The sequence below is a fragment of the Peribacillus tepidiphilus genome (genome assembly GCF_009466385.1).
Classification (GTDB): domain Bacteria; phylum Bacillota; class Bacilli; order Bacillales; family DSM-1321; genus Bacillus_BN; species Bacillus_BN tepidiphilus.
The window spans coordinates 7,501-92,595 of record NZ_WIAQ01000006.1 but is presented as its reverse complement, the minus strand read 5'-3'; the positions used below and the strand labels follow the sequence as shown (position 1 = coordinate 92,595).

Here is an 85,095-nt window from a genome sequence, read left to right as displayed (position 1 = left end):
GTTTTATAAGCATCGAATCTCTTCGTCAGCTTCGCTCGCTCACGTCCTCATTTATGAATAATAAACTCCGGCGTTCGCTTGCTTTGCTTCCTCGACCTTCTCGCTTCTAAAACTTTTTTCGTTTTAAAAGAGAGAAAATCAGATTCTCAACTTCATCCTTTTTGAGCTTGACTTGCTCATAAATTTGTGTTGCTTAAAAGCAACTAGAATTAACGTTGACGTATTGTTTTGTTTAGTTTTCAAAGTGCAATTTCAAGTTTCTGTCGCCCGGAAGCGACTTTTTTAATATATCACGTTTTATTTTGTGTAGTCAATAACTTTTTTTTGAAAAGTTTTTTTAGTTTTTTTAACACTTCGTTAACGTGTATGTTTCATACTATCAGCGTTTATACTATAAGTCAATATATTTTCCTAAAATAATTTTTTATTTGAGGGAACAGTATATTTGATTATTATCTATTAATCTTTCAATAAGAACTAGTAATATTTTTTATAGTACCTTCAGCTTCCTTTATGATTTTCTTGATCAGGTCTGATGCTGACAGTTGATCTGTTAATAATCTTGTACCTTGGCCAGCCCAAAGAGACATATATTCTGGGTTGTTTTGCTTTGCAGCTTCTTTCCTAATATCTCCTGTTGCAGTGTTTTGGGCAGGAAAAGACATTGGATTGATTTTGTTTTTCTCAAATTCTTCAATAAAAGTATTCTTAATCCCCCTTGCTGGTCGCCCCGAGAATACCTTTGTTATAACAGTGCTCTCTTCTGTGCTTGCTAGAAGTTCTTTCTTATAAACAGGATGAGCTCCTGATTCCTTTACAGTTAAGAATGCAGTCCCTAGTTGAACTCCAGCAGCACCAAGAGCCAATGCTGCAATAACACCTCTCCCATCCATGATTCCACCTGCTGCAACGACAGGGACATGTACCGCATCAACCACTTGAGGCAAAAGGGAGAATGTTCCGATATTCGCTCCGTTAGGATGATCCCGCAAATCAAAAGTTCCCCGATGTCCGCCTGCATCGCTTCCTTGAGCCACAATAATATCTGCGCCTCCTTGTTCAGCTTTTATCGCTTCTCTTACAGTTGTAACCATCGAGATGATTTTCACTCCATTTTCTTTTGCCATTATCATTTGTTTCTCTGGCAGCGTTCCGAATGCAGTGCTTATTATAGGGACACCTTCTTCAATGATGACTTGAAATTGTTCAGAAACATGATTTATCGTTTCTTCTACTTTCCACTTTTCAGGTAAGCCCAATTTTTTTCTCATTCTATTTAGAATCACATGTACTTCTTGCCAACCGTTCGTTTCATCAGACATTTCGGCACAAAAAATATTAACTGCAAAGGGTTTGTTGGTAGAAGCTTTAATAGCTCGTACAGCACTTCTAATCTCGGAAGGTGTCAAATAAGCCGCTGCCAATGTTCCTAAACCTCCAGCATTAGATACGGCAGATACTAATTCAGGTGTAGTTGGTCCTCCCGCCATTCCTGCTTGGATCATTGGATATTCTATATGTAATAATCGACATAGATTATTTGAATGAAAATTCATCTTTTTCGCCTCCAAACATAGAATAATAAGCGGACTTAAAAAAATAGCCCGCTTATTTTAATCAAAAGACGTCTTATACGTTTTTCGTCAGATGCTCTTTCAATTGCTCACGCAGGGCTGCTTTCAAAAATTTCCCAACAGATGTTTTTGGTATTTCTTCAATGAAAACAATGTCATCCGGGAGCCACCATTTTGCAAATTGCGGGGTAAGAAAATCCATAAGCTCTTCTTTACCAACTTTTCCTTTATATGAATCCTTTAATACAACACAAGCAACAGGACGCTCCTGCCATTTAGGATCTGGTACAGCAACAACACTTGCTTCAAATACAGCCTCATGAGCCATGATAGCGTTTTCTAAATCAACGGAAGAGATCCATTCACCGCCACTTTTAATTAAGTCTTTCGTTCTGTCAACCAGTTTGATGACTCCTTCTTCATCAACAGTTGCTACGTCTCCTGTATAGAGCCAGCCATCTTTAAAGGCTTCCTTAGTTCTTTCGTCTTTATAATACTCATCTGCAATCCACGGTCCGCGGAGCAGGAGTTCGCCCATATCATTTCCATCCCATTTTACTTCTCCGTTTGCTCCAACTACCTTCATTTCTAGGCCAGGCACCAGCAATCCTTGCTTAGCTCGAATTTCAAGTATTTCATCCTGAGGAAGCTCGGTTTGATAGCTTTTTAATCTTGATAATGTAGCAAGCGGTGTTGTCTCTGTCATACCATATGCGTGTAGGAATGGGATTTTATATTTTGTTTCAAATGCTTTAATCATTCCTTTTGGAGCAGCAGACCCTCCACAAAGAATAGCACGAAGCGATGACGTATCATACTCGCCTTTTTCCAACTCATTCAACAAACCTAGCCAGATTGTTGGTACACCGGCTGTTAACGTTACTCTTTCTTGTTCAATTAATTCAGCCAGTAGCTTCGGTGTAAACAGTGGCCCAGGAAGGACCTGTGCACTGCCAAACCAAGTTGCGGCGAACGGCATTCCCCACGCATTAGCATGAAACATTGGAACTACAGGTAACGTCACATCTCTTTCAGAAATGGCAGCTGTGTCCACAAGACCTAAAGCAAAAGTATGAAGAACGATCCCACGGTGAGAATACACAACTCCTTTTGGATTTCCGGTAGTTGCCGAAGTGTAGCACATACCTGCTGGGTCATTTTCATCAAGGTCTGAAACAAATGAGTAGTTTGGATCGCTTTCCTCCAATAATTTCTCGTATGAATAAACAGGGGTGAGATTTGTAGCAGGAAGCTCAGGTTTGTCTGTCATAATGATGTATGCTTTTACTGTTTTAAATGTCTCATGAATTTTTTCAACCAACGGCAGAATGTCTTCATCAACAAGCAATACTGTATCTTCAGCATGGTTCACAATATAGGAAATGTGCTCCGGTGAAAGCCGAATATTAATCGTATGTAGAACAGCTCCAATTCCCGGGGCAGCAAAATAGGTTTCCAAGTGGCGATGATGATTCCATGCTAGCGTCCCCACTCGATCCCCTTTTTGAACTCCAAGCTTTTCTAAAGCGTGAGCAAGTCTTCTTGTACGTTGACCAATTTCACGATACGTAAATCTGTGGATCCCGGATAGTGTCCGAGACACTACCTCTTTTTTCGCAAAAAATTTTTCTGCTCTCTCTAGAAGTGATCCTACGGTTAATGGAACATTCATCATATGACATAACCCCTCTCACTTTTTTATTAGCTTTCTGCTATATAGATTTACATGAAAACCCCTATTTTTTATCTACCATCTAGTTTATCTACCATCCCAAGTGATTTAAGCTCCATTTCAGTATGTTCCCCTTTTTTAGGAGGCGGAGTATCCGTTGGACCGTGTAAATCTCCATGCATTCTGACTTGTATGTCTCCCCATTCTGCATCAAATATTTGTTGATTGTGCTTGAAATACGGATGGTGAATGATTTCATTCACCTCAAGAACAGGCGCTAGACAACAATCCACTTGTTGTCCAAAATCGGACCATTCCTTTAAGGTTTTACTTTTAAAAAGAGCTTTCATCTCTTGATATATTGGATTTTGTTCATCTTTTTTTGAATAATGCCCTTCTAGCCAGTCTTCTCTTTCTACTGCAAAACAAAAATTCTTCCAGAACTTTTCCTCTAAACAACCAAGGCTGATATATCGGTGATCTTTTGTTTCATAGAGAGAGTACGAAACCGTTGAGCCGTCCAATACTGGAATCCCATTTCTTTGACCTGTCATTTGTTCATATAAAAGATGCGTTCCCATTAAAGAAGTCATCGCATCCGTAATCGAAATACAATGATAGCTTCCCTCGGCTGAGTTCGTTCTGTAAAGTAAGGCAGCAAGGATTCTTTCACTTGCAGTTAGACCACCAATATAATCTGCAATGGTATGAGTCGGATGGACCGGTTTTCCGTTTTCACTTTTCCATTGTGAAAGAACCCCGCTTAGCGATAAATAGTTAAGATCATGACTCCCCAAATGACTTAGTGGTCCATTGTTTCCGTAGCCCGTTATTGAGCAATATACCAGCTTCGGATTTAGCTTTTTAACTTGTTCATATCCTAAACCGAGCCGGTTCATAACACCTGGACGAAAGCTTTCAATTAAAACATCCGCTTCTTTAATTATTTGCTTGGCTCGTTCAACATCTTCCTGTTTCTTTAAATCAAGTACGACACTTTTTTTCAGACGATTATGAACTAAAAAAACAAGCCCATCTCTCCCTTGTTGAGTATCCGTATTTCTTGCAAGCTCGCCCTCTGGAGCTTCAATTTTTACAACTTCTGCTCCCAATTCAGCTAACCGCAGCGTTGCGAACGGCCCGGGTATATATTGAGTAAAATCTAAAACCTTTATCCCTTGCAGCATGTAATTTCTCCTTTCTGTCATCACTCCCTCTTATTTAATCTAATCGTTCAATAATCGTAGCGTTTGCCATACCGTGTCCTTCACACATGGTTTGTAAGCCAAAACGCCCGCCTGTTCTTTCAAGCTCATGTATCATTGTCAGCATTAGCCTTGCTCCACTTGCTCCAAGAGGATGTCCTAAAGCGATGGCCCCTCCGTTTGGATTTAACTTTTTAGGATCGGCTCCCGTATCCTTAAGCCAAGCTAGCGGCACAGATGCAAAAGCTTCATTCACTTCAAAAACATCAATATCATCAATAGATAAACCTGATTTCTCTAATGCTTTTTGAGTTGCAGGAATTGGACCTGTAAGCATTAAAGTAGGATCAGAGCCTACGACTACTCTTGTGTGTATGAGAAATCTTGGTTTTAAGCCGAGCTCTTCCGCCTTTTCTCTGCTCATAATAAGCAAAGCAGCTGCTCCATCACTAATTTGACTTGCATTTCCGGCATGAATCCTCCCATTTTCTTTGAAGGCAGGCTTTAACTGACTCAGAGCTTCAAGCGTTGTTTCTCTTCTTGGACCAGCATCCTGGCTGAAAAGAACCGTTTCTCCATCATCAAGCTGCACCTCAAGCGGCATGATTTCTTTGTCAAAAAAGCCTGCTTCTTGAGCTTTTATTGCTTTCTCATGACTTTGAAGAGAATATTCATCCAGTTCTTCTCTTGTAAAACCGTATTGCTCTGCAATTCTTTCGGCGGACAAGCCTTGGTGGATCATCTCATACATCTCTTTAAGCTTATTGCTTAGAGGAGCCCCTTGGTAATTGGATCCAATTGGAACCCTGGACATGCTTTCCACTCCTCCCGCAATGACGATGTCCATATCTCCCGCTAGTATCGCTTGAGCTGCAAAATGGACAGCCTGCTGACTGGAACCACATTGTCTGTCAACAGTCGTTCCCGGAACTTCAATCGGTAGACCCGCAATAAGCGACGCTACTCTCGCAATATCTCCAGCCTGTTCACCGCTTTGCGATACACAACCTAAGATTACGTCATCGATCAACCGTGCATCGATCCCAGAGCGCTTCACTAATTCTTTTATTACAAGTGCAGCGAGGTCATCCGGTCTAATATTTTTCAAATGCCCATTTCGTTTTCCAACTGGTGTTCGAATTCCTTCTACAATAACTGCCTGCCTCATAAAAATATCCTCCTATAGCACGATAAGACCGTCAACAAGTGATCTTATCCACTTTTTTATAATCCTAGATTTTTCGCAATGATCGTTTTCATAATTTCGTTTGTTCCTGCATAGATGCTCGCCACAGGAATATCTCGGTATCTTCTAGCAATCTTGTACTCTTCCATATAGCCGTATCCTCCATGCAGCTGCATGCATTCGCTCGCTACTCTTTTAGCCAAGTCTGTGAGCTTCCATTTAGCCATCGACACCTTTGTCACGACATTTTCTCCCGCCATGTGCTCTGCAATCAAAGAGTCAAGAAATACCCTTCCCATTTGAATTTCTGTGGCCATTTCAACAATCTTAAACTGTGTGTTTTGAAATTGGCTGATCGGCTTTCCAAACGCTTCCCTCGTTTTCACATAATCAATCGTTAGATTTAGCATGTCCTCGGCAGCAGTTTGTGCAGCTATCGCCACAACAAGCCGCTCCTGCTGAAGCTTCTCCATCATATAGAGAAAGCCCTTGCCTTCATCACCAAGCAGGTTTTCTTTCGGAACCTTGCAATCTTCAAAAATCAACTCCGCTGTATCCTGACAATGCAATCCTACCTTATTTAGCTTTCTGCCCCGGGAAAAACCAGGAGTATCTCGTTCGATCACCAGCAAGCTGATTCCCTTATGCTTCGGAACGGCCTTCGGATCCGTTACACAAGCAACTACGACTAAATCAGAATGGATTCCGTTTGTGATAAAAGTCTTTTGACCATTTACGACATAGTGATCTCCCTGTAAAATCGCAGTTGTTTTAATATTGGCTAAATCAGAGCCTGCTCCCGGTTCTGTCATGGCAATGGCCGTAATAACTTCCCCTGTCACACATTTAGGTAGCCAGCGCTGTTTTTGCTCCTCTGATCCATAAGCCGTGATATAAGGAACGACTATATCGTTATGAAGACCAATTCCAACTAACCCCGATCCGACCCTTTCTAATTCTTCATTAATAATGACCGAAAAACCCCAATCTACACCGCTTCCACCATATTCTTCAGGAAGATCAGGGCATAAATAGCCCTGTTCCCCCATCTTTCTCCAAAAGCTTCTTGGAATGATCCGGTCTTCTTCCCATTGTTCGTAGTAAGGATATGCTTCTTTTTCCAAAAACTTTCGAATGGATTTTCGAAAAATCTCATGCTCTTCCTTTAAATAAGAATGCTTCAACTTCTTCACTCCGTTCTCCTGCAAATTTATGCCTTTACTAAATTTTTTCGAAGCTGATATTTTAAGATTTTTCCGGATGCGTTTCTAGGCAACTGCTTTTCTATAAAAATTGTGCGAGGCACTTTATATCCAGCCAGTTTTTTGCGGCAGAAGCTACGAATTTCCTGCTCATCAATGATTTGCCCTTCTTTCGGAACGATGACTGCACAAACCGCTTCACCCCAAACCTCATCCGGCAGTCCGATAATGGCCGCTTCAAGTATTTGAGGGTGCTCATATAAAACTTCTTCCACCTCAATGGAATATACGTTTTCTCCACCAGAAATAATCATGTCTTTTTTCCGGTCGACCAAGGTAATGTACCCTTCTTCGTCGATCGTCGCTAAATCCCCTGTATACAACCAGCCCTTTTTAATGGTTGCAGCCGTTTCCTCTGGTTTTTTATAATATTCCTTCATAATGGTATCGCCACAAAGTACAAATTCTCCTACTGCACCTGGCTGTACATCTTCTCCTTCCTCGGTTACAACTCTCGCTTCTGTAAATACGAATGCTTTTCCCCCTTTTCCTAGATGCTTCTTGTGTCCTTCGGGATCCAGAATAATACCGCCTGGTCCAGCCTCTGTTAACCCACAAAGATTATAGAATTGATCTGTGCCGAATAAATCCATACTTTTTTTTACGAGTTCAGGTGCCATCGGTGCAGCCCCGTAAGCACACCGTTTAACCGAGCTTACATCGTAGCTTTTGTAATTTGGAACCTGAAGTAAAAAGTTATACATAGCGGGAACACCAAAAAAGAAAGTGATTTTATGTTCTTGGATGGCTTGCAGGGTAGTTACTGGATGAAAATCACTATGGATATAATGACTTGCTCCTAATACAACACCAGAAAGGAGGAACAAGTTTAATTGAGCTGAATGAAATAGAGGAGCTAAATGAAGCAAACGGTCCTGACCATTAATTCCAAGACCAATAATCATGGTTAATCCAACTTTAAAAATGCGGTTATGATCAAACAATGCCCCTTTCGGACGTCCTGTTGTCCCTGAAGTATAAAGAATTTCTAAATCATCCTGCTCAGAAACCTTTACTTGAGGATCTTCTGTATGATTTGTTCTTACCTTATGGTACGAATCATTTTCTGCTCTTGTGGCACCACCAGAAACTATGACATGCTGTACATTTGTATGGACTCTAGCCTCTGCAATGATTTCTTCAAAAATAGAATCACAAATGACAACTGCACTTTCAGACTGCTCTAAAATGTAATGAACTTCCGAGGCAGTCAGTCGTGTATTAACCGGCACCACTACTGCACCCAGTTTTGCTGCAGCAAAGAAAGAAAACACAAAATAATCAGAGTTCTTCATCATAATGGCAATCTTTTGTCCCTTTTCCACACCTTTTAAAATGAGTCCATGAGCAAGTCTATTCACTTCATCATTAAATTGACGATACGTATACCTTCTGTCTTCGCAATGAATGGCCAGCTTCTCTGGAAACTTTCTGGCGTTTTGAGATAAATAAGATCCAATATCCATATTGCATCCCTCTTTTCATTGTTATGAAAGGGAGAGATGCAATTATTGTGCCAATTATCAGAAATATTTATATACTTTATTTTACTCTTCATTTCTTTTTGAAGCTGTTCAATCTATACACATACAAGAAAAATCGCTGTCCATAATTCGGACACCATGCTTGAAAACGAATTGATTGATTCCACAATTTAATGACCAAGCTTTTCGTCCAAAAGATTAAGATTATGCAAGGCTGCCAATACCTACTGAAGAACCCCATATTTCTTTAGTTTTTCATATAAACCAGAGCGGCTAATTCCCAAGATCCTTGCTGCTTCTGCTTTATTGCCACCTGATTGCTGGAGTGCTTTTTTTATTGCGCTTCTTTCTGCATCTTCATAGAGCCCTCCAACGGGTTGCGGATCCTCCACATCCTCGATCCGGCTAAGCAAATAGTCTGGAAGGTCTTCGAGCTGGATTTTTCCATATTCAGCGAAGGTCATCGCTCTTTCCAGCACATTTTTCAATTCTCTTACATTCCCAGGCCAGTCATACCGATAAAGAACCTCCTTTGCTTTTGGCTCTATTCCGGTAATACTTGTTCCGAGTATTGTATTTAATTCACTCATGACTCGAGTGAGTAGATAGTCAAGATCTCCTTTTCTTTCTCTGAGGGGAGGAATATGCAAGGAAATAACATTTAATCGAAAATAAAGATCTTCTCTGAACTGTCCTTTTTGAACCATTTCCTCAAGATTCCGGTTCGTCGCTGCTATAATTCGTACATCTACCTTAATCTTTGTTGTACCGCCAACACGATAGAATTCTCTTTCCTGCAGAACGCGCAGCAGCTTTGCTTGAAGAGAAAGAGACATATCCCCAATCTCATCGAGAAAGAGAGTTCCTCCATTGGCTAAATCAAATTTCCCAAGTTTTCCTCTTTGTTTCGCACCAGTAAATGCTCCTTCTTCATACCCAAAAAATTCAGATTCAAGCAAGTCCTCTGGAATCGCAGCACAATTCACAATGACAAATTTCTCCTCACTTCTGGCACTGCTGTTATGTATGGCATGGGCAAATAGCTCTTTGCCCGTACCGCTCTCTCCTCGTATAAGAACAGTGGATCGGCCTTTCGCTGCTTTAGCACCGCTTTTCTTTAAACGCTCCATGCTGCTATCAAGCGTGATAATGTGATCCCAGTTAAACTTTGCAGATTCTGCTTGCTTATATTGTTTTTGATAAAAATTCGCTTTACTTTCTGCTTTTTGAAGCTTTTTAAAAAGCTCATTCACTTGATTCAATTGACGGTACATAACCTTGCCAATAGCGCCAATCACCTGACCATCCTGAATAATCGGAATGCGATGAACAATATATTTAATTCCATGTCTTTCTTTAAAATCACTTAGCTCCGCATTTTCTGATTGGAACACATGAGAAAGCTGCAATTCTGGAAATACCTTTTCAGCCGATTGTCCAATTACATGTTCTAAGCTTAAGTCAAAAAAATCTAATAATGGCGGACTTACCATCTCAATCGTTTGATTTTTATTAATCATCACAAGTCCGTCATACGCATACTCTAAGGCGGTTTGGAGGACGGTCTTTAACTTCTTCACAGTTTGAAGCTCCTCTGCCATTCTCTCAATCTCTGAAATATCCTGAAAAAGAGCAATGTATCCATTTTGCTCAATTCCCGTTTGATATTTCGTTACAAAAGCTATTGTTTTATAGCGATTAAATGAAATCGATACATAATTTTCTCTAAATTCACTCGGCTTGCCAGATAAGATTTTTGAAAAACCCGAAAAAACCTCCTCTATCTTTCTCCCCATCATTTCTCCTGCACTTTTTTCACTCATGGTGATTAAGCGGTCATTCAAATAGATAATGTTTCTGCTATCATCTGTCATCAGTACTCCGATATGAGAATAGTCCAAAATGGTTTCAAGCTGCTCTTTTAAAACATGTGTTGATCGCAATAAGGCCAGAACCATATCCGGCTTTGTAAATAAACCTAAAAATTTGTTTTCTTTATCGACAACTACCCCAGTACCCACTCTGCTATTCAAAACTCTTTGTTCTATTTCTTCATATGGGGTATCAATTTGTAGGGTTAATGCATCTTTTTTCATATAAGGACAGATCGAAGTATCCAATGATTTCTCATCTAAAATCATTCGATGCATTTCGCTTCGAGTGAAAACACCTAACAAACACCCTTCATCATCTGTGACAGGTAAGAGCTCCCATTTTTCATTTAACATAAGCTGAATGGCTTGTCTTAGCGTTGTATCTCTCGAGATTTTATAGTCAAAGCGGGAAATTAAATCTTTAAACTGTATCAAGAAAATTCTCTCCCTTTACTAAAAAATCAATCAATATTTTTCCGAATATTATAAATTTAATAGTATAGGAAAAGAATCATTCTTACAAATTTTCGTTAATTGAAAAATAAACACAGCCTGTTGAAACTAATATTTCAATAGGCTGTTTTGATTATTGATAAAGTATTTTTTACGCACATTCAGGCTGATTGAAAACGCTTGTCAGTCAAGGAACGAACCCGTGCGAGGAGCGGAGTTACCCTAAATGGTAATGAGCACCGGAGTAGGGTTTGTGACGAAGAATGCGAGCGTTTGTCAACAGCCTGAACAGCCTGTTGAAACTATATCTACAATTATTCAGGCTGCATTCTAATGGCTCCATCTAATCGAATCGTTTCACCGTTTAACATGGTATTTTCCAATATAGCTCCTACTAAAAGAGCGTATTCCTCTGGGAAACCTAGTCGAGAAGGAAATGGAACCATTGCCCCCAAAGACTTCCGTGCTTCTTCAGGAAGGGAATCGAACATAGGAGTATGAAAAAGTCCCGGTGCAATCGTTATAACGCGAATTCCATGCTGAGCTAATTCTCGAGCGATCGGTAAGGTCATGGCGACTACACCGCCTTTTGAAGCACTGTAGGCAGCTTGACCGATTTGTCCCTCGTATGCCGCAACGGAGGCTGTGTTAATAATGACTCCCTTTTCACCCTGCTCATTGCTTTTGTTTTGACTCATTACCTCAGCTGCCAATCGAATGACATTAAAGGTTCCAATCAGATTAACGGAAATGACCTTTGAAAATGTGTTCAAATCATGTACCCCTTTTTGGCTCAGTACCTTTTTGGCAACGCCAATCCCCGCACAATTAATAGCGGTATGAATAGCTCCCCATCTTTCTAATCCCGCTTCTAATGCTTTTTTCACATCATTTTCCTGAGTTACATCAGCTCTTGTATAAATCACCGATTCTCCTAATTCACGAATTAATGCCTCTGCACGTTCATCAGATAAATCAACGATTATCGCCTTACCTCCATTTTTAACGATATGTCGTACTGTAGCTTCACCAAGTCCTGAAGCTCCTCCCGTTACAAGAGCTACACTTTGTGCGATTTTCATTTCAAAAACCTCCTGCAAATGTATTGATTCTTATTATTTTTGCAAGAGTTGTGCCAAGTACAAGATTTCATTTGGTCTGAATAAAGAATGGCTTGAATCTACTAACCGTTTCTTTACTCTTTTCGTTCTATATAAAAATCCTCAGTCATCATAAAGTGTCTACCTTTTGTACATCTTCTATAATCAAATGATCGATATATGAACAGTGCTTAACTGACACTTTCATAAAAAAAAACCCATCCCTGAATGAGATGAGTCCTTCACAATAATCCCGTGAGTTTCACAATTATCTCGCTATTTTTGACAATAATCCCGCCACTTTAGGGATTAATCCCGCCAAACGTTACTTTCTACACTTTTTTTAAGAAGCGGGAACTATTTATTTTTTAGTGGGAGGGCTGCCCCTTCCACTAAAACACTTGACTGTAAGTAAGAAAGGGGCTGTCCAAAGAAGTCGAAATTTTCGACTTTTGGATGCCCCTTTTTATGTTCAAGAATATGGATATCACCATTCTTGATTTTCAATTTTTAATGAAGTTTGCCCTTTTCGGACAGCCCCGTTTTAACTACCTTATTTCGTAATACTAATAATACCTGGTTCCTTAAGCGTAACTTTGCCGCTTTTTTCGATCTTGATTGTTTCTCCGTCTTTCAAGTTGGTGAAGACGATTGGTGTTATAGTCGAAGTTGCATTTTCACGGATATAATCAAGATCAACCTTTAATAGCTCCTGACCTTTAGTAACTTTGTCACCTTCAGATACGAGAGCTTCAAATCCTTTTCCTTGCAGTTTTACTGTATCAATACCCACGTGGATTAAAATCTCATGACCGCTTTCAGACATAATTCCAATCGCGTGCTTTGTCGGGAAAAGGTTGATGATTTTACCATCTACAGGAGAAACCACTACACCTTCTGTCGGATTGATCGCAAAACCGTCTCCCATCATTTTCCCTGCAAATACTTGGTCAGGTACTTCAGTAATCGGCTTAAGCTCACCAGCTAATGGTGCTACAAAATCTGTTTCTGAGAATTCAGTTTGAAGAGCATCCGGATTGATTTCCTCGATTTGCTGCTGAACTTCTTCTCCTGTATTCACAGACTCTTTACGAGGGGCTCTTCCTTCCATAATGTCTTTCATTTGATGCTTTAACTGATCGGATTTTGGACCAAAAATAGCTTGAATGTTGTTACCAACCTCTAATACTCCAGAAGCGCCAAGCTTTTTGAGTCTTGCTTTATCTACTTGCTTAATGTCGTGAACAGAAACACGAAGTCTTGTAATACAAGCATCTAAGTGGGAGATATTATCTTTTCCACCCATTGCTTCAAGAATTTCATAAGGAAGATCACCTGTTTGAGCTGGACCTTTTTCCTCGTCATCTTCCGTGACGTCTTCACGACCAGGTGTTTTTAAGTTGAACTTTGTAATAGCAAAACGGAAGCCGAAATAGTAAATAACAGAAAACGCTAAACCAACCGGGATAACAAGCCACCAGTCTGTTCTGTTAGGTAAAACCCCGAATAATAGGTAGTCAATGACACCACCTGAGAAGGTCATACCGATTTTTACATTCAAGATGTGCATGATCATGAATGACAGACCTGCAAAAATAGTGTGAATTCCAAAAAGTACTGGTGCAACGAATAGGAAAGAGAATTCCATTGGCTCCGTGATACCAGTTAAGAAAGAAGTTAATGCAGCTGAACCCATGATACCAGCTACATATTTTTTGTTTTCAGGACGAGCTGTATGATAAATCGCTAGAGCAGCAGCCGGTAAACCGAACATCATGAATGGGAATTTACCTGTCATAAAGGTACCTGCTGTAATAGGAACACCAGGATCATTTAATTGTGCGAAGAAAATACGCTGGTCTCCGCGAGCTATTTCACCAGTTGCTTGACTGATATATTCACCAAATTCAAACCAGAACGGTGAATAGAAAATATGGTGCAAACCAAATGGAATCAAAGATCTTTCAACAACACCAAAAATAAATGCAGATAAAGTTAGGTTTGCATGAATCATGTTTTCAGAGAATGCATTCAATCCGTGTTGAACCGGAGGCCAAACAAAGATCATAACTAAACCTAGAGCTAATGCAGATACAGCTGTAATAATCGGAACGAAACGTTTACCTGCAAAGAACCCTAAATATTGTGGAAGCTCAATGTTGAAGAATTTGTTGTACATATAAGCTGCCAAAATTCCGACGATAATACCGCCGAATACTCCCGTTTGCAACGTCGGAATACCTAAAACGTTTGCAAAAGAAGGGTCTTTTCCTACCATTGCAGGGTCCAATGAGCCAGTCCCAATTAATACCGTACTCATCGTTACATTCATAATTAAGTAACCAATGATCGCAGCAATACCTGCAACACCGTCACCGTTTGCCAACCCTACAGCAACCCCGACGGCAAATAGAATCGGTAGATTGGCAAATACGATATCCCCTGATTTTGCCATTACTTGTGCTACAAGCTGGAACCAATCTGCTTCCAGAGCAGGAATATATTTAATTAATTCAGGATTTTGGAATGCTGTACCAAATGCTAACAGCAACCCTGCAGCCGGTAAAATCGCAACAGGAAGCATAAGTGCTTTACCGACTTTTTGTAGAACGCCAAATAGTTTTTTAAACATCCTGCAAATCCTCCTTAAAGTGTAATAATGAAATTGAAGTCTCAATATATGCCTTAAAGCAAAAACAAAAAGGCATGAGAATAGAAAACAACTGAAATATTGTATATGGGTATACTATACCCAACATACTACATTTCAATTATCTTCTTTACTCATGCCTGATCGAATCAGTAACACGTAAAGCGATTACAAATATTTTTTTCGTATACGCTGAAGGTGCATTGTTAAATAAACTGCTTCAGCGTCATAAATAGGTTTGTTTAAGCTTTGCTGCATAATCTTAATGAGCTTCCACGCAAGATTATAGCATACTGGATATTCATTTTTCAATAAGAAAGAAAGCCCTTCTGGTTCTGATAAATATTCTCCAGCTAATACACGATGGATAGTAAAATGCAGATGGCGAATAAGCCTCATACAATCTAGACTTTCTTTATCTATTTTTATTTCTAATTCCTCTTCAATAATTTGAATGAGTTGTGAAACAAGCATCGAATGTTTATTAATTTCAAGCAATTCCCTGTTTGAAATGCCACTATGGATATGCAGAGCAATAAAACCTGCTTCTCCTTTAGGTAAGGATATACCCAACTTTTCCCCTATGATTTCTAGTACTTCATGTGCAATTTTATATTCAAAAGGATACAAGGTACTTGTTTCAACCAAAAAAGGATTTCTAATTTCCATCCCCTGCATTTGTCTGTGAATCGCTACCATCAAGTGATCTGTAAGCGCGACGTGAAAATGCTCGGTTAATTCTTCTTTTACCTGCTGTTGAATATAAGATATTGCTTCAATAATAACGGTTTGAATCTCTTCATTAAGTTGAGGAATAAGTTTCTTGTAGCTTTCTTGTTCAACTTCATTTTTCAATACAAACATTTTCTCGAAAGATTGGGCAGAAATTTCATCCCCTTTCTTCCGATTAAAGCCGATGCCCTTTCCAATTAAGACCACTTCATTATAGGAAGGGTGCTGGGCAATGATGACATTGTTATTTAAAACTCTAGATACCAAGATTTGCTCCATAACTTAACCTCTTAAAATGTTTGGGTACATTTTATCATATAAAATTAGCTGAAGGATTTCAAATTATAATTATATCCATATTTGTTAGAGAAAAGTGGGTATTGTTAATTTTCTTACTTTCAAACGTTTCATCTGCATTCTTACGCTTTATTCGTAATCATAAGTTGATAAAAGTGGACATCTTGCCACTCTCCAAACTTAAAGCCAACTTCTTTAAAACATCCAACATATTCAAATCCAAACTTTTTATGAAGTTTTACACTCACTTCATTTCCACCTGTAATACCTGCAATGACAGTATGATAGCCTAGCTCGGTTGCTCGATGAAGAATTTCTTGCATCAAGGCCGTTCCAACACCCTTGCCACGATGATTGGATGAGATGTACACAGATAACTCTGTTGAATGAGAATAGGCAGGTTTGTCTCTGAACGGATTCAAGCAACTGTATCCTATAACCTCACCATCTAGTTCGGCGACAATAAGAGGATACTTCCCGCCGTACTTTTCAAACCAAATTTTACGTTCATCTAACGTCTGTTCTGTTAAATCAAAGGTAGCTGTCAGATTTCGGATGGCGCTGTTGTAAATTTCTAACATAGCCGGTAAATCACTTAAGACAGCTGTTCTTATACGAATCATAGAAAACGCTCCTTTTTCATGTCTATCATTCCTTATTTTACATGGTACAGGATTCTCTTGGAATGTAGCTTTTTCATTAACGATTAAAAAAGCGAGCCACTAAAAAGGCCCGCTTACTAAAAATTTTAAACTAAGAAAATGAAATAACTCAAGAAAATAACAAATAGTCCATACATAATTGGGTGTACCTCTTTTATTCTACCTTTTACAAGCATTGTAATTGGATAGAACACAAATCCAATCGCAATCCCTGTAGCAATACTGTATGTCAACGGCATCGCAATAATCGTTAAAAAGGCAGGAACTGCGATCTCAAATTGATCCCATTCGATATTTTTAACAGCTGAAACCATAAGCACCCCTACAATGATTAGGGCCGGTGCAGTTACAGGTGGAGTAATAACTGAAAGTAATGGGAAGAAGAAAATGGATAAAATGAATAATATTCCTGTTACAATGGCTGCAAAACCAGATCTCGCTCCGGCAGCTACACCTGCTGAAGACTCGATATAAGATGTTGTCGTTGAAGTACCAAGAATAGCTCCAATGACGATGGATAGAGAGTCCGCAAATAAACCTTTTCCTGCTCTAGGAAGAACGTTCCCTCTCATTAAGCCAGCTTGGTTTGCCACAGCAACTAATGTTCCAGCCGTATCAAAAAATGCAACAAAAAGGAATGTTAAAATAACTACAAGAATTTGAATAGTGAATAATTTATCACCTGGGTTTGCAAATGCCTCGAAAGCAGCCCCAAATGTCGGAGAAAGACTTGGAACCGATCCAATGATTTGATGTGGAACTTCAATAAGATTGAAAATCATTCCAATGATGGATGTGATGACCATTCCGATAAAAATTCCACCATTCCACCCTCTGGTTATCATAATAACGGATATGATTAAACCGAAAATTGCTAATAAAGTATTTCCATTCGTTAAGTCACCAAGGCCTACTAGTACTGCATCGTTATTTACAATAATGCCCGCATTTTGAAAACCAATAAATGTAATGAAAAGACCAATCCCTGCTCCCACTGCATATTTAAGTTCAACAGGGATAGCATTAATAATTTTTTCACGAATTCCGGATAATGATAGACCTACGAAAATCACACCAGAAATTAAAACCCCGGTTAAAGCTGTTTGCCAAGGAATACCATATGTTAGTACGACTGTGTAAGCAAAAAATGCATTTAATCCCATACCTGGAGCTAGCGCAATTGGATATTTCGCTATAATCCCCATCAGAATGGAACCAGCAGCTGCTGCTAGTGCAGTTGCAACGAAAACAGCACCGTTATCCATTCTCATAGCTTCAGGTAAGTCAGGTACACTTTGAAGCGAAAGTGTAAGAGGATTAACTACCAAAATGTAGGCCATAGCCAGAAACGTCGTTAAACCTCCGATCAGCTCTCGGCGATAATTTGTACCGAGCTCTTCAAATTGGAAATACTTCTTCATGCTTAAATTCCCCTCCGAAAATTTCACGCCGTAATATGAGAAAAAGAAAAGCTCCGTTCCTGCACAGAACGAAGCTTGACTCTCATACGCGAAAGAAAAAAGGATTCCATATCTAATCCTAAAACTTGTTTTCTCTCACGTCGTAGTCAAGCTGTTCACGGCAGCTTGGTAGAAACTTTTGGGCCATATTCCCAAGATTATACGACGCATGATTTATTATTTTAATAAATTCACTCTCATACTAACAGGTAAAAAGGTGAAAGTCAATAAAAAAGACGAACATTTTCAAATGTTCGTCAGATTTTGTTCGTATTTTCACTTTATACTTTTTTATTCCCATTCAATTGTTGCAGGTGGCTTACTTGTTATATCATAAACGACCCTATTTACATGAGGGACCTCATTTACGATTCTTGTAGAAATCACTTCTAGTACATCCCAAGGAATTCTCGCCCAATCTGAAGTCATCCCATCGATCGAAGTAACTGCACGAATCCCGATTGTATAATCGTACGTACGGGCATCTCCCATTACCCCCACGCTTCGGATGTTAGGAAGTACTGTGAAGTATTGCCAAATATCACGATCAAGACCTGCTTTTTTAATTTCTTCACGGAGAATAAAATCAGATTCACGAACAATTTCAAGCTTTTCTTCTGTAATTTCTCCAAGCACACGAATACCTAGTCCTGGTCCTGGGAACGGCTGACGCCACACAATTTCATCAGGAATTCCAAGCTCCGTTCCAAGCGCACGAACCTCATCTTTGAAAAGGGTGTTCAAAGGTTCAATCAGCTTAAATTGCATATCTTCAGGCAATCCGCCAACGTTATGGTGTGATTTGATTGTTTGCGCTGTAGCTGTGCCGCTTTCAATGATATCTGTATACAGCGTGCCTTGTGCCAAGAATTCAATACCTTCTAGCTTAGCCGCTTCATCATCAAATACATAAATAAACTCATTGCCAATAATTTTACGTTTTTGTTCTGGATCTGATACACCTTTTAATTTATTTAAGAAACGTTCACGTGCATCCACTTTAATAACATTCATATTAAAGCCTTCACTGAAGGTTTTCATCACACTCTCCGCTTCACCTTTACGAAGTAAGCCGTGATCAACAAAGATACATGTAAGCTGGTCGCCAATTGCTTTATGAATCAAAACTGCAACAACCGAAGAATCCACGCCACCGCTTAATGCACATAAAACTTTTTTATCTCCAACTGTTTGACGGATTTTTTCTATTTCCATTTCAATAAAGTTTTCCATTGTCCAATTTCCGCTGCATTGACATACGTCGAAGACAAAGTTTTTCAAAATGTCATTTCCATAGACGGAGTGACGGACTTCCGGATGAAATTGAACGGCATATAGCTTACGTGATTCATCACTCATGGCAGCAATTGGGCAAGAGGCATTGGTCGCATCGATTGTAAAGCCTTCAGGCGCTTCTACAACCAGATCTCCGTGGCTCATCCATACAGTCTGTTCTTTTGGCAAGCGAGCAAAAAGCTTTGTATCATTTTTTACGGAGAGAGTTGCTTTTCCATATTCGCGATGCTTCGCTTTTTCAACTTTTCCCCCGAAATGAATCGTCATCAGCTGCATCCCATAGCAAATGCCCATAACAGGAATCCCAAGGTCAAAAATTCTTTCATCACAGCGGAAAGAATTTTCATCATACACGCTGTTTGGTCCACCAGAAAAAATAATGCCTTTTGGATTCATTTTTTTAATATCTTCAACCGAAATGGTATGTGGATGAAGCTCACTATAAACCCCAAACTCACGGATTCTGCGGGTTATGAGTTGATTATATTGACTTCCGAAATCCAGTACGACAATCATTTCTTGGTTTTGCAATTCTGTTTTACCTGGCACCACAGTCACCTCAAATTGTTGTTCTTTTCTACTTTTTTCACTTAGTGTTTCATAAGCTCAAAAAAATAGACGATTAATTTCTGTAGGTAAAGAAAAAACTAGAATCTGCATAGAAACAGAATTCTAGTTGTATCTCCGTTCGTATGACACATAGCAGCTTTTTTCATATAAAAGCTGCTATGTGTCCTTCATAGTCAGATCATTTACGGTGATCCGGTAGAAACTTTCGACCCATATCGTCGAGGATATACAAAGGAAATGTCGAATATTTAATTATAATCTCATATTATTGTAACAATATATCAAAATTTCGGTCAAGAGATAGTTTTTTTAATTAAATTTTCCCACAATTCATAGACTTCCATCCATTCCTTCTCAGCTTCTCTGCCTCCATACAAAACAGCTTCATACTTTTTGGTGAGTTTTTTCATATCGTTCGTCATAAAATACGTATCAATATAATTGGCATAATCGCTGAGCGTCTGATCTGGATAGCGTTTAAGCCCATATCGATTTAGTTCTTTCAACAGTACTCCATAGGCTTGATAAAAGGCATGTTCTTTTTTATTTCTTCTAAAGTAAATCATCCAGAAGCGAGGAAGCCACTTGCCCCTTACTTTGTATAAAACATAAATAAGTAAACAGATCCCCACTAAAATGCCAACAAATTCCCACCAGTAGGTTTTTATAAATTGAATCCCTTTTTCAACTCTTTCTTTTAGTGTTCCTTTTTGATCGGAGGCTGTAGAGCTTTTTTTCTCTTCTTGCTGTGATTTTTCCTGTTTAGGTTTAATTTCTGGAGTCAATGTATCTGACGTTTCACTTAACTTCAAGTTTGTCTCAAATCTTGCTTGGTTTGTAAAGCCTTTGGTAGGTTCAAATGGTACCCAGCCTACGTTAGGAAAAAATACCTCTACCCATGAATGCGCATTGCTATTCGTTATGTCATACACAGAAATTCCGTCTACTTTTTCAATAAACTCTCCGTTTGAATATCCCTTTACCCAGCGGGCTGGAATACCAGCCGCACGTAGCAAGACCACCATGGAACTAGAGAAATTGTCACAATACCCTCTATGCGTCTCAAACAAAAATTGATCTACATAATCCTCGTTTTCTTCCGGATAGGGGATGTTTTCTTTTTGATAAACAAAATCAATGTTGTCAAAATGATTTTCTATCGCTTTCGCTTTGTCGTACCAATTTGTCTTTCCCTCTGTCAATTCTGCTGCCAAAATACGTACCCGACCTGGAAGAGTATCAGGAAGCTGCGTGTATCTAGCCATAAATAACGGGGTTAAGCCAAATTGATCAGCGCTTTGCACCTTCTTTAACTCATCTATGTTGAAAACTGGTTGATAATAATGGATCGTATAGTTACGAAGTGGCGGACTAGATTGATAAGGGGATTCGTAGTGAATCCGATCTTTGCTTTCTTCATACTTGAACGTGATAGTAGGTGTATCTGTAATAATTCTTTTAAGCCATAGCGGTTCCGGATATGGTATATGGTTATAAAATAATTTCACATATACATAGGCAACGTGTTCGACGCTTTTTATATTTTTTCCATAACCTAATAATTGAACATCAGCTCCACTGTCAAAAGTAGTAACATTCCCTTCAATAAGATTTCTTTCCCAGCCTTTTCCTGTATAAACATCCTTGCTCTCTATTTTCCAATAATGCTTGGCATTTGTTTTGACTGTCAAAACAACGGTATCATCTTCTAAAAAATCCCCTCCAAGCCTTGAATCATCTTCCCCAAAACCAGCTCTTTTGGCTGGCTCCTCTTCCGTAAACTTTTCTGAATACGAGATGATATAAGGAACTGGGTCTGGCCATTGAGGATCAAACTTCGGAGCCGAAAATCCAAACAATGTAGCAAATACAATAAAACCTAAAAGAGGAATGGTCCATTTGCTAAACAATCTTTTGTCTACCTTAATCTTTTCCTTCTGCAGAAGTCGAAAAAAATGAAGGCATCCAAGCATGAAGAATCCAAAAATGACTAGACGAACAATAGCTGCATTGCCGTCATAAGGTGAAAACGTATCTAAAATCGTTATAAACAAAACAGTAACCAGAAAAAATAGAAAAATACTTTTTTTGACTACAATCCAATAATGCAGAAGATACGTCATAAGCCAAAGTAGAATAAAAAACAGGATGGTTCGGAATTCATACGAAATTTCCACCCAATTTTTACTCATTAAGAAACCAATACTTTCTGTGAAACTTCCAATCAATAATTGTAGCCAATTCCAATCAAAAAGAGAGATTTTCTTGTAATAAAGAAAATGCGTAGACCAGAGAACATAAGAAACTAAAAGTAGCAATCGATAAATAGGTCTAGTTTGTAAAAATTGTAATAGAAACGATAAAGCAATAAATACGACAAATACTGATAGATAGCCTGTTCCTGTCAATTGCTCGAGCGGTCTCAACCATTCCCAAAGCAATAAAAGGCCAAGTCCATAAAAAACAAGCTCTCCCGCTTTTTCCACCGTATTCATTCGAAGGTTCATCCTCTTTTCACCTCCGCTAACGCCTGTTTCCATTCACCGGGGCTTATAATCAGTAAATGTATTCCTCTTAGTGCTGCCGTTTCTTTAAGCGCCCTCATTTCCTCATACTGCAAAGAATCAGTCGTTACAAAGTAAATCGTAGCAGGTCGATTCGCTTTAAAGCTTGCGAACCAATTCAAGGAATTTCTATTTAACTGCGACGTTATGATGATAAAGGACAAATTAGAAGGAAAATACTTGCCTCTGCCCTCTAAAGCTTTGTTAAAAGCCACTTCAGATCTGTCTTCTATTTTTGCAAGCCAATTGAGGATCTTTTGCTTTTGCGTTTCCCCTCCCCTGATCTGAAACCCTTTTTCCATTTCAACAGTTCCTATTAGGCCCGTTTGAATGCCCTTTTTAATCATTGAATGGGCTAAAGAAGCCGCTATTGAAATCATTTCTTCAAAAACAGGAGATTTTTTTTGGTCTAAAATGATTAAAACATCCTGACTTTTTCTTTCCTCGAATTCTTTCGTCATGATTTCATTCTTTTTTGCCGTCGCTTTCCAATTAATCCAAGAAAGCCGATCCCCTGGCTGGTAGTCCCTAACACCTGACACCATAATCGTTTCTCTTTTCATTTTTATCGCAGATGCCATTTGTCCCTGTTCATAGTAGGCTTCCATTTGTTTAAAATAAACATTCTCATATTGGGGCAGAACAAGAATTTTACCCGGAGAAGTAAGCGTAAGCGTTTTTTTAACCAATCCCAGTAAATCTCCTGTTTTCAAAGAGACATCCTGAAAAATATGCTCACCCCGTATGAGATTCGTAATTTTGTAGGATAAGGATCGTTCTTTTCTGAACCATGGGAAAAGGACAGCATGACTGTTAGACCCTGAATGCTCCGATAGTTTTTCCGGCAATACGTCCTCTACGATTAAATAAAACAACGGGAAAGAAAATTTCCTCGTAAGAGTTAGATGTATCGTTAGCTCCTCTCCAGCTTTGCATTGTGACGACTGAATCGAACGCTTAACCTGAAAATCCCTTAATGGATAGAAAAATAAAAGCAAACTGTAAACACTGAAAGGAAGAAAGCTGTAGAACAGAAACCAACTTACAAACCCTCCCTGAAACATGGCATAAACAAATGCTGCCACCGTTAAAAAGATGAGGGCAAGAAGCTTTGTGTAAGGAGCCATTTTCACAAAAATTTGTTTCATTCTATTTCACGAGCCTTTGGACAGGCACTGGAATTTTAGTAAGGAGTGTTTGGACAAGATCCTCAGCTGAAATTCCATCATATTTGGCTTCTGATTTAAGAATGATTCGATGGGAAAACACGAAAGGGGCCAAATATTGAATATCATCTGGCAATACATACTCTCTTCCATTCATGAATGCATAGGCTTGAGCAGCTTTCATTAAAGCAATACTTCCCCTTGGACTAGCTCCTAAATAAACATGGCTGTCTTTTCTTGTCCGGTCGGCAAGCTCAACAATGTATTGTTTCATTGTATCATCAACGTAAATTTTTCTAACGTCCTGCTGCATCTGTCTAACATCTTCCAAGCTGACAACTGGTTCTAGATTTTCAATTGGATGAGTGGTTTGAGCACGGCTCAGTAATTCCATTTCTTCTGCAGCCTCTGGATAACCCATTTTCATTTTTAATAAAAATCGATCAAGCTGAGCTTCAGGGAGAGGATAGGTGCCTTCATATTCAATCGGGTTTTGGGTAGCCATAACAAAAAACGGCTTCTCTAGTTTTCTTGTAACTCCGTCTACGGTAACACTTGCCTCTTCCATCCCTTCAAGCAGAGCGGATTGAGTCTTCGGTGAAGTTCGGTTAATTTCATCAGCTAAAATAATATTCCCCATTATAGGACCCTGTCTGAAAATAAATTCCTGCTCACGTGGATTATAAATGGATGTTCCTGTTACATCGGATGGAAGCAAATCAGGAGTAAACTGGATTCTCTTAAAGCTTGCATTCATGGATTTTGCCAGCGAGCGAACCATCATGGTTTTCCCAACACCCGGAACATCCTCTAAAAGCACATGCCCCTCTGCAAGCAAGGCCACAAGACTTAATTCAGCTATATCTCTTTTACCGATTATCACTTTATCTATGTTATTTAAAATCCGTTCAATGATCGGATGCTTCTGTTCGTAAATCATCATGACCTCCTGTAAAAAGTAGAATTTTGTAAAAATATGTATACCATTTTATTATTCGACCCTTTTTAAAAAAACCCTTTAAAATACCTTATATATGTATAAACGCGTTTACCAAACAAAAGTTACAAAAAGGATATAGGATGAACCGAAAGGCTAGCCCAATCAACCAACAGCCATACTCGCAATTAAAGCATTGATCGACACTCCGTTTTTTGAAAGCTTGCTAAAATCAGGAAATTTATGCCAATCTTTTAAAAAATAATTCAAGAGTTTTTATATGATTTAAGGGTTGTATTTTTAGTTATTCATAAAAAAACTTGCAGCATGAATATACTGCAAGTTTTTTGATTTTCCATTATTTAAATACCGGTTTGTTAGAATTCGTTATCTTTGTGCTCGTTAAGTGCACTATGCTTTCTTCCGTATAAGAAGTAAACAAATAAACCGATTACTAACCAAACCCCAAAAGCTAACCAAGTTGTTTTCGGTAATTGGGCGATTAAATATCCACAGAAACCGAATGCAAGGATCGGTATAACTGGAACCCAAGGTACTCGGAAGCCTTTACCTGATGGAGCTGGTCTATTTTTTCTAAGAACAAGAATACCGATAGATACCGTCATAAATGCAAATAATGTGCCGATGTTCGTTAATTCAGCCAGTTTACCTAGTGGAACTAAACCAGCAAAAACAGAAACTACTAAGCAAGTAATCCAAGAATTCATAACGGGTGTTTGTTTCTTTTTATCTACTCGAGATAAGATACTAGGCAATAATCCATCACGGCTAATTGCGTAAAATAAACGAGTTTGACCATACATCATGACAAGAAGAACGGTTGTAATCCCTGTTATAGCTCCAAGAGAGATAAATCCAGCTACCCAATCCTGATGGATAAAGGATAAAGCAAATGCAACAGGGTTTTTCACATCAAGCATATTGTAAGGCACAATTCCCGTAAGGATTGCAGCTACTATAATATAAAGGATTGTACATACAAGCAAAGATAAAATGATACCAATTGGCATGTTTCTTTGAGGATTTTTTACTTCTTCTGCTGCAGTCGAAACAGCATCAAAACCAATATAAGCAAAGAATACAGTCGCTGCACCGGTAGCCACTCCAGAGAACCCGAATGGCATAAACGGTGTCCAATTATCCGGTTGTACATACCAAACACCCACTGCAATAAATAATAAGACTACAGCAAGTTTAATGATAACCATTACCGTATTGAACTTAGCAGACTTTTTCACACCTTGTGTCAATAAAATAGTAATGATAAAAACGATCACGATGGCTGGAATGTCTATAAATGTCCCTTTTGTTGGATCGTATGCACTGGTAAGGGCTGTTGGAAGATGTATCCCAAATCCGGCGAGAAGCCCTTGGAAGTAACCCGACCATCCACTCGCTACTGCAGATGAGGCGAGACCATATTCCAGAATTAAATCCCAACCTAGGATCCAAGCAATAAGCTCACCAAATGCTGCATAACTGTAGGTATAGGCGCTTCCTGAAACCGGAACAGTAGAAGCGAATTCCGCATAGCACAGTGCTGCAAATACACAAGCAAGACCTGCTATAACAAAGGATAACATAAGAGCTGGTCCAGCATGCTTTGCTGCTGCCACACCAGTTAAAACAAAGATACCCGTTCCAATAATGGCTCCGATCCCTAACATCGTTAAATCAAAAGCACCTAAATCTTTTTTTAATGTAATATCTTTTTGCCCAGTCTCTCTTATAAGAGCATCAATGGACTTTTTCCTAAATAAACTCATGAAACCCCTCACTTTTATCATTCTAAAAATTCCGAATTATCAATGCGCAATAATTCGACAAATTTCAACATTTTTCTTCGTATTGATATAATAAAATTATTTTTCTAGAAAATCAATGTTTTTCTGAAAATTTTTAAATTACCAAATAAACCATAGATTAGTAATCTAGAAAAGTTATCTCTTAAATAAAAAAACGAATCTAGGAGGATAATACTATCACCTAGATTCGTTCCTTTATTTAAGCAACCTTTGTATTCATTTTAACTGAAGGTGAGTTCCACATTTCTAACCATTTTTTAATGGCTGTAATCATAATGACAAATCCTAGGATTAGCATGATAACAGATAATACTGCATTTAAGACATTGTATCCAGCTGCCGCAGGATTTAGGTAAACATTTTTGACCATCCAATAACCTGCGTAGTTAACTGTCACAAACAAGTATGCTAACGGAACAAGACAAGTAAGCATATATCTGCGTTTGTCTGCAATTTTTAGAATAACAGTTGCTCCTACAATCAATCCAATTGAAGCCATTAGCTGGTTGGAAACTCCAAACAATGCCCAAACTGAACCAATATCACCTGAATAAAGCAGGTATCCCCACATGAAACATGCTAATGCACTTGCAAAAATAGAGCCAGGGATCCAATCTGTTTTCTTCAATGGTTTATAGAATTCTCCCATAAAATCTTGAATCAAATAACGGGCAACACGAGTTCCTGCATCAATAGCCGTTAAGATAAACACAGCTTCAAACATAATAACAAACTGGAAGAAGTAAGATGACAGCTTTGCAAACCAAGGAATTTCGGTAAAAATATACGTCATTCCCACAGCTAGAGTAACAGCTCCGCCTGTTCTTCCCTCTAGATCAATGCCAATTTCCTTGCTTAACTCAGGTAAGTGTACAACATCCATCCCTAATGTCTTAAACACTTCAGGAGTGGAGTTAATCGCAAAATAGTCAGCAGGCTGAAGTGCAGTTGCAGCGATTAATGCCATGATACCAACTAAGCATTCTACTAGCATCGCTCCAAAACCGACTACTTTAATATCACTCCAGCGATCAAGTAATTTGGGAGTAGTACCTGATCCAACAAAAGCATGGAATCCAGAAATGGCTCCACAAGCAATTGTTATGGAAATAAATGGCCAAACCGGACCAGCTAAAATAGGGCCGCCACCCTCAATAAATTTTGTAACAGCAGGGAATTCTATAGCTGGATTAATAATAAATACTCCAATAATAAGGGCAATAAATACACCGATTTTCATAAAGCTACTTAAGTAATCGCGCGGTGCGAGTAATAACCAAACAGGTAAAGCAGCCGCGAAGAAAGCGTAAATAGGTAAAATAATCGCTAATGTTTTTGTATCGAGAGTGAGCCAATCTCCAAGGACTGTATTTTGAATGGAAGGTCCAACAAATACACCAATCATTAACAAAATAAAGCCAATCGTTGACGTTAATTTCAGATTTCCAGTTTTCTTATAGGCAATTCCTACTCCCATTGCAATCGGAATAGTAATACCAACTGCAAAAGTACCCCATGGATTTTTTTCCAATGCATGCAAAACGACCATAGAAAGGCCGGCCATTGTGATCGTTATGATAAAAAGCATTGCCAAGCCTGTACAAAAACCAGCTACAGGACCAAGTTCTTCTTTTGCAACTTCTGATAAGGATTTGCCTTTCTTTCGCATCGAAGCAAATAATACAACAGCATCATGAACAGCTCCCCCGATTACCGCTCCAATTAGAAGCCAAAGCAATCCTGGCAAGTAACCAAATTGTGCTGCTAAAATCGGTCCTACGAGCGGACCAGCAGCAGCAATAGCTGCAAAGTGATGACCAAACGTTACCCATTTATTTGTTGGTACATAATCTTTTCCATCGTTTAATTCATGCGCAGGTGTCGGTATAGAATCATTTAGTTTCATAACCTTTACTGCCATAAACGTTCCATACAAACGATAAGAGATCATTAATATGCACATAGCACCAATGACTATTGTAACCGCATTCATTTCTTTTACCCTCCCCTTTTTTCTTTGACACTATAATAATATATGAAAATAAAAAGTAACCGTTTTCATAGTGAAACGTCGAAAAAAGGGAATGAGTAGCAGCAAATGCAGATTGAAATACACATTTTTTATTGCAAAAGTTACGGTAAGTTATACCTATAAGCAAATGAAACTATACCCCTGGAAATCTGTGACCGAATAGATCCAAAAAGGGACTCAAAATGATTTACATTACTCTTGATGCGTAAACCCTACCCTTTTTAAAATCCAAATCGCTTTTTTAACTCCTTCGTATAGGTCCTGCTCACTGGGACAGTTTCTCCGTCAGGCATCATTAAGTTATACGTAGAATGAAACCAAGGCTGGATTTCCTTAATTTGATTCAAGTTCACCAAATACGCCCGATGAACTCTAACGATGGATGTGTTCATCAGCTTTCTCTCAAAGGTAATCAGGGAATCGGAAGCTTCATATTTATTCTCCATGGTGATAATTACTGTTTTGCCTTCTTCACTGTATATATATAAGATTTCCTTTACAGGCACGATAATAATTCGGTCTTCAACTGTTATAGCTAGCTTATCTACGGATTCCACTGTTTGAGCATGTCCATTCATTGCAGATGAAGAAAGCTCTGCTTTGCTTTCAAACAGCTTTGTCAATTTCTCTATTGTTCTCATGACCCGCTCTTCATCAAACGGTTTTAATAGATAATCGACGGCATGTAAATCAAATGCCTTTAAGGCATACTCATCATAGGCTGTAGCAAACACAATTTCCGGACGTTTTTCCGATTCTAAAAGTTTATTAGCAAGCTCAAGCCCGCTCTCTTCTGCCAATTGAATATCTAAAAATATAACATCTGCCTCGATATAGGATAATTGCTGTAATGCACTTTCTATTTGATCCGCTTCCCCAACAATTTCAACCTTTCTACTTCTCTTTAAAAGGTAGGCTAGCTCATCTCTTGCAAGTGGTTCATCATCCACTAAAAATGCCTTTAACATCTTCTTCACTCCATTTATTGTACTGCATGGGAAGGGTAATCCAAATCTTCGTTCCTTTTTCAGGTTTACTCATAATTTGAAAAGAGGCATGCTTCCCATAAATTTCTTCAATTCTCGTTTTAATATTCCACAAAGCTGTTCCTGTACCTTTATCTGATACCACAGTCGTATGTCCAAGATAGCTTATTAATTCAGGGGAGATGCCCTTTCCGTTATCCTCAGTAATGATCAGGATCTTATCCTTTTCCTTATAAACCTTAATCATGACCTCCCCTTTTTTTCCATGGACAAACCCATGCCTTATTGCATTTTCCACCAGGGGTTGAAGAGTAAACGGTGGAATTAATACTTTTTTCAAGTAAGGCTCTATTTCAAAATGAACTTTATATTTTCCTGGAAACCTAGCTTGTTCAATAGACAGATAGGCTTCTACATGCTCCAGCTCTTTTTCGAGCGAAATGAGCATATGCCTAGCACCTTGCAAATTACTGCGAAAAAAAGTACTTAGCTTGATCAGTAATTTCCTTGCCTGATCTGCATCGGTACGTATTAAGCTAGAGATTGTATTAATAGCATTAAAAAGGAAATGAGGATGAACTTGTGCTTGTAATGCTTTTATTTCTGCGTCCTTTAACAACTTCCTTTGCATTTCTGCCTCTGCCAGCTCTAACTGGGTAGAAAACAGTTTGCTTAAACCTTCAGCTAGCTCCTGTTCAACCTGTGTAAGACGAGAAGCATTCGTAAAATAAAGCTTGAGTGTTCCTACAATTTTTTGATGAGCTTTTAAAGGAAGCACGATCGCAGCCTGTAGTGGACAATCCTTTTTATAGCATTGAATATCTCCTCGAGATTGAGCTGTTATGATTCTTCCTTCTTCTAATACTCTTTTTGTTAACTGAGTTGCCATATCATGATGCGGAACATGATGATCAGAGCCGGCACCAACATGAGCCAAAACCTCATGTTCGTTTGTGATAGAAATGGCATCTGCTTTTGTCGTTTCAAGAATGATTTCCGCTACTTTTTTGCATGAATGCTCATTTAATCCTTGTCTAAAATAGGGAAGAGTTTGCTGAGCGATATATAATGCTTTGTGGGTTTGCAAAGCCTTTGTCTTTTCTTCCTCAACAAGTATAGATTGAATAATCATAATAAACATTAACATACCAAATCCGTTAATGAATATCATCGGAAATGCAATCAATTCAACAAGATGAAGTGCTTCTGAAAAGGGCTTTGCTACTAGAAGAATAATACCCATTTGAATACTTTCCATGATGATTCCAATAGAAACAGCCTTCCAAGCAGACAAGCTGTTTTTTAATCCGAATCGCTTACCTATAATCCCTGTACAGACACCAGCAAAAATGGTGGAAATACCACAAGCTACCGCTGTAAATCCACCGAGCGTTAACCGATGTAACCCAGCAATTAAACCAACTCCAAGACCTACAACGGGCCCTCCAAGCAATCCACCAATCGCCACTCCCAATATTCTCGTATTTGCGATTGCACCGTCATAGTCCACGTTTATTTGCCATGCCTGGGATTGAATAAGACCTTTATCAATTTGCACGCCCGTATAGTTGCTAATGATTCCAAACGTTCCAAATATTCCAATTAAGATTAGTTTTTCTTTGTATCCAAGTTCATTATGAATGATTTGACGGAAGGTCTTCAGCCTCGACAGCAGAAAAGCCACAATCACCAAAAGCCCCACTCGTTCAAGCATCAAAGGTAGCAACTGAATCAAAATCCGTTACCTCCTTAAAAATGTAATCGGTATTTTTATTATACTACACAAAAAATAAGAAAAACGGGATCTGTTCAAAGGAGTTTCCCGTTCAAGATGGATCCTTCACTATTAATTAAGTCGAAGCACGCCCTGAAATAAAAAAACCTCTCATGAATTCTCTGAATTCATGAGATTCCGACTATCGCAGCACAATATCGTTCCCTCGAAAGAGAGGCTGAGGATCGTAACTTAAGTTATGAGGAATTTCTATTGGCTTTATTAGAAGCAGAATCAAAGACACCAATAAAACAGTAGTTGATAATGTTTTATTGGTGTATTCTCGCCTGTGTTCAAAAATCCTTACGGTTGTTATTTTATAAAAATTTCGTTTTCTGTATGTCTGTAAAACGAATTGAATTTTAAAAAAACCTTCTTACTGTAAAAGGGGTTATAGTTTTGTAATCATTTTAGTTCTATATACTTTCCAATATATAATCCTTTTATGATTTTTCCATCCAGTATTTCTTCTATTTCAGGTTCTTCCATTGTGGTTATATCTACAGTAAAATTCGAACCTGTTGATACAGTTGAATTAGTAGGTATCTCAACTATTAATTATTTCACAGATGAAAAACTTTCTATTTCTTGCGATAGATTTGGTATTAAGATATGATATGTGTCCTCACCTGAATTCTCAATTTGTACTGAGTAAGACACATATACTTCATCGCCTTTTCTTTCAGTCTTAAATGAATAGTCTAATATACTAACATCTATTCTTTCCTGATTACAACCAGATAGGAAAATTAATAAAAGTATTGCACTAAGAATCTTAAGTATTTTCAAAAGTTTCCCCCCATTTACTTTTACAGTTTCCCTACTTTATTAATTTCTTTTCATAAGGGCATAGGTAACAGCTTTCTCTACCTTATCAACTGTAACTGGAGTAATACGTATTGAAACTCCAGCTGGATATGATACCCCTACCGTCAAAGAAAGCGTTTCACCTTTGAATCCATGAGCATAAACGGTTCTAAAAGTCCTATTTTCTGCTACTTTTGCACGGTCATACCAGCCAGTATAATTATTAACCTCAGCTTTTTTTATTGCATAGTCACCTGTTAATCTTTCTTGGACTTTCCAGGCAGACATATGACCCGGAGAATTAGGATCTACAACCTGAGTTAAGTTAGACTGTGTATAATACTTTTACTACCAGAATCCACTTCCAATAATACCAAAATAAACATGTTTTGTATCTGTTTACACATTTTGTAAATTAATCGTAATATTTGTATAATCACTTTAATAACCTTACTTACTATAGAATTTTTCTAAGAAGGCTCACTGATTGAACTGTACCTAACCCATAAATTATAGGTTATCTCCTTCTGTCTTACCTTCAAGTTTAACAAGCTGATTTATGTTTCAACAAATTCGTTTCTATAATGACATTTGTTTCTTTTGTTAATTGTTCGACTATAGAATCACGAATTCTTTTAATATGAGAAAAGGATAGCCCCATGTGTGCCCCTATCCATCGATAACTCTTTCCCTCAAGTAACCAATGCAGCACTTCAAGTTCTCTCTCATCCTCAATTAAATGCAACCTGCCCTGAATTAGTGAAATCCTCGTCTTATGTTTATCAATAACTTTCAATCTACTCTCACGTCGAAGAATTTCACGATACACTGGGTCGCTGGTAGTTCCTTGCGGTTTAGGCACGGAAGCTTCAACACCATATTTAGCCGTTAGGCCTTCTCCTGCATCCTCCATAGATTCTCTTAAGACTTTTATAGAGTTCATCATCCAGTGGTAATCTTTAAGAATGTTTTCAATTTCTTTCTTATTCATCGCCACGCACCGCCCTTGCCTCGTCTTAATCCACGCTGATTCATTCCCATGAGACTCACAAAATCCATTACCATGAAATTCATCATTTGCAAGTAATCCACCAATTAAAAACTCTCCAAACTTCTCAAATTCTGGAGATAAGGAGCTGGTAATCTTGGCATATGTAAAAAAGTATGAAACCAAAAAAGGTGAACGATGGATGTTGGACTACTGGAAAATGCGGGAATTACTCGTCTCGAGAATAGTTTGAAAAATCCTATTCAACCCTCATCCGCAGAAAGAATGAGTTAGAAGCAAAGAAATTTTAAGGGACTCTTTCTTGATAAGGGGGAAGGACTCCATTAAACGACACCACGAGCCATTCTGAGCGTCTGTGGACGTGTGTGCTTTATGATACTCAACATTGCTAATCGAGTTGTAATTGACACAAAAAGAACTTGGAGTGTTTCCAAGTTCTTTACGGTGTTAAACTAATGTACCAATAATTGAAATAAACTAGGACAATATTGTTGCTTAATTTAAATCAATCTTGACCTTTTCTAACTCTACAGGAATATTCATACTTAAAGTTCCTAAATTAACTCTTATTACATATTTACTTAGGCTAAATTCATTAAGCTTACTAATATCAAAAGTACTTCTAAATCGCAATTCATCTTTATTTACGGTTTCTACAGAATGTTTAATTCGTTGCTTATATATCTCTTTCTCGGATTCTTTCACTAAAATCACATCATTACGTGCAAAATCCTTAAAGAACGTAAAGGACCGATCCCTTTTATCCCCATTATTAACTTGAAAGTCAACAATGAGACTCTTATCTTTAACAGTAATTTTTTCAATCTTTACGGACAAATTTTGCCTACTAGCCTTTATTTCAACAGGTGTTGGCTCATTTAATGAAATAAATTGGTCTTGTTCATTTATGACTACTTTCGGATGTACCTCTATATAAGTTGTTTTTCCTTTTAATGATTCTGGGATAATGCTTCTCCCTTTAACAATAATTTCATCATTCTCCTTAATGGTTTCTAGGTCAATACCATCTTTGGAGATGTTAATTTCGTTCCCCTTATCATCATAAGCCTCTAACCTTACCTGGTCATGTTTTCCTTCAATAGGAAAAGTAGCTGTATAGTTGATAGCAGTCGAAGCTTTACCTATAATAATTGAATCAAAATAAACTTGAACACCTGCATTTTCTTGAATACTTACTTTATCAATTTTTTGTGTCTCAAATGGTAATTGACTAATTGGAACATCAAACCTCCAACTTCCTTCTTTATCTCCAATCCTCTTGAATTCAAGTGGGAATGTAGCATTAGAAGGTAATTCTGTTTTTGGATAGCTTAATTGGATATGACCAACAAAGCCATTTTGTGAAGGTTCCATAAAAACTAGTTCTTTACTATCAGATATACCTTCCTTTCCATCAAATATCTCATAAAATCCGATAACTTTACCATTTTTTTCAGTCTTCAGATTTCCCTTAACATTAAAAGTCACTCCTATAACAGCCCCATCATAATAGGCACTCGTAATTGAAACATCTATACCTTTACTACTAGATGTTTTATTTAATTGTGTTATTAATTTTTGTGATTCTAAGTTTCTTCCAACTAAGTCGTTAAAAGTTGCATAAATTTTTCCTAGTAAAGGTACATCCGCCATAACACTAGAGATTGCAGGTGAAATAAAACTTGAAGAGATGAGAATGCTTGCAGCTAATACTGCCGAAAAAACAAATGGTCTTAGACTCCTTTTATATGCTAACCTATTTCTCCCTTGGGATTCCAAATTTTCAATATCTGTTAGAATTCGATTTTTTAATGCTTGCTTTTGTTTTTTCTTCCACATAAAATGGGAATCCACCTCCTTTAAAAGACAGTCAAAATCAGTATCTTCAAATTGCCTTTTCATTCCAATAACCCTCCTTTATTAATTGTTTTTTCAGAGCAGTGATTGCTCTAAAGAGTGTTGACTTGACTTTACTCTCAGACCAACCTAGTATCTTAGCTGTATCCTCTATAGAAAAGTTTTTTATTTTTCTTAAAATTATTACCTTTCTATATGTAGCTTTGAGTTCTCCTAATGCCCGATAAAGTTCATATGATTCCTCTTTTATTTGAAAAACTTCTTCGGGCAATGAATTGTTGTCTTTTTGCAAAAGAAAATATTCTTTGAAAAACAAGGCAGGTTTACGCTTCCTTAAAAAATCAACTGTTAAATTATGGGCAATACTAAAGAGCCATGTTTTTTCACTGGAATGATGTTTAAATGAATCATAATATAAATACGCTTTTACAAAGGTATCGTGAGTTAAATCTTCCGCTTGCTGATAATCCTTTACCATAAGTAAAATAAAACTTAGTATAGATTTGCTATGTTGGTCATACCAATCTGCAATTTCCTCTTTTTTATACATAGACAAATTTTCGTCCCTCCTTTTCTTGAAAGTTCAATACTTAGACGTATGAGTTAACTTAAAGTTGTGGTTTTTGTATCAAAAATTTTTCGAAATTATTTGTTTCGTTCTTTGTAGTTGAAAATACAATATTGGGATTTACCTTTATATTAAATCATCGTTGGAGTGAAAGGGATGGGTGTTATCCCGTTTCACAAAAACATAATCGCTTAAATTTCCCCAATATTGTTTACAGAAGGTTTGATATGCCGCTAGTTCTTTTGCCAACTTATCTGTAATAGGAATAGTTTCCTTTCTTCTGCTCTTTCCGAACACCGATATTGATTTATTTACAAAATCAATGTCAGACCATTGAAGGTTGATAATTTCACCTCGTCTTATCCCTGTGCCAAGAATCGTTACAATAATCATGTAATCTCGATAAGCAACATAACTTTTTTTCTCGCCGTTTGATACGTCTGTAAAAGTTTAACATTTGCTTAATTTGTTCATCGCTGAAAACCTCAATCTTAACATCTTCTTTTTGTGGTTTAATTTTCTTGGCAGGGTTAGTTTTAATGACTTCACATTCAACCAAATAATTCAAAAATGCTCGAATCCTCAACAGTTTGGTGTTGATGGTTCCAGCTTTATCACCTTTTTCTTGGCATTTTAAAAGATATTGCCGTACATGACTGTAGGTAATATCCTCAGCATTTACCACTTGATTCTCAATGCAATAGTCCACAAATTTCCCTAAAATCATTTCATAATTTTTGATATTCTTTTTAGTCATGTTCTTGAAGCGTCTGTCATCCAAAAAATCTTGATAAGCGAATTTTAACAACAAAAAAACCACTCCCTAAATTTTTATAGGAAGTGGTTATTGCTATTGATATAAATTATTTACATGACTACTTCTCAAAATGGGGGAGAAATAGCCGTAGCTATTTCTCCAATGAAAGGCTCAAAAGCCTTACATCATTCCGCCCATGCATTAGCCCATGATCTCGCCCAATATCGGATTATTTTTCCTTGTTTCTTCTTATTATACGGGTATTTTTTTCTAAAATAAATTCACTGGACAATACAGAATCATATCAAGGCAGGCATCATTGTGGCACCAAAAACATTAAAAATTTTTACATTGAATTTTAAGATTTTAAAATACACAATAAAGGGATGATTGAATGAACGTTACGATTGAATTGCATTTATATGCCCGAGGAACACGTTGGATGCAGCGTGGATCTTTTCCAGTAAAAGTCTCGGATTTTAAGAAGGATCCGGACTTTGCAGCTGCGGTAGTCGCATATGAGTGGATTCGGCAGATAAAAATGGAGATGGGATTGGATGCCGAGGTTGAAAAAGTGATTTATGACGGAGAACATGATATTACGGAGATTGTGAAGCAGATCAGGCCGGTGATTGATGATTTGCCGTTTTGAAAATTTCAGCAAAACTACTGTAATTTCAAGGAAGGAATCATTGGAGTTTGTGTCTAATTTGTGTATTTAATACTTTTTAATATCCTTTTGTTGAAATTTCACAATTAAATATGAGAAATTAAAGCTAGAATTAATGATTATTAGATATATAATTTTATATATATTGAATAATTAAGGAACCAAAAACTATGAACATAAATATAAATAAGACGATAACAAGTGAAAAGGCACCATATCGTTATTATAATGAAATCCAAGAGTTAATCTTCAGGATATACCATATGCATAATGAGTTTTCACATAATTGGATAAAACAAAATGAGTCTGCATCTTCAAATTTAAACAAGTTACAAGTTCGTCATGTGTGTAAAGTATTTGACGATCGGGAAGTATTTATATTAGAGAATGATTTTTATTCAATTATTAAAAAATATATAACCGAGTTAGAGGAATTAACGATTGAGACAGATTTGGATTTCATTTATCAAGATTTTGACTTGCGGCTAAGGGTAAAACAAAATGAATCAATCGTAAACAAACTAAAGTATTATCAAGTCGCTAAAGAAGGTAAGGGAAGGTATGCGATTAATAAGTGCCTTAATGATCTTCTAGGATTTAGAATAATCATTGAAGGATTTGACCATAATTGTAAACAATTCGATGAACTCTGTAACAGCATCCTAAGAGAAATAAAAATCAAAAAAACGAATTCCTCAAAGGGTGATTATAAAGCAACTCACTTGTATTTTTATGGTGAAAGCAATAAATTTTATCCTTGGGAATTACAAATTTGGAATCCATTAGATGCATCTACAAATGAGCAATCTCATGCTTTACATAAACAAGAATATAAAAAGTGGGCAGAAATTTACAAAGGTTCCCTTGAAATTGAAAGGAGTGAGGAATAATGGCATTCCACTTTATTGCAATTGTTAGTGATTATACAAGTGGTGTAAGAATTGGATGGCACTACGCAGACGAAACTAAATTAAGTAAAACTGTTATCCAGGATTTTATTAAAAGTGTTAAGAAAAAATGTGGAGATGTCCAATTAGCTCTTCATAAACTGTCAACCGATTCAATCTCTTGGAAATCTGTTGTAGAAAAAGATGCTTTTTTTGATGATGTGGTGATTTCACATGATACAGACGAATTTATTAGCCTCATATCAAAAGATCAAAAATTAACTGCCTACGATGTCGCTAAGTTTATTTTATCTGTTGCACCAACATCACATTTAAAGTTACAAAAACTTTTATATTTTTCTTACGCCAGATTCTTATTAAGGACAGGAGAAAAATTATTTAAAGAACCCATTGTAGCTTTTAAATACGGTCCTGTAGTAGAATCTGTATTTCACAAGTTTAAAGTTCATGGCAGCTCAGTAATTGATTATAAAGAAGATGAGACCATGAGTATTTCAACGGATGAACATGCAGTTACACCGTCCTTCATGAAAATTGCATCTTCCGAACATGGATTGATTGCTTTAGATTGTATTTTGGATGTACTTAGTGATTATAGTAAAATGACCGCTACAGAATTAGTGGAGAAAACCCATATAAAAGGCGGACCTTGGGATAGAGTTTATAAACCAGGCAGAAATTCATTAATACCTGATGATTTAATAACACAATATCACCATATTGTTGATTCAATTTAGATTAAAAGCCCCTCTCGAGTGAGAAGGGCTTTTCATATGGAATCATAATATATTTAGTCATTGAAAAAAGGATATTTCAAGAGCATTTTTTTGAACGTACCCTCATCCTTGATTGTAAATTGCGGTGTCGAAGATTTGTGATAGCATTTTTGATGAAAAACGGTATTCATCTGGTCTAGAAAGACTTTAACGTCAATTTCAACCGGTTCTGAACAAACAGGACATCGTAATTTCCCCAGAACCTTCCACATAACTCCCACCTCCCTATTATTGTTTATTCCTCGCTCAAATTGAAGTTCCTTCCATTAAAAGGCTCTTTTTTATTGATAATTAACAAAATGTTCACAAGGGAATTCTTATAAATTACAGAATTGTATTATAAAAAAACATGGAGATGAATAGTAAATGATAAAAGAAAAAAAGAAAACATTTCTTTGGATGCCAGGTTTCGGATTTATAGAAGTTTTTAGCAATAAAGAAATAACTATGAAGGTATTCGAAAAAATCAAAATAGAACAAGAAAACAAAGAAAAAAAAGAATATAAACGTTTAAGAAAAGAATATCCAGAACAATACTATGATATTATTAAATTCCCTGGAGGATGGGCAATAAAACCAAAATAAGCCCCTCTCGGGTAAGAGGGGCAATTTTCTATCCTTCGACAACTATCGCAGGGTATCCTTTCTTCTTCAATTCTTCTGCAAGCTGTTTTGCATTGTAGGGATCAGCAAACGCACCTACTTGCACACGATGCAATTTTTCGTCAGACACTTTTTGTTTCGGTTGTGACTTTGCTTTTTGCGGCAAACCCAAGAATTTTGCAACACCTCGCGCGTGTGCTTCTCCTACTGCTTTGAGAAATGCTTCGTTTTTCAAATACTTCGCGTCATTAGAATCAATAAATAAATTCTCGGTTAGAACAGCAGGCATTTTCGTCTCACGCAAAACAGTATAATTCGCACGCTTTTTACCTCGATCTGTGATGTTACCAAACTGGCGCATAGCAACTAAAATTTCGCCATGGAGCACGTTTTGCAAAGCAACTGTTTGAGAAGAAACACCGCCGTTGTATACATAGCTTTCGAATCCTGTGCCGCCGCCAGCGTTGATATGAACAGAAATGAGTAAATCAGCCTTCAATTTATTTGCAATCGCCGCACGTTCCTCTAATGACAAATAACGATCATCCGTACGAGTGTAGAACACTTCTGCATTTTCATATTCTCCAAGCATACGCCCGATACGCTTCACGATCGCAAGTGTAAGGTCTTTTTCCCTCAAGCCGTTAGCCACTGCGCCAGGATCGTGACCACCATGCCCCGCGTCAAGAACAATGCGTACCATTATTTATCCTCTCCTTTACTTTTATCACTTAAAATATCAACAGCTTTTTGCAGTGCTGATGGAATAGGAACCCCGATTCTCCCAACGTTTTCAAGAATGGATAGTGCTTCGTTGGCCAAAAAGAAAAAGATCGTTGCATCTCTCAAAATATGTCCATCATAGCCAAGCGCCACATCCATCATGTGAGCGACTGCTACAACAAAAAAGACCGCTACTTTTTTAGCGATCCCCTTCATGCCTACACTACTATTTAGCTTTCCTTCTATTCCTGCTGCGATGAATCCTGACACATAGTCTAGTATGACGAATGCTAATAAGATACTTAACAATGTATGCCATCCCCCAAACACAAATGAGATACCTGCTCCGATTCCTGCTGAAATGTATTTAATGATTTCCACCTTTGTTGACTCCTCTCTATACGATTTTTCCGATTATGACACCCTTGACCAACATCACTCTGTCATTTGCTGCAGGAGTGTAGCTAGCCAAATACGGGTATGCTTTGCCACTTACAACTGTTTCCCCGTCAAAAATCAAACGAGGGCGACCGCCTGAATAGTTTGGGCCTACCCTCGCAAATTGAATGATTTTTTCCCTTTTTTTATTAAGGAAATTCGAAAGAAAAAACTCATGGTCTATCACTAGATTGACACCACCCTTCTAACCTCATGTTTCATGCGGGCACCGGCTTTCAATGGCATGGTCCAGCTTGTTTCAGAATACTTCCCTGTAATGCCTAACGGTGAATAATCAATCTCCAATACGTCCATGTAATCGTGTAACGGATTGATTGCTGTTTCAAACGTCAATTTCCCGTACACTTGCGAGGCTTCAAAAGCAATGCGCTGGACGTACGCATCAAGAGACTGTTGGTCGGCGATGTCCGTCACTTCTCGGTAGTCAACGATTGTTCTCCCTCTACTAACCGTAGATGTCGGACTATTAGGGTTGCTATTGGTATAAGAAGACATCAGCGATTGTTCTGCACTCGAACAGACAACCACCCATTTATTCGGCACGTTGAAAAGGTCCAATTCTTCTTCCATGCCTGGATAAATGATGGACAATTCATCATCTTTATATGTGTATTCAGCCGAACGGATGGATGGGCTTCTATACGTCATGCTGGTGAAATAGCCGTACACATCGACATACAACGGCGTGTAGTTGATCGCTTGCAAGAGTGCGTTGCATGCTTCCAATTTTTCTTTCCCAGGCTCGAATTCCATATCGACCGGCAGAACTTTGTCCGTTTGCTCGATATTGTGTTTGGTGATGCCGGCACTTGCGAGAATATCAATAACCGCTTGCCGATAGTTCGTGCCGGCCGGAACCGTGTACCTAGTGTCAAACTTGTCGTCGCGGAGAATTAGAAGACCGTCAAACGCTTCGACATCTCTATAAATATTTTTATTTGAATCTTTTCTTGTCGGACTGCTCAATAGAAAGATTCCCAAAGGAAATTCAATATACTTTCCATCTCTCATACGTAAAAGAGCAAAAGGTTGTATTCGATCACTAAGCCAATCGATTTCTCCACGATCTTTCAATTGAAATTTTGCTGTCCGTTTAATAGAAGAAAGGGAAGCCATTGAGACTTCCCCGCTTTCCACAGTATCCAACTCACCTATTTTTCGGTCGTCCTTATCCAAGAGTTCATAACGAAATTTGAAATGCCTTTGTCCATATTTCCCGTGAAGAACATTGATAATTTCTTGACGTGAATATGGAAAATTGATCACCGAAAGCATGGCTATACTTCCTCCGTGTACGATACTTCTTCAAATGTGAGGCTGACTGTATTGCCGTAAACCTCGTCATCGACTGGCAACTGGAATACATGACAAAACATTTTTCTACCTCTAGCATCACGGTAGCAAAGCGTATTTTTCGATCGGATCAACCCTTCGAGTGCTTCTAAATCACCACTATCTTTCAACAAAGTGATTTTCACACTCACGGTTCTCTGTTCAGCATCATCATATTCTGCGACTGGCAATCTTCGCCCTGCAAATTGCATCATTGCCGCAGTAGGTTGCCAGTTTCCACTGCGGTCACTCACGAGTTTGAATTGATGAAGCGTCGCTAATGGATTGGCTGCTTCATGTAGCCAGATTCCCTTCAACGAAATGGATTGGCTCACAACAGCACTGTCCGAATATGTTCCGTTGTCTCCCCAAGCACGCACGAAATACTCATACATTTGTCCACTTGCCGGCGTGTAGTCTACAAAGGAAGCATCGGCTGGAATATTAGTTGCGATTAGTGTCCAGATTGATTCACCTTGTTTCCGGCGATATAGGTCATTGTAAGACACATTCGGTTGTGTGCCGGATGGAGTCGGGTTATCAATCGAAATCGTTATAATCCCTTCTCCTTTTGTGGTTGTGACAACCGGCAATGCTGGCGGCGTGTAGGAAACTGCGATATTCGAAACAGCCGCGTCAGACCATAGCCCGTCGGCATTTTTTATTGTTACTTGAATCTGATATGTTGTGTTATTGGCTAAATCGTAAAGGACTGTTTGTGCTTTGTTTGTGCTGTTAATAGCTCCACTATCCCATAAAAGTTTCGTTCCAGCAGAATCATAGACTTTTACTTGATAGGCTGTTTGGCCATCACTTGACCATTGAACCGTCGGCCGGGCGACAGCAACCGTTGAGTTATTCGTCGGGTTTGTGATGACTGGCGTTGCTGGTTTATCCCCCGCGACAAATGTTTGAATATTGCTATATGGTGAAGATAAACCGGCTTGGTCATACGTGCGTACTTGCCATTCAATCGTCCCCTTTGGAAACGTATTGGCAGGTACATCATAGAATTGGTTCGGTGTCGCCTGTGTGATGGTGTTCCAGGTTCCTGCACCTTGTAACCTCCATTGCAAATCAAATTTCGCTTGTGGGTCGAAGTTCGCATCGTTATGCTGCCATGATAAACGGATGACAGAAGCACGATCTTTCGATGTTCCTCCACTTGGTGAAAGATTTGTTGGCACGGTTGGCGCTTGATTGTGTTGAATAGTAAAAACACCGTTTGATTCATCCCATGGTCCGTATGATGTGCCGTCAAATGCTCTGATTCGGATTTTTGCCGTTGATGTCTCTGGTTCATTGATAAAGTCATATTGATAACTTGTCGCCCCTGCGGCTGTAAGTGATACAATATCTTTCCATGCTCCCCCATTGTTAGTGGATAATTGGATTTGATATTGTAAAGAGTTACTAGGCGAAAAATATAATTTCATCATAAAATTATTTGAATTTACATACCAATTAACTCCATCCCAGTCTAATCTTTTACATGATGAATACGTCCCAGAAATATCTATACCATATTTTAAAGAAGTAGGAGCACCCCTTACTACCAAACCATACTTAACACCATTAGTAATAGTAGGTGGGTTAGAAAAAGTAAAATTCCACCATGTATTTGCATTAGGAATATAAATATTGAAACTTTGCTCATGTAATTTTGATGATGGTTTTCCACTTCCATCAAGTGACCAAAGTTCAACATTTAATGTTGTTGATGTTCCTTCGCTATTAATAGAATATAAAAAAACATCAACTGCCCCTAGTTTACCATCTTTCGTTGCGATAAACTGTTGCCCAATTGGTCCATTTAAAGTTCCAGATGAAGTGTAATTATTAAAAACTATTCCTGTCGTCACATCTGGCGTGCCATTAGGGTTAGAAGCACCACTCCATGTGATTGTGTGTAAGCTATTCCACGTTTCTCCTCCGTTTGGACTTGTGACGGTTGGGGATGTTGGTGGAATGCTGTACGTTACAGATAAGTAAGGTCTGACCGATGGATCTGAATAAGCAAAACCTCGGAATGTAGAATATTGGTTATTATTATTAATTTCGTCATTTCCTACTGAAAAACCGTAATTATATCCACCTTTAATCCACTTATCAACTACCGACCCAATGATGGGGGCTTTCCATTTAAACCACATGGCACCCGTAGAGCCTTGATAAAAAGTAACCATAACAGATCGATTTGGTTGATTGCTCCAAGATATATTACCAATGTTCCAATCTTGCGTTACCTCGTATAAAAAGTAGTTAGAGAGACCACTCGAACCAGAACTAAACAACCCCACTTCTCCATCTATGATTATTGCGTTGGTAGGAATAGCAGATAAATTAAATTTAAAGAATGGTCTCATCTTTAGGTTTCCTGTCATTATTCCTGCCTGCAGATAATCTTCATTCGCATATGATATTCCATCTGATCTAATAAAACAGTTTTGCAAATTGAAACTTGAATTGATTGTTACAGTCGGGTCAATCTCAATCGGATAAACAAGACCAGATACATCGGCAACCAAGTCGATAAAAGTTTGATCGCCTTCTCGTCTTATAGTTTGCGAAACGTCACGCTTTTCTCCGTTAGCGTCTTGTAACCATGCAGGCTGTAACTTTAATTCTCCGCTTGTTAAATCATCTTCTAATGGTCCATCTACTTCAAACGAAAAGGAGACAGGTGCTCTGTCGGTTTTTAGAATAATCGTTTCTTTTACACCTGTTGTTGTTAATTCAAGCGTTACATCCGTGTCATTCCATACATCTTGATAGTGTATAAAATTCTTTTTATCCTCATCAACGTAACCTTTTGATGGTGACGCTCCGATAGGTTTAAACTTTAGTTTATTTTTGCCTTTCCCAACGACATAACCACGTTTAAAATTCCGCGGTAGCCTAACATCGAATGGCACTTTCAGACCTTGAAAATCGTACAGATCACGATTCAGTTTGTTTTTTCTTTTTTCTTCTCTTGCCCGTTCTCTGGCCTCTCTAAACCGCTCGCGACCTTCTTTGGCTACAGGCTCATCGACTAAATCGAGATCGCCCTCGTCGAACAGGTCTGTATCGATGTTATATAGATTACCGTCTTCGCCCTCATAATGGACCTGGGCATTATATATTTCCGTTGTATATGACCCGTCAAAATTGATCCATGTCTTAGAGTTGGGGGTCCGCTTATTGAGCATCTCTCCCACTTTAAAATTTTGCGTTGGCATACATTACACCTGCCTTACTTTCATGCCTAAGCGATTGAAGAATTGATTAACGGAATGGACTTCCTCCAGGTCTTTAACCGGGATAGTAACGTTTATATTCACATTTCCGTATTTATTGATGTTGTTTGTTTGCATGCTTCCAGATCCACCAGCTCCAGCAATAGAACTGTTCAGTTTAGGAACAGACGGAATGGACGCTCTAGCCATAAGGTTTGCTTGCGCAGTTACCGCTTTTATGTTATTTCCGATACCTTCTGCTAACCCTGCTGGTATCCATTTGCCAAGTTCCATCATGACACGGGAAGGGGATTTAATTTTAAGCGTACTTTTCACCGTTTTTTCAACAATACTAGCAATCTCCTGCGCCTTTTGTTGTAGAGGTCCCATCATCGAATTGAGACCATTGATGAGCCCTAGCATAGTGTTTTTGCCGATATCGGCCATAGACGCGCTCATTAGATTGAGTTCTGTTTTTGTCCCCTCGCTGATTTCCTGGATTTTCGTCAACCATTCATTTTTGTGTAGCTCTAACTGTGCATTTGCCTGCACACGTAGCTCTGCGATTTTGTTTGTGTATTCAATTTTCACTTGCTCAAGCTCTGCACTTGCGGTGGCTCGCAGCTCCTGGATTTTCACTTGCGTCTGCTGGCGCATTCCTTCGAGCTCGTTGACGGCTTGCGTTTTAGCTAATGCATTTTTCTCTCTCCAAAGTGCAACATATTGCTGAAGCTCTTCATCAGAAAGAGAATTGAGAGCCGCAATCTCATCAACGGCTTTTGGTCCCATATCCCGAAGTTCTTCAAGAAGTGCTTCATCAATGCCCTTTTCTGCAAGTGAAGCAATATTTGATTGCCAATCTTTGAATGCACTAACCTGATCGGAAAGATTTTTGAGCAATCCTTGTCCACTTACATTTTCTCGTTTAAGTTCATCAAAAAGCCCCGCAAAGCTATACAGGGATTTTGTGCGGTCTTCGACTGCTTTTTGATATTCTTCGGTTAGCTTTCGTTCATCTTCAATCAGACGATCATTTATTTCTTTTACTTTTTGCTCGTATTCTTCCTTGGCTTTTAATTCATCTTGATACAAGCGCTCGTTGGTTTCTTTGACCTTTTGGGCGTATTCATCATTGAGCGCCTTCAATTTGTCGTGAATTTCTTTTTTCACACGATAGATTTCTCGCTCGTAATATTCACGCTGTTCAGAGCCTGTTTTGTACTTTTGAATATACGTTTCGTACAAATCAAGCTCTTCTTGAAGAGAAAGTTCGTTATAGTATTTCCGCTGTTCAATATACGCCTTTTCTCTATCAAACTGCTCTTTGAGCAATTCGTTTTTCACTCGGACAATCTCTTTCTCAATCTCAATTCTCTCTTTTGAACCTTGTTTATATTTTTGAGCAAGAGTTTGCCAAGCTCTGAGTTCTTGATCTAGAGACAATTGATTCAATGAACGTTTGTCCTCGATCGCTTTCTTTGCATCTTCAAATTGTTTTTTAGTAAGTGCTGCTTGATCTTTTGCTCGCTGATCCTCTACTTTTTTAATCTCCAGTTGTACTTTCCTCACTTGTTCAGGCAACTTGGCGTATTCCTTTTGGATTTTCCGAAGTTCTGAAATGTATTGAGAAGAATTGATTTTTCCGAGTTTGAAATTTGTCTGCACTTTGGCAAAAGCCTCATTGAACGCTTTTTTGTTTGCTTCGGCTATTTGCTTAGCATGTGTTTGCTGAATTTGATAAATCTCTTTATTTACACGGGCAATAGCGTTTGGAACTGTCGCATACTGTTTTTTCAGTTTTTCCAATTCGGAAATCGCTTGTTTTGCATTGATTTTATTTCCATCAAAACGCAGCTGTATGTTTCGGAATGCTTGTTCAAACCCTTTTTTGGCCGCAGCTGCTGCTTTTCTCGCTGCTGCTTCGGCATCTTTTTTCTTCGATTCAATACCTTTTACAAAACCTTCGCCTGTATGCTTACCTATCTTTTCAGTCTCACGGCTAGGAGAATGGATATCGAGAACTGATTTGAATGTTCCTAATACTGAATTTGCGACATCTTTTACTTTATTTACAATCGCTTCAACCATACTGGAGATTCCTTTTAAGAGTCCTTGCATGATGTTTTTTCCAATGGTGAACAAATTGATGCCCTTTAAGAATGAGGTTATGTCACTCCATACTTTTGTAACGATGGACTTTATATTTGCTGATATCGTGCTCACAACATTCTTCATCGTTTGGAATCCGACTTGGACGATTGCTTTTGCAGAATTCATCACAGTTGAAATAATGCTACGGATGGCATTCCAAACACCAACAACGACTGATTGGATACCAGTTGAAACGCTTGTCGTTGTCGCTTTTATTCCGTTCCAAATCCCTGTGATAATGGATTTTATCTGGTTCATCGTAAAATTGATGATCGTTTTGATGGTTGTAAATCCATTTGATACAAGTTTTGAAATGCTTGAAACACTACCTTGGAACAGGGATTTTATATAGTTCCATCCTGATTGAAAGATACCTTTTAGACCGTTGAATAAGGCTTTTCCAAGGCTTAATAATCGACCATAAAGCATTAGGTTCCAAATATTCCAAATGGCTTGTATTGCGCCGGTAAAAATATTCTTGATGCCTTCCCACATTTTGCGGAAATCACCAGTGAAAATACCAGAAAACAGTTGAATAAGTCCTTTTATAAACGTTAATGCGCCTTGTATTGCGCCTTTTATGCTATCCCATACACTTACCACAATGAATTTCAAAACAGGCCATATTGCTTTAAAAATACCTACAATAACGGATAAGGCTCCATTTATAACAACCTGTATGAATGACCAAACATTTTTCGTTGCAGCTAATATAGAACTTTGGTTTTCCTCCCAAAACGATCTAATTTGCCCCCAAATTTGCATAATAAAAGCACTTACCGCAGAAATGGCAGTGCTAATTGTGGTTTGTATAGATGTCCATATTTCTGTAACCTTACTTCTAAACTCTTCATTTGTTTGGTACATAGTAACAAAAATTGCAGTTAAACTTGTGATTGCGCCAATAATCAAACCGATTGGACTGGTGAGCATTGCAAATGCGCTTTGCAATCTAGTTAATACTGTAACGGTTTCCCCTGCTGCGTTTGTTACCGGCAAAAACCATTTCACCGCACCTGCTAAAGCAGAACCTACTTTTGCGATAATCGGTGCAAGAGCCATGATTTTCCCTGCAAACATAGCAATCGCAGCGCCTGTTGCCGCAATCGCAGGATTGGCCTGTAAAAACTGTGCAATCAAGCCTGTTATGATGTTGATCGTTTCCAGAACCAAGGAACCGAACGGCGCAAAGGCTTTACCAAGTTCTATGATGATGATGGTTATATTCCCGAGAATTTCTAATAAAGTCGGTCCGTTTGCTCTCACATACTCAACAAAAGACTGGAAGGCTGCCGAACCACTTAATGTATCTGTCCAATCTCTAAACCTATCTGTTAAATTCAATAATCCTTCTTCCATGCTTACACCTAAAGGCGCAAATGCTTGGAGTAAATTCAAGACCCCCATGAACACATTTCCGAATATATGAGCGAAATTATAGAGACTTCTGGCTGCATTGGTTTCCAACCACTCAAAAAACTCTTTCATTTCCGAGCCTTGAAGTGCTTGGTTAAACTCTGCGGTTAATTGAACAAATACATCTGCAACGTTTTTGATGGTTGGACTTAAACCGGTTAATAAAGTCTTTATGCTCCTTAATCCTTCTGCAAACATTTGAAAAACTGGAGTTTCAAACTGCTTAACGAAATCGCCCCAAAAGTCTTGAAATGATTGCAATTCTTTCAAAGCATCACGTTGGGCTTGGCTCATGTTTTTGTATAGTTCGGCCAATTCTCTTTGTGCTTCTAGCCGTTCCTTTGCACTATCTGCATTTGCAATCTTTTCTTCCAATTTTGCGATTTCTTCTGCCGATGCGGTTACTTTTGATATCGCTGAAACTGCAACGGCTCCAAACGCTGCCGCCCCAATTCCGGCAGCCGCAAGAGACGACGATAAAGCCATAACCCCGCCTGTCAATGCAGCAATGGCGGGAACCGCAGTTGGGGCAATCGTAATCGCCGATCCAAGCGCAGCTGTACGAATCAGGCTCATGTCAAGGTTTCGCAATTTATCCTTGATGTTTCTGATACCCCTCGATATCCCGTCATCATCAATTTTAGTCTCAATTTCGACTTTTCCATCAGCCATCTTGTTTCACCACCTTTGCGCCTGCTTTGAACGTTTGAGCAAGAGTATCGAACACATCATCAGCATTTCGTTGTTCATCTTCCAATGCATAAAGCTGCTTCATCTTTCGGACATGCTGAATGTATTCTTTTGAAGCTTCTTTTGCTGTAGGAACTTTCATAGTCCGATAGCCAATGGCTTGTTTGAACGGGGAATTGTCATCTAAATGAGTGAGCAATGCTTGGAACTTCTTCCAATGCAATTTCCCGTGCATTTCGAACAAATCAATCTTGTAGACAGCAAAAAAAGACGCATAGATTAATTCAGCGTCTTTCTTGTAATCCATGATTTTCTTTTGTTCTTCAGAAGGTTTATCCAAATCGATTTCAAGAAACTCTTTCATCAAAAACTTGAATAGCTCAAATTGTTCCTCAAACGATATTTCTCTTAATTCGTCGTACTCAAAAACGAGAATTTCAAGTGCCCATAGAATCTTTTCCCACTCAAGCAATGAATCATCGTCAAACATTTCGAATAGGCGCAGAATGTTATCGAATGCCATTTCGACATGAAAAACTTTGCCCTCGTATTCAAAGCGATCATCGTCGAATGTAGATGTCAGTGTGAAGCTCATTTCCCGTTCACGTGATTTTTACGTTTCACGTACTGCTGCCGCTTCTCCTCTCTATTCCGTCCGCTGCGTTCTTTTACGATTTCGGCCAGGTACCAAATGAGATCGTACATATTCTCAATCGAACGACCGCCTTTTTCATACAGTTCATCAAATGACCCTTCACCAAATAGCGTGTCAATGACATTGCGAGCAAGTTGTTTTCCTTTCTCGAAGTGATCCCATTGTTCTTCTTTTGTCAGTTTTGTTTCATCAATCTTTACATACTCGTCTACATCGGCTTGAAAAGATAGAAACTTCTCTTGATATTCGCGTAATTTATCATCGTTAAATTCGATTCTGTAAACTTTCCCTGCAATGTCCACTTCTTCATACGTTTTCTTGAACTCAAATTTTCTCATGTATCGTCATCCTCCTTTTTTAATAAAGAAAAAGAGTCGCTAGAAAGCGACTCCATTAAGGTGTTGGTGGTGTATAGTCCGGTTTGCCGTTGAAGTGAATTTCGAATGAAATTTCACCTTTTGCACCGGCATTCCCACTAGGCCCCGAAATGTTAGCGATTGTGCATTCTCCTTCGAAAATCCCCCCATCAGGTTCAGTCCATCGAAATTCAGTTCGACGTTCTGGGCCTAGTTCAAGCAACTTGCTAAAAATGAAATCCTGCGCCGGATCACCATATTTACGATGACCGGTAAACGCCAGAACCATTTGTGCTCCGATCACGTCTGTCTGACCGTATCCATCTCCATCAAGGTATTTGTCTTGTGAAAGTTCTTCGTTGTTATTTGGTTCAACGTCAGTAATTCCCGCGGCAATCCGTGCATAAGTGCCTGGAGAAACACCCAGTGTCGTATTGATTTCAAAAATGTGTTTGTTCATTAACTCAAATCCTGGCATATTAAATACCTCCCTTTTCTAATTCACATTTGAAAATTGCCGTGTAAATGTATTCGTCATGATCTGTTTTTTCAACGAAATTTGGTAGAGTGTAGCATTCGCATTTAATGAAAGAAAAACTGCCATTTTGACTCTTAATAGAATCACTTGACAGCCCCTCTAATAGGTCAACTATTTTATTCATGGTGTCGATCACATTTTTGTGACCTGCAGCTGCTTTATCTTTCATCAGGACTTGGAAACTAAAATCGAATGTTTTCCCCTTATCCACATAACGACTGGTTACAGAAGAAGGTGTTTGACGGATAGCAATAGAGGGCGAATTCGTGCCTAATAATCCGACATTAATTGTCTGTTTCAATTCTTTTGCAAGGTAATCTTGCAATCTATAAATAAAATCCATTCAAACACCTACTTTCCATTAAAGTATTGCTCGTATTGCCGACGTACAGTTTCGATCCAATCCGGTTTATGAAGTGCTTTTGCTGCTTCAAACCACAATCCTTGAGCATTCGGGTTCACGTCTTTTGAAAAGTTGTATTGCGGGTTGTAGTACAATCGCCGAGCATAAGGCGTGTTCCACTCAATATGACCTTCACCGATCCGGCTGTGTGTCAAAGAACTCGCTTCTAAATATCCCTCTTGCTTAGGGATGAAAAAGTTTGAGTCTTTCAGAACGTCTTGGTCCAGTTGCATTTGAGCCGCTTTTTTCGCAGCAGTTTGCTTGCTCTTTAGTTTTCTAGTGTCGAGTTTCACCCTTGTTCTGAATCGAATCATGTCAATTCAACCTCGTAATGATGGAGGGTAAAAGCATAGCAAGGATTGACCTTCGCAACTGTCATCACCTGTCCTTCAAAGGTAACTTTCGATTTCTCTTTGAAGGTAAATTCAGCACTGGCAGAAGAATTCACAACATCAAAAAACAGCAGAGATTTATATAGTTTTTCCTCTGCTGTGTTTGAACGAGATATATTTGAAACAGATTGGACAAGAACGTTTGAAAGAGTGACGGGTTCTTTGTAAGACTCGCCCCATCCGTCATTGCCTGCGTATTCCTCATAAGTGACCTCATGAATGAGAACCCTTTTAGGAATCGGCTTAACCATATACGCTCACGCCCCTGTAAAGCAGGCCTGTCGGTTTCAAATAGCCAATCACCGCTGGACTTGTCCGTTGTTCATTTCGGTTTATACGACTATCATTAGATCCTTTTGCCCCTTCCGAATAGCTGAAACTTCCAATGCTTACAGAACCAAAATTACTTCCATGAATCACTGATTCCCCAGAAGTCACCATGTACTCGATTTGAGCAGCAGTAGCCTTTTTTACTTGTGTCTGTTGAAACGTTGTCAGAGTGTTAAAATCTTGAATCTTGTACTCTGTCATTTCATCGATAACATCACTGGCTCTCTCGGCCAAACGATTAAAGGTGCTCTCATCAGCGATGGGAACACCTTTGTATTCATTGTCATAGTATTGCTTGTCAATGTAGGCCATGGCTACTCACTCTTTTCGATTGCAGCCTTCAATTTTTCTAGCAATACATCTTTATTGTCGTTTGAGTCATATTCAATGTTTAACTCATCTAACTTTGCTTTAATTTGGTCTTTTGTGAGTTTCTCGAGAACGACTCCAGATTGTTCCTTTTCTTCCTCGATTACCTCATAACCATGTTCTTTAAACCATTGAATCAACCAAGGTTCATCAGTTTCAGCCTTCCCATTAACGAACGTGAGCGAAGCACTCACGCCGTTATATTTTTCGTTTGGAGCTTTGATAATTGCCAAAATAATCACCCCTTACGCTACTTTAATATTGCGAAGAACGCCAGCTTTGCGAGTGTTTTTCAACGCAACAGCAGCCACCATTTCAACCTCGCCTTTTTTCACTGCCCCAGGCGAATTGAAGTCAGGAAGATAAGTGCGGATAACACCATTTCCAGTTGGAGATACACCGTGGAATCCATCTAAACCGATGCTAACAGCGTAAAGGTCTGTTAAACCCGTTGTGTTTTGTGAATTGATAGTACGGCTTACGATCGGAACGACAGGAACAGTAGACGGAACACCGCCAGAAACTTGTACAAAATAACCCAAATCCACAAGTGGGATACCGTCATAACCTTGTACCGTACGACCGAAAGCACCTTCTGATTGTGTCAAGTATCCTGCACGACGAGCAACAGATTTGATTTTAGTAATGAGCTTGCTATTTCCCAATAACATTGATGGACGACCGTCCAATTCAGCCAAGAAATTATCAATCGCATCAAGCAATGCGAATTTATCAGATTCGATAGCAGCAGAAGTCGATACGTCAAGAACGTCATCTGCGTTCAATTCTGTAGACGAGCCTGCTAACGCTTTGTTTAATCCATCAAACGCTTTGGAATCTACTGCTTCATCACCGTTAATAACAGTGTAGTGGAACAGGTTAGAAGCTCCGATGATTTTTTGTTGCAGCTGAAATTGAGTCTCGTTGATTTGGCCACTTGTATCTTGAATCACGCGGTCAATCTCGAACGCTCCACCAAAAATTTTGAGTTTTACATAGATGTCTTCGCGATCTGCTTCTTGTGCAGTGTATTCTTGGTTGATATTACGGAATTGAGCGACAGCAGGGGTTTTCAAACGTTGGTATCCATATGTGAGTGTGGATCCACCTGTACCCGGCGAAACGGCATCGTCAAAAATCAATCGATCTAGCAATAGTGAACTGCGACGAAATTCGTCAACGACTTGTTGATCAACTTTATCATGCATTGCTACTTTGGCTTGTTCTAAAGTTACTGGCATTTAAACCACTCCTTTTGTTATTGTTTTGAAAGTCTTTGAGCAAGGGCATCACGAAGGCTTAGTGCTTCACTGCTGCCTTGCTTTTGATGTGTTCCTACTGAAAATTGAGGTTTTGGGTCTTGATGCTGTTGTTGTGCTTCTTTGAAATGCGGGTATTTCTCTACTACCTTCGCGATTGCGTCATCAATGGCTGTATCGTCATTCACAAGACGTTGAGCCAAAATGACGACATCCTCAACATAGTCAGCATGAACTCCTGCTTTCATGGCAGCGATTTGCGCTTTTAATGAAGCATTTTCTTCACTGATTGTGTTAAAGTCTGTTTCTAGCTTCTGCAAGCGTTCAGCTTGCTTTTGAGCTTCTGTTTTTTGCGTATCTTGCCATTCTTTGAACTTTTGAAGGCCTTCTTTTGCGGAATTAAAGTCCTCAATGCCAAGCTGTTTTAAAAGCTTTTCTTGTGCCTTTTTTGCTTCTTTAGCGACGATGTTGTTGACATCTTCTTGTGTGAAGGTTTTTTCACTGCCTGTTTGCCCTTGTCCTTCTCCACCTTGAGAAGCAGCACCTTCACCGGCTCCGGCTTGACCGCCTTCACCGCCGCTATTTCCCCCTTCGCCACCCTCGGCAAAGTGTTGCAAATTCAAACGTAACCAACCTTCGTCATTAATTGGCTGACGATATGCCATTTCTTTAATAACTTCCATCTACAAAACCTCCCGTATGGGTAATTTCCTTTCGTTTCTTTAACGCCTAACGAATAAAAGGCAAGAAAAAAAGCCTTAACCGAAATAGTTAGGCTCATTTGGTTTCTTCAATTCATTAATTTCTTGTTGCAGCTGTATGAGATGATAAGACATGTTCTGAATGATCTGCTCTTGATCTTCAACCTTCTTTTTCAGTTCATCAAATTCCTTTTTGGTTACAAACACGAAATCACCACCTTTAATAAGGTTTTTCACGCTCATAACGTCGTGTTCTTCCAGTCGCGTCAATAAACTCCCTCATCTCCGCTTGACGATCACGGACTTTTTGTTTTGCTTTCTTGATACCTTCTTCATCACCCATGGCTTGCATCATAGCAAGTTCACGTTTTGCCTTCCGGATCTGCCTTTCAAGATAGCGTTGCTGTTGACTTTCCTCATATTCCTTACGGTTCTTTTCTGCGTCATAAGGTTTATAGCGTTGCTTCGTGATACCCGGAATGTACGGATATTTCAAATGACGACAGTTAATTCCAAACAGTCCATCTGGTTGGCCGTATGATGTGGAGCTAAAAGGCGGGTATTTGTCGCTTGTTCCACTCAAAGAAAAGATTCTTCCTTGATAGGGAAAGCATTTTGGCCTTGCTCCCATATGCGAACTAACCTCAATCAAATCCACCCCATATTCCGCCATACGGGCATTCTGCATGTCATTTGCAATTCTATTACTCATCGATCGCATAACCATGTTCATGTAAGCTTCCGTTGACCACTGTTTTCCGGCCCTGTCAATTAAAGCTGGAATACCTTTTTCAGCCCACTTGCCAGCAACTTCTCTTAAGGCTTCCCGCGGCGTTTGTACTCCTGCTAATACTTTCCCTACTGTTTGGTTCACGATGTCCAAATACGCCTGTTCCGCTTGTTGTATGAGCGTTGTGTTAACTAAGTTGAAAGTGTTCATCGCCTGTGCCTGGTATGCGCTCAAAATCGCTTCCAACGATGGGCTTACTTCCGGTCCTATTGGTGGTTGAACCGCCAATCCTAACTGTACCGCTTCCTGCAAGTCGCCTTCATATTCCTGAACGGTTGTATATCCTGCTTTTTCAAGCATTTTCGTGACTTCATCGATAGACAAACGAGCATATTTTGCAATTGTAATGATGTTTTGTTGAGTCAGTGATCCGAGTTCTGACAACTGTTGAGCTTGCCAGGATAGAATATCTTCATCAAGCAAACCCTTGTGTTTTTTCAACAGTTTGGCAATGTTTATAAGGATTTGCTCTTCAATATCAAGAAAGACCTCAACAACGGGCATCGTTAGTTGCTGTTGTTTGAGTAGATCCATTATTCATCATCCTGCTTGTTGTTCCGATTCATCCCGAAAAAGTCAATCGCTTCGACAGTTGCCGTTTGCTGTTCTTCCCGGATTTCTTTCAGCAATCGCTCGGCCTCTTCTTCCGTTAGTCCGTGAATCTTCATGATGGCTTTTTTCTTTGAAGTTAGCCCGTTGCTAACAAGCTGAATCTGCTTGTTAATCTCGGCTGTCTGATCTTCTGCAATAGAATCATCAAACGTGACAGTGACCTCATAATTTTCTGGACCCATGAATATTCCGTATAATTCCGCAACCTGAACAATAACCTCGATCAATTCTTGCAGTCCGGCTTCAATGATCGTTTCATGCCCCTGCTTGGTCCGGAACGTTTTGGAGTTTTCACTTACAACCTCTGTTGCTGTTTTCACGCCTGTTCCATCGAAAGTGAAGGATCCCGCAGAGAAGCCTATTTGCATGGCCAAGATATTAAGCAAGGAATTGATTGCATCAATATGCTCTTCCACTCGCAAGGCAACGGAGATGTCTTTAATTTCATTTGAGTCCTGGTCAAAATTGAATGCTTCATAGACTTCATCATTGGCATCGAAGTATCTGTTAATATCCCCGGTTTGTGGATCCACGACCGCTTTGATCGCAGAAGCAGGTACAAGAATCCGCTTCTTCCCTAGACGAAATTCTCTCTGATAGCTGTCAAACGCAATATCCAGTGAGTGAAGTGTATCTAAGGCATTAGCGAAGACCGAAATTCCCAAAGGACTTGTAGTGTCGATGTTGTTCGCTGTATTCGGTTTGAAATACACAAAACTAGACCGCTTAAAACCGCTTATCCTAACTTCTTCTTCGAGGGTAGGAAAGAAGGCTTTCAGAGATACCTTCACACCTAAATCTTCGCTGTTGGTGCTCTCATACACTTCATTCTTGATGACGTATTGATCACCTTCCCATAAATGCCACTCCAAGTGAGTGTATTTCTTGTCACGCTTTTTAAACTCGTTGACAAAGACAGCTTCGTTAATGCCATGATTATCCCAAGCCAATGGAATGAAGCAATCTGCTGTAACATATGAAAGCTTGATTTTCTCATTTTCTACATATGGCTTTATAACCATTCCGCCGAGAGCAAAATTATATTCCAAATAGCCCTGGAACTTTTTATAAAAGCTGTTCGCTTTGAACACATTCTCGATTTCTTCGGCCAGCGACTTATCAGAAATACTAATCTCACATTTTTCGTTGAAAACGAGAGTTGCTAGTTCTTGAGCAACCACTTTCGGCATGTTTAGCGTTGCCATACGGCGTTTTTTAGTACCGCTGATCGTTTTATACTCCACATCATGCCATTCATTGTAATAGCCTTTATAGAGGGCCTTCCAAATATCAATTTGCTGATACAGTTCTTCACTGACTTGGATATCTTTATGATCCGCCAGCTTCTTAATGCCCTTAATTAGTCCCATTCTGTACATCACCTGCCTTATGCGGGCGAGAAGTGTTTTAAACATAAAACCACCCACTAATACTTGAGATTCAACTTCTGCAAGTTGTCATTAACGTAGTATTGGAAAGCGTCACATGTATGATCATCTTCTTTAATGACTTTCGGATCATCACTATTGAGTGTTTCCGCATCCCACTGATATTTCTTGTGTTCCTCGTAGAATATCCGATTGTTCTCGTTTCGGAGCATAAAAAAACGCCCTTGAGCCAAAAGGTCTTGGACGTTTTCAATCATGTTCACTTTTTTCTTTTTAGCGATCGGATGCAAGCGAATTCCATAGTCTTTAAAGTATTGATTTCGCAACGCTCCTTCCGCGCTGTCTATTGTGCGTTGGTCAATCGGCTTTTTGTACGTTTTTATAATCCGTTGTTCAAAGTTCCATAAATCCTCACTAAACTCACTAGGAGCCTTTTTGACGGATTTGTTGGCCGGTGAATAATAGTAAGTATCCAACAATATGGCGTTATTTCGTTTTGTTAATCCAAGTGCAAGAAAAGCAGTAGCAGACGTTTGATAACCGCTGTCTATCACAATGTCAATCAGCAGCAAGTCATCGTCTTTCGGCAGTTCGTCAATCCACCGGAAATGATTCATATTGTAAACCATATCACCAAGCCCGATGACTTCACCAAGATACATCCATCGCCAGTATTCTTCGTCATTTTCCTTGTATTTTTCGATCTTACGTATCAGCTGGTTGGAAAGAAATCCTTTCTCGTCATCTAAATACGTGCTGTGATGGATAAAATAATCTTCATCCCCAGCTTTGCTATCCACCCATTCGTTTACCCATTCATACGGATTTCTTGGCGGGTTGTAGGAGTAATAAACTTTTACCTCTTTGTCTCCTAAATCTTGACGAATGAACGTATCTGAAACAATGTCAATGTCTTCAACGCCGTCAAATTCTGCAAGCTCCTCAAACCATAGCGCCATAACATAGCCTTTGGCAATCTTCGCTGACTTTATCTTCATCGGATCATCAACGCCATAGAAATAGAAGGCTGTGTTTGTTCGCTTGTGCCGAATTATCAAAGGAGATTTCCCAAAGTAAAACTCATTTTCAAGCTTGAGCATGTAAATTGCCCATTTAATCTGCTCATAAACGGAAGTAGAAAGGTATTTTGCTACCTTACGCAAGATAACGACATTTCCATTTGGATCCGCCATAAAATCGGTGACAAGTTTCAATGATATGACAGACGACTTCATAGAAGAACGGCCGCCTCTTAGGATTGCGTTTGGTTTCTCATTGAGCCAAAAATCATAGAAATTTTTATTTATGAGGTCAGTTATTCTTATTATTTCGCTCATCTAAAACTTTCCTCATTTCATCCACATCATTGACAATTACAACACGGTTAGAAGGTTCATTTCCTTGAGTAAGTTCTTTGATTTCGGCTTTTGATTTTTCAATACCCAAACGCATTTGTTCAAGTTTCAATCGACGCTCATCATCAACGTGGGCCATCTCTTCAAATTGTTTAATAAGGCTTCGCAGTTCAGACATTGCCCTGGATTGAGCGTTGAGGAAAGTAGCGTGACGATCCCAATCAAATTGAAACTCGTATTCTTCTTCCGTTGTGCTTCCATTTTTAGAAAAACTTTCTTTTGCACGCTTGAGTTCTTTAATCAGTTCATCCTTAGATTCAACAAACATAATATTTTGCGCCCGGATGATAGCAGCATACTGAATCATGATTTGGTCATATATCAGATCAGCAGGCGATTTCTCTTCTAACATTCCCATGATCTCAAGAGTTTCCTCTGGAATGTATTTGGAGAAGAAGCCGTGCTTTAATGCGTTCTGGTTGCCTTTTGGAGCTGCACCGCCTTTATTTCCCTTTGCATTTATATTTCCTATAGGTGCGCCCCTTTTATTTTTTGTGTGCACACCTTTTTCAGAGGGTGCACCCCTATCGCGGTTCCAGCCATAGCGTTTTTTCCATGACTTTACGGTGTTTAGGGAAACCCCGTACTTTTCTGCGATGTCTTTATATTTCATTCCTTTGACGTAATCTTTTTCAGCCTTGATGTGTTTATCTGCCATGCTACATCACCTGCCACCTCCGGTAATTATGTTTGTTTTGGAGCAAAAGAAAAAGCACCCTTCAAAAGAGTGCTCTTAAAAATATCATAAAAAAGTATCTGGATCTTTTATATTTCTAGAAATATCTATTCCCCACGAAACTAATAGATTCAGTCCATTGTTCTTTATACCCCATTTTCTGTAGTGCTGACCATAGTAACCGCCCCAGAATGATTCATATTCATCATGCAAAAAATCTCTATCACTACTTTTATACATACTCAAGTCCAACCCATTCTCAGTACCAAAAGGATAAGTTTTCTCAAGCCAGTCAACTAAATCCTTGTCTTCAATGTGCTTATAAATTTCTTCTACTGAATATGATTCTCCACTATCTATTAATGCTGATATCTCTTGAATAAAGGATGTGATACAAGTGATTTTTCTCATTTTACTTTCTCCCTTCTTTACCTAACAATAATTCGAGGAGAATCGAGAATATCCTTCCCTATCCAACAAAAAAGCACCCCGAAGGATGCTTAAGCTTATCTCTTAACTCGTATAACTATTTTATCTACTGGCACATCATTTTTATCACTGTAATATTCTTTAATGTATTCAAAAACATCTTCGAAAGAATATTGAACGCAATTCAACTCAATAACTTCATCACTTTTATGATGAACCTCAATGGCATATTCACTTGCAGCCATTTTTTCGTCGCCTTCTAAATTATTAACTAATGCTTTCTTCATCCCCTCACCCCCTCTATCAACATACTATCAAATATGATAAAGGGAATGCATTTAAAAACGCCACCGCAAGGTGACGCCTAAACAAATTCCGTTCTTAACCAGAGAGAAATATTTCCGCTCCGTTCCTGCCTCCCATTTTACATGCCAGAAAATCAAGAAATCAATTTCGTGTCATATGTGCCATCTGTGCCATTCGTGCCATTTGTTTCATAAGTTGCCATTTTATTCACGATTGAATCCCGGATTCGCTTAATGTGGGAAAAAGATAATCCCATATGCAGGCCGATCCACCTATAACTTTTCCCTTCAAGCAGCCAATGTAGCACTTCGATTTCTCTATCGTCCGTAATAGCAATCATTCGGTCCTGAATAATCTTTACCTTTTCTTCATATTCCGCAACCTTTTTCCATCGTTTTTCTCTACGGACAACTTCCCTATAAATCGGATCACCGGTTACACCTTTTGGTTTTGGAAGAGATGCTTCAACGCCATATTGAGCAGTCAATCCCTCGCCAGCATCCTTCATGGAATCTCTTAATATTTTTATCGAATTAATCATCCAGTGATAATCCTTCAAAATTTGCTCAATTTCTTTTTGTGTCATCTTTCTTCACTCTCCCAGCAAGGAATCCATATCTATAAACACATCTAACAAACGGACAAACTTGTTTGTCGATCATCCATAAGCAGGCTTTGCAACGAATTTCTTCAACTTTTATTTTCATTTGTTACTCCTCCAAGCTCCGCCTTTTCCACGAGCATATCGCGGGCGATTCATACCCATGAGATAAATGAGGTCGCTTTTTGATAGCTTTTCTGTTTTCTTTGCCGTTTTTTTCTCCGAAGGCTTTTTCTTTGGCCGCTGAAAAGAATTTTTCTTTATCCATACTTTCAGCTGGTCTTTTAATGAAGGATTCATATCCTCAACTCCCTTAGTTGCCAAAATTTCGTTTTTTAGGTAATTCAGTTGCAAAGAGTAGAAAAATAGAAAAGGACACCAAACAAACGCGTAATGCGTTCATTCAGTGTCCTCCAGAGGGCTGGTAGAACTATTTTTTTAATTTTATTAGTTTCGCTTCTTGCTCAAGAATAAACTCTTTAAATAAAGAAATATTATTGAATAATTGATTTAAATAATTTTCATTCTCTTTTATCAATTTTTCTTTTTCTTTGGCATCAGCTACCAAAGCATAGTTATATCCTGAATTAATATTTTCTGCTCCTGCAATAATTTCCATATACAGTTGATGTATTTCAATCGGTATTTTCTCATGTGCAAAAGTTCTCATTTGCACTAGTGTTTCCTTATTAGTACTACAATGATATTGTATAGTTTGAATAGAATCATATGGTAATACGTCCTGGTTTATCAATGATCTGATTCTCTCAAGACTAAACATTATAACATTTAGATATCCTTTAAAAATATTCCAAAATTTTAAAAATTCTTCAAGGGACTCTAGTTCTTTTGTAGTTTTCTCATGGTTAATTTGATTTTTCATAACTTTTATTGCGATTATCCCAGCAAGCCATGCACCAAAGAAAGAACCTATTATAGTCCCAAAAGTTTGTATCCAAGCGTCTGGTGTAACCTCTTGAAAAAATTCACTCAAAAATCTTCCCCCTCATCAAACTTAACCCGTTTAACCTTGCCCTGGTGTGTAATAATCTTCGTTTCCCCATGTTCCGGCAGCTGGGTAAGACGTGCCTTTCCATCACATACCACAATGGCAAAACTTCCCTTTTGTTCCATTATATCAAGTTCTAGTCTCATTGTACTAGGATCAATTTTTATCTCTTGTAATCTCAACAGGATCGCCCCCCATATGGTATAATTTAGTTGGTAAGCCGGGAGAGATCCTGGTTTTTTTATTTTCGTTTTTTCTTTTTTCTAGTTAATTCCCATTCAACATTTACATATGATGAACCATTTAACTTCTTTGTAGGTTTAATAGGATGCTTTTTGATATAAGCGAGACGTTCTTCTTCCGTCATGTACCAGACTTTCACTTCGCTCATTTTTTGCTCCTTGTTACTGATTTTTTTCGTACCATGCACTAATCATTTTTTAACTTCTTCGCCACATAAAGGGCATTTATATTCATAATCCTTGTTAAATTTATACAGACAAAAATCGCATCTATTATCCATACTCAATTTCACTCCTTGCATTTTGTGTCACAGCTGAAACGGAATGTGTCATAACTCTTTATCTACAAACCAACCACAATCTTCGCAAAATTGCTCACCGTAAACTTCATCAACTGTGATATTTTCATGTTTACATTCATTCGTACTATTCTTTAATTTTTCCACCAAATATGGCGCAACTTCTAACCACTGATTGAAACCTCTTATATCCCTTGGGTATAATTCAATAAACACTTCTCTGTCTTCAAGGATACAGCGTATTTCTACATTTCCTTTTTCATTCAAGGTATGTGTCCAATGTTTTACATACTCTTTTTCCTGTCTCACTTTTTCACTTCCTTACGTCGCAATATGGGTCGACTATAAAACTGTTTTCTTTCGGAGCTTCTGGATCCGTATATCTCTCATTCTTCCTTGCGAGCCAATTAGCAGCGTATTTTGGTCAACATAGAAGAATGCATAATATATATTTCCTTCATAGTCATCTGGACTAAAAAGCAGCAGTTTATCTGTTTTTCCTACATACCGTAAATAATGCCCTTCCTGCATTTCAAACATGGTACGTTCTTTTTCACCAAACTTTTGAACAAATTCCCCTGGTCGTATGATTCCGTTGCCTATCTTTATTGGAGAAACAATAATTTCATCCTTTGGCACTTCTGCATACATAGCTCCTGCATGGTAAAAAGTCCTCTCGTAGTCAAGAGATTCAAAGATTGAAAGTTGGTCCATATCCTCACCACCTTATTCATCAACCTCGTATTTTCGGAACCTCAGTTCCGCCCAACTTTTTGCAATCCATCCCGAACCGGCTGGAACACCTTTTGTATAGAGAACAGCGTGTCATGCACGCCATTCTCCTATCCTCATCACGCATCCATTTGGGACGATCGTCTGCGATCAAGACGTTTTGCATTTATCTCTCTCCCTCTTTTTCTTGGTTTCCTTTCGTAATTTCTTAAGCTTGTCCAATTCTATCCATCCGCCCCATTTCTTGCTGTATGTAACCAAGGAAAGTTTATGGGGGAATTTCTTTTCAAATAGCTTTCTCTTAATCTTGAAAGCTTCTGTTTCAATGCCCTTTACGTCTATTACTTCAATCGATCCATCATTATGGTGAATTTCAAAATCCGCAACATACTCAATCTTCCGAAAGTTTTTACCGTTCTTCTTGAATGCTTCTTGAAGCAGATATCTCGGCTGCATCCGGAAGAAGAGGATTTGTTTGTGTTCCTGCAACCACTTTAGTTGTTTGTAATAATTCGCTTCTGCTTTACTGTCGAAGACGATACCATCCACTTCGACTTTTTTTGACCCATATTTTGATATCATGATGCTTTCCCTTTCACTTCGAATGTCATCAAGCAACCTAGCCCATATCCATGCTCTTTTATTTCGCTAGCCTTTACCCAACCGCGACTTTCGTGGGCCTGAATAACTTTTTCAATCGTTTCTAAGTTCATTCCATATACGATCTTTTTAAGCTGTTTAGGAAATGGTTTGCGCCATGATCCCATCAGTAGCCCTCCTGTTGACGTTGGTGGTTCACTTTGTTTTTCTCAAAGTAGGCTTGTTCGATTTGTTCCCATGTGAAGCCGAGCATTTCGCCTAATACTAAAAACTTTTCAAACATGTCTATATATGCAATTGATTTATATGTTTCGTTGCCCGCAATGTCGTATTGCATAAGGATTATAGATAATTCGTTTACGTCCATGAACATAAAGATCAAATCTGAATCTTTTTTAGTCGACAAATTATAAATCTCGGTAATACCTAACTCCAACCCAATCGACAGGATGAAATGCAAGCAGTCCACGTATTCTTCAAGGAGTGGGTTTCTATCGTATCTGGAAACACTATAAAATCCTCCGTGTATATGACCTTCTTCGTGATGGGAATATGCTTTTGTTCTCGGCTTTTGGTCATTACTCCAAAACTTAAATCCACGCCACTCATTCGCTAACTCCCCTAACTCCACTTGCAAAGCAAGGATTTTCTTCGCTAATCTATCCTCTCCCTCTTGTCTTGGATGTTCTTGTTCGATATGTTCATCTAATTTGCGTTGCATCTCGAAAAGTTTTGTTAGATTCATGCCTATTCTCCTTTCAAATCCGCCATTACTAGCTCGTGCCGTAACGAATAATAATCCAGGTCAAAAATGCTTGTCCCATCTTTGGATTCGGTGATTCCCCTTTCCAACAGGCGAGAAATGAATATTTGACGTTTAGCTTCTTTGGTCAACTTGACTTTTTCGTAAAGGATTCCCATACCCTCACCTCGCTTACAATTTTTCCATTAAGCTGATACAGCCTCTGTATGATAATGCTCTTCAACGACATCGTTCTCACCAATCACTGTCGCACTATCGAACGTGTTGTAAAAATCTCCGTTTGTATGGAATCTTTGCAGTGCTGCAATTTGATCCTCTGGTGAGTAGCAAATTGTTTTAGCTTTCCCTTCTCCACCTTCATTCCAAATGATTACTGAATATGGCATCGGACCATTAAAGCCGATTAGGTTAACCATTCTCATTCTCCCTTTCCTATAGCCCTTCTAATCTATGATTTAGTTTGATATCCCTTATGATAACGACCGTGTAGTCCTGGCACATTTGGAAAATCCGAGTGCCAAGTGCCTCATCAACTTCTATGAGCTCGTCCACTGTTAGTTCCGAAGAAATGAGGATTGGCTTATGGTTTAGATACCGATAATTCACGACAGCATAAGTCTGTTCAACTTGCCATTCTGTCGCACGAGGTTTCCCTTTCACCGGCTTAAAAAGGTCGTCGATGAACAAAACATCCACTTGCTTCATACGCTCCAGCTTTTCTTCCAGTAGGCCAAAGTCATCTTTCAGATCGTTGAATCCTTCGACATAAGGGAAATAAAGAACCGGAACATGCAGTTTTTTCATAAGATTGTTCGCGACTGCTGTTAGCAAATGTGTTTTCCCCGCACCCGGTTGCCCTAGTAAAGCAATGCTGTTTTGTCTTTTATGGCGGATCGCATTAAATTCTTGAAAATATTCGAGTGCACATTCATAAGCATCAATAATGACTTGGGGCTTGCCGTTCGTAATAAAATTCTTGAAGCCCATTTTTTTGAATTCGTCCGTAATCTCACTGGCTTTCATAAGTTTTTCAACTCTTCGAAGCTTTACGCACTCACACTGCCTAGAGTACGTATCACGCCATTGCCAGGCGTCTTTTGGTGAGCAAACTTTTCCGGCAAAGTAATCTGCTTCTTTAACCATATTTACAGGTACAAGGGTCTTGAAGGCTGGATCCTCCACCCATTCTGTCTCGTAATGAACACGGTATACGACAAACCCTTTATCGTTGCAAATCGGGCATTCAGGCTTTTTTTGTTCTGATCCGTCCGACGCGGCCACCGGTGATTGATTCTGCCTTTGGCGCAGCTCGTTTAGGACTTGGCTGATTGTTTTTGATGCCACCTTCTGGAATCCTCCTTTTCGCCAGTTTTAGAGCTTCTTCCTTGGCCAACATAGTTTGATAATGTTCTAGGATGTAATCAACGCAATAGGCGAAAGCTTTAATTTTTTTACCTGGATTACGCTCTTCAAAATCTCTAAAACACTGTTCAAGCAATTCGATAGTTCGGGATGACGGCACTCCCTGGGCGACTATCTGGGCGATTGCTTTGTAATCCTTTATATTCGGGTAAATCCGACGCCCTTCTTGGGCTGTTCGTAAATCTGCAAATCTATCTGCGATTAAATCGATTGGATCCTTATTATCAGTATTAGTAGTAGTATTATTTATCTTTGTAATATCTTTATTAGAGTGGACATTTTTGTCCACCTGATTGGACATTTCTGTCCACTCTAGACTGGACATTTTTGTCTTATCTCCGTCAGACTGGACATTTTTGTCCACTCTGTCCTTGTATTTTTTAGAATTTTTAACGGTTAAGATATATCCATATGGTGCACGGGTTATTTTGATATATTCATATCTTTCAAGATCGTCCAACCATCGCTGGACCGTTCTTTCGCTTACACCAAAAGGCTCTGCTAATTCTTTTCTTGTCAAAGGCTTATTTCCTAATACGATGCCCCACGTTACGCCATCACGTTCGACTTCCTTTGTCGTGGAGCTGATACACCAGAGAAAAAGCCATATTGCCGAACCAATTTTTTTGTAATGTTCTGGAGTCAATAAACCCGAATATGTCGGGAATGGGTAACTTTCGGGCATCGTATCACCTACTTCCTTATACAAACTGCAAATCCGTCTTTAACCTTCTTTACCGCATAGTGCGGATACCGGCGCATATACTGTAGTACTAGCTTTTTCACTTCTTCTTTTGACTTTGCCTCCTTCCAGATCCACTCAGGAAGGAGGACTTTATGATAGGCTTCATTATCTATCATTCAAATTCAATCTCCTGTTGATCAGCCGGCGGTTCATCTGTTTGTTCTACAGCGTCCTCAGCTGGGTGTTCCTCTATTACCGGTACTTCCATATCGATGTATTCCGGTTCAGCTGTAACATCTTTTCTAACGACTTCATCCTGCATTGCTTGCTGCTGAATCTCTACGCTAATCGGGAGATACTTCCACATGTGGCGAATAACTGTTTTCTTGGCCATTTCCTCGAAATCTGTGACCCACGGCCCGTTGTTAGCCGCCCTGCTCCGTGTTCGTCTTTTCTCAATCTCCTCTTTCGGCATGAATTCGAATTGATAACCGCCGTCTTTAAAATGTGCGACTGCATAAGCTCCGACGAACTCCCCGCGATCGCCTTTCATATATGGTTTGTGCTTGAGTTTTGGTTCAAGGCCAAGTTCGTAATCAAAATCATCATTCGAATAAACCGCATGGGCGTAAATATTTTCAATTTGACCGGATCGTCGGGCTAAATCAATCATTCCCTTGTAACCGATGATAAACTGTACATCCATTTGTCCGGTTTTCCCGTTTTTAAAAGGTACAAGGTAGCAATGACCAATTAAGCCAGGTTCAAGTCCTAATTGTGCTGCTTGCATGACCGCACCTAAAAGGCTTGGAACAGAAGCTTCTAATAATTTTGGATTCGTGCGAATTGTTGTTAGTGCAATTCGTGCCATGCGATCAGGGTTCATATGCGAAGGTAACGCTTTTTCAATTTCCGGACCCATTTTTTTGAGATATGCTGCAATAGTATTGGCTGGCGAAGCAGGAGCGTTTCCCCCAGCTTTTGCTTTGCTTGCCAATTGGTTTTTAACATCTTTGTTTGTAGCCACTTTTTATTCCTCCTCACTTCACCATAAAACGACGATATGATGATGTTTTGGTGTATTGGTTATAAAGCTCTGGATGATCTTTAGCAAAACGCTTGCTATCAAATTTGTTTGAATGGATGGTTTTCCAAGTGATAATTCTTTCTCCAGCAAAAGCTTTTTCATTTTCACCCATCATTGCTTTGATTTGGTTTTCGTACTCTTTCTTTTGCGTTTCTAGCTGTTTAAGTTCCTCATTCACTTGGTCTAATGCTTCAATCAGTTTATTTGCCTCTGGAGAAAGCTCAATCTCCGTTTCTGGAACCGCCTCTGGATACATAACTTTCAGCAGCTCACTTGAAGCATCTGAACCATCAAACATTGGAGGAATTTCTTTGAGAACGTGGTTTTCCCAAAAGTTTTTCTCGATATCAATGAGATATTGGATAAGCTCTTCATCACGTTCAATGCGCTTGTAAACAAATTTATTTCCCCCGATAAGAACCGCGATCCACCATGCTTCGTAACCAGTTACGGCCATGTAATGCTGACATTGGATAAGGTATTGAGCTGGAATTTCATCGTCTTTCCATTCGTCTTTGAGATATTCAGATGCTGTTTTGCACTCAAGGCCTTCTTGTTTACCGACAATCAATCGGTCAACGTTTGATAACATAAAGGGATGTTCGGGATGCGTTAAAATAGCATTGCGACGACGAACCTTTAAGCCTGTTCGTTTACTAAATTCTTGTGCTACGATGTCCTCCATGACGGTACCCCAGTATGCTGACTCTCCTACTGTATCTTCATCTGGAGCTTGTCCGATTTTGTCTAAATAAACTGCTACAGGAGACTTCCATTTGTTCAATCCTGCAATAGCAGCAGCGTCACTTCCTCCGATTCCAGCCTTTCTAGCCTTTAGCCATTCCTCGCGACTCATATCATTTGTTAAAGCTAGTATTTTAGCCAATCCGGTAACCTCCCTTGAACCGTCACTGCATTACGTGATACAATGACGGTAATCGAATATTTAGTAAACTACTGACTCGTGCCGTAAACACGGGTCATCTTATTTTGTTAAGAATGTCATCTACTTGAGATATGAAACTGCTAATTCCATCAAGCAAAGTATCCACACTGTCGCCGTCATTGTAGAGCCTCATATCATCAGCTAGATTTTCTAAATCCGAAACGATGTCTGATACATAGCTTTCTGCTTCACTAACCGCCTCGTTAATCGCGTTTACAGCTTCACTTAAAACTAGTATTCTCACTGATACTTCCTCCCTTCATTCAGCTGTTGTAAACCGAAATCCATAAACCTCTGTCAAGTAATCTTCAAGATTTTCCTTCAAAACAACTTCCCCGTTGTTCTCGTCGATGACGATCTCATCGCCGTCCAGAATCTCTGTTCCGAAAAAATCGAAGCCATTGTGTTCCGGCTGGGCAACCATATTATTTGGGTAGCCTGTCCGATTGATTTGAGTGATTACTGGATGTTCCATAATAAACCTCCTCTCCTATGTAATTGGCGCTTTATTCGCACCGTGATGAGTCGGGGAATTGAGAAACCCCGGCTCATCACGGCAAGAACAAAACCTTGCCGTACCATATCAAAGAATGGTAGAATAATAGTACCGTTGATTCTGTGCAGTGAGCTTTTCTTGATTGAGCTCACTGCTTTTCTGTTTCTTCAACAAACTCGTAACCTAAAAGCCTCATGGCTGTTTCAATTCCGTCAATTCTACCTTTGTAAAGAGTGTATAGAAATGATGTTTCGTTAAATTTTTCAACCTTCTCCTTATATTCTTTGTATGTTTCTTCCAATCTTGCTTTATGATGATCGTCCAACTTATCCACATATTCCATGTCCATGTGCGGAACTAGTTTGTAAGCCACTTCCATCCCTCCTATCTTCTTTTTGATTTATTGCGAAGCAATAAGAATTTTTCAAAACTTGTTAATTGCAACCATACCCCAGCCTTAATGTTCATTTTTTAACACCACCTTTTCTACTAAAATCCCTTTACTGTTTAGTTCTTGGATCACTTGGACCAATCTGTCATAGCTTTGTTTTCTTTCAGCTAAAAGTTCTAATTCGCGAAGAGATTTCGACAAATCACTAATCGTCAATTTCGCTTCCTTCAAATCCCCTTTCATCAAACTTTCTTCAATACGGTCGATACATGTCCAGGCAGCTCTATACTTTGAAACGGCAACCTTTTTGTCCTGTGACAGAAATTGTTCTATTTTCACTTTTTTAGAAACCTCCTCTGGATTAGCTTCATTTTGTGCTGTGTCCATACCTTGACCCACGAAATTCCATACTCCTTGCAAATGGCAGCAACATAATGGTTAAGTGCGGTAATTGCGTCGACACATTCATGAACAGATTTTTCGATAACATTTATTTCAATCTGATCTATAGATTGAGGATTGACTGTCAGCTTCTTTGAAGCTTCAAGCATAGCTTCAAGGGCTTCTTCTAATTCCTCTTTGGTTTTTAAGGAGATCGTTGTTCTATGTAGATCAACCGCTTCACCATCAAGTTTCACAGGTCCCCATCCGAAATATTCTGATGCCGCTTCGAATCCAACCCATGGATCGTTGTGTTTGTTAGCAAAGTATTGAGCGACATTTGGCTGGACTCTATATCTCCCGTTCTCCTGTTGAGAAATGGCTTCCCTAGATTCGAAAAGATCCATCGACAATTGCAGTTGAGTTTTTCCTATTTGTTTTCTAGCTTCTCTAGCAGCAGTTGCAGCTCTACCAGTCTTCACTTGCGCACACCCCCTTTCTACCATCCGTATTGACATAAAATGCTAATCTATTAATAGGGTTAGGAAACCTTTCTTGGAACCCAGTTTTCGATGTATCTTAATGCAGCCTGTAACTCTTTCCGTTTCACATCTTTGTAGCTTGCGACTGCGAATCGGTCTTTAATTTCACGATAGATTTCGCGGAATAAACGCGATCGCTCTTTTGGATCACCTTCAAGTTCATAAATCCTTGCGGCAACCGCTTTTTGTAGTCGTCTTTGCTCACCGTGATCTAAAGTAATTTGCTCTTCGACCTTTTGATCGATTTGAGTCACGATTTTCCGAATTTCGTGCTGCTCTTCTTTAAGTGCTTGCGTCTCTTCCACCAGATCAGCTGTGGTGCGAAGGACAGTTACAAGTGCTTGATCTTTGGAAAGAGGAACAACATTTTCTTTCATCCGGTAATATTCATCGACTAACATTTCGTATGCGTCCCAGGCTTGATCAGTATTTAGTGATTTTGCATGAAGCCAAGCGCCTTTTTCTGTCCAGAGATATAATGCCGATGCTTGTTTATGAACTAGTTCCGAATTTCGGAAGTCGTTCTTAAACTGTTTAAGTTTTTCACCTTGAAGTAGGAAAAAGTGTTTTCCTTCCTTATAACGTTCTTTATTCTCACTAAAATTTTTAGAAATGCGATCAGGTGAAGTTCCATAAGATTCAGCAAGTTGAAACGTCGTTAAAACTCGTTGTCCGTTTTGAACAATAGGTTGTAGTTGTTTCATCAAGAAGCCTCCTCTTCATGAAAAATAGTGTCAGTCTCAACAGCGCAGTTTTCATTCTTACATTTATAAGTCATCCAGTAGGTCATGTAGGTGTGTGGTTCCACAAGCGATAAAGTCATATCTTCATGACAAAGTCGACATTTCTTTTTAGGAGTGTTCATTTAATCACCTTCCTTAAATACTCTGTATTTTGCTCGATCCACTCGAAAACAGCATCGCGTGGATATCGAGCTTTAATGTTTACCAACCTTGGAAAAGTTGGATTCGAAGTAACTTTGATAACAGTCGGCATAGCAATTTGAAGGATTTCGGCCAAATGTTTGTTTGTTAATACTGGAGGATACGAGTACTTTTTCATTCCATCCTCCACCCCTTTTTCATAAGCCTGCCGAAACAATTCTTCCAGTCGGTGTTTAAACAAGTTAGCTTCGAGTTCATCGAATGTAATCATTGTTTGCGGCATGTGATCAACTCCTTAAGCTGTATTTTTATTACCTTTTGGTAATTTACCTTCATAAGAAAAGACTTGTTCAAAACTTAAATCATTAAAGTTCTTTAAAACTCCAGCGATAAATTTACTACCTGGATTTCTTTTACCATTTAGAATGCGATTAACGGTGCTATGGGCAACACCGATAATTTCAGCGAATTGACTTTCAGACAATTCATTTTCCTTGAGATAATTACGAAGAAATTCAGTCCTAACTATGATGTCTGTTGTATTATTCATAGAATAAATCCCCCCCTTTACCTTTTGGTAATTACCTTATGGTAAAAATATATCAGCTATTTTACCAAAAGGCAACACTTTTTTTGAAATTTTTTTCACTTTTATTGCCATTTGGTAATAATGAACCTTATTATCTATTTAAAGGATCTAATTATATTGAGGATGGATGGGTTTTATGAGCGAATTCGGAGCATATATCAAAAAAATTAGAGAGTCAAAAGGTTTAACATTGAATCAAGTCGCTCTGTATTCAGAGATAAGTGCTGCCCAATTATCCAGAATAGAAACAGGGAAAAGGGGAGTTCCGAAACCGAATACAATTAAAAAAATTTCCGAGGCTCTAAAAGTTGATTATGATGAACTGATGAAAGTCGCGGGTTATATAGATGATGATAAACCTTCTAACGATCTCCCTCCATTATCAGAAAAAGAAGAGCGTGATATCGCTAAACAGCTAGAAAAAATCCTTGAAAGCATGGATTCAGATACAGCGCTCTCTTTTGACGGTGAGCCAATGGACGAGGTAACGAAAGAACTTGTTCGTGCAGCAATCGAAAACAACTTAAGACTTACAAAGCAGCTTGCAAAGAAAAAATTCACTCCCAAAAAATACCGTAAAGATTAGGAGTGAGTTTCTTGAATTGGATTATGCGTACTATAAATAAAGAGATAAAAAAACACAAGACAAATAATCCGTTTGAAATTGCAAAAAACAGAAATATCATTATAAGATATTTTTCGCTTGGTCAAACATTGGGGTTTTACATGAAGAATGTTCGCCATCAAGTTATTACTATTAACTCCGATATAGAAGACTACTTAAAAAAATTTGTTTGCGCCCATGAACTTGGGCATGCAATTTTACACCCAGACGAAAACACCCCTTTTCTTCACAAAAACACATTGTTTTCGAAAAATCGAATCGAACGAGAAGCAAATGAGTTTGCAGTACATCTTCTCTTGTACGATAAAAATTTCGAAGATTATGAAACTAGGTTTGATGTTTTGAGAGAAAATGGGATTCCGTTTGAAATGGAAAGGTTTTTGTAAAATTTTTTTAGATAAATAATAGGACATTTGTCACAGTTCTAATAAAACGGAGGTGAAAAATGGTTACTCTTTTTATTATTACAATTGTCTTCTGGGTAGTAGTAGCTTTTATCATTTTTGCTTTTTTTATAACAAAAGAAATTTTTAAGTCGCTTCGTAAAAAAATTCTTATAAAAAATCACGAGGTAAATCTATCTATAAATAAAATTTAGAAGATTTCATAGTCACCACGTCAAAAGCGTATTTTAATTTAAGGTATTAATGGGTATTTTGCCCATTAATACATAATTTTTTAGCTAAACAAATGTGAGATTTCACCAATAAGGGAGGAAATTAATGGTCAATTTTATTATTTTTTGTTTAATTAGTTTAGCGATATTTTATGGATTGGGTTTTTTATTTGGATTTTTTTCTGAGGGTTTTAAAGAGTTGATTCATAAACGAAAGATAAAGAAAAACCGCGGGAAATCTATTTATAAGTAGGATTTAAGGAGGGAGTTTATGAGGAGGATAGCCTTGTTTTTTATTTGCTCTTTAACGTTCTTTACAATGACAGATATGGTAAATGCACACCCTGGAAGGACGGATGGCAACGGTGGACATACTTGCCGTACAAATTGTGAAAAATGGGGATTGGATTACGGTGAATACCATTATCACAATGGTGGAAGTTCTGGTTCTGGAGGTGGCTCTTTCTCAGGATCAACATCTACTGTTCAACCAAGTGGACCCTCTCCAGAAGAAATCGCTGAAAGAGAAAAATCACAGGGTGAAAAAGATGGTTACGCAGCTGGATTGGAGGCCGGTTATGAAGGAAAAACTGAATCCCCTTCTCCAACTGGGTCTGATGCATACATAGAAGGATATAATGCAGGTTACAAAAATGGTTACACAAAAGGGGCAAAAAAATTAGAAACTGATAAATCGAAAGCACAAAATGAAGGGTATGAATTTGGTAAAAAGAATGATTCAATTACAATTCCAAAAGCATATCAAAATAACGCATATTTAAAAGCAGCTTTTGAAGAAGGCTTTAACAAAGCTGTCTCAGAACGAGATGAATTAAAGAAAAAAGAGTACAATAAGCAAGGTTATAATGACGGAAAGAAAGACATCTATAATGAGCCAAAGGATGTAAAAGATATCTATATCAAAGCCTATAAAGAAGGTTACGAAAAAGCACAAGCTGAATTGAAAGAAACATATCTACAACAAGGTCATGAGGCTGCATTCAAGTCATTAGTATATGAAGAACCAAAATTGGACAATGCCAAATTTATAGATTGGTATAAAGAGGGCTTTGAATCGAACAAAGAAGTTAAAAAGATTAAAGATGCTGCTTACAACTTGGGACTAAGTGGAGAACAGTATAAGATTCCTCAAGAATACGTTAAGGCTGAAAAGATTTATAGACACTATTATGAAAAAGGATTCAAGGAGTACGAAGAAGAGAGAAAAGAAGATACTGCAAAAACCGCTGGTGGAACAGGGATTATTACTTTAGCATGGTTAGCACGCCGTTTTTATGTCGCTAAAAAAATGGTAAGTTAACAAACGGGGGCTTGATGTATGGGAATTTACCGTAATATATGTTATAAAGTCGAGGATGCATTTGTCAAATTTCTTACAAAAGGGAAAGATCCTGAAGAAATAAGAAAAAAAGTTGAAGCATACCGTAAGGAAAAAGAACAAGAAAGACTTCGTAAGAAAGAAGAAGCTGAAAAAAGAATTGCAGAACAAAAAAGACTTCAAGAAGAGAAAAAAGAAATCGAACGACAAGAAGTTCTTGCTCTACTTTCACAAGTTGTTGATGTCGATAATAAAGGGTACACGCAATATGAGTTTAACGAAGTAAAAAATAATAAAAATTTTTTTCAGTCATTGATCCAACGTGTTTTTGAACAAAACGAGAAAGGGTTAACTTTTATATATTGTGAGTTTGATAAATCAAGCAAGAAAGAGATAAAAGGTTATTTGATTGCTACAAACAAACGAGTATTATTCGTAAACAAATCTTTAACTTTTATGGATAAATTTCGATACCAAACTATTATTAATGTCAACTGGTTTGCGGATGGCATCTTAGAAAGAGGTTTATTAATCCAATATGGAAAAAGACGCTTAGAATTTGATGAAATGTATGATTCTGAACAAATGAAGAGATTAGGAAATGTAATACTGAACATGGCATCAAATAAATAATACAATCTTAGGTCCTTTTGGACTTTTCTTTTAAACAACTAAACCGAACATACATTCTCAAAGGAGGCATGTTCAAATGGCACGCTTTCAAAAGTACGATACCAAAAAAGGCGAGCGCTGGATGTTTGTCATTGAAAATGGAATTGATCCGCAAACCGGCGCACGTCAAAGAATTGTCAGACGTGGTTTTAAAAAGAAAAAAGATGCACAGGATGCTGCAACGGAATTAGAATACCAACTTGGTAAAAGAAAAATGAACTTAAAAAATGACATTACATTTGAGGAAATGGCAGACGAATGGCTTGAAATATACAGCGAAACAAAAGTGAAAATCAGCACCATTCGAGTAAGGAAACACGAAATTGGTCATCTGAACAGTTATTTTGCTAAGTATAAAATTAAAGATATCACCAAAAGAATGTATCAAAACGCATTAAATGATTTAAAGAAAAATAAAAAATTAGCTCATAACACAATATCTGGTATACACAGTACAGGCAAAATGATTTTCAAAAGAGCGATGGAACAAGACTTGCTGCTTGTCGATCCTACTGAATATGCTTATATCCCGGGTGACAAAACGACAGTTGAAGAAATTGAAAATACAAGCATAGAAGATAAATACCTAGAGAAGCATGAATTAAATCTTTTCTTAGAGAAAGCAAAAGAGTTTGGAAAAGACTATTACGTGATGTTTTTTACATTGGCTTGGACAGGTTTACGTGTTGGTGAGTTACTTGCTCTGAAATGGAAAGATATTGATTTTCAAGAGCGTACAATCATTGTCACTAAAACTTATTACAACCCAACTAACAGCACAAAAAAGTTTCAGTTACTCCCACCCAAAACAAAGAAATCCATTCGGACAATCGATATTGAAGATGAGGTAATTGAGGTTCTTAAAAAACATCAATTAAAACAAAAGGAACTAAAGCTCCAAATCGGTAATGACTACTATGACGAAGGGTTTGTATTCGGAAGATTAAATCCGCCTTATTATGGATACCCTCACTTCATTAAAACCGTCGAGCTTAGAATGGAAAAAATATTAAAACACATTCCTTCTATAACAAAAAAATTGACACCACACTCACTTCGGCATACGCACACATCTCTTCTTGCTGAAGCTGGAGTAGATCTGTTACAAATCATGGAGCGTTTAGGACATGCTGATGAAGAAACAACGACACAAGTTTATTTACACATCACAAAAGAGCGCAAAAAAGAAGCTTCTCGAAAGTTCGCGGAACTCATGAGAAGCGTAAAAAATTCATAATGGCACCAAAAAGGCACCAAAATTTTTGGTGCCTTTTTGAAAACCTTGATATATTAAGGTTTTTTCGTCGAAATTACATCATTCCGCCCATTCCGCCCATGTCAGGCATTGCAGGACCTTTGTTTTCTTCTGGTTTGTCAGCAACAACAGCTTCTGTTGTTAAGAACATAGCGGCAACAGATGCTGCATTTTGAAGCGCAGAGCGAGTAACCTTAGTAGGGTCTACGATACCAGCTTCGATCATGTTTACCCACTCGCCAGTAGCAGCGTTGAAGCCGATTCCTACTTCTTCACGCTTTAAGCGCTCAACGATTACAGAACCTTCTAATCCAGCGTTGTGAGCGATTTGACGTACAGGCTCTTCCATCGCACGTAATACGATGTTGATACCAGTAGCTACATCGCCTTCTGCTTCGATTGCAGCAACCTTGTTGTATACGTTAAGAAGTGCAGTACCACCACCAGCGACGATACCTTCTTCAACAGCCGCACGAGTAGAGTTCAATGCGTCTTCAATGCGAAGCTTGCGCTCTTTCAATTCTGTTTCAGTAGCCGCACCAACTTTGATTACCGCTACACCGCCAGCCAATTTTGCAAGGCGCTCTTGTAATTTTTCACGGTCAAATTCAGAGGTTGTTTCTTCTAATTGTACGCGAATTTGGTTGATACGAGCGTCAATAGCAGACTTGTCGCCAGCACCTTCAACGATTGTTGTGTTTTCTTTTGTAACAACAACTTTCGCAGCACGTCCAAGGGATGCGATTGTAGCAGATTTAAGGTCGCGTCCAAGCTCTTCAGTGATCACTTCACCGCCAGTTAATGCAGCGATATCTTCAAGCATAGCTTTACGACGATCACCGAAGCCAGGAGCTTTAACAGCTACAGCGTTGAATGTTCCACGAAGCTTGTTCACAACAAGTGTTGCAAGAGCTTCACCTTCAACGTCTTCAGCAATGATTAATAATGGCTTACCTTGTTGAACCACTTGCTCAAGAACTGGGAGGATTTCTTGAATGCTTCCGATTTTCTTATCAGTAATTAAGATATATGGATTTTCGAGAACAGCTTCCATTTTTTCAGAGTCTGTTACCATGTATGGAGAAGCGTATCCACGGTCAAATTGCATACCTTCTACTACATCAAGCTCTGTTGTGAAGCCTTTAGATTCTTCGATTGTGATTACACCATCGTTACCAACACGTTCCATTGCTTCAGCAATCAATTGTCCTACTTCTTCATCAGCAGCAGAGATTGCAGCAACTTGAGCGATAGCAGATTTGTTTTCTACTGGTTTCGAAATCGCTTTTAATTCCTGAACTGCTACACTAACCGCCTTTTCGATACCTTTGCGGATACCCATTGGGTTTGCACCAGCTGTTACGTTCTTTAGACCTTCACGGATCATTGCTTGAGCAAGAACAGTTGCAGTTGTTGTACCGTCACCAGCGATATCGTTCGTTTTGCTTGCAACTTCAGCAACAAGCTTAGCACCCATGTTTTCAAATGGATCTTCTAATTCGATTTCCTTCGCGATTGTTACACCGTCATTTGTAATAAGCGGAGAACCGAATTTCTTTTCAAGAACAACGTTGCGTCCTTTAGGTCCAAGTGTAACTTTTACTGCATTTGCAAGAGCATCTACACCACGAAGCATCGAACGGCGAGCTTCTTCGCTAAACTTAATGTCTTTTGCCATAATAAACAACCTCCCTGATATAATGTTTTTGTTAAGTATAAAATGTAGTCTCTATTTTTTAAGTATAAAATTTTAGCCGATAACCGCTAAAATGTCGCTTTCACGTAAGATTAAGTATTCAGTACCTTCGTATTTCACTTCAGTACCAGCATATTTTGAGAAGATAATACGATCGCCAACATTAACCTCTAAAGCTACACGTTCACCGTTGTCAAGCACACGTCCTGTACCAACGGCAACTACTTTACCTTCTTGAGGCTTTTCCTTAGCTGTGTCCGGTAAAACAATACCGCTAGCAGTTTTTTCTTCAGATTGAACTAGCTCAATAACAACGCGATCACCTAATGGTTTTAACAAGTCAAACAACCTCCTCAATAAATATTCCAAATTTTTATATATTAGCACTCATCTCTGTTGAGTGCTAACACAGTTATTATAATAAATAAATCTGACTCTTTTTGCAAGTATTTAATTAAAAATTTTTCCTTCAGGGTTTAACCTTTAACATTATATACATTATTGCTTGTATTATCCTTTTTTACAAAAAAAAATCGTATTTTTTCTATGATACACTTTCATTTGAACACCCTTCAGATAAACAGTACAATAGAGAATGTTAAGCCTTAGACCTATATAGAATTATGTTTTAGAAGTGTCGTTATGTTTACATAAGTCCTAAAGGAGAGACCATTTTTGAAGAAAGAATATTGGTTTATTATTATTGCATACATAGCAATGCAGCTTACAAGCATTATTGGCATACCTATTTTTATGTTGATCGGTCATTCACTGGGCTTTCAGGGTGAAGATCTTCAGGTAAAATCAGGCGCATATTGGATTGTTTTCAGTTTTCTTGTAACTCTTTTTCTCATCTTATTTTTCTTACGCAAAGATATAAAAGAATCTTTTTTACAACGCTCTGGAAAAGCTTCAGTTTTTGCTTCGGTACTATGGGCCATTGGAGGAGTTTTCATTGCCATGTATGCACAAGCTTTTGTAGCCATGTTAGAAAAGTCCATTGGTATCGAACCGGGGTCAGAGAATACACAACGAATCATTTCATTAATAGAAACCGTTCCAATGGTAGTATTAGTAAGTTCTATTGTTGGCCCGATATTGGAAGAGATCGTTTTTAGAAAAATTATTTTTGGAGAATTATACAAACGAATGAACTTTTTCTTTGCTGCTATTATCAGCTCTGTCCTATTCGGTTTTGCTCATTTTGAGCCAATTCACATTCTTTTATATACCTCTATGGGATTAGTGTTTGCTTTTCTATATGTAAGGACAAAAAGAATCCTTGTCCCAATCTTTGCTCACATGGCTATGAACACATTAGTAGTCATTTTACAAATTTACAGGGAAGACATCGAGAGGTATTTACAGAATATGGAACAAGGAGCACATCTTTTTATCTTTCGTTTTATTGGAGGCATACTATGAGACGTCAATCACCCTTAACAACTGGGATTATTTACTTCATTTTGGGGATTTTATTTACCGTTTTTGCCGTACAGAACGTATCTGAAGACGGCTGGAATTTCTTTTCCTTTTTGTTGATTTTTTTAGCTACACTTGACTTCGGTTCTGGTATTAGAATGATTCTTCTTCATTTTAAAATAAAAGCCATACACAAGAAAAAGTAAAAGAGGTAACCCAAGGTCCGTTTTGACCGACGGGTAAACCTCTTTTTTTATTTCATAAAGATGATAAACCTTAAGGATTTACCATACCCTCTTCTTCTTCATTTTCTACATTAATTGGATAATGCTTTAAGAAATACACTAATGATTGCAATTCAACCGCTAAGTCAATATGATGCACCCGGATAGTAGGTGGTACATTTAAACGAGCGGGTGTGAAATTCAAAATACCTTTTACATCTGCGTTTACGAGACGATCCGTAATGGTTTGGGCAACGTGTGCAGGAACTGTTAAAATAGCGACGTTTACATTTTCCTCACGCAGCTTTTCTTCAATTTGCTCCATATGAAAAATAGGAACATCCCCAATTTTTGTTCCAACCTTATTTTCATCGACATCAAATGCTAGTTCAATTTTTGTATTATTGTTTTTTAAAAAATTATAATTTAAAAAGGCTGTACCTAAATTCCCTACTCCGATTAACGCTACTTTCGTTAATTCGTCTTGATCAAGTGTTTTTCTGAAAAAGGATAATAAATAGTTTACGTTATATCCATACCCCTTTTTCCCTAATGCTCCAAAATAAGAAAAATCTCTTCGAATCGTCGCTGAATCAACCTTTACCGCTTCACTCAATTCTGCAGAAGAGACTCTTTGCTTTCCCGAAGAGTGAAGGTTTTTCAAAAATCGATAATATAGGGGCAGTCGTTTTGCTGTTGCCTGTGGGATTTTCATTTGTTCTTGTGACATGCTATTCCCCTCCATCTACTTGGTTAAGCTGTCTATCGTAATCAGGACTTGAAACTCCGCCTGTTTTTTTCACCAGATACGTCTCTCCAATAATCATTCCTTTATCAACGGCTTTACACATATCATACACGGTCAAAGCTGCAGCAGAGGCTCCTGTTAACGCTTCCATTTCCACTCCGGTCGACCCTTTTGTTTTCACTGTTACAGTTATGATAAGTCGATAATTCTCTTCTTCCGTCTTCCAATCAAAAGATATATCTACTCCATGAATTGGAATAGGATGACACATTGGTATGATCGAAGAGGTATTTTTGCAAGCCATAATACCGGCAATTTGAGCAACAGATAAAACATCGCCCTTCTTCATCTCATGGTTCGTAATTTTATGATAGATTTCTTCATTAACTAAAATACTTGATTGAGCAATGGCTGTTCTCACCGTTTCAGGCTTATGACTAACATCCACCATTCTTGCTCTTCCCGCATCATTAAAATGAGAAAATTCACCCATATCTATACACCCCTCCTTTTGATAATACACTATTTTTCATATTTTGTGTTCGAAATTTCACAAAATAAGGCTATTGTAAAATCTCCGAACACCTTTGTTGCTCGTCCCTTTTCTTTCGTTTACACTAACACTATGTAATAGAGGTGAAAAAACAATGATCTTACTTCAAGTGAATGGTCTTTCTAAATATTATGGGGCAGAACTCATTTTTTCAAATATAAAGTTAGAAATACAAAATAGAGATCGCATCGGTTTAGTCGGAAGAAATGGTGCCGGAAAATCTACGTTACTAAAAATCATTGCTGGACAATTATCTTATGATGACGGTGAAATTATTAAGCCTAAAGATGTTACGATTGGTTACCTTGCCCAAGACACAGGTCTCGAATCGCAATTATCGATTTGGGATGAGATGCTTACGGTGTTCTCCCCTGTAATGGCTCTTGAAAAAAAGCTGCGCAGTTTAGAAGAAATAATGTCTAAACCAGAAACCTTCGAAAACGAAGATTTCTACAAAAAGGTTCTAAGAGAATATGATGAACTGCAGCTTCGTTTTAAAGAAATGGGCGGCTATCAATATGAAGCAGACATTCGCTCAGTTCTTCACGGGCTTCAATTTTCTAACTTTGATTACAATACGCAAATCTCTACTTTGAGTGGTGGACAAAAAACGCGTCTTGCCCTAGGGAAATTGTTATTATCCCAGCCAGATCTCTTGATTCTGGATGAACCTACAAACCATCTTGATATCGAAACGCTCACATGGCTGGAACAATATTTGCAAGGCTATAAAGGAGCTGTATTTATTGTTTCCCATGACCGCTATTTCATGGATAAAGTGATCAACCAAGTATATGAAATGACCAGAAACTCTATCAAAAAATACTATGGCAATTACAGTGATTACTTGGTTCGAAAAGCGGAAGACTTCGAGCGGGAAATGAAGCTCTACGAAAAGCAGCAAGAAGAGATTGAGAAGCTAAAAGATTTTATTCAACGTAATATTGCTCGAGCTTCTACCACCAAACGTGCACAAAGCAGGAGAAAGCAGCTTGAAAAAATGCACGTGATGGACAGGCCTATTGGTGATGAAAAATCCGCATCTTTCTCTTTTGAAATTGATCGACAAAGCGGAAATGAAGTATTGAACATACATGACTTAGCCATCGGGTATAACGGAAATCCTATTTCAAAAAACATTTCCATGCGTATTACAAGAGGGGAAAGCATTGCGTTAGTAGGACCAAATGGAGTTGGAAAATCGACGTTGCTAAAAACCTTAATAAAAAAACTACCCGTTTTGGCAGGCTCCATTCAATTCGGTACAAATGTTACAGTAGGCTACTACGATCAAGAACAAGCAAATCTTGTTTCAAATAAACGCGTTTTAAACGAATTGTGGGATGATTATCCTCTTAAAACAGAAAAGGAAATCCGCACAATTCTAGGTAATTTCTTATTTTCTGGAGATGATGTTTTAAAGACTGTGTCCTCTTTAAGTGGTGGAGAAAAAGCACGTCTGGCCTTAGCAAAACTTATGATGCAGAAAGCTAATTTTTTAATTCTCGATGAGCCTACCAACCACTTAGATTTAGATAGCAAAATTGTACTGGAAAACGCCTTGATTGATTATCCAGGAACTTTATTATTTGTTTCTCATGACCGGTACTTTATTAATCGAATTGCAACAAAAGTGATTGAACTTTCCAAAGATGGGGCAGAGGAATTCTTAGGGGATTACGATTATTTTGTTCAAAAAAAGCAGGAGCGATTTGAATTAAGAGAATTAGAAGCTGCGCAAAAATCTACAGAAACTCAAAACCTACCTGAAAAAAGCGGCTACCAAATCGACAAAGAAGCCAAAAAAGCTGAACGTCAAAGACTAAGAAGAATCGAAGAAATTGAAAAGGCGATGGAAAAGCTTGAAACAGAAATCAGCGAATTAAATACATTACTCTGTGATCCTAATATATTTCAAGACCATGAAAAAGTAACAGAAATCAACAAAAAATTAGAGTTAGCAAATCAAGAACTCGAAAAGTATTTAGAAGAATGGGCGGATTTAGAAGAATAAAAAGACCTGTGATTGAAGACAAATTATATTTCTCGCACATTCAGATTGAAAACATCTGTCAGTCAAGGAACGAACTTGTGCGAGGATCTGGGTTAGCCTTGGCGGTAATGAGCATCGTAATAGATCGAAAGCAAACTGGCTAGGCGCTGTTGCTAGACAGAATTCGTGACGAAAGAATGATGTATTTGTCAACAGTCTGAAGGACCGTTGTTAGCGGTCCTTTTTTAATTGTGGAAAAATTAATAATATTATGTGGATAATTATTTTTTAATCTCTCTAAAAAATGTGGATAACCTCTTTAATCTGTGGAAAAGTGGATTAATTTTTGTGGATAATGTGGAAAAGAAGAATTTAGACCGTAAATTTAAGGACAAACTTGTTGACAAAAATGTGGATAATTTGTGGAATAGTTCAAAAAAAAAGTGGAAAGTATACGCATTGCACTGAAGAAAGTCCTAAAGACTTCCTAGGGAGAAGGTTATGCTTGTGCTTGAAGCTAGAAAAAAATGAAGCTGAATCTCAAATTGGATTCAGCTTCGTTCATTCTATACGGTTTCTAATTCTAAACCAGGATTTGCATTCATTTTTAAATCGCTTCTTTTCCCTTTTTCAAACAGGATACTACCGGCTGCTGCAATCATAGCAGCATTGTCCGTACATAGTTTTAATGGGGGAATAACTAATTCTATGTGAGATAGCGGCTGAAATGCAGCTTCCAATCTAGTTCTAAGTCCTTTGTTCGCAGCTACTCCGCCTGCAAGCAATACTTGCTTAACATCATATTCCTGAGCGGCCTGTACAGTTTTTGTTACAAGCACATCTACTACACTTTCCTGGAAGCTAGCAGCAAGATCTGCTGGATTTATGTTCTCCCCACGTTGAACTGCATTATGCATTGTGTTAATGACTGCAGACTTTAATCCACTAAAACTGAAATCATATGATCCCTCTTCAAGCCAAGCACGAGGCAATGGAATAGTAGGTTCTCCTTCATGTGCAAGACGATCAATATGAGGTCCTCCAGGATAAGGAAGATCTAATGTGCGAGCTACCTTGTCATAGGCTTCTCCAGCAGCATCATCTTTAGTTTCGCCTAGTACTTTAAACGAACCATGTTCCTCCATATACACAAGCTCTGTATGTCCTCCTGATACAACAAGAGAAATCAAAGGGAACTTTAATTCTGTCAATAAACGATTAGCATAAATATGGCCAGCAATATGATGAACGCCTACTAACGGAATACCGTGGGCAAAAGAAATAGCTTTTGCAGCATTTACACCAATCAACAAGGCTCCGACTAAACCCGGACCTTCCGTAACAGCAATTGCATCAATGTCATCATAAGATATTCCAGCTTGTTTTAAAGCTTCTTCAAGTACAATCGTAATTTGCTCCACATGGTGTCGTGAAGCAATTTCAGGAACGACACCTCCGAAGCGTTTATGACTTTCGATTTGGGAGGCAACAACGTTAGAAAGAATTTCTCTTCCATTCTTAACAACTGCTACAGCCGTTTCATCACAACTGGTTTCAATTCCTAAAATGATTTGTTCCTTCACTGTAAATTCACCCACATAACTAGAGCATCCTCACCATTATCTGTATAATAACGCTTTCGGATGCCTCCTTTTTGGAATCCTAATTTTTCATAAAGAGATTGTGCAATGATATTACTTACACGTACCTCTAATGTCATTACTTTAGCTCCTCTTTCAATAGCTATATCCATCATTTTTCTTAATAGAGCTTCACCCAAACGTCTGCCTCTATATTCAGGAAGAATCGCTATATTCGTTATATGTGCTTCATCAATGACTATCCAAGCACCGCAATATCCTACAATCTTTCCTTCATCTTCTAAAACAATATAAAGAGCGTATTGATTATGGTTTAGTTCATTGTAAAAAGCTTCCCGACTCCATGGAAGAGTAAAAGATCTTCTCTCTAATACCAAAACTTCATCAATATCATCTTCAGTCATTAAGCGAAACGTCATCGTTTGGCTCATCTCGGCGTTACCATTCCCTTTATAAAAATCTTATTTCTCTTTTTGCTTACTTAACCAATTTGCCTCAGCTTCCGCAAGGCGAACGTAATTTGGCACAAATGTGTGTACATCCTCGTCGGGCTTATGTAAACCTAAAAAAGCCAACTCACTTGGTCTTGGATTAAAAGAGACCGGCGGCGCAAATTCAGCCTGTTCCTTTAAAATATCCTGGAGTACTTCTTTATGCAAAGGCAGGTCGTTCCCAATAAATAAAATCTTTTCATCATAGCTACGAAGTGTTTCAGCCCAGTCAGTGGACTGAAGAATTTGATCTTCGAGTATAGTCTGCACAGAATCTTTTCTAACCTTATACAAGCCGGTATAGATTTGTCCTCTTCTTCCATCAAACAACGGGCTGATGAGCCCATTAAAAAATCGTCCTTGTGCAGCAATCACCTCTAAGCTGGATACACCACTTATCGGGATATTTAACGTCCAAGCCAACGTTTTAGCAATCGTTACTCCGATTCTAACCCCAGTGTAAGAACCTGGTCCTTTTGCCACGACAATCTTATTTAATTCCTTAGGGTTTACTTCACATTCTGTCATAAGCTGCTGAATTGCTGGCATTGCTCTGACAGAATGGTTTTTTTTAAGGTTCGTAATATACTCCCCTATTACCTTTTCTCCATCTAACAAGGCAACGCCTAGCGTGTAATTAGAAGTATCTATCGCCAATACCTTCATGACAAAATCTCCTTACATAATGAAACATACCGTTCACCAACAGGGTGAAATACAATTTTCCGTTCAACATCCGATAATCGATATAAATGAATGGCTAAACGCTCCTTTGGAAGCTGCTCTTCAATAAGATGTGCCCATTCTACGACCGTTACGCCTTCCCCTTCAAAATACTCTTCGAATCCCATATCCTCAGACTCATC

At 38.5% G+C, this 85,095-nt stretch carries 95 protein-coding genes and 2 riboswitches (1 of these 97 only partly in view); of the genes, 12 read left to right on the top strand and 83 right to left on the bottom strand.

Annotated elements, in window-relative coordinates; genetic code table 11:
• Positions 1-467: 467 nt before the first annotated feature.
• The 27 genes from GD441_RS06045 to GD441_RS05915 form a co-directional block, all read right to left on the bottom strand.
• Positions 468-1,556, bottom strand: a complete 1,089-nt coding sequence (locus GD441_RS06045) for an NAD(P)H-dependent flavin oxidoreductase (protein ID WP_153124750.1) — start codon at positions 1,554-1,556, stop codon at positions 468-470.
• A 73-nt stretch (positions 1,557-1,629) separates the two neighbouring features.
• A complete protein-coding gene (locus tag GD441_RS06040; RefSeq protein ID WP_153124747.1) occupies positions 1,630-3,249 on the bottom strand; it encodes a long-chain fatty acid--CoA ligase in 1,620 nt (539 codons plus the stop codon).
• Positions 3,250-3,317: 68 nt separating this feature from the next.
• Positions 3,318-4,433 carry a CaiB/BaiF CoA transferase family protein gene (locus GD441_RS06035; protein ID WP_153124745.1) on the bottom strand — a complete coding sequence of 372 codons (1,116 nt, stop codon included), beginning with the start codon at positions 4,431-4,433 and terminating at the stop codon, positions 3,318-3,320.
• A gap of 34 nt (positions 4,434-4,467) precedes the next feature.
• Positions 4,468-5,619 carry a thiolase family protein gene (locus GD441_RS06030; RefSeq protein ID WP_153124743.1) on the bottom strand — a complete coding sequence of 384 codons (1,152 nt, stop codon included), beginning with the start codon at positions 5,617-5,619 and terminating at the stop codon, positions 4,468-4,470.
• 56 nt (positions 5,620-5,675) lie between these two features.
• On the bottom strand, positions 5,676-6,821 hold the full coding sequence (locus tag GD441_RS06025) for an acyl-CoA dehydrogenase family protein (protein ID WP_153124760.1): 1,146 nt from the start codon (positions 6,819-6,821) through the stop codon (positions 5,676-5,678).
• Positions 6,822-6,847: 26 nt separating this feature from the next.
• Entirely contained in the window at positions 6,848-8,365 is a 1,518-nt protein-coding gene (locus GD441_RS06020) for a class I adenylate-forming enzyme family protein (protein ID WP_153124741.1), read from the bottom strand.
• Between the two features lie 242 nt (positions 8,366-8,607).
• On the bottom strand, positions 8,608-10,692 hold the full coding sequence (locus GD441_RS06015) for a sigma-54-dependent Fis family transcriptional regulator (protein ID WP_153124740.1): 2,085 nt from the start codon (positions 10,690-10,692) through the stop codon (positions 8,608-8,610).
• Between the two features lie 332 nt (positions 10,693-11,024).
• The gene (locus GD441_RS06010; protein ID WP_153124738.1) at positions 11,025-11,792 is read right to left on the bottom strand and encodes a 3-hydroxyacyl-CoA dehydrogenase; all 768 of its coding nucleotides are present in this window, start codon (positions 11,790-11,792) and stop codon (positions 11,025-11,027) included.
• Between the two features lie 571 nt (positions 11,793-12,363).
• Positions 12,364-14,442 carry a glucose-specific PTS transporter subunit IIBC gene (ptsG, locus tag GD441_RS06005; RefSeq protein WP_153124736.1) on the bottom strand — a complete coding sequence of 693 codons (2,079 nt, stop codon included), beginning with the start codon at positions 14,440-14,442 and terminating at the stop codon, positions 12,364-12,366.
• A gap of 186 nt (positions 14,443-14,628) precedes the next feature.
• On the bottom strand, positions 14,629-15,471 hold the full coding sequence (gene glcT / locus GD441_RS06000; RefSeq protein WP_153124733.1) for a glucose PTS transporter transcription antiterminator GlcT: 843 nt from the start codon (positions 15,469-15,471) through the stop codon (positions 14,629-14,631).
• A 140-nt stretch (positions 15,472-15,611) separates the two neighbouring features.
• Positions 15,612-16,112, bottom strand: coding sequence for a GNAT family N-acetyltransferase (locus GD441_RS05995; protein ID WP_153124732.1), 501 nt, complete (start codon positions 16,110-16,112; stop codon positions 15,612-15,614).
• 125 nt (positions 16,113-16,237) lie between these two features.
• On the bottom strand, positions 16,238-17,572 hold the full coding sequence (locus GD441_RS05990) for an NCS2 family permease (protein ID WP_153124730.1): 1,335 nt from the start codon (positions 17,570-17,572) through the stop codon (positions 16,238-16,240).
• A 123-nt stretch (positions 17,573-17,695) separates the two neighbouring features.
• A riboswitch (purine riboswitch) is annotated at positions 17,696-17,797 on the bottom strand.
• 105 nt (positions 17,798-17,902) lie between these two features.
• Complete coding sequence (guaA, locus tag GD441_RS05985) at positions 17,903-19,423, bottom strand: glutamine-hydrolyzing GMP synthase (RefSeq protein WP_191992112.1); 1,521 nt, start codon at positions 19,421-19,423, stop codon at positions 17,903-17,905.
• A gap of 204 nt (positions 19,424-19,627) precedes the next feature.
• Positions 19,628-19,729: riboswitch (purine riboswitch) on the bottom strand.
• Between the two features lie 41 nt (positions 19,730-19,770).
• The gene (locus GD441_RS05980) at positions 19,771-21,972 is read right to left on the bottom strand and encodes a transglutaminase TgpA family protein (RefSeq protein WP_191992110.1); all 2,202 of its coding nucleotides are present in this window, start codon (positions 21,970-21,972) and stop codon (positions 19,771-19,773) included.
• A gap of 8 nt (positions 21,973-21,980) precedes the next feature.
• Positions 21,981-23,189, bottom strand: coding sequence for a DUF58 domain-containing protein (locus GD441_RS05975; protein WP_153124724.1), 1,209 nt, complete (start codon positions 23,187-23,189; stop codon positions 21,981-21,983).
• A 1-nt stretch (position 23,190) separates the two neighbouring features.
• The gene (locus GD441_RS05970; protein WP_153124722.1) at positions 23,191-24,147 is read right to left on the bottom strand and encodes an AAA family ATPase; all 957 of its coding nucleotides are present in this window, start codon (positions 24,145-24,147) and stop codon (positions 23,191-23,193) included.
• A gap of 374 nt (positions 24,148-24,521) precedes the next feature.
• A complete protein-coding gene (locus tag GD441_RS05965) occupies positions 24,522-25,931 on the bottom strand; it encodes a branched-chain amino acid transporter BcaP (protein ID WP_153124720.1) in 1,410 nt (469 codons plus the stop codon).
• 238 nt (positions 25,932-26,169) lie between these two features.
• Positions 26,170-27,963, bottom strand: coding sequence for a carbon starvation protein CstA (cstA, locus tag GD441_RS05960; RefSeq protein ID WP_153124718.1), 1,794 nt, complete (start codon positions 27,961-27,963; stop codon positions 26,170-26,172).
• Positions 27,964-28,223: 260 nt separating this feature from the next.
• Positions 28,224-28,970, bottom strand: coding sequence for a LytR/AlgR family response regulator transcription factor (locus GD441_RS05955; RefSeq protein WP_153124716.1), 747 nt, complete (start codon positions 28,968-28,970; stop codon positions 28,224-28,226).
• Positions 28,945-30,723 carry a sensor histidine kinase gene (locus tag GD441_RS05950; protein ID WP_153124714.1) on the bottom strand — a complete coding sequence of 593 codons (1,779 nt, stop codon included), beginning with the start codon at positions 30,721-30,723 and terminating at the stop codon, positions 28,945-28,947. Before GD441_RS05950 ends, GD441_RS05955 begins: the two co-directional genes overlap by 26 nt.
• Before the next feature lie 597 nt (positions 30,724-31,320).
• Complete coding sequence (locus GD441_RS05940) at positions 31,321-31,551, bottom strand: hypothetical protein (protein ID WP_153124713.1); 231 nt, start codon at positions 31,549-31,551, stop codon at positions 31,321-31,323.
• A 39-nt stretch (positions 31,552-31,590) separates the two neighbouring features.
• Positions 31,591-31,857, bottom strand: a complete 267-nt coding sequence (locus tag GD441_RS05935; RefSeq protein ID WP_153124711.1) for a hypothetical protein — start codon at positions 31,855-31,857, stop codon at positions 31,591-31,593.
• Between the two features lie 256 nt (positions 31,858-32,113).
• Positions 32,114-32,560, bottom strand: a complete 447-nt coding sequence (locus GD441_RS05930; RefSeq protein WP_153124709.1) for a helix-turn-helix transcriptional regulator — start codon at positions 32,558-32,560, stop codon at positions 32,114-32,116.
• A 513-nt stretch (positions 32,561-33,073) separates the two neighbouring features.
• Positions 33,074-34,480 carry a DUF4179 domain-containing protein gene (locus GD441_RS05925; protein WP_225434147.1) on the bottom strand — a complete coding sequence of 469 codons (1,407 nt, stop codon included), beginning with the start codon at positions 34,478-34,480 and terminating at the stop codon, positions 33,074-33,076.
• Positions 34,464-34,985: an RNA polymerase sigma factor gene (locus GD441_RS05920; RefSeq protein ID WP_338091696.1), complete on the bottom strand. Its 522-nt coding sequence runs from the start codon at positions 34,983-34,985 to the stop codon at positions 34,464-34,466. The genes GD441_RS05925 and GD441_RS05920 overlap by 17 nt, the downstream gene beginning before the upstream one ends.
• 144 nt (positions 34,986-35,129) lie before the next feature.
• Positions 35,130-35,396: a tyrosine-type recombinase/integrase gene (locus GD441_RS17120; RefSeq protein ID WP_225434146.1), complete on the bottom strand. Its 267-nt coding sequence runs from the start codon at positions 35,394-35,396 to the stop codon at positions 35,130-35,132.
• Positions 35,353-35,811 (bottom strand): site-specific integrase, encoded by a 459-nt coding sequence (locus GD441_RS05915; RefSeq protein ID WP_225434145.1) that lies wholly within the window; start codon positions 35,809-35,811, stop codon positions 35,353-35,355. Before GD441_RS05915 ends, GD441_RS17120 begins: the two co-directional genes overlap by 44 nt.
• 343 nt (positions 35,812-36,154) lie before the next feature.
• On the opposite strand from GD441_RS05915, the gene GD441_RS05910 reads away from it, so the two are divergent.
• From GD441_RS05910 to GD441_RS05900, 3 genes are all read left to right on the top strand, one after another.
• Entirely contained in the window at positions 36,155-36,412 is a 258-nt protein-coding gene (locus GD441_RS05910; RefSeq protein WP_153124705.1) for a hypothetical protein, read from the top strand.
• A gap of 281 nt (positions 36,413-36,693) precedes the next feature.
• On the top strand, positions 36,694-37,320 hold the full coding sequence (locus GD441_RS05905) for a nucleotidyltransferase family protein (RefSeq protein WP_225434144.1): 627 nt from the start codon (positions 36,694-36,696) through the stop codon (positions 37,318-37,320).
• A complete protein-coding gene (locus GD441_RS05900) occupies positions 37,320-38,075 on the top strand; it encodes a Panacea domain-containing protein (RefSeq protein ID WP_153124701.1) in 756 nt (251 codons plus the stop codon). The genes GD441_RS05905 and GD441_RS05900 overlap by 1 nt, the downstream gene beginning before the upstream one ends.
• Positions 38,076-38,128: 53 nt before the next feature.
• Here the strand turns inward: GD441_RS05900 and GD441_RS05895 are convergent, their stop codons facing one another.
• Positions 38,129-38,326, bottom strand: a complete 198-nt coding sequence (locus GD441_RS05895) for a hypothetical protein (protein ID WP_153124699.1) — start codon at positions 38,324-38,326, stop codon at positions 38,129-38,131.
• Positions 38,327-38,480: 154 nt separating this feature from the next.
• On the opposite strand from GD441_RS05895, the gene GD441_RS05890 reads away from it, so the two are divergent.
• On the top strand, positions 38,481-38,699 hold the full coding sequence (locus GD441_RS05890; protein WP_153124697.1) for a hypothetical protein: 219 nt from the start codon (positions 38,481-38,483) through the stop codon (positions 38,697-38,699).
• 28 nt (positions 38,700-38,727) lie between these two features.
• Here GD441_RS05890 and GD441_RS05885 read toward each other — a convergent pair whose 3' ends face one another.
• The 47 genes from GD441_RS05885 to GD441_RS05660 form a co-directional block, all read right to left on the bottom strand.
• Entirely contained in the window at positions 38,728-39,420 is a 693-nt protein-coding gene (locus GD441_RS05885; protein WP_153124695.1) for an N-acetylmuramoyl-L-alanine amidase, read from the bottom strand.
• Entirely contained in the window at positions 39,420-39,821 is a 402-nt protein-coding gene (locus GD441_RS05880) for a phage holin family protein (RefSeq protein WP_153124693.1), read from the bottom strand. The genes GD441_RS05885 and GD441_RS05880 overlap by 1 nt, the downstream gene beginning before the upstream one ends.
• A gap of 16 nt (positions 39,822-39,837) precedes the next feature.
• Positions 39,838-40,065 (bottom strand): hypothetical protein, encoded by a 228-nt coding sequence (locus GD441_RS05875; RefSeq protein ID WP_153124691.1) that lies wholly within the window; start codon positions 40,063-40,065, stop codon positions 39,838-39,840.
• Entirely contained in the window at positions 40,065-41,174 is a 1,110-nt protein-coding gene (locus tag GD441_RS05870; protein WP_153124689.1) for a hypothetical protein, read from the bottom strand. The genes GD441_RS05875 and GD441_RS05870 overlap by 1 nt, the downstream gene beginning before the upstream one ends.
• A 2-nt stretch (positions 41,175-41,176) precedes the next feature.
• Positions 41,177-44,146: a DNRLRE domain-containing protein gene (locus GD441_RS05865; protein ID WP_225434143.1), complete on the bottom strand. Its 2,970-nt coding sequence runs from the start codon at positions 44,144-44,146 to the stop codon at positions 41,177-41,179.
• A 309-nt stretch (positions 44,147-44,455) separates the two neighbouring features.
• Positions 44,456-48,688 carry a phage tail tape measure protein gene (locus GD441_RS05860; protein ID WP_153124685.1) on the bottom strand — a complete coding sequence of 1,411 codons (4,233 nt, stop codon included), beginning with the start codon at positions 48,686-48,688 and terminating at the stop codon, positions 44,456-44,458.
• A complete protein-coding gene (locus GD441_RS05855; protein ID WP_153124683.1) occupies positions 48,681-49,301 on the bottom strand; it encodes a Gp15 family bacteriophage protein in 621 nt (206 codons plus the stop codon). The genes GD441_RS05860 and GD441_RS05855 overlap by 8 nt, the downstream gene beginning before the upstream one ends.
• Positions 49,298-49,699 carry a hypothetical protein gene (locus GD441_RS05850; RefSeq protein ID WP_153124680.1) on the bottom strand — a complete coding sequence of 134 codons (402 nt, stop codon included), beginning with the start codon at positions 49,697-49,699 and terminating at the stop codon, positions 49,298-49,300. Before GD441_RS05850 ends, GD441_RS05855 begins: the two co-directional genes overlap by 4 nt.
• Before the next feature lie 55 nt (positions 49,700-49,754).
• On the bottom strand, positions 49,755-50,195 hold the full coding sequence (locus tag GD441_RS05845) for a phage tail tube protein (RefSeq protein WP_153124678.1): 441 nt from the start codon (positions 50,193-50,195) through the stop codon (positions 49,755-49,757).
• A 1-nt stretch (position 50,196) separates the two neighbouring features.
• Positions 50,197-50,598: a phage tail terminator protein gene (locus GD441_RS05840; RefSeq protein ID WP_153124676.1), complete on the bottom strand. Its 402-nt coding sequence runs from the start codon at positions 50,596-50,598 to the stop codon at positions 50,197-50,199.
• 8 nt (positions 50,599-50,606) lie between these two features.
• Positions 50,607-50,972: a minor capsid protein gene (locus tag GD441_RS05835; RefSeq protein WP_153124674.1), complete on the bottom strand. Its 366-nt coding sequence runs from the start codon at positions 50,970-50,972 to the stop codon at positions 50,607-50,609.
• Positions 50,969-51,301, bottom strand: a complete 333-nt coding sequence (locus GD441_RS05830; RefSeq protein ID WP_153124672.1) for a putative minor capsid protein — start codon at positions 51,299-51,301, stop codon at positions 50,969-50,971. The genes GD441_RS05835 and GD441_RS05830 overlap by 4 nt, the downstream gene beginning before the upstream one ends.
• The gene (locus tag GD441_RS05825; protein ID WP_153124670.1) at positions 51,294-51,692 is read right to left on the bottom strand and encodes a head-tail connector protein; all 399 of its coding nucleotides are present in this window, start codon (positions 51,690-51,692) and stop codon (positions 51,294-51,296) included. Before GD441_RS05825 ends, GD441_RS05830 begins: the two co-directional genes overlap by 8 nt.
• Positions 51,693-51,694: 2 nt before the next feature.
• A complete protein-coding gene (locus GD441_RS05820; RefSeq protein ID WP_153124668.1) occupies positions 51,695-51,982 on the bottom strand; it encodes a hypothetical protein in 288 nt (95 codons plus the stop codon).
• 12 nt (positions 51,983-51,994) lie between these two features.
• Positions 51,995-52,990, bottom strand: coding sequence for a major capsid protein (locus GD441_RS05815; protein ID WP_153124666.1), 996 nt, complete (start codon positions 52,988-52,990; stop codon positions 51,995-51,997).
• Positions 52,991-53,007: 17 nt separating this feature from the next.
• Positions 53,008-53,691 carry a hypothetical protein gene (locus GD441_RS05810; protein ID WP_153124664.1) on the bottom strand — a complete coding sequence of 228 codons (684 nt, stop codon included), beginning with the start codon at positions 53,689-53,691 and terminating at the stop codon, positions 53,008-53,010.
• A gap of 75 nt (positions 53,692-53,766) precedes the next feature.
• Complete coding sequence (locus GD441_RS05805) at positions 53,767-53,916, bottom strand: hypothetical protein (protein WP_153124663.1); 150 nt, start codon at positions 53,914-53,916, stop codon at positions 53,767-53,769.
• A gap of 13 nt (positions 53,917-53,929) precedes the next feature.
• Entirely contained in the window at positions 53,930-55,003 is a 1,074-nt protein-coding gene (locus tag GD441_RS05800; protein WP_420849653.1) for a phage minor capsid protein, read from the bottom strand.
• 29 nt (positions 55,004-55,032) lie between these two features.
• On the bottom strand, positions 55,033-56,526 hold the full coding sequence (locus GD441_RS05795; protein ID WP_153124659.1) for a phage portal protein: 1,494 nt from the start codon (positions 56,524-56,526) through the stop codon (positions 55,033-55,035).
• An 11-nt stretch (positions 56,527-56,537) separates the two neighbouring features.
• Entirely contained in the window at positions 56,538-57,836 is a 1,299-nt protein-coding gene (locus GD441_RS05790; protein ID WP_153124657.1) for a PBSX family phage terminase large subunit, read from the bottom strand.
• Positions 57,811-58,572, bottom strand: a complete 762-nt coding sequence (gene terS / locus GD441_RS05785) for a phage terminase small subunit (RefSeq protein WP_153124655.1) — start codon at positions 58,570-58,572, stop codon at positions 57,811-57,813. Before terS ends, GD441_RS05790 begins: the two co-directional genes overlap by 26 nt.
• A gap of 84 nt (positions 58,573-58,656) precedes the next feature.
• Positions 58,657-59,001 (bottom strand): hypothetical protein, encoded by a 345-nt coding sequence (locus GD441_RS05780; protein ID WP_153124653.1) that lies wholly within the window; start codon positions 58,999-59,001, stop codon positions 58,657-58,659.
• 95 nt (positions 59,002-59,096) lie between these two features.
• Positions 59,097-59,306, bottom strand: coding sequence for a hypothetical protein (locus tag GD441_RS05775; protein WP_153124651.1), 210 nt, complete (start codon positions 59,304-59,306; stop codon positions 59,097-59,099).
• 152 nt (positions 59,307-59,458) lie between these two features.
• Positions 59,459-59,911 (bottom strand): helix-turn-helix transcriptional regulator, encoded by a 453-nt coding sequence (locus GD441_RS05770; RefSeq protein ID WP_153124649.1) that lies wholly within the window; start codon positions 59,909-59,911, stop codon positions 59,459-59,461.
• Positions 59,912-60,028: 117 nt separating this feature from the next.
• Positions 60,029-60,226, bottom strand: coding sequence for a hypothetical protein (locus GD441_RS05765; RefSeq protein ID WP_153124647.1), 198 nt, complete (start codon positions 60,224-60,226; stop codon positions 60,029-60,031).
• Between the two features lie 130 nt (positions 60,227-60,356).
• Positions 60,357-60,920, bottom strand: coding sequence for a hypothetical protein (locus tag GD441_RS05760; RefSeq protein WP_153124645.1), 564 nt, complete (start codon positions 60,918-60,920; stop codon positions 60,357-60,359).
• Positions 60,917-61,117 (bottom strand): XtrA/YqaO family protein, encoded by a 201-nt coding sequence (locus GD441_RS05755; RefSeq protein WP_153124643.1) that lies wholly within the window; start codon positions 61,115-61,117, stop codon positions 60,917-60,919. The genes GD441_RS05760 and GD441_RS05755 overlap by 4 nt, the downstream gene beginning before the upstream one ends.
• Before the next feature lie 59 nt (positions 61,118-61,176).
• On the bottom strand, positions 61,177-61,326 hold the full coding sequence (locus tag GD441_RS05750) for a hypothetical protein (protein WP_153124641.1): 150 nt from the start codon (positions 61,324-61,326) through the stop codon (positions 61,177-61,179).
• 180 nt (positions 61,327-61,506) lie between these two features.
• Entirely contained in the window at positions 61,507-61,785 is a 279-nt protein-coding gene (locus tag GD441_RS05745) for a hypothetical protein (RefSeq protein ID WP_153124639.1), read from the bottom strand.
• Between the two features lie 33 nt (positions 61,786-61,818).
• Positions 61,819-62,190, bottom strand: a complete 372-nt coding sequence (locus GD441_RS05740) for a hypothetical protein (RefSeq protein ID WP_153124638.1) — start codon at positions 62,188-62,190, stop codon at positions 61,819-61,821.
• Between the two features lie 168 nt (positions 62,191-62,358).
• Positions 62,359-62,793, bottom strand: a complete 435-nt coding sequence (locus GD441_RS05735) for a DUF1064 domain-containing protein (protein WP_191992111.1) — start codon at positions 62,791-62,793, stop codon at positions 62,359-62,361.
• The gene (locus GD441_RS05730; protein ID WP_153124637.1) at positions 62,787-62,975 is read right to left on the bottom strand and encodes a hypothetical protein; all 189 of its coding nucleotides are present in this window, start codon (positions 62,973-62,975) and stop codon (positions 62,787-62,789) included. The genes GD441_RS05735 and GD441_RS05730 overlap by 7 nt, the downstream gene beginning before the upstream one ends.
• A complete protein-coding gene (locus tag GD441_RS05725) occupies positions 62,975-63,553 on the bottom strand; it encodes a dUTP diphosphatase (RefSeq protein ID WP_153124635.1) in 579 nt (192 codons plus the stop codon). Before GD441_RS05725 ends, GD441_RS05730 begins: the two co-directional genes overlap by 1 nt.
• Positions 63,554-63,756: 203 nt before the next feature.
• Positions 63,757-63,993: a hypothetical protein gene (locus GD441_RS05720; protein WP_153124633.1), complete on the bottom strand. Its 237-nt coding sequence runs from the start codon at positions 63,991-63,993 to the stop codon at positions 63,757-63,759.
• 10 nt (positions 63,994-64,003) lie between these two features.
• Positions 64,004-64,852 (bottom strand): ATP-binding protein, encoded by an 849-nt coding sequence (locus GD441_RS05715; protein WP_420849656.1) that lies wholly within the window; start codon positions 64,850-64,852, stop codon positions 64,004-64,006.
• Positions 64,815-65,678, bottom strand: a complete 864-nt coding sequence (locus GD441_RS05710; protein WP_153124631.1) for an HTH domain-containing protein — start codon at positions 65,676-65,678, stop codon at positions 64,815-64,817. Before GD441_RS05710 ends, GD441_RS05715 begins: the two co-directional genes overlap by 38 nt.
• 8 nt (positions 65,679-65,686) lie before the next feature.
• Positions 65,687-65,854: a hypothetical protein gene (locus tag GD441_RS16970; protein WP_191992108.1), complete on the bottom strand. Its 168-nt coding sequence runs from the start codon at positions 65,852-65,854 to the stop codon at positions 65,687-65,689.
• Positions 65,851-66,705, bottom strand: a complete 855-nt coding sequence (recT, locus tag GD441_RS05705; RefSeq protein WP_153124629.1) for a recombination protein RecT — start codon at positions 66,703-66,705, stop codon at positions 65,851-65,853. Before recT ends, GD441_RS16970 begins: the two co-directional genes overlap by 4 nt.
• A 13-nt stretch (positions 66,706-66,718) precedes the next feature.
• Positions 66,719-67,621 carry a YqaJ viral recombinase family nuclease gene (locus tag GD441_RS05700; protein ID WP_153124754.1) on the bottom strand — a complete coding sequence of 301 codons (903 nt, stop codon included), beginning with the start codon at positions 67,619-67,621 and terminating at the stop codon, positions 66,719-66,721.
• A gap of 124 nt (positions 67,622-67,745) precedes the next feature.
• Positions 67,746-67,955 carry a hypothetical protein gene (locus GD441_RS05695; protein ID WP_153124627.1) on the bottom strand — a complete coding sequence of 70 codons (210 nt, stop codon included), beginning with the start codon at positions 67,953-67,955 and terminating at the stop codon, positions 67,746-67,748.
• 15 nt (positions 67,956-67,970) lie between these two features.
• Positions 67,971-68,186, bottom strand: a complete 216-nt coding sequence (locus tag GD441_RS05690) for a YqaI family protein (RefSeq protein WP_153124625.1) — start codon at positions 68,184-68,186, stop codon at positions 67,971-67,973.
• A gap of 169 nt (positions 68,187-68,355) precedes the next feature.
• A complete protein-coding gene (locus GD441_RS05685) occupies positions 68,356-68,580 on the bottom strand; it encodes a hypothetical protein (RefSeq protein WP_153124623.1) in 225 nt (74 codons plus the stop codon).
• An 84-nt stretch (positions 68,581-68,664) separates the two neighbouring features.
• Positions 68,665-68,937, bottom strand: coding sequence for a hypothetical protein (locus GD441_RS05680; protein ID WP_153124621.1), 273 nt, complete (start codon positions 68,935-68,937; stop codon positions 68,665-68,667).
• Positions 68,934-69,461, bottom strand: a complete 528-nt coding sequence (locus GD441_RS05675; protein WP_153124619.1) for an XRE family transcriptional regulator — start codon at positions 69,459-69,461, stop codon at positions 68,934-68,936. The genes GD441_RS05680 and GD441_RS05675 overlap by 4 nt, the downstream gene beginning before the upstream one ends.
• Positions 69,462-69,520: 59 nt before the next feature.
• On the bottom strand, positions 69,521-70,225 hold the full coding sequence (locus GD441_RS05670; RefSeq protein WP_153124616.1) for an ORF6N domain-containing protein: 705 nt from the start codon (positions 70,223-70,225) through the stop codon (positions 69,521-69,523).
• A gap of 157 nt (positions 70,226-70,382) precedes the next feature.
• Positions 70,383-70,688, bottom strand: a complete 306-nt coding sequence (locus GD441_RS05665; RefSeq protein ID WP_153124614.1) for a hypothetical protein — start codon at positions 70,686-70,688, stop codon at positions 70,383-70,385.
• Positions 70,689-70,700: 12 nt separating this feature from the next.
• Positions 70,701-70,955 carry a helix-turn-helix domain-containing protein gene (locus GD441_RS05660; RefSeq protein ID WP_153124612.1) on the bottom strand — a complete coding sequence of 85 codons (255 nt, stop codon included), beginning with the start codon at positions 70,953-70,955 and terminating at the stop codon, positions 70,701-70,703.
• Positions 70,956-71,130: 175 nt separating this feature from the next.
• Between GD441_RS05660 and GD441_RS05655 the strand changes: the two genes are divergently transcribed.
• From GD441_RS05655 to GD441_RS05635, 5 genes are all read left to right on the top strand, one after another.
• Positions 71,131-71,580 carry a helix-turn-helix domain-containing protein gene (locus tag GD441_RS05655; RefSeq protein ID WP_153124610.1) on the top strand — a complete coding sequence of 150 codons (450 nt, stop codon included), beginning with the start codon at positions 71,131-71,133 and terminating at the stop codon, positions 71,578-71,580.
• An 11-nt stretch (positions 71,581-71,591) separates the two neighbouring features.
• Positions 71,592-72,005, top strand: coding sequence for an ImmA/IrrE family metallo-endopeptidase (locus tag GD441_RS05650; RefSeq protein ID WP_225434140.1), 414 nt, complete (start codon positions 71,592-71,594; stop codon positions 72,003-72,005).
• A 549-nt stretch (positions 72,006-72,554) separates the two neighbouring features.
• Positions 72,555-73,556 carry a YHYH domain-containing protein gene (locus GD441_RS17625; RefSeq protein WP_420849654.1) on the top strand — a complete coding sequence of 334 codons (1,002 nt, stop codon included), beginning with the start codon at positions 72,555-72,557 and terminating at the stop codon, positions 73,554-73,556.
• 18 nt (positions 73,557-73,574) lie between these two features.
• On the top strand, positions 73,575-74,207 hold the full coding sequence (locus GD441_RS05640; RefSeq protein WP_153124606.1) for a PH domain-containing protein: 633 nt from the start codon (positions 73,575-73,577) through the stop codon (positions 74,205-74,207).
• A 76-nt stretch (positions 74,208-74,283) separates the two neighbouring features.
• Entirely contained in the window at positions 74,284-75,483 is a 1,200-nt protein-coding gene (locus GD441_RS05635; RefSeq protein WP_153124604.1) for a site-specific integrase, read from the top strand.
• Between the two features lie 73 nt (positions 75,484-75,556).
• Here GD441_RS05635 and groL read toward each other — a convergent pair whose 3' ends face one another.
• Positions 75,557-77,179 carry a chaperonin GroEL gene (groL, locus tag GD441_RS05630; RefSeq protein ID WP_153124603.1) on the bottom strand — a complete coding sequence of 541 codons (1,623 nt, stop codon included), beginning with the start codon at positions 77,177-77,179 and terminating at the stop codon, positions 75,557-75,559.
• A 72-nt stretch (positions 77,180-77,251) separates the two neighbouring features.
• Positions 77,252-77,536 (bottom strand): co-chaperone GroES, encoded by a 285-nt coding sequence (gene groES / locus GD441_RS05625; protein ID WP_153124601.1) that lies wholly within the window; start codon positions 77,534-77,536, stop codon positions 77,252-77,254.
• 336 nt (positions 77,537-77,872) lie between these two features.
• Here groES and GD441_RS05620 point away from each other — a divergent pair, with 336 nt between their 5' ends.
• Together GD441_RS05620 and GD441_RS05615 are read left to right on the top strand one after the other, a co-directional pair.
• On the top strand, positions 77,873-78,622 hold the full coding sequence (locus GD441_RS05620; protein WP_153124599.1) for a CPBP family intramembrane glutamic endopeptidase: 750 nt from the start codon (positions 77,873-77,875) through the stop codon (positions 78,620-78,622).
• Entirely contained in the window at positions 78,619-78,825 is a 207-nt protein-coding gene (locus GD441_RS05615) for a YdiK family protein (RefSeq protein ID WP_153124597.1), read from the top strand. The genes GD441_RS05620 and GD441_RS05615 overlap by 4 nt, the downstream gene beginning before the upstream one ends.
• Before the next feature lie 70 nt (positions 78,826-78,895).
• Here GD441_RS05615 and GD441_RS05610 read toward each other — a convergent pair whose 3' ends face one another.
• On the bottom strand, positions 78,896-79,573 hold the full coding sequence (locus GD441_RS05610) for a redox-sensing transcriptional repressor Rex (RefSeq protein WP_153124595.1): 678 nt from the start codon (positions 79,571-79,573) through the stop codon (positions 78,896-78,898).
• 1 nt (position 79,574) lies between these two features.
• A complete protein-coding gene (gene moaC, locus GD441_RS05605) occupies positions 79,575-80,084 on the bottom strand; it encodes a cyclic pyranopterin monophosphate synthase MoaC (RefSeq protein WP_153124593.1) in 510 nt (169 codons plus the stop codon).
• Positions 80,085-80,238: 154 nt separating this feature from the next.
• Here moaC and GD441_RS05600 point away from each other — a divergent pair, with 154 nt between their 5' ends.
• Positions 80,239-82,158 carry an ABC-F family ATP-binding cassette domain-containing protein gene (locus GD441_RS05600; protein WP_153124591.1) on the top strand — a complete coding sequence of 640 codons (1,920 nt, stop codon included), beginning with the start codon at positions 80,239-80,241 and terminating at the stop codon, positions 82,156-82,158.
• Between the two features lie 545 nt (positions 82,159-82,703).
• On the opposite strand, the gene tsaD is transcribed toward GD441_RS05600, so the two are convergent.
• The 4 genes in view from tsaD to tsaE are tightly spaced (at most 30 nt apart) and all read right to left on the bottom strand, a layout consistent with a single transcriptional unit that may run on beyond the window.
• Positions 82,704-83,720 carry a tRNA (adenosine(37)-N6)-threonylcarbamoyltransferase complex transferase subunit TsaD gene (gene tsaD / locus GD441_RS05595; protein ID WP_225434148.1) on the bottom strand — a complete coding sequence of 339 codons (1,017 nt, stop codon included), beginning with the start codon at positions 83,718-83,720 and terminating at the stop codon, positions 82,704-82,706.
• Positions 83,717-84,169, bottom strand: coding sequence for a ribosomal protein S18-alanine N-acetyltransferase (gene rimI, locus GD441_RS05590; RefSeq protein WP_153124587.1), 453 nt, complete (start codon positions 84,167-84,169; stop codon positions 83,717-83,719). Before rimI ends, tsaD begins: the two co-directional genes overlap by 4 nt.
• 30 nt (positions 84,170-84,199) lie before the next feature.
• On the bottom strand, positions 84,200-84,895 hold the full coding sequence (tsaB, locus tag GD441_RS05585; RefSeq protein WP_153124584.1) for a tRNA (adenosine(37)-N6)-threonylcarbamoyltransferase complex dimerization subunit type 1 TsaB: 696 nt from the start codon (positions 84,893-84,895) through the stop codon (positions 84,200-84,202).
• On the bottom strand, positions 84,892-85,095 hold the final stretch of the coding sequence (gene tsaE / locus GD441_RS05580) for a tRNA (adenosine(37)-N6)-threonylcarbamoyltransferase complex ATPase subunit type 1 TsaE (protein ID WP_153124582.1). The gene runs 252 nt beyond the window's last position; the window shows 204 of its 456 coding nt (coding positions 253-456); its start codon lies beyond the right edge, outside the window — the gene reads right to left on this strand; the stop codon is at positions 84,892-84,894. Before tsaE ends, tsaB begins: the two co-directional genes overlap by 4 nt.

Excerpts from the sequence above, each read along its gene's own strand:
- GD441_RS05825 (WP_153124670.1), bottom strand. The coding sequence starts at position 51,692 with ATGGCCTACATTGACAAGCAATACTATGACAATGAATACAAAGGTGTT.
- GD441_RS06035 (WP_153124745.1), bottom strand. The coding sequence starts at position 4,433 with ATGCTGCAAGGGATAAAGGTTTTAGATTTTACTCAATATATACCCGGG.
- GD441_RS05670 (WP_153124616.1), bottom strand. The coding sequence starts at position 70,225 with ATGAAACAACTACAACCTATTGTTCAAAACGGACAACGAGTTTTAACG.
- GD441_RS06040 (WP_153124747.1), bottom strand. The coding sequence starts at position 3,249 with ATGATGAATGTTCCATTAACCGTAGGATCACTTCTAGAGAGAGCAGAA.
- tsaB (WP_153124584.1), bottom strand. The coding sequence starts at position 84,895 with ATGAAGGTATTGGCGATAGATACTTCTAATTACACGCTAGGCGTTGCC.
- GD441_RS05775 (WP_153124651.1), bottom strand. The coding sequence starts at position 59,306 with ATGAAGAAAGCATTAGTTAATAATTTAGAAGGCGACGAAAAAATGGCT.
- GD441_RS05660 (WP_153124612.1), bottom strand. The coding sequence starts at position 70,955 with ATGAATAATACAACAGACATCATAGTTAGGACTGAATTTCTTCGTAAT.
- GD441_RS05800 (WP_420849653.1), bottom strand. The coding sequence starts at position 55,003 with ATGCCCGTTGTTGAGGTCTTTCTTGATATTGAAGAGCAAATCCTTATA.
- GD441_RS05765 (WP_153124647.1), bottom strand. The coding sequence starts at position 60,226 with ATGAATCCTTCATTAAAAGACCAGCTGAAAGTATGGATAAAGAAAAAT.
- groL (WP_153124603.1), bottom strand. The coding sequence starts at position 77,179 with ATGGCAAAAGACATTAAGTTTAGCGAAGAAGCTCGCCGTTCGATGCTT.
- ptsG (WP_153124736.1), bottom strand. The coding sequence starts at position 14,442 with ATGTTTAAAAAACTATTTGGCGTTCTACAAAAAGTCGGTAAAGCACTT.
- GD441_RS06020 (WP_153124741.1), bottom strand. The coding sequence starts at position 8,365 with ATGGATATTGGATCTTATTTATCTCAAAACGCCAGAAAGTTTCCAGAG.
- GD441_RS05810 (WP_153124664.1), bottom strand. The coding sequence starts at position 53,691 with ATGGAAGTTATTAAAGAAATGGCATATCGTCAGCCAATTAATGACGAA.
- GD441_RS06045 (WP_153124750.1), bottom strand. The coding sequence starts at position 1,556 with ATGAATTTTCATTCAAATAATCTATGTCGATTATTACATATAGAATAT.
- GD441_RS05815 (WP_153124666.1), bottom strand. The coding sequence starts at position 52,990 with ATGCCAGTAACTTTAGAACAAGCCAAAGTAGCAATGCATGATAAAGTT.
- GD441_RS17120 (WP_225434146.1), bottom strand. The coding sequence starts at position 35,396 with ATGATTATTGTAACGATTCTTGGCACAGGGATAAGACGAGGTGAAATT.
- GD441_RS05975 (WP_153124724.1), bottom strand. The coding sequence starts at position 23,189 with ATGAAACAAATTTTTGTGAAAATGGCTCCTTACACAAAGCTTCTTGCC.
- glcT (WP_153124733.1), bottom strand. The coding sequence starts at position 15,471 with ATGGAGCAAATCTTGGTATCTAGAGTTTTAAATAACAATGTCATCATT.
- GD441_RS05790 (WP_153124657.1), bottom strand. The coding sequence starts at position 57,836 with ATGAGCGAAATAATAAGAATAACTGACCTCATAAATAAAAATTTCTAT.
- GD441_RS05840 (WP_153124676.1), bottom strand. The coding sequence starts at position 50,598 with ATGGATTTTATTTATAGATTGCAAGATTACCTTGCAAAAGAATTGAAA.
- GD441_RS06010 (WP_153124738.1), bottom strand. The coding sequence starts at position 11,792 with ATGAAAATCGCACAAAGTGTAGCTCTTGTAACGGGAGGAGCTTCAGGA.
- GD441_RS05990 (WP_153124730.1), bottom strand. The coding sequence starts at position 17,572 with ATGAAGAAGTATTTCCAATTTGAAGAGCTCGGTACAAATTATCGCCGA.
- GD441_RS05655 (WP_153124610.1), top strand. The coding sequence starts at position 71,131 with ATGAGCGAATTCGGAGCATATATCAAAAAAATTAGAGAGTCAAAAGGT.
- GD441_RS06030 (WP_153124743.1), bottom strand. The coding sequence starts at position 5,619 with ATGAGGCAGGCAGTTATTGTAGAAGGAATTCGAACACCAGTTGGAAAA.
- GD441_RS17625 (WP_420849654.1), top strand. The coding sequence starts at position 72,555 with ATGACAGATATGGTAAATGCACACCCTGGAAGGACGGATGGCAACGGT.
- GD441_RS05780 (WP_153124653.1), bottom strand. The coding sequence starts at position 59,001 with ATGAGAAAAATCACTTGTATCACATCCTTTATTCAAGAGATATCAGCA.
- GD441_RS05870 (WP_153124689.1), bottom strand. The coding sequence starts at position 41,174 with ATGCTTTCGGTGATCAATTTTCCATATTCACGTCAAGAAATTATCAAT.
- GD441_RS05730 (WP_153124637.1), bottom strand. The coding sequence starts at position 62,975 with ATGGGATCATGGCGCAAACCATTTCCTAAACAGCTTAAAAAGATCGTA.
- GD441_RS05845 (WP_153124678.1), bottom strand. The coding sequence starts at position 50,195 with ATGCCAGGATTTGAGTTAATGAACAAACACATTTTTGAAATCAATACG.
- GD441_RS16970 (WP_191992108.1), bottom strand. The coding sequence starts at position 65,854 with ATGATAGATAATGAAGCCTATCATAAAGTCCTCCTTCCTGAGTGGATC.
- moaC (WP_153124593.1), bottom strand. The coding sequence starts at position 80,084 with ATGGGTGAATTTTCTCATTTTAATGATGCGGGAAGAGCAAGAATGGTG.
- GD441_RS05720 (WP_153124633.1), bottom strand. The coding sequence starts at position 63,993 with ATGAGAATGGTTAACCTAATCGGCTTTAATGGTCCGATGCCATATTCA.
- GD441_RS05855 (WP_153124683.1), bottom strand. The coding sequence starts at position 49,301 with ATGAGCTTCACACTGACATCTACATTCGACGATGATCGCTTTGAATAC.
- GD441_RS05885 (WP_153124695.1), bottom strand. The coding sequence starts at position 39,420 with ATGGTACGCATTGTTCTTGACGCGGGGCATGGTGGTCACGATCCTGGC.
- GD441_RS05895 (WP_153124699.1), bottom strand. The coding sequence starts at position 38,326 with ATGTGGAAGGTTCTGGGGAAATTACGATGTCCTGTTTGTTCAGAACCG.
- GD441_RS05970 (WP_153124722.1), bottom strand. The coding sequence starts at position 24,147 with ATGATTTACGAACAGAAGCATCCGATCATTGAACGGATTTTAAATAAC.
- cstA (WP_153124718.1), bottom strand. The coding sequence starts at position 27,963 with ATGAATGCGGTTACAATAGTCATTGGTGCTATGTGCATATTAATGATC.
- GD441_RS05835 (WP_153124674.1), bottom strand. The coding sequence starts at position 50,972 with ATGATTCGATTCAGAACAAGGGTGAAACTCGACACTAGAAAACTAAAG.
- GD441_RS05955 (WP_153124716.1), bottom strand. The coding sequence starts at position 28,970 with ATGTTAAAGGCATTTTTAGTGGATGATGAACCACTTGCAAGAGATGAG.
- GD441_RS05610 (WP_153124595.1), bottom strand. The coding sequence starts at position 79,573 with ATGTCACAAGAACAAATGAAAATCCCACAGGCAACAGCAAAACGACTG.
- GD441_RS05690 (WP_153124625.1), bottom strand. The coding sequence starts at position 68,186 with ATGGAACATCCAGTAATCACTCAAATCAATCGGACAGGCTACCCAAAT.
- GD441_RS05920 (WP_338091696.1), bottom strand. The coding sequence starts at position 34,985 with ATGTATAAAAAAGAGGAAATTGCAGATTGGTATGACCAACATAGCAAA.
- GD441_RS05935 (WP_153124711.1), bottom strand. The coding sequence starts at position 31,857 with ATGTCTGCCTGGAAAGTCCAAGAAAGATTAACAGGTGACTATGCAATA.
- GD441_RS05635 (WP_153124604.1), top strand. The coding sequence starts at position 74,284 with ATGGCACGCTTTCAAAAGTACGATACCAAAAAAGGCGAGCGCTGGATG.
- GD441_RS05740 (WP_153124638.1), bottom strand. The coding sequence starts at position 62,190 with ATGGACCAACTTTCAATCTTTGAATCTCTTGACTACGAGAGGACTTTT.
- GD441_RS05750 (WP_153124641.1), bottom strand. The coding sequence starts at position 61,326 with ATGAGCGAAGTGAAAGTCTGGTACATGACGGAAGAAGAACGTCTCGCT.
- GD441_RS05700 (WP_153124754.1), bottom strand. The coding sequence starts at position 67,621 with ATGAGTCGCGAGGAATGGCTAAAGGCTAGAAAGGCTGGAATCGGAGGA.
- GD441_RS05900 (WP_153124701.1), top strand. The coding sequence starts at position 37,320 with ATGGCATTCCACTTTATTGCAATTGTTAGTGATTATACAAGTGGTGTA.
- GD441_RS05710 (WP_153124631.1), bottom strand. The coding sequence starts at position 65,678 with ATGCCCGAAAGTTACCCATTCCCGACATATTCGGGTTTATTGACTCCA.
- GD441_RS05725 (WP_153124635.1), bottom strand. The coding sequence starts at position 63,553 with ATGAATCTAACAAAACTTTTCGAGATGCAACGCAAATTAGATGAACAT.
- GD441_RS05930 (WP_153124709.1), bottom strand. The coding sequence starts at position 32,560 with ATGAATAAGAAAGAAATTGAAAACATTCTTAAAGATTACCACTGGATG.
- GD441_RS05850 (WP_153124680.1), bottom strand. The coding sequence starts at position 49,699 with ATGAGAAAATTTGAGTTCAAGAAAACGTATGAAGAAGTGGACATTGCA.
- GD441_RS05925 (WP_225434147.1), bottom strand. The coding sequence starts at position 34,480 with ATGAAAAGGCAATTTGAAGATACTGATTTTGACTGTCTTTTAAAGGAG.
- GD441_RS05980 (WP_191992110.1), bottom strand. The coding sequence starts at position 21,972 with ATGAATACGGTGGAAAAAGCGGGAGAGCTTGTTTTTTATGGACTTGGC.
- GD441_RS05905 (WP_225434144.1), top strand. The coding sequence starts at position 36,694 with ATGCATAATGAGTTTTCACATAATTGGATAAAACAAAATGAGTCTGCA.
- GD441_RS05995 (WP_153124732.1), bottom strand. The coding sequence starts at position 16,112 with ATGATTCGTATAAGAACAGCTGTCTTAAGTGATTTACCGGCTATGTTA.
- GD441_RS05615 (WP_153124597.1), top strand. The coding sequence starts at position 78,619 with ATGAGACGTCAATCACCCTTAACAACTGGGATTATTTACTTCATTTTG.
- GD441_RS05890 (WP_153124697.1), top strand. The coding sequence starts at position 38,481 with ATGATAAAAGAAAAAAAGAAAACATTTCTTTGGATGCCAGGTTTCGGA.
- guaA (WP_191992112.1), bottom strand. The coding sequence starts at position 19,423 with ATGATTGTCGTACTGGATTTCGGAAGTCAATATAATCAACTCATAACC.
- GD441_RS05910 (WP_153124705.1), top strand. The coding sequence starts at position 36,155 with ATGAACGTTACGATTGAATTGCATTTATATGCCCGAGGAACACGTTGG.
- GD441_RS05640 (WP_153124606.1), top strand. The coding sequence starts at position 73,575 with ATGGGAATTTACCGTAATATATGTTATAAAGTCGAGGATGCATTTGTC.
- terS (WP_153124655.1), bottom strand. The coding sequence starts at position 58,572 with ATGGCAGATAAACACATCAAGGCTGAAAAAGATTACGTCAAAGGAATG.
- GD441_RS05795 (WP_153124659.1), bottom strand. The coding sequence starts at position 56,526 with ATGTTTAAAACACTTCTCGCCCGCATAAGGCAGGTGATGTACAGAATG.
- GD441_RS05965 (WP_153124720.1), bottom strand. The coding sequence starts at position 25,931 with ATGAGTTTATTTAGGAAAAAGTCCATTGATGCTCTTATAAGAGAGACT.
- GD441_RS05770 (WP_153124649.1), bottom strand. The coding sequence starts at position 59,911 with ATGACACAAAAAGAAATTGAGCAAATTTTGAAGGATTATCACTGGATG.
- GD441_RS05665 (WP_153124614.1), bottom strand. The coding sequence starts at position 70,688 with ATGCCGCAAACAATGATTACATTCGATGAACTCGAAGCTAACTTGTTT.
- GD441_RS05860 (WP_153124685.1), bottom strand. The coding sequence starts at position 48,688 with ATGGCTGATGGAAAAGTCGAAATTGAGACTAAAATTGATGATGACGGG.
- GD441_RS05600 (WP_153124591.1), top strand. The coding sequence starts at position 80,239 with ATGATCTTACTTCAAGTGAATGGTCTTTCTAAATATTATGGGGCAGAA.
- GD441_RS05830 (WP_153124672.1), bottom strand. The coding sequence starts at position 51,301 with ATGGTTAAGCCGATTCCTAAAAGGGTTCTCATTCATGAGGTCACTTAT.
- rimI (WP_153124587.1), bottom strand. The coding sequence starts at position 84,169 with ATGAGCCAAACGATGACGTTTCGCTTAATGACTGAAGATGATATTGAT.